General features: G+C 75.2%; 104 protein-coding genes and 2 pseudogenes (2 of these 106 cut by a window edge). 79 read left to right on the plus strand and 27 right to left on the minus strand.

Features of this window, described 5'->3' with window-relative positions; all coding sequences use genetic code 11:
* Both GA0070609_RS33785 and GA0070609_RS05305 read left to right on the plus strand, forming a co-directional pair.
* Positions 1–135, plus strand: partial view of a sensor histidine kinase gene (locus GA0070609_RS33785; RefSeq protein WP_197700217.1) — the 3' end only. Its footprint begins 1,083 nt before the window's first position; only the last 135 of its 1,218 coding nucleotides appear in the window; the start codon falls outside the window, past its left edge; the stop codon is at positions 133–135.
* Positions 132–788, plus strand: a complete 657-nt coding sequence (locus GA0070609_RS05305; RefSeq protein ID WP_088992753.1) for a response regulator — start codon at positions 132–134, stop codon at positions 786–788. Before GA0070609_RS33785 ends, GA0070609_RS05305 begins: the two co-directional genes overlap by 4 nt.
* Before the next feature lie 15 nt (positions 789–803).
* Here the strand turns inward: GA0070609_RS05305 and GA0070609_RS05310 are convergent, their stop codons facing one another.
* The 4 genes from GA0070609_RS05310 to GA0070609_RS05325 are packed head-to-tail and all read right to left on the minus strand — an operon-like array spanning position 804 to position 4,233.
* A complete protein-coding gene (locus tag GA0070609_RS05310) occupies positions 804–1,592 on the minus strand; it encodes a phosphotransferase (RefSeq protein WP_088992754.1) in 789 nt (262 codons plus the stop codon).
* A 4-nt stretch (positions 1,593–1,596) separates the two neighbouring features.
* Complete coding sequence (locus GA0070609_RS05315; RefSeq protein WP_088992755.1) at positions 1,597–2,280, minus strand: TVP38/TMEM64 family protein; 684 nt, start codon at positions 2,278–2,280, stop codon at positions 1,597–1,599.
* Positions 2,277–2,996 carry a type 1 glutamine amidotransferase gene (locus tag GA0070609_RS05320; RefSeq protein ID WP_088992756.1) on the minus strand — a complete coding sequence of 240 codons (720 nt, stop codon included), beginning with the start codon at positions 2,994–2,996 and terminating at the stop codon, positions 2,277–2,279. Before GA0070609_RS05320 ends, GA0070609_RS05315 begins: the two co-directional genes overlap by 4 nt.
* Positions 2,986–4,233, minus strand: coding sequence for a MurT ligase domain-containing protein (locus GA0070609_RS05325; protein WP_088992757.1), 1,248 nt, complete (start codon positions 4,231–4,233; stop codon positions 2,986–2,988). Before GA0070609_RS05325 ends, GA0070609_RS05320 begins: the two co-directional genes overlap by 11 nt.
* 356 nt (positions 4,234–4,589) lie before the next feature.
* Between GA0070609_RS05325 and mraZ the strand changes: the two genes are divergently transcribed.
* From mraZ to GA0070609_RS35010, 25 genes and pseudogenes are all read left to right on the plus strand, one after another.
* The gene (gene mraZ / locus GA0070609_RS05330) at positions 4,590–5,021 is read left to right on the plus strand and encodes a division/cell wall cluster transcriptional repressor MraZ (protein ID WP_088992758.1); all 432 of its coding nucleotides are present in this window, start codon (positions 4,590–4,592) and stop codon (positions 5,019–5,021) included.
* 207 nt (positions 5,022–5,228) lie between these two features.
* Positions 5,229–6,330 (plus strand): annotated as a pseudogene (gene rsmH, locus GA0070609_RS05335) (16S rRNA (cytosine(1402)-N(4))-methyltransferase RsmH); the annotation flags it as partial.
* Positions 6,326–6,931: a hypothetical protein gene (locus GA0070609_RS05340; protein ID WP_088992759.1), complete on the plus strand. Its 606-nt coding sequence runs from the start codon at positions 6,326–6,328 to the stop codon at positions 6,929–6,931. The pseudogene rsmH and the gene GA0070609_RS05340, both read left to right, overlap by 5 nt.
* A gap of 4 nt (positions 6,932–6,935) precedes the next feature.
* The gene (locus GA0070609_RS05345; protein WP_088992760.1) at positions 6,936–9,155 is read left to right on the plus strand and encodes a peptidoglycan D,D-transpeptidase FtsI family protein; all 2,220 of its coding nucleotides are present in this window, start codon (positions 6,936–6,938) and stop codon (positions 9,153–9,155) included.
* Between the two features lie 52 nt (positions 9,156–9,207).
* Positions 9,208–10,767, plus strand: coding sequence for a UDP-N-acetylmuramoyl-L-alanyl-D-glutamate--2,6-diaminopimelate ligase (locus GA0070609_RS05350; protein WP_088992761.1), 1,560 nt, complete (start codon positions 9,208–9,210; stop codon positions 10,765–10,767).
* Positions 10,764–12,224, plus strand: coding sequence for a UDP-N-acetylmuramoyl-tripeptide--D-alanyl-D-alanine ligase (locus GA0070609_RS05355; RefSeq protein ID WP_088992762.1), 1,461 nt, complete (start codon positions 10,764–10,766; stop codon positions 12,222–12,224). Before GA0070609_RS05350 ends, GA0070609_RS05355 begins: the two co-directional genes overlap by 4 nt.
* On the plus strand, positions 12,221–13,345 hold the full coding sequence (gene mraY, locus GA0070609_RS05360) for a phospho-N-acetylmuramoyl-pentapeptide-transferase (RefSeq protein ID WP_088992763.1): 1,125 nt from the start codon (positions 12,221–12,223) through the stop codon (positions 13,343–13,345). Before GA0070609_RS05355 ends, mraY begins: the two co-directional genes overlap by 4 nt.
* A 350-nt stretch (positions 13,346–13,695) precedes the next feature.
* Positions 13,696–15,111, plus strand: a complete 1,416-nt coding sequence (locus GA0070609_RS05365; protein WP_088997515.1) for an FtsW/RodA/SpoVE family cell cycle protein — start codon at positions 13,696–13,698, stop codon at positions 15,109–15,111.
* Positions 15,111–16,217 carry an undecaprenyldiphospho-muramoylpentapeptide beta-N-acetylglucosaminyltransferase gene (murG, locus tag GA0070609_RS05370; RefSeq protein WP_088992764.1) on the plus strand — a complete coding sequence of 369 codons (1,107 nt, stop codon included), beginning with the start codon at positions 15,111–15,113 and terminating at the stop codon, positions 16,215–16,217. The genes GA0070609_RS05365 and murG overlap by 1 nt, the downstream gene beginning before the upstream one ends.
* Before the next feature lie 31 nt (positions 16,218–16,248).
* The gene (gene murC / locus GA0070609_RS05375; RefSeq protein ID WP_088992765.1) at positions 16,249–17,739 is read left to right on the plus strand and encodes a UDP-N-acetylmuramate--L-alanine ligase; all 1,491 of its coding nucleotides are present in this window, start codon (positions 16,249–16,251) and stop codon (positions 17,737–17,739) included.
* Positions 17,736–18,554, plus strand: coding sequence for a cell division protein FtsQ/DivIB (locus tag GA0070609_RS05380; protein WP_088992766.1), 819 nt, complete (start codon positions 17,736–17,738; stop codon positions 18,552–18,554). Before murC ends, GA0070609_RS05380 begins: the two co-directional genes overlap by 4 nt.
* 269 nt (positions 18,555–18,823) lie before the next feature.
* Entirely contained in the window at positions 18,824–19,939 is a 1,116-nt protein-coding gene (gene ftsZ, locus GA0070609_RS05385) for a cell division protein FtsZ (protein WP_088992767.1), read from the plus strand.
* 10 nt (positions 19,940–19,949) lie between these two features.
* Complete coding sequence (locus GA0070609_RS05390; protein ID WP_088992768.1) at positions 19,950–20,696, plus strand: YggS family pyridoxal phosphate-dependent enzyme; 747 nt, start codon at positions 19,950–19,952, stop codon at positions 20,694–20,696.
* Between the two features lie 192 nt (positions 20,697–20,888).
* Positions 20,889–21,584 carry a cell division protein SepF gene (locus tag GA0070609_RS05395; RefSeq protein WP_088992769.1) on the plus strand — a complete coding sequence of 232 codons (696 nt, stop codon included), beginning with the start codon at positions 20,889–20,891 and terminating at the stop codon, positions 21,582–21,584.
* A 29-nt stretch (positions 21,585–21,613) separates the two neighbouring features.
* Positions 21,614–21,919, plus strand: coding sequence for a YggT family protein (locus GA0070609_RS05400; protein WP_088992770.1), 306 nt, complete (start codon positions 21,614–21,616; stop codon positions 21,917–21,919).
* A gap of 44 nt (positions 21,920–21,963) precedes the next feature.
* Entirely contained in the window at positions 21,964–22,764 is an 801-nt protein-coding gene (locus GA0070609_RS05405) for a DivIVA domain-containing protein (RefSeq protein WP_088992771.1), read from the plus strand.
* A 74-nt stretch (positions 22,765–22,838) separates the two neighbouring features.
* On the plus strand, positions 22,839–23,462 hold the full coding sequence (locus GA0070609_RS05410) for a hypothetical protein (protein ID WP_088992772.1): 624 nt from the start codon (positions 22,839–22,841) through the stop codon (positions 23,460–23,462).
* An 11-nt stretch (positions 23,463–23,473) separates the two neighbouring features.
* Positions 23,474–23,773, plus strand: coding sequence for a DUF167 domain-containing protein (locus tag GA0070609_RS05415; protein ID WP_088992773.1), 300 nt, complete (start codon positions 23,474–23,476; stop codon positions 23,771–23,773).
* A gap of 22 nt (positions 23,774–23,795) precedes the next feature.
* Positions 23,796–25,301 carry a potassium/proton antiporter gene (locus GA0070609_RS05420; RefSeq protein ID WP_088992774.1) on the plus strand — a complete coding sequence of 502 codons (1,506 nt, stop codon included), beginning with the start codon at positions 23,796–23,798 and terminating at the stop codon, positions 25,299–25,301.
* Positions 25,302–25,523: 222 nt separating this feature from the next.
* Positions 25,524–25,943: a TraR/DksA family transcriptional regulator gene (locus GA0070609_RS05425; RefSeq protein WP_088992775.1), complete on the plus strand. Its 420-nt coding sequence runs from the start codon at positions 25,524–25,526 to the stop codon at positions 25,941–25,943.
* 61 nt (positions 25,944–26,004) lie between these two features.
* Entirely contained in the window at positions 26,005–26,625 is a 621-nt protein-coding gene (gene lspA, locus GA0070609_RS05430; protein ID WP_088992776.1) for a signal peptidase II, read from the plus strand.
* A complete protein-coding gene (locus GA0070609_RS05435; RefSeq protein WP_088992777.1) occupies positions 26,622–27,566 on the plus strand; it encodes an RluA family pseudouridine synthase in 945 nt (314 codons plus the stop codon). The genes lspA and GA0070609_RS05435 overlap by 4 nt, the downstream gene beginning before the upstream one ends.
* Positions 27,567–27,610: 44 nt before the next feature.
* The gene (locus tag GA0070609_RS05440; protein WP_231928540.1) at positions 27,611–28,618 is read left to right on the plus strand and encodes a hypothetical protein; all 1,008 of its coding nucleotides are present in this window, start codon (positions 27,611–27,613) and stop codon (positions 28,616–28,618) included.
* A gap of 101 nt (positions 28,619–28,719) precedes the next feature.
* Complete coding sequence (locus tag GA0070609_RS05445; RefSeq protein ID WP_088992778.1) at positions 28,720–30,141, plus strand: MinD/ParA family ATP-binding protein; 1,422 nt, start codon at positions 28,720–28,722, stop codon at positions 30,139–30,141.
* A 287-nt stretch (positions 30,142–30,428) separates the two neighbouring features.
* Entirely contained in the window at positions 30,429–31,229 is an 801-nt protein-coding gene (locus GA0070609_RS35010) for a DUF2567 domain-containing protein (RefSeq protein WP_157748361.1), read from the plus strand.
* Here the strand turns inward: GA0070609_RS35010 and GA0070609_RS05455 are convergent.
* Positions 31,144–31,848, minus strand: coding sequence for an LON peptidase substrate-binding domain-containing protein (locus GA0070609_RS05455; RefSeq protein ID WP_088997516.1), 705 nt, complete (start codon positions 31,846–31,848; stop codon positions 31,144–31,146). The genes GA0070609_RS35010 and GA0070609_RS05455 overlap by 86 nt on opposite strands.
* Positions 31,849–31,955: 107 nt before the next feature.
* Between GA0070609_RS05455 and hisD the strand changes: the two genes are divergently transcribed.
* The 16 genes from hisD (at position 31,956) to hisF (ending at position 45,623) form a co-directional block, all read left to right on the plus strand.
* Positions 31,956–33,278 carry a histidinol dehydrogenase gene (gene hisD / locus GA0070609_RS05460; RefSeq protein ID WP_088992779.1) on the plus strand — a complete coding sequence of 441 codons (1,323 nt, stop codon included), beginning with the start codon at positions 31,956–31,958 and terminating at the stop codon, positions 33,276–33,278.
* A 49-nt stretch (positions 33,279–33,327) separates the two neighbouring features.
* A complete protein-coding gene (locus tag GA0070609_RS05465) occupies positions 33,328–34,398 on the plus strand; it encodes a histidinol-phosphate transaminase (protein WP_088992780.1) in 1,071 nt (356 codons plus the stop codon).
* A 46-nt stretch (positions 34,399–34,444) separates the two neighbouring features.
* A complete protein-coding gene (hisB, locus tag GA0070609_RS05470; RefSeq protein ID WP_088992781.1) occupies positions 34,445–35,056 on the plus strand; it encodes an imidazoleglycerol-phosphate dehydratase HisB in 612 nt (203 codons plus the stop codon).
* Positions 35,056–35,229 (plus strand): hypothetical protein, encoded by a 174-nt coding sequence (locus GA0070609_RS33520; protein WP_172899294.1) that lies wholly within the window; start codon positions 35,056–35,058, stop codon positions 35,227–35,229. Before hisB ends, GA0070609_RS33520 begins: the two co-directional genes overlap by 1 nt.
* Positions 35,226–35,858, plus strand: a complete 633-nt coding sequence (gene hisH / locus GA0070609_RS05475) for an imidazole glycerol phosphate synthase subunit HisH (protein WP_088992782.1) — start codon at positions 35,226–35,228, stop codon at positions 35,856–35,858. The genes GA0070609_RS33520 and hisH overlap by 4 nt, the downstream gene beginning before the upstream one ends.
* 54 nt (positions 35,859–35,912) lie before the next feature.
* Complete coding sequence (locus tag GA0070609_RS05480; protein WP_088992783.1) at positions 35,913–36,236, plus strand: hypothetical protein; 324 nt, start codon at positions 35,913–35,915, stop codon at positions 36,234–36,236.
* A gap of 16 nt (positions 36,237–36,252) precedes the next feature.
* The gene (gene priA, locus GA0070609_RS05485; protein ID WP_088992784.1) at positions 36,253–36,978 is read left to right on the plus strand and encodes a bifunctional 1-(5-phosphoribosyl)-5-((5-phosphoribosylamino)methylideneamino)imidazole-4-carboxamide isomerase/phosphoribosylanthranilate isomerase PriA; all 726 of its coding nucleotides are present in this window, start codon (positions 36,253–36,255) and stop codon (positions 36,976–36,978) included.
* Between the two features lie 76 nt (positions 36,979–37,054).
* Positions 37,055–37,474, plus strand: coding sequence for a RidA family protein (locus GA0070609_RS05490; RefSeq protein WP_088992785.1), 420 nt, complete (start codon positions 37,055–37,057; stop codon positions 37,472–37,474).
* 86 nt (positions 37,475–37,560) lie between these two features.
* Positions 37,561–40,317, plus strand: a complete 2,757-nt coding sequence (locus GA0070609_RS05495; RefSeq protein WP_088992786.1) for a helix-turn-helix transcriptional regulator — start codon at positions 37,561–37,563, stop codon at positions 40,315–40,317.
* Positions 40,318–40,363: 46 nt separating this feature from the next.
* A complete protein-coding gene (locus GA0070609_RS05500) occupies positions 40,364–40,642 on the plus strand; it encodes a hypothetical protein (RefSeq protein ID WP_088992787.1) in 279 nt (92 codons plus the stop codon).
* Between the two features lie 61 nt (positions 40,643–40,703).
* Positions 40,704–41,243, plus strand: coding sequence for a DUF3558 family protein (locus tag GA0070609_RS05505; RefSeq protein WP_231928541.1), 540 nt, complete (start codon positions 40,704–40,706; stop codon positions 41,241–41,243).
* 16 nt (positions 41,244–41,259) lie between these two features.
* A complete protein-coding gene (locus GA0070609_RS05510) occupies positions 41,260–42,858 on the plus strand; it encodes a hypothetical protein (protein ID WP_157748064.1) in 1,599 nt (532 codons plus the stop codon).
* A 47-nt stretch (positions 42,859–42,905) separates the two neighbouring features.
* A complete protein-coding gene (locus tag GA0070609_RS05515) occupies positions 42,906–43,352 on the plus strand; it encodes a MarR family winged helix-turn-helix transcriptional regulator (RefSeq protein WP_088992789.1) in 447 nt (148 codons plus the stop codon).
* Between the two features lie 6 nt (positions 43,353–43,358).
* A complete protein-coding gene (locus GA0070609_RS05520) occupies positions 43,359–43,784 on the plus strand; it encodes an organic hydroperoxide resistance protein (protein ID WP_088992790.1) in 426 nt (141 codons plus the stop codon).
* A complete protein-coding gene (locus tag GA0070609_RS05525) occupies positions 43,781–44,782 on the plus strand; it encodes an NADP-dependent oxidoreductase (protein WP_088992791.1) in 1,002 nt (333 codons plus the stop codon). The genes GA0070609_RS05520 and GA0070609_RS05525 overlap by 4 nt, the downstream gene beginning before the upstream one ends.
* 73 nt (positions 44,783–44,855) lie before the next feature.
* Positions 44,856–45,623: an imidazole glycerol phosphate synthase subunit HisF gene (hisF, locus tag GA0070609_RS05530; protein WP_088992792.1), complete on the plus strand. Its 768-nt coding sequence runs from the start codon at positions 44,856–44,858 to the stop codon at positions 45,621–45,623.
* Between the two features lie 37 nt (positions 45,624–45,660).
* Here hisF and GA0070609_RS05535 read toward each other — a convergent pair whose 3' ends face one another.
* Entirely contained in the window at positions 45,661–46,122 is a 462-nt protein-coding gene (locus tag GA0070609_RS05535) for a hypothetical protein (RefSeq protein ID WP_088992793.1), read from the minus strand.
* Between the two features lie 83 nt (positions 46,123–46,205).
* Entirely contained in the window at positions 46,206–46,856 is a 651-nt protein-coding gene (yczE, locus tag GA0070609_RS05540; protein WP_088992794.1) for a membrane protein YczE, read from the minus strand.
* A gap of 59 nt (positions 46,857–46,915) precedes the next feature.
* On the opposite strand from yczE, the gene yczR reads away from it, so the two are divergent.
* Positions 46,916–48,370: a MocR-like transcription factor YczR gene (gene yczR, locus GA0070609_RS05545; protein ID WP_088992795.1), complete on the plus strand. Its 1,455-nt coding sequence runs from the start codon at positions 46,916–46,918 to the stop codon at positions 48,368–48,370.
* A 120-nt stretch (positions 48,371–48,490) separates the two neighbouring features.
* Positions 48,491–49,804 (plus strand): low temperature requirement protein A, encoded by a 1,314-nt coding sequence (locus tag GA0070609_RS05550; RefSeq protein WP_231928542.1) that lies wholly within the window; start codon positions 48,491–48,493, stop codon positions 49,802–49,804.
* 94 nt (positions 49,805–49,898) lie between these two features.
* Here GA0070609_RS05550 and GA0070609_RS05555 read toward each other — a convergent pair whose 3' ends face one another.
* From GA0070609_RS05555 to GA0070609_RS05565, 3 genes are all read right to left on the minus strand, one after another.
* The gene (locus GA0070609_RS05555) at positions 49,899–51,725 is read right to left on the minus strand and encodes an AMP-dependent synthetase/ligase (protein ID WP_088992797.1); all 1,827 of its coding nucleotides are present in this window, start codon (positions 51,723–51,725) and stop codon (positions 49,899–49,901) included.
* Between the two features lie 137 nt (positions 51,726–51,862).
* Positions 51,863–52,804: a terpene synthase family protein gene (locus tag GA0070609_RS05560; RefSeq protein WP_088992798.1), complete on the minus strand. Its 942-nt coding sequence runs from the start codon at positions 52,802–52,804 to the stop codon at positions 51,863–51,865.
* Positions 52,805–52,929: 125 nt separating this feature from the next.
* A complete protein-coding gene (locus GA0070609_RS05565) occupies positions 52,930–53,559 on the minus strand; it encodes a TIGR03085 family metal-binding protein (RefSeq protein WP_088992799.1) in 630 nt (209 codons plus the stop codon).
* Positions 53,560–53,779: 220 nt separating this feature from the next.
* On the opposite strand from GA0070609_RS05565, the gene GA0070609_RS05570 reads away from it, so the two are divergent.
* A complete protein-coding gene (locus GA0070609_RS05570) occupies positions 53,780–55,666 on the plus strand; it encodes an ABC transporter ATP-binding protein (protein WP_088992800.1) in 1,887 nt (628 codons plus the stop codon).
* Positions 55,667–55,721: 55 nt separating this feature from the next.
* Positions 55,722–57,524, plus strand: a complete 1,803-nt coding sequence (locus GA0070609_RS05575) for an ABC transporter ATP-binding protein (protein ID WP_088992801.1) — start codon at positions 55,722–55,724, stop codon at positions 57,522–57,524.
* A gap of 79 nt (positions 57,525–57,603) precedes the next feature.
* On the opposite strand, the gene rpsD is transcribed toward GA0070609_RS05575, so the two are convergent.
* A complete protein-coding gene (rpsD, locus tag GA0070609_RS05580) occupies positions 57,604–58,215 on the minus strand; it encodes a 30S ribosomal protein S4 (RefSeq protein ID WP_088992802.1) in 612 nt (203 codons plus the stop codon).
* Between the two features lie 69 nt (positions 58,216–58,284).
* Between rpsD and GA0070609_RS05585 the strand changes: the two genes are divergently transcribed.
* Positions 58,285–59,046, plus strand: coding sequence for a DUF2470 domain-containing protein (locus GA0070609_RS05585; RefSeq protein WP_088992803.1), 762 nt, complete (start codon positions 58,285–58,287; stop codon positions 59,044–59,046).
* A 106-nt stretch (positions 59,047–59,152) separates the two neighbouring features.
* Here the strand turns inward: GA0070609_RS05585 and GA0070609_RS05590 are convergent, their stop codons facing one another.
* From GA0070609_RS05590 to GA0070609_RS05600, 3 genes are all read right to left on the minus strand, one after another.
* Positions 59,153–59,749, minus strand: coding sequence for a TetR/AcrR family transcriptional regulator (locus GA0070609_RS05590; protein ID WP_088992804.1), 597 nt, complete (start codon positions 59,747–59,749; stop codon positions 59,153–59,155).
* A gap of 96 nt (positions 59,750–59,845) precedes the next feature.
* Complete coding sequence (locus tag GA0070609_RS05595) at positions 59,846–60,601, minus strand: ABC transporter permease (protein ID WP_088992805.1); 756 nt, start codon at positions 60,599–60,601, stop codon at positions 59,846–59,848.
* Positions 60,598–61,371, minus strand: coding sequence for an ABC transporter ATP-binding protein (locus GA0070609_RS05600; protein ID WP_088992806.1), 774 nt, complete (start codon positions 61,369–61,371; stop codon positions 60,598–60,600). Before GA0070609_RS05600 ends, GA0070609_RS05595 begins: the two co-directional genes overlap by 4 nt.
* 113 nt (positions 61,372–61,484) lie before the next feature.
* Between GA0070609_RS05600 and GA0070609_RS05605 the strand changes: the two genes are divergently transcribed.
* The 5 genes and pseudogenes from GA0070609_RS05605 (at position 61,485) to GA0070609_RS05620 (ending at position 65,449) form a co-directional block, all read left to right on the plus strand.
* Positions 61,485–61,880 (plus strand): MerR family transcriptional regulator, encoded by a 396-nt coding sequence (locus tag GA0070609_RS05605; protein ID WP_088992807.1) that lies wholly within the window; start codon positions 61,485–61,487, stop codon positions 61,878–61,880.
* Positions 61,881–62,040: 160 nt separating this feature from the next.
* Positions 62,041–62,634, plus strand: a pseudogene (locus tag GA0070609_RS34080) (phosphoribosyl-AMP cyclohydrolase); the annotation flags it as partial.
* 183 nt (positions 62,635–62,817) lie between these two features.
* Positions 62,818–63,252, plus strand: coding sequence for a phosphoribosyl-AMP cyclohydrolase (hisI, locus tag GA0070609_RS34085; protein ID WP_088997519.1), 435 nt, complete (start codon positions 62,818–62,820; stop codon positions 63,250–63,252).
* Positions 63,249–64,802, plus strand: coding sequence for an anthranilate synthase component I (locus tag GA0070609_RS05615; protein WP_088992808.1), 1,554 nt, complete (start codon positions 63,249–63,251; stop codon positions 64,800–64,802). Before hisI ends, GA0070609_RS05615 begins: the two co-directional genes overlap by 4 nt.
* Before the next feature lie 56 nt (positions 64,803–64,858).
* Complete coding sequence (locus GA0070609_RS05620) at positions 64,859–65,449, plus strand: Trp biosynthesis-associated membrane protein (protein WP_088992809.1); 591 nt, start codon at positions 64,859–64,861, stop codon at positions 65,447–65,449.
* Here GA0070609_RS05620 and GA0070609_RS05625 read toward each other — a convergent pair.
* The gene (locus GA0070609_RS05625; protein WP_088992810.1) at positions 65,442–65,699 is read right to left on the minus strand and encodes a hypothetical protein; all 258 of its coding nucleotides are present in this window, start codon (positions 65,697–65,699) and stop codon (positions 65,442–65,444) included. The two genes, GA0070609_RS05620 and GA0070609_RS05625, sit on opposite strands and share 8 nt — an antisense overlap.
* A gap of 450 nt (positions 65,700–66,149) precedes the next feature.
* Between GA0070609_RS05625 and trpC the strand changes: the two genes are divergently transcribed.
* From trpC to trpA, 3 genes are read left to right on the plus strand one after another with little or no spacing between them, the layout of a single operon-like run.
* On the plus strand, positions 66,150–66,953 hold the full coding sequence (trpC, locus tag GA0070609_RS05630) for an indole-3-glycerol phosphate synthase TrpC (protein ID WP_172899474.1): 804 nt from the start codon (positions 66,150–66,152) through the stop codon (positions 66,951–66,953).
* A gap of 38 nt (positions 66,954–66,991) precedes the next feature.
* A complete protein-coding gene (trpB, locus tag GA0070609_RS05635) occupies positions 66,992–68,227 on the plus strand; it encodes a tryptophan synthase subunit beta (RefSeq protein WP_088992812.1) in 1,236 nt (411 codons plus the stop codon).
* A 3-nt stretch (positions 68,228–68,230) separates the two neighbouring features.
* Entirely contained in the window at positions 68,231–69,034 is an 804-nt protein-coding gene (gene trpA / locus GA0070609_RS05640; RefSeq protein WP_088992813.1) for a tryptophan synthase subunit alpha, read from the plus strand.
* A 484-nt stretch (positions 69,035–69,518) separates the two neighbouring features.
* Here trpA and GA0070609_RS05645 read toward each other — a convergent pair whose 3' ends face one another.
* Complete coding sequence (locus tag GA0070609_RS05645; protein ID WP_088992814.1) at positions 69,519–70,064, minus strand: NUDIX hydrolase; 546 nt, start codon at positions 70,062–70,064, stop codon at positions 69,519–69,521.
* Positions 70,065–70,165: 101 nt separating this feature from the next.
* Here GA0070609_RS05645 and lgt point away from each other — a divergent pair, with 101 nt between their 5' ends.
* Positions 70,166–71,362, plus strand: a complete 1,197-nt coding sequence (lgt, locus tag GA0070609_RS05650; protein ID WP_088992815.1) for a prolipoprotein diacylglyceryl transferase — start codon at positions 70,166–70,168, stop codon at positions 71,360–71,362.
* Positions 71,363–71,372: 10 nt separating this feature from the next.
* Entirely contained in the window at positions 71,373–72,560 is a 1,188-nt protein-coding gene (locus GA0070609_RS05655) for an FAD-dependent oxidoreductase (protein WP_088992816.1), read from the plus strand.
* A 55-nt stretch (positions 72,561–72,615) separates the two neighbouring features.
* Here GA0070609_RS05655 and GA0070609_RS05660 read toward each other — a convergent pair whose 3' ends face one another.
* A complete protein-coding gene (locus GA0070609_RS05660) occupies positions 72,616–73,461 on the minus strand; it encodes a GNAT family N-acetyltransferase (protein WP_088992817.1) in 846 nt (281 codons plus the stop codon).
* 149 nt (positions 73,462–73,610) lie between these two features.
* Between GA0070609_RS05660 and gltB the strand changes: the two genes are divergently transcribed.
* The 3 genes from gltB (at position 73,611) to GA0070609_RS05675 (ending at position 81,643) form a co-directional block, all read left to right on the plus strand.
* Complete coding sequence (gene gltB, locus GA0070609_RS05665) at positions 73,611–78,329, plus strand: glutamate synthase large subunit (protein WP_088992818.1); 4,719 nt, start codon at positions 73,611–73,613, stop codon at positions 78,327–78,329.
* Complete coding sequence (locus GA0070609_RS05670; RefSeq protein WP_088992819.1) at positions 78,322–79,827, plus strand: glutamate synthase subunit beta; 1,506 nt, start codon at positions 78,322–78,324, stop codon at positions 79,825–79,827. Before gltB ends, GA0070609_RS05670 begins: the two co-directional genes overlap by 8 nt.
* A 295-nt stretch (positions 79,828–80,122) precedes the next feature.
* Positions 80,123–81,643 carry an MFS transporter gene (locus GA0070609_RS05675; protein ID WP_231928543.1) on the plus strand — a complete coding sequence of 507 codons (1,521 nt, stop codon included), beginning with the start codon at positions 80,123–80,125 and terminating at the stop codon, positions 81,641–81,643.
* Positions 81,644–81,749: 106 nt separating this feature from the next.
* On the opposite strand, the gene GA0070609_RS05680 is transcribed toward GA0070609_RS05675, so the two are convergent.
* Positions 81,750–83,303 (minus strand): M1 family metallopeptidase, encoded by a 1,554-nt coding sequence (locus GA0070609_RS05680; protein WP_172899296.1) that lies wholly within the window; start codon positions 83,301–83,303, stop codon positions 81,750–81,752.
* Positions 83,304–83,519: 216 nt separating this feature from the next.
* Between GA0070609_RS05680 and GA0070609_RS05685 the strand changes: the two genes are divergently transcribed.
* The 4 genes from GA0070609_RS05685 to GA0070609_RS05700 all read left to right on the plus strand — a co-directional run bounded on the left by GA0070609_RS05685 (position 83,520) and on the right by GA0070609_RS05700 (position 90,499).
* Positions 83,520–84,320: an SGNH/GDSL hydrolase family protein gene (locus GA0070609_RS05685; RefSeq protein WP_088992821.1), complete on the plus strand. Its 801-nt coding sequence runs from the start codon at positions 83,520–83,522 to the stop codon at positions 84,318–84,320.
* 119 nt (positions 84,321–84,439) lie between these two features.
* Positions 84,440–87,133 carry a type 1 periplasmic-binding domain-containing protein gene (locus GA0070609_RS05690; protein ID WP_088992822.1) on the plus strand — a complete coding sequence of 898 codons (2,694 nt, stop codon included), beginning with the start codon at positions 84,440–84,442 and terminating at the stop codon, positions 87,131–87,133.
* A gap of 41 nt (positions 87,134–87,174) precedes the next feature.
* On the plus strand, positions 87,175–89,856 hold the full coding sequence (locus GA0070609_RS05695) for an FtsK/SpoIIIE domain-containing protein (RefSeq protein ID WP_088992823.1): 2,682 nt from the start codon (positions 87,175–87,177) through the stop codon (positions 89,854–89,856).
* A 4-nt stretch (positions 89,857–89,860) separates the two neighbouring features.
* A complete protein-coding gene (locus tag GA0070609_RS05700) occupies positions 89,861–90,499 on the plus strand; it encodes a hypothetical protein (protein ID WP_088992824.1) in 639 nt (212 codons plus the stop codon).
* Here GA0070609_RS05700 and GA0070609_RS33530 read toward each other — a convergent pair.
* Positions 90,433–90,606, minus strand: coding sequence for a hypothetical protein (locus tag GA0070609_RS33530; RefSeq protein ID WP_172899252.1), 174 nt, complete (start codon positions 90,604–90,606; stop codon positions 90,433–90,435). The genes GA0070609_RS05700 and GA0070609_RS33530 overlap by 67 nt on opposite strands.
* Between GA0070609_RS33530 and GA0070609_RS05705 the strand changes: the two genes are divergently transcribed.
* The 3 genes from GA0070609_RS05705 to GA0070609_RS05715 all read left to right on the plus strand — a co-directional run bounded on the left by GA0070609_RS05705 (position 90,557) and on the right by GA0070609_RS05715 (position 91,532).
* Positions 90,557–90,730 carry a GntR family transcriptional regulator gene (locus GA0070609_RS05705; protein WP_088992825.1) on the plus strand — a complete coding sequence of 58 codons (174 nt, stop codon included), beginning with the start codon at positions 90,557–90,559 and terminating at the stop codon, positions 90,728–90,730. The genes GA0070609_RS33530 and GA0070609_RS05705 overlap by 50 nt on opposite strands.
* A gap of 89 nt (positions 90,731–90,819) precedes the next feature.
* Positions 90,820–91,131, plus strand: coding sequence for a hypothetical protein (locus GA0070609_RS05710; protein ID WP_088992826.1), 312 nt, complete (start codon positions 90,820–90,822; stop codon positions 91,129–91,131).
* Positions 91,132–91,202: 71 nt separating this feature from the next.
* The gene (locus tag GA0070609_RS05715; protein ID WP_231928844.1) at positions 91,203–91,532 is read left to right on the plus strand and encodes a hypothetical protein; all 330 of its coding nucleotides are present in this window, start codon (positions 91,203–91,205) and stop codon (positions 91,530–91,532) included.
* A 23-nt stretch (positions 91,533–91,555) separates the two neighbouring features.
* Here GA0070609_RS05715 and GA0070609_RS05720 read toward each other — a convergent pair whose 3' ends face one another.
* The 3 genes from GA0070609_RS05720 to GA0070609_RS05730 all read right to left on the minus strand — a co-directional run bounded on the left by GA0070609_RS05720 (position 91,556) and on the right by GA0070609_RS05730 (position 94,048).
* Entirely contained in the window at positions 91,556–91,984 is a 429-nt protein-coding gene (locus GA0070609_RS05720; RefSeq protein WP_088992828.1) for a nitroreductase family deazaflavin-dependent oxidoreductase, read from the minus strand.
* A gap of 18 nt (positions 91,985–92,002) precedes the next feature.
* Positions 92,003–92,491 carry an isochorismatase family protein gene (locus tag GA0070609_RS05725; RefSeq protein ID WP_231928544.1) on the minus strand — a complete coding sequence of 163 codons (489 nt, stop codon included), beginning with the start codon at positions 92,489–92,491 and terminating at the stop codon, positions 92,003–92,005.
* 96 nt (positions 92,492–92,587) lie between these two features.
* Positions 92,588–94,048: an MFS transporter gene (locus tag GA0070609_RS05730; RefSeq protein ID WP_088992830.1), complete on the minus strand. Its 1,461-nt coding sequence runs from the start codon at positions 94,046–94,048 to the stop codon at positions 92,588–92,590.
* 205 nt (positions 94,049–94,253) lie between these two features.
* On the opposite strand from GA0070609_RS05730, the gene GA0070609_RS05735 reads away from it, so the two are divergent.
* The 5 genes from GA0070609_RS05735 (at position 94,254) to GA0070609_RS05755 (ending at position 103,154) form a co-directional block, all read left to right on the plus strand.
* Positions 94,254–94,832 carry a TetR/AcrR family transcriptional regulator gene (locus GA0070609_RS05735; RefSeq protein ID WP_088997520.1) on the plus strand — a complete coding sequence of 193 codons (579 nt, stop codon included), beginning with the start codon at positions 94,254–94,256 and terminating at the stop codon, positions 94,830–94,832.
* A gap of 436 nt (positions 94,833–95,268) precedes the next feature.
* Positions 95,269–96,051, plus strand: coding sequence for an esterase/lipase family protein (locus tag GA0070609_RS05740; protein WP_088992831.1), 783 nt, complete (start codon positions 95,269–95,271; stop codon positions 96,049–96,051).
* Positions 96,052–96,254: 203 nt separating this feature from the next.
* Positions 96,255–98,417 carry a M48 family metalloprotease gene (locus GA0070609_RS05745; RefSeq protein ID WP_088992832.1) on the plus strand — a complete coding sequence of 721 codons (2,163 nt, stop codon included), beginning with the start codon at positions 96,255–96,257 and terminating at the stop codon, positions 98,415–98,417.
* Between the two features lie 14 nt (positions 98,418–98,431).
* Positions 98,432–98,833, plus strand: a complete 402-nt coding sequence (locus GA0070609_RS05750; protein ID WP_088992833.1) for an effector-associated constant component EACC1 — start codon at positions 98,432–98,434, stop codon at positions 98,831–98,833.
* A gap of 109 nt (positions 98,834–98,942) precedes the next feature.
* A complete protein-coding gene (locus tag GA0070609_RS05755) occupies positions 98,943–103,154 on the plus strand; it encodes a CHAT domain-containing protein (RefSeq protein WP_088992834.1) in 4,212 nt (1,403 codons plus the stop codon).
* A 30-nt stretch (positions 103,155–103,184) separates the two neighbouring features.
* Here GA0070609_RS05755 and GA0070609_RS05760 read toward each other — a convergent pair whose 3' ends face one another.
* On the minus strand, positions 103,185–103,796 hold the full coding sequence (locus GA0070609_RS05760; protein WP_088992835.1) for a hypothetical protein: 612 nt from the start codon (positions 103,794–103,796) through the stop codon (positions 103,185–103,187).
* On the minus strand, positions 103,793–104,245 hold the full coding sequence (locus GA0070609_RS05765) for a hypothetical protein (RefSeq protein ID WP_088992836.1): 453 nt from the start codon (positions 104,243–104,245) through the stop codon (positions 103,793–103,795). The genes GA0070609_RS05760 and GA0070609_RS05765 overlap by 4 nt, the downstream gene beginning before the upstream one ends.
* Positions 104,246–104,466: 221 nt before the next feature.
* On the opposite strand from GA0070609_RS05765, the gene GA0070609_RS05770 reads away from it, so the two are divergent.
* From GA0070609_RS05770 to GA0070609_RS05785, 4 genes are all read left to right on the plus strand, one after another.
* Entirely contained in the window at positions 104,467–104,832 is a 366-nt protein-coding gene (locus GA0070609_RS05770; RefSeq protein WP_088992837.1) for a YciI family protein, read from the plus strand.
* Positions 104,833–105,538: 706 nt separating this feature from the next.
* Positions 105,539–106,987 (plus strand): pyruvate kinase, encoded by a 1,449-nt coding sequence (gene pyk / locus GA0070609_RS05775; RefSeq protein WP_088992838.1) that lies wholly within the window; start codon positions 105,539–105,541, stop codon positions 106,985–106,987.
* On the plus strand, positions 106,984–107,868 hold the full coding sequence (locus tag GA0070609_RS05780) for an acyl-CoA thioesterase (protein WP_088992839.1): 885 nt from the start codon (positions 106,984–106,986) through the stop codon (positions 107,866–107,868). Before pyk ends, GA0070609_RS05780 begins: the two co-directional genes overlap by 4 nt.
* Before the next feature lie 125 nt (positions 107,869–107,993).
* Positions 107,994–108,464, plus strand: a complete 471-nt coding sequence (locus GA0070609_RS05785; protein ID WP_088992840.1) for an RrF2 family transcriptional regulator — start codon at positions 107,994–107,996, stop codon at positions 108,462–108,464.
* Positions 108,465–108,488: 24 nt separating this feature from the next.
* Here the strand turns inward: GA0070609_RS05785 and GA0070609_RS05790 are convergent, their stop codons facing one another.
* Complete coding sequence (locus GA0070609_RS05790; RefSeq protein WP_231928545.1) at positions 108,489–109,913, minus strand: pyridoxal-dependent decarboxylase; 1,425 nt, start codon at positions 109,911–109,913, stop codon at positions 108,489–108,491.
* A 220-nt stretch (positions 109,914–110,133) separates the two neighbouring features.
* Between GA0070609_RS05790 and GA0070609_RS05795 the strand changes: the two genes are divergently transcribed.
* Positions 110,134–112,380, plus strand: a complete 2,247-nt coding sequence (locus GA0070609_RS05795) for a rhamnogalacturonan lyase family protein (protein ID WP_088992842.1) — start codon at positions 110,134–110,136, stop codon at positions 112,378–112,380.
* Between the two features lie 206 nt (positions 112,381–112,586).
* Here GA0070609_RS05795 and GA0070609_RS05800 read toward each other — a convergent pair whose 3' ends face one another.
* Together GA0070609_RS05800 and GA0070609_RS05805 are read right to left on the minus strand one after the other, a co-directional pair.
* A complete protein-coding gene (locus tag GA0070609_RS05800) occupies positions 112,587–113,591 on the minus strand; it encodes an LLM class flavin-dependent oxidoreductase (RefSeq protein ID WP_172899297.1) in 1,005 nt (334 codons plus the stop codon).
* Positions 113,592–113,637: 46 nt separating this feature from the next.
* On the minus strand, positions 113,638–114,117 hold the full coding sequence (locus GA0070609_RS05805) for an Lrp/AsnC family transcriptional regulator (protein WP_088992844.1): 480 nt from the start codon (positions 114,115–114,117) through the stop codon (positions 113,638–113,640).
* Between the two features lie 83 nt (positions 114,118–114,200).
* Between GA0070609_RS05805 and GA0070609_RS05810 the strand changes: the two genes are divergently transcribed.
* Positions 114,201–114,478 carry the 5' portion of a trans-sulfuration enzyme family protein gene (locus tag GA0070609_RS05810; protein WP_088992845.1) on the plus strand. Its footprint extends 901 nt past the window's final position, so the window shows 278 of its 1,179 coding nt (coding positions 1–278); it begins with the start codon at positions 114,201–114,203; the stop codon falls past the right edge of the window.

Here is a 114,478-nt window from a genome sequence, read left to right on the forward strand (position 1 = left end):
GAGCGGGTCGCGCTGCTGGACGGCCGGTTCCACGCCGGCCCGCGCCCCGAGGGTGGCTTCCGGGTCGAGGCCCGGCTGCCGGTCCCGCCGCCCGCCGCCGTCCAGCCGGCGGCGGCCACGGAGGTGGGCCGGTGACCGTCCGGGTGCTGCTCGTCGACGACCAGCCGCTGGTCCGCGCCGGCCTGCGGGTGCTCATCGCCGAGGCGGCGGACCTGGCCGTGGTCGGCGAGGCCGGCACCGGCGCGGAGGCGGTCCGGCTGGCCCGCGACCTGGCACCCGACGTGGTCCTGATGGACCTGCGGATGCCCGGCACGGACGGCATCCAGGCCACCCGCACGATCAGCGCGCACGGCGGCCCGACCCGGGTGCTGGTGCTCACCACCTTCGACGACGACGAGCACGTGCACGCCGCGCTGCGCGCCGGCGCGAGCGGGTTCCTGGTCAAGGACATGGCGGTGGACGACATCCTGGCCGCGATCCGGGTGGTGGCCGCCGGCGACGCGCTGATCGCGCCGGCCGTCACCCGCCGGCTGATCGCCGAGTTCGCCCGCCGGCCGGAACGGCTCACCCCCCGGCGGAGCCTGGACGGCGTCACCGAGCGGGAGCGGGAGGTGCTCACCCTGGTCGGCCGGGGGCTGTCCAACGCGGAGATCGCCGCCGAGCTGGTGATCAGCGTGGCCACCGCCAAGGCGCACGTGGCCCGGCTCTTCGCCAAGCTCGGCGCCCGCGACCGGGTGCACCTGGTCATCGCCGCCTACGAAGCCGGCCTGGTCACCCCCGCCGGCTGACCGTGCGCCCGACGGTCAGTCGTCGCCGAGCGCGGCCAGCACCTGTCGGCGGTGCCGGAGCAGCCAGTCGTGCCAGCCGTGGACCAGCCGAACAATTCCGGCGGCCCGCAGCCGGGCCATCCCGGGCTCGTTCCGGTCGGCGCCCGCGTCGATGCCCCGCCAGGTGCCCTCGACCTGGTCGAGCATCACCTCGACCAGCTCGGCCCCGGGCAGCGGCGGGCCGTCCGCCCCGGTGTAGGCGACGCGGAGCACGCGCGCCCGGCGGCCCAGCTCGGCCGGATCGGCACCGTCGCCGAGTCCGGCCCAGTGCCAGGCGGCGAAGGCCACGTCCTCGATCCGGCGGCCCGGCCCGGCCCGGTCCCAGTCGAGGAAGGCGACCGGCAGCAACCCCTGCGGCGTGCGCCGGTAGACGGTGTTCTTCGGGGACAGGTCGCCGTGGCAGACCGTCTCGGCCCCGCCGGCCAGCGGGCTGCCGGCGCACGCGTCGTGCAGCCGCCGGATCAGGACGGCCAGCCGGACCAGCGCCGGGTCGGCGAAGTATCCCGGGTCCTCCCGGTCCCGCCAGGGCACCTGGCCGTCGAGGTAGCTGAGCACCTGCCGGCCGTGCTCGTCGGTGCCGAGGTGGCGGGGGGCGAGGTCGGCGCCGGCCCGCTCCAGGTGGCGCAGCAGCGCCGCGACGAAGTCGGCGTTCGTCGGGGGCGTACGCCGGATGGTGTCGCCGGCCCGGACCACCTCGGCGATGAAGCCGCCCGGCAGGCGTTCCTCGCCGGCCGGGTCCGGGCCGTCGCCGTGAGCTGGTGGCACGGCGTCAGCTCAGGCCCGGGCGGCGGTGCCGCTCGGCGCGCCACCAGCCGCGGATCAGCACCACGCTGGCGACCAGGCCGAGCGCGGCGGGGGTGGCGGCGAACCAGTTGACGTCGCCGGGGGAGGCGACCGCCGCGCCCACGGCGGCGTAGCCGAAGGCGGTCGGGGTGGAGGCGAGCACGCTGCCGGCGAGGAACGGCAGCACCCGGGCGCCGGTGGTGCCGTAGCCGTAGCTGACCAGCCCGAAGCCGGCGATCGGCAGCAGCCGGACGGTGACCACCCCGAGCACGCTCTGCCGGGCGAACCAGTGGTCCAGCCGGGCCAGCCGGCCGCGGACCCGCTCGGCGACGAACTCCCGGCCGAGCAGCCGGCCGACCGCGAAGCCGAGCGCCGCGGCCAGCAGCGCGGCGCAGAGGGCGTACCCGGCGCCCTCGAGGGGGCCGAAGATCGCCCCGGCGGCGAGCGTGATGAAGGTGCGCGGCACCAGCGCCACCAGCAGCAGCGCCCCGCCGAGGATCGCCGCGACCGGGGCCGCCGTGCCGAGCCGGTCGGCCAGCCGCGGCAGCTCGGCGACGTCGGGGCGGGGCGCCACCAGCAGCAGCACCCCGAACCCGGCGAGCAGGAGCAGCAGCAGGAGAAACCGGACGGCCGACGGCTGCCCCCGCAGCCGCCGGACGGCGCGGATCATGCCCGGGCGGCGGCCACCGCGGCGCGGCGCTCGGAGCGGAGCCGGTCGGACCAGGTGTCGTCCAGCGGCGGCAGCTGGTGCACGCCGGCGGCCCAGCGCAGCAGCAGGTCGGCCAGGGCGGGGTTGCGGGCCAGTGCCGGCCCGTGCGAATAGGTGCCGAGCAGCTTGCCCCGCCAGGCGCCCTCGGTGGCGCCGTCGTTGCCGATGCCGGCGGTCACCCGGGCCAGCGGGGCGACCTCCGGGCCGAGGTGGGTACGGCCACCGTGGTTCTCGAACCCGCTCAGCGGGGGCAGGCCGAGCCGGGGGTCGATGTCGCCGGCCAACTCGCCGACGGCCCGGGTCGGACCCCGGTCGGAGGAGAGGTCGAGCAGCTCCAGACCGCGGTACTGGGTGCCCTTGGCGAAGAAGGAGGTGCCGAGCAGCTGGTAGCCGGCGCAGACGCCGAACACCACCGCCCCCTGGGCGACCGCCCGGTGCAGGCCGCCGTCGGCGATCAGCCGCTGCGCGCCGAGCGCCTGCGGACCGTCCTCGCCGCCGCCGATGAGGTAGATGTCGGCGGTGGCGGGCAGCCGCTCGTCGGAGCGGACCTCCAGCACCTCCACCGGCATCCGGCGCTGGCGGGCGCGGTGGGCAAGGATCAGCGCGTTGCCCCGGTCGCCGTAGGTGGAGAGCAGGTCGGGGTAGACCCAGACGATGCGCAGGCTCTCAGTTGACACGGTCCAACTCCGCTCGGATGTCCTGGAACGCGGTGTAGTTCGCGATGACCTCCAGCCGCCCCGGCGGCGCCGTCCGGACGGCCTCGTCGAACGTCCGCACGTGCTGGAAGGGCACCTGGTTGACGTCCAGCCGCACGGCCAGGTCGTACGCCCGGTCGCCGGTGATCAGCACCTGCCGGCCGCGCAGCGGGGAGAAGTCGACGTCGAACAGCCATGAGGTGTCCAGCCCGTCGGGGTCGCGAGCGTTGATCGACAGCAGCGTCGGCGCCTCGTCGGCCATGTCGAACGCCTCCAGCCAGCTGGCCGGGTTCTTGGCCAGCAGCAGCCGGATGTTGCGCCCGTCCCGCTCCACCTGCGCGTAGCGGCCGGCGACCGAGGCGACCGTGCCCAGCTGCAGCACCGCGTCGACCGGGCGGACGCCGAACTCGGCGGCGACGGCCAGCGCGGTGGCCGCGTTGCCGATGTTGACCTTGCCGGGCAGCTGGAGCTTGACCTTGTGCCAGGCGCCGGTCGGGTCGACCACGCCGTCGTCCTCGACCGTCCACTGCGGTTCCGGCCGGCGCAGCGGGCAGCCGCTGCACCACCACTGCTCGCCGGAGCGCTGGATGGTCGAGCCGCACTCGGGGCAGACCCAGGAGTCGTCGTGCCACCGTTGCCCGGCGCTGAACCAGGTGACGTGCGGCGGCTTGATCCGGTGGTCGTGGTTGGGCGGCGGGGACGCGGCCCACACCACCATCGGGTCGTCGGCGTTGGCGACCACCCGCACGTCGGGGTGCTTGACCAGGGCGGCCCGCCAGAGCTGCGCCATCATGGCGACCTCCTTGGCCCGGTCGAGCTGGTCGCGGGAGAGGTTCAGCAGCGCCACCACGTGCGGCTCGGTGGCCTCCAGCACCTGCGCGAGGTAGTGCTCGTCCACCTCCAGCACCGCGTACGGGGTGCTGCCGGCCTTGGCCAGCGCGGAGGTGTGCCCGGTGGGCATGTTGGCGCCGAAGGAGTTGGTGGCGACCCGGCCCAGCACGCCGACCGCCGCGGCGGCGAGCCGGGTGGTGGTGGTCTTGCCGTTGGTGCCGGAGATGAGCGCGATGGCGCGCCCGGCCGAGAGGTGCGCGAGCAGGTCGGGGTCGATCTTCAGGCCGATCCAGCCACCGATCACCGAGCCGTCGCCCCGGCCCGCGGCCCGCGACAGCGCCGCGGCCGTCCGGGACACGGAGCTGGCCACCTTCGCCCGCAGGGGCATCTTCGCGTCCGTCACCCGAGCGAGGTTACCGGACCGACGCCCCCGCCAGATCGCCGCCGAGGGCGAACCGTTCGGCCGGGGTGGCCCGGCGGGTGGGACGGATCGCGCTCAGCCGGATGGAGTCGATCTATGTCGGAAAGCGGACGCGGCCGGTGGGCCCCTTTCCCCCTCCACTCCGCTCCACCCCTTCTGACGTGCGGTTTTGCCCGCAGGACGGGCGCGCCACGCGGGCGTTTCTGGTTGCAGGTGGAGGGAAGTGGAGTAGAGTGGGGCCCAATGGTGAGGCCGGGAGGGCCCACCGGCCCGGGGGGTCAGCGGCGCCGCGAACGCCGCTCAAGGGCGAGGGGGTTGGGCCGATGTTCCTCGGCACCCACACCCCACGCCTGGACGACAAAGGCCGGTTGATCCTTCCGGCGAAGTTCCGGGACGAGCTGGCGGGGGGTGTCGTGATCACCAAAGGGCAGGAGCGCTGCCTCTACGTCTTCCCGATGCCCGAGTTCCAGCGGATCGCGGAGCAGTTGCGCGCGCAGCCGATGACCAGCAAGGCGGCCCGGGCCTACAGCCGGGTCTTCTTCGCCAGCGCCCACGACGAGGTGCCCGACAAGCAGGGCCGGGTGACCATCCCGGCCCACCTGCGGGACTACGCCGCGCTCGACCGGGACCTGGTGGTGATCGGCGCGAGCAGCCGGGTGGAGATCTGGGACAAGGCCGCCTGGGAGAGCTACCTCGCCGAGAGCGAAGACGACTTCGCCGACATCGAGGAGGGGGTGCTGCCCGGCGGACTGTAGGGCGTGACGGCGCCCGACGTACTGCGAGATCTCCAGCCGCTTTCGAGTTCCTGGCACCCCTTCCCCGGTGCCAGGCGCACGATCCAGTGGGAGGGCCGCGGCCTCCGGCGGGCGGGAGCGGATGGGGATCTGGCGGTACGACGGCACGGCGTCGTCCGACGACAGGACGCGGACGGAAGAACCGGCAACGAACCAGTGGGGGTCGACATGGGGGAGCTACGCGGCACGCACGTGCCGGTGCTGCTCGAGCGGTGTCTCGAGTTGCTCGCCCCCGCGCTGGGCCGGGGCGGCCGGACGGTCCACGTCGACGCGACGCTGGGTCTGGCCGGCCACGCCGAGGCGGTGCTGCAGGCGCATCCGGAGACGGTGCTGATCGGCCTGGACCGGGACACCGAGGCGCTCGCCCACGCGCGCGTCCGGCTGGCCCGCTTCGCCGACCGGGTCCACCTGGAGCATGCCGTCTACGACGAGCTGCCCGAGGTGCTCGACCGGCTGGGCTACCCGGGCATCGACGGGATCCTGTTCGATCTGGGCGTCTCGTCGTTGCAGCTCGACGCGCCCGACCGCGGGTTCGCGTACGCGCAGGACGCGCCGCTGGACATGCGGATGGACCAGACCCGGGGGGTGACCGCCGAGGAGGTGGTCAACACCTACTCCCACCCGGACCTGGCCCGGGTGCTGCGGGTCTACGGCGAGGAGAAGTTCGCCGGCCGGATCGCCTCGGCGATCCTCCGCGAGCGGGAGCGGGCTCCGATCACCTCGTCGGCCCGGCTGGCCGAGCTGGTCAGAGAGTCCATTCCGGCACCAGCCCGACGAACCGGGGGACACCCGGCAAAGAGAACGTTTCAGGCTTTAAGGATCGAGGTAAACAGGGAACTGGCGGCGCTGGAGACGGCGCTGCCGGCCGCGCTCGACCGGCTCAACGTGGGCGGCCGCATGGTGGTCCTGTCCTACCACTCGCTGGAGGACCGGCTCACCAAGGCGGCGCTCGCCGAGCGGGTGCGCAGCAAGGGCCCGATCGACCTCCCGGTCGAACTCCCCGGGTCCGGTCCGACGTTCCGGCTGCTCAGCCGGGGCGCCGAACTGCCGGGGGAGGTGGAGGTCGCCGCGAACCCGCGCGCCGCTTCGGTGCGGTTGCGGGCCGCGGAGCGAATCGACCCGAACGCCGAGCAGCAGGGGCGGACCGACCGCGAACGGTCCCGCCGCCGCGTCAAGGCGATGCACCAACCGGGAACGGGGTCGACCGCGGGAACCGTGGTGGACCCCGGGGGACGGGACAGGGACGGACGTAGAGGGGGAGGGACATGAGCATAGACAAGCGCGACCGCCGGGACGTGACCGGCGGCGGGCAGCGCGCACCGCGGTCGGGGGGCCGGACCGCGGCGGAGCGGGCCACGCGCGTCGGCACCGGCGCTCCGGGTACGGAGCGGGTGAGCCGGCTGGGGGAGACTCGCGCCCGGGGGGCGCGCGAGTTCCCGACCCAGGGCAGCGCCGCGCTCCGGCCGGCGGAGCGGGCCACCGCCACGGCGGCCCGGCCGCCGCGGCTGCGGGTGGCACCGCCGCCGCCGGTGCGGGTGCCGCGGGCGCCGTTCGCGGCGCTGATCGTGGTGCTGGTGGTCGGCGGGGTGCTCGGCATCCTGCTGGTCAACACGAAGATCAACGAGAACGCCTTCCGGCTGGAGCGGCTGCAGCAGCAGCAGGCTCAGCTCGACCTGGAGCAGCAGCAGCTGAAGAAGCAGATCGCCGACGCGGAGGCGCCGGGCAACCTGGAGGCCGCGGCCAAGGGGCTCGGCCTGGTCGAGGCGGGCGAGCCGGCGTACATCCGGCTGCCGGACGGCCAGCTGATCGGCGTGCCGCAGCCGGCCGACGGCGAGCCGTCGATCACCAGCCAGCAGGGCTCGGGGGGCTAGGACGGTGCCCCCGAGATCGGACGAACCGCGCCGGGACGCCACGGGCTCCCGGCGCGGCTCGTCGCGTGGCAGCGGTGGCCGGGGCACCGACCGCACGGCCGAGCCCGGCGTCGGCGGCATCTCCGACGCCCGGGCGTACACCCCCCGGGGGCGCACCATCCGGGAAGGCGCGGCCCGGGCCGACCGCGAGGAGCGGGCCGGCCGGCCGGAGCAGCGGCGCACCCCGCGCAGCACCCGCTCCGGCGACCCGTTCCGGCCCGCTCTCCAGGTGCTCGACGGCGGCCGGACCGGGGCCACCCGGGCCGGCCGGCGGGACGCGGCCGGCGGCCGGTCGGGGGTCGTCCGCACCGTCACGCCGCGCGCCCCGCGGGCGCCCAGGGACGACGAGCCGCCGGCGCCGCCCCGCCGGCGCACCCCGCCGCGCACCCCGCGCCGGCCGGACCGGTCGGCCGCCCGGCGGCCGGCCCGCAAGCCGCGCCGCCCGCCGAAGCTGGCCGACCCGGGCCGCCGGCTGCGGCTGGGCACCGTGCTGACCCTGGCGCTCTTCGCCACCATCGGTATCCGGCTGGTCTACCTCCAGGCGGTGGAGACCCCGGCGTACGCGGGCGGCGGCGTCGCCGACCGGACCCGGACGGTCACCCTGCCCGCGCCGCGCGGCGCGATCTATGACCGGGACGGCGCCGAACTGGCGCACAGCGTCGAGGCCCGGTACGTCTACGCCGACCCGACCCAGGTCAAGGACCCGCAGGCCACCGCGAAGGCGCTCTCGCCGCTGCTCGGCATCCCCGCCTCCGAGCTGGCCGGGCGGATGGCCCCGCGCAAGCGCCCGGACGGGGTCTGGTCGCAGTTCGAGTACCTGGCCCGCGGGGTGGAGATCGAGAAGGCCCGGCAGATCATGGAGCTCAAGCTGCCCGGCATCAACACCCACCGCGATGAGCGGCGCGAGGTGCCCGGCGGCGACCTGGCCGCCAACCTGATCGGGTTCACCAGCCAGGACATGAACGGGCTGGAGGGGCTGGAGGCCCGCTACGACGACCTGCTGCACGGCGAGGACGGCAAGCGGGTCTACGAGGTCGGCCTGGGTGACCTGGCCGCCCCGATCCCCGGCGGCTACAGCCGCACCACCCCGCCCAAGCCGGGCAGTTCGCTCCGGCTCACCGTCGACCGGGACTTGCAGTTCAAGGTGCAGCGGATCCTCAGCGAGGCGATGGCGCAGAGCAAGGGCAGCACCGGCGCCGCGGTGGTGATCGAGGTGGCCACCGGGGAGGTGCTGGCCCAGGCCAGCCACCCGACCTACAACGCCGCGAAGCCCCTGCCGAGCGACCCGGCCGACCGGGAGGACGCGGCCACCAGCTTCGTGGTGGACCCGGGCTCGGTGCACAAGGCGATCACCTTCGGCGCGGCGTTGCAGGAGGGGGTGATCACCCCGGACACCACGCTGCCGATCGCGAACAGCATCAAGATGGGCGACACCTGGTTCTCCGACACCCACCCGGCCAACGGGCGGCGGATGAGTCTGCCCGGGATGATGGCGTACTCGTCGAACGTCGGCACCATCGAGATCGCCGACAAGCTCGGCCGGGACCGGCTGATCGACTACCAGCGCCGGTTCGGGCTCGGCCAGGCCACCGGGGTGGGCATGCCCGGCGAGGCCAGCGGCCGGCTGCTGCCCGCCGACGAGTGGAGCGGATCGTCGTACGGGTCGGTGCCGATCGGGCACAGCGTGGACGCCACGCCGCTGCAGATGGCCGCCGCGTACGCGACGATCGCCAACAACGGCACCTACGTCCAGCCGCACCTGATCAAAGAGGTGATCGGGCCGGACGGCAAGCGCACGCCGGCCAAGGCGCCGGTCACCCGGTCGGTGCTCAGCCCGGAGAACGCGGCCGCGCTGCGCACCATCCTGGAGGCGGTGACCACCGTCGACGGGGCCACCGGCACGGCGGCGGCGATCCCCGGTTACCGGGTCGCCGGCAAGACCGGCACCGGCTGGCGGCTGGTCGACGGCAAGAAGCAGCCCGGCGAGGTGGCCTCGTTCATCGGGATGGCCCCGGCCGAGCAGCCCCGGTACGTGATCGCGGTCTTCGCGCACACCCCGTCGGGCGGGGGCGGGGACATCGCCGCCCCGGCGTTCCGCGAGATGATGCAGTTCACCCTGCACCACTACCGAGTGCCGCCGTCCGCCGCGGGCAAGGCCCCGAAGTTCGTGGTCTATCCCCGCTGACCAGGCATGGCGGGACATCATCGGTGAGTGCGGACGAACCACCGGGGCGGCTGTGCGGCCGGAACCGGACGACCGGGTAGGGTCTGACGCCGTGCCCGGCAATCCTCGCCCCCGTACCGTGATCGGCACCCGGCTCGGCGATCTCGCCGCCCTGCTGGCCGTGGAGCCTCCGGCCGACGCTGCCGACCCGGTGGTGACCGGCATCACGCACGCCAGCCAGGAGGTCCGCCCCGGCGACCTGTACGCGGCGCTGCCCGGCGCCCGCCGGCATGGCGCCGAGTTCACCGCCGGCGCGGCGGCGGCCGGCGCGGTGGCCGTGCTGACCGACCCGGCGGGCGCGGCCGCGGCGGCCGAGGCCGGCCTGCCGGCGCTGGTGGTGCCCGACCCGCGGGCCGTGCTCGGCGCCCTGGCCTCCGCCGTCTACGGCGACCCGACCGAGGCGCTGACCGTGATCGGGGTGACCGGGACCGCCGGCAAGACCTCCACCGCCTACCTGGTCGAGTCCGGGCTGCGCGCCGCCGGCCACACCACCGGCCTGATCGGCACCGTGGAGACCCGCCTCGGCGACCTGCGGATCGACAGCGTGCGCACCACGCCGGAGGCCACCGACCTGCACGCCATGCTGGCCGCCGCCCGCGAGCGCGGGGTCACCGCGGTGGTGATGGAGGTGTCCAGCCACGCGCTGGCCATGGGCCGGGTCGGCGGGGTCCGGTTCACCGTCGGCGGCTACACCAACTTCGGCTCCGACCACCTGGACTTCCACGCCGACTCGGCGGACTACTTCGCGGCCAAGGCGCAGCTCTTCGACGGCCGGTGCGCGGTGGAGGTGCTCAACCACGACGACCCGGCGCTGCGGCCGCTGTTCAAGCCGGCCACGGTGAGCTACTCGGCGGCCGGCGACACCGCCGCGACCTGGTGGGCCGACGGCATCGGCGGCGAGGGGTACGCGCAGCACTTCACCGCGCACGGCCCGGACGGCCTGGCGCTGCCCACCGGCGTGGCGCTGCCGGGGCGACACAACGTCGCCAACGCCCTGCTGGCCATCGCCATGCTGGTCGGCGCCGGGGTGGACCCGACCACCGCGGCCACCGGGGTGGCCGCCTGCGGCGGGGTCCCCGGCCGGCTGGAACTGGTGGCCGACGGCCCGGTGCGCGGGGTGGTCGACTACGCGCACAAGGCGGACGCGATCGTGGCCGCGCTGGCCGCCCTGCGGGAGCTCAGCGCGGGCCGGCTGATCTGCGTGATCGGTGCCGGCGGTGACCGGGACCGGGGCAAGCGCCCGGTGATGGGCGCCGCCGCGGCGGAGGGAGCCGACGTGGTGCTGGTGACCGACGACAACCCGCGCACCGAGGACCCGGCGGCGATCCGCGCCGAGGTGCTCGCCGGCGCCCGGGGGGCCGGCACGGCGGCCCGGATCGAGGAGGTCGGCGACCGCCGGGCGGCGATCGACGCGGCGGTCGCGCTGGCCGAGCCGGGCGACGTGGTCGCGCTGCTCGGCAAGGGCCACGAACGCGGGCAGGAGGTCGGCGGCGAGGTGCTCCCGTTCGACGACCGCACCGAGCTGGCCGACGCGCTGCGCGCCCGGTTCGGCGACCTGGCGGGTCACCGGTGATCCCGCTCAGCCTGGCCGAGGTCGCCTCGGCGGTCGACGGGCGGCTGGTGGCCGCCGACCCGGACGCACGGGTCACCGGGCCGGTCGAGTTCGACTCGCGCAAGGTGTCCGCCGGTGCGCTCTTCGTCGCCTTCCCCGGCGAGAAGGTGGACGGGCACGACTACGCCGCGGCGGCGGTCGAGGCCGGCGCGGTGGCGGTGCTCGGCACCCGGGAGGTGCCGGGCGTGCCGATGGTCCTGGTCGGCGACGCGCTCACCGCGATGGGCCGGCTGGCCCGCGCGGTGGTGGACCGGCTGCCCGGCCTCACCGTGGTCGGCCTGACCGGCTCGTCCGGCAAGACCACCACCAAGGACCTGATCGCGCAGCTCGCCGCGCGGCTCGGCCCGACGGTCGCGCCGCCCGGCTCGTTCAACAACGAGCTGGGGCACCCGTACACGGCGTTGCAGGCCGGGCCGGACACCCGCTACCTGGTGATGGAGAAGGGCGCCCGCGGGGTGGGGCACGTGCGCTACCTCTGCGACGTGGTGCCGCCGCGGATCTCCGTGGTGCTCAACGTCGGTGTGGCGCACATCGGCGAGTTCGGCTCCCGGGAGACCATCGCGCTGGCCAAGGGGGAACTGGTCGAGGCGCTGCCGGCGGACGGGCTGGCGGTGCTCAACGCCGACGACCCGTTGGTGGACGCGATGGCGACGCGTACCGTCGCCCGGGTGGTCCGGTACGGCGAGGCGGCGCACGCGGACGTCCGGGCCGTCGACGTCACGGTGGACGAGCGCGGTCGGCCGGCGTACACCCTGGTGACCCCGGAGGGGGACGCCCCGGTGCGGCTCGGGCTGACCGGGCGGCACCAGGTCTCGAACACCCTCGCCGCCGCGGCGGTGGCCCGCGAGCTGGGCATGCCGCTGACCGAGCTGGCCATCGCGCTGGGTGAGCTGGGGATGGTCTCCACCCGCCGGATGGACGTCTTCGAGCGTCCCGACGGGGTGACCGTGATCGACGACTCGTACAACGCCAACCCCGCCTCGATGGCCGTCGCGCTGCGTGCGCTGGCCGGCATCGGACGGGACCGGCGTACCCTCGCGGTGCTCGGCTACATGGCCGAGCTGGGCCCGTTCGAGCACGACGGGCACGCCGAGGTGGGCCGGCTCGCGGCCGAGCTGGGCGTGGACCGGTTGCTCGTGGTGGGTGAGCCGGCCGCGCCGATCCACGAGGGCGCGACATCGGTAAGTGACTGGGGAGGAGAGTCGGTGCTGCTCACCGATCAGGCGGCGGCCGTCGAGGTGCTGCGGGGCGAGCTACGGCCGGGCGACGTCGTCCTGGTGAAGGGCTCCCGGTACCGCACCTGGGAGGTGGCCGACGCGCTGCGCGCGGAGGCGGGCGACGCGACCGGGGAGAGCCCTGGGAGCGCGAGGAGTGAGCTTGCGAGCCCCGCAGTCGCGACCGAGGATGGCACCGCATGAGGGCGGTGATCGTCGCCGTCGGGGTCGCCTTCCTCATCTCGCTCTTCTGCACCCCGATCGCGATCAAGGTGTTCACCCGGCTCAAGGCCGGCCAGCCGATCCGGGCCGAGGGCCCGGCCATGCACCAGGGCAAGAAGGGCACGCCGACGATGGGCGGCGTGGTCTTCATCCTGGCCACGGTCATCGCGTACGTCGCCGGGCACCTCGCCCTGACCACCCTGCCGGACCAGCAGATCGCCCAGGTCGAGCCGACCATCACCGCGCTGGTGCTGCTGGGGCTGATGGTCTTCTCCGGGGCGGTCGGTTTCATCGACGACTTCCTGAAGGTGCGCAAGCGGCACAGCGGCGGGTTGAACAAGCGCGGCAAGCTGCTCGGCCAGATCCTGGTCGGCGCGGTCTTCGGGGTGGTGGCGCTCTACTTCCCGAGCACCATGACCGACGCCTCCGGCGCGGTGACCAACACCGAGACCGTCGGCAGTACCACGCTGAGCTTCATCCGGGACATCCCGGCGCTGGACGTCAGCAAGGTCGGCGCGGTGATCATCTTCATCTTCGTGGTGATGGCCGCGACCAACGGGGTGAACCTCACCGACGGCCTCGACGGCCTGGCCACCGGCGCCTCGGTGATGGTCCTCGCCGCGTACGCGCTGATCGCGTTCTGGCAGTACCGGCACTGGTGCGCCGACCCGAACTACACCCAGGACTACTGCTACACCGTCCGCGACCCGCTGGAGATCGCGCTGATCGCCGGCGCCGCCGCCGGGGCCTGTGTGGGCTTCCTGTGGTGGAACACCTCGCCGGCGCGGATCTTCATGGGGGACACCGGCGCGCTGGGGCTCGGCGGGTTGATCGCCGGCATGGCGATGTCCACCCGGACGATCCTGCTGCTGCCGATCATCGGCGGTCTCTTCGTCATCATCACGATGTCGGTGGTCATCCAGATCATCTCGTTCCGGACCACCGGCAAGCGGGTGTTCCGGATGTCGCCGTTGCAGCACCACTTCGAGCTCGCCGGCTGGAGCGAGGTCAACATCGTGGTGCGGTTCTGGATCATCGCCGGGATCGGCGTGGCCATCGCGCTCGGCCTCTTCTACAGCGAGTTCCTCGCCGCCGTCACCTGACGACCCCCTCCCGCCGATCTTGCACTTTCGGCCCGTGGAATGCCCCGTTCTGCGGCCTTCGCCCGGGCAGGAAGTGCAAGATCGGCGAGGGGAGGGGGCGCCGACACGCCGACCGGGCGGTTGCGCCGGTGGCGGCCCCCGGAACCCGCGATGATGTCGGGGTGGGGGAGGCGCGAGAAACCGAGGGCACGACCGGGACCAGGGCACGCGCGGCGGCGGGCGGGACGCGTACCGCCGAGGCGGCCGGGACGACCCGCGGGCCGGACGAGCCGGGCGGCGCGGCGGCGCTGCGCGGCCTGGACGCCGCGGGCGGGCTGGCCGCGCTGCGTGGCCTGGACGCCGCGGGCGGGCTGGCCGCGCTGCGTGGCCTGCTGGACCGCCCGCTGGCCTCCTACTACCTGCTGCTCTCCAGCGCCGGCCTGCTGCTGCTGATCGGCCTGACGATGGTCTTCTCGGCCACCAGCGTCAAGGACTACGCCGAGAACGGCAACGCCTCCGCCTCGCTCACCAAGCAGGCGATCTTCGCGGTGATCGGCATCGGCGCGTTCTGGGCCTGCCAACGGCTGCCGGCGACCACCTACCGGTCGCTGGGCCGACCGCTGCTCTTCACCGCCGTCGGACTGCTGCTGGTGCTCAACCTGCTGCTCGCCTACGCCCGGCTGACCGGCCAGGATTCCGCCCGGATCGGCCCGATCGAGGCCCGGCTGCTCTGGCTGTTCATCGGCGGCATCCAGGTGCAGCCCTCGGAGCTGGCCAAGTTCGCCCTGGTGCTGTGGGGCGCGCACGTGATCGCCCGCAAGGGCGCCGCGCTGGGCTGGTGGCGCGAGCTGGCCACCCCGCTCTTCCCGGTGGTCGGGCTGCTCTTCGTGCTGGTCGGCTACAACGACCTGGGCACCATGCTCTGCCTGCTGGCGCTGGTGATCGGCCTGCTCTGGGCGGCCGGGGTCCGGCTGCGGGTGTTCGGCGCGCTGTCGGTGTTCGGCCTGATCGGCGTCGGCCTGCTGATCGCGGTGGCCTCGCTCGGCGCCGGCTCCGGCGAGCGGGGCGAGGAGAACTACCGGTTCGCCCGGCTGATGTCCTTCTTCAACCCGCCCGCTCCCGAGGACTGCAAGCTGGAGGGCTGCTACCAGATCTTCCAGGGGCGGCTGGCCATCGAGCACGGCGGCTGGTTCGGCGTCGGGCTCGGCAAGAGCAGCCTGAAGTGGAACTGGCTGCCGGAGGCGCACAACGACTTCGTCTTCGCGATCATCGCCGAGGAGCTCGGCGTGGTCGGCTGCGCGGTGGTGCTCACCCTGTTCGCCGTGCTGGCGTACACCGGGCTGCGCATCGCCCGCCGGGTGGACGACCCGTTCCGGCGGCTCGCCGCGACCGCGGTGACCACCTGGCTGGTGAGCCAAGCGGTGATCAACGTGGGCGGCGTGGTCGGGCTGCTGCCGATCACCGGCCTGCCGCTGCCGTTCATCTCCGACGGCGGCAGCGCCCTGGTCGTCACGCTCGCCGCGGTCGGCATGCTGGCCTCCTTCGCCCGGGCGGAACCCGACGCCGCCAGAGCACTGCATGCCCGTCCGCCGGCCCGATGGGTCCGACTAGTGTGGGCCCCGTTGCCACCGCTTCCCGCGCGGCGCCGCCGGCCGGCGGCCCCGCCGGCCGCCCGAGGGTCCGTGCCCCGGGCGCGGGAGCGGCGGCAGGACGACCAGGCCGCACCGCGCGGCGGCGTCCGGACCACCCGGACCCGCGGCAGGTCGGCGGACGAGAGGAGACGGTGATGGGTCCGCTGCGTTCGGTGGTGCTCGCGGGAGGTGGCACCGGGGGGCACATCTACCCGCTGCTCGCCTTCGCCGACTGCCTGCGCCGACACGACCCCGGCGTCCGGATCACCTGTCTCGGCACACCCAAGGGCCTGGAGAACGAGCTGATTCCGCCGCAGGGCTACGACCTGCGCCAGATTCCCGCCTACCAGCTGCCCCGGTCGGTCAACATGAACCTGGTGAAGACGCCGGGCCGGATGTGGACCGCGGCCCGCGCCGCGGGCAAGGTGATCGACGAGGTGCGCGCCGACGTGGTGGTGGGCTTCGGGGGGTACGTCTCGGTGCCGGCCTACCTGGCCGCCTGGCGTCGGGAGCTGCCGATCGTGATCCACGAGGTGAACGTCCCGCCGGGCGTGGCCAACCGGCTCGGCATGAAGTTCACCAAGCACGTGGCGGTCGGCTTCCCGCACCAGCCCGCGCAGGCCGAGTCGCTGCGCGACGCCCGGGTGGTCGGCGTGCCGCTGCGCCAGCGCATCGCCGGGCTGGACCGGGCCGCGCTGCGCAACGCCGCCCGGGCGCACTTCGGGCTCCGCCCCGACCTGCCGGTGCTCTTCGTGGCCGGCGGCTCGCAGGGCGCCCGGTCGATCAACCTCGCGGTCGCCGGCGCGGCCAAGGAACTGGCTCGGCACGGGGTGCAGGTGCTGCACGTGATGGGCGCCCGCAACGAGCCGGTGCCGATCCCCACCGACCTGCCGGTGCCGTACGTGACCCTGCCGTACCTGTCCGAGATGGAGCTCGGCTACGCGGCGGCCGACCTGATGCTGGGCCGGGGTGGGGCGATGACCTGCGCCGAGGTGGCCGCGATCGGCCTGCCCGCGATCTACGTGCCCTACCCGCACAGCAACCAGGAGCAGAAGCGCAACGCGCTGCCCGTGGTGGAGGCCGGCGGCGGGCTGCTCGTCGACGACGCCGAGCTGACCCCGGACTGGCTGGAGCGCACGGTGATCCCGCTGATCCGCGACCCGCACCGGCTCGCCGCGATGGGCGCCGCCGCGGCCGGGTACGGGCGGCGGGACGGCGACGAGGCGCTGCTCGACTTCGTCTACGAGGCGGTGGCCCGATGAGGCGGCACACCGTGACTGGAAGGCAGCTGTCATGAACACCGCGCAGTTCACCCCGGCCGGCACGCTCACCGCGGAGGACCTGGGCACCATCCACCTGATCGGGGTCGGTGGCGTCGGGATGAGCGGCCTGGCCCGGCTCTTCCTCACCCGGGGCATCCCGCTCTCCGGCAGCGAGTTGCGCGAGTGGCCCTCGCTGGCCGGCCTGCGCGCGCTCGGCGGCACCATCCACATGAGCCACGAGGCGAGCAACCTCGACGGCGTGGACACCGTGGTCTACTCGTCGGCCATCCCGCAGGACCACCTGGAGCTGGTCGAGGCGCGCCGGCGCGGGCTGCGGGTGCTGCACCGCTCCGAGGCACTGGCGGCGGCGATGACCGGTCGCCGGACGGTGGCGGTCGCCGGCACCCACGGCAAGACCACCACCACCTCGATGGTCACCATGGTGCTCCAGCAGGCCGGTACGGACCCGTCCTTCGTGATCGGCGGGGAGATCTCCGAGGTCGGCTCCGGCGCGCACCACGGCACCGGCGACCACTTCGTGGTGGAGGCGGACGAGAGCGACCGGTCCTTCCTGATCTACCGCCCGTACGTCTCGATCATCACGAACATCGAGGCGGACCACCTGAACACCTACGGCGACCTGGCCAACCTGGAGGCGACCTTCGCCGAGTTCGCCCGGCTCACCGACCCGGACGGGTTCATCATCACCTGCGCCGACGACCCGGGCGGGCGGCGGCTGGCCGAGACGCTGCGCGCCGAGGGGCGCCGGGTGCACACCTACGGCGAGGCGGCCGACGCCGACCTGCGACTGACCGAGATGGCCTCGTCGGCCCGGGGCGTGCGCTACCTCGCCAGCATCGACGGGCGGTCGCTGGGCGAGTTCCGGCTGCCGGTGCCGGGGCGGCACATGGGGCTGAACAGCGCCTCCGCGGTGCTGGCCGCGTACCTGCTGGAGCTGCCGCTGGAGGCGGCGGAGGCCGCGCTGGCGGTCTTCCCCGGGGTGCGGCGGCGCTTCGAGCGCAAGGGCGTCGCGGACGACGTGCTGGTCTACGACGAGTACGCCTACCACCCCACCTCGATCACGCTGGCCCTGCAGACGCTGCGCGAGGTGGCCGGGGACGGCCGGCTGATCGTGGTGTTCCAGCCGTACCGGCTCTACCGCACCCGCGACCTGCAGGCGGAGATCGCCGAGGGGTTGGCCATCGCCGACGAGCTGGTGCTGCTGGAGGTCTTCGGCCCCGGTGAGCTGCGTCAGCCGGGCGAGGGGTCGGCGGCGCTGATCGAGGCGGTGCCGCTGCCCGCGGAGCGGAAGATCTTCGTCGACTCCTGGGAGGCGGCGCCGGCGGAGGTGGCCCGGCGGGCCCGGCCGGGCGACGTGGTGGTGACCATGGGCGCCCCGCCGATCTCGCTGATGGGTGACCAGCTGCTGGCGGCGTTGGCGGCGCGGTGCGGTGGCCCGGCCGCGGACACCCCGGCGATGGGTGGGGTGGTCCCGGACGGCACGGCGCCCACCGCGGGATGAGTCCCGGCCCGGCCCGGGGGCGGACCAGCGGCGCGGACGGCGGCGCCGGCCGGCGTGGGCCGGTCCGGCGCTGGCAGCTGGTCCGGGCCGGCAGTGACGCGGTGCCCGCGTCCACCCGCCGGTTCATGGCCCGGGCCCGGCGGCGGCGGATGCGCGCGGCGCTGCCCTGGGCGGTGGCGGCCGGGGTGCTGGCGCTGGCCGGGCTGGTCGCCTGGACCCTGCTCGGCACCGGGCTGTTCGGGGTGCGCGAGGTCCGCGTCGAGGGTGCCGACCTGGTGACCCCGGTGGAGGTACGCGACGCCGCCGAGGTGCCCGACGACGTCCCGCTGGCCACCGTGGACCTGGCCGACGTGGCCCGCCGGATCGGCGCGCTGCCCGCGGTGGAGCGGGTGACCGTGTCCCGGGACTGGCCGGACGCGCTGGTGGTCCGGGTGACCGAACGCACCGGCGTGGCGGTGGTGCCGCGGGGCGAGGAGTTCCTGGTGGTCGACGGGGCCGGGGTGGTGTTCCGGACGCTGCCGCGGCGCCCGGCGGAGCTGCCCCTGGTCCGGGTCGCCGATCCGGGTCCGGACGACCCGGGCACCCGGGCCGCGCTGGACGTGCTCGCCGCGCTCACCCCGCAGCTGCGGGCGGAACTGGTGGACGTGACCGTGGAGGGCCTGGCCCGGATCAACCTGCGGCTACGCGACGACCGGACGGTGGTCTGGGGGGACGCCACCCGGGGCCCGGACAAGGCCCGGGTGGCCACCGCGCTGCTGGGTCGCAAAGCCGACACCATCGACGTCAGCGCGCCGGACGTGGTGACCTTCCGGTGAGCCGCCGGTCAGCGTGGCGGCCGGGCCCGGTCCGCCCGGCGTGACCCGTTCCGCTATGGGCGGCGACACGCCGGTCAGGTCCTTGGCTCATCGCGCGGGGGCGCTTACGTTGCCCCGAAGAGGATCAGTGGTTGACATAACTGTAAGCCTCTAGTAGAGGGTGAGGGTTCACCCCTGACCCTCCACTGAGGACAGCTGTCGTCGACCGTTGGTCTGGCCACGCCGTACCGGGTCGGGGCGAAGCCAATCTCGAAGGGAAAGGACCGGAGATGACACCTCCGCACAACTACCTGGCGGTCATCAAGGTCGTCGGCATCGGGGGTGGCGGCGTCAACGCCGTCAACCGGATGATCGAGGTTGGGCTCAAGGGCGTCGAGTTCATCGCGATCAACACCGACGCGCAGGCGCTGCTGATGAGCGACGCCGACGTCAAGCTGGACGTCGGCCGCGAGCTGACCCGCGGCCTGGGCGCCGGGGCGAACCCGGACGTCGGCAAGAACGCCGCCGAGGACCACCGGGACGAGATCGAGGAGGTGCTCAAGGGCGCCGACATGGTCTTCGTGACCTGCGGTGAGGGTGGCGGCACGGGCACCGGCGGGGCGCCCGTGGTGGCGAACATCGCCCGCAAGCTCGGCGCGCTGACCATCGGCGTGGTGACCCGCCCGTTCTCCTTCGAGGGCAAGCGCCGCCAGGTGCAGGCCGAGTCCGGCATCGACGAGCTGCGCAACCAGTGCGACACGCTGATCGTCATTCCGAACGACCGGCTGCTGGCGCTCGGCGACCGCAACATCAGCATGATGGACGCCTTCCGCACCGCCGACCAGGTGCTGCTCTCCGGTGTCCAGGGCATCACCGACCTGATCACCACCCCGGGTCTGATCAACCTGGACTTCGCCGACGTCAAGAGCGTGATGAGCGGCGCGGGCAGCGCGCTGATGGGCATCGGCAGCGCACGGGGCGAGAACCGCGCGGTCGAGGCGGCCGAGGCGGCCATCTCCAGCCCGCTGCTTGAGCAGAGCATGGACGGCGCGCGCGGCGTGCTGCTCTCCATCGCGGGCGGCTCCGACCTGGGGCTGTTCGAGATCAACGACGCGGCGCAGCTGGTCACCGACGCGGCCCACCCGGACGCCAACATCATCTTCGGCGCGGTGATCGACGACGCCCTCGGCGACGAGGTGCGGGTCACCGTGATCGCGGCCGGATTCGACGGCGGTGCGCCGTCGTACAAGGCGGCCGAGCCGGCCCGCAAGACCAACCAGAACCAGCCGGCGCAGCAGAGCGCCCCGGTCTCGCCGCCGGCCACCATGCCGGCGCCGCCGCAGTCGCCGCGGCGGGTGCTCTTCGACGACGTCGACGTGCCCGACTTCCTCAAGAACGGGTCCTGAGCCCGCGCCCATGAGCGACAGCCAAGCTTCGGTACGCCCCGACCGGCGCGCCGAACTCGCGGCCGGCCTGGCCCGGGTGCGGTCCAGGATCGCTGACGCCTGCGCCGCCGCCGGCCGGGACCGGGCCGAGGTCACGATGATCGCGGTGACCAAGACGTACCCGGCCGGCGACGTGGTGGCGCTGGCCGGGCTCGGCGTCACCGACGTGGGGGAGAACCGCGACCAGGAGGCGGCGCCGAAGGCCGCCGAGGTGGCCGCCGCCGGGGTGACGCCGCGCTGGCACTTCATCGGCCGGTTGCAGCGCAACAAGGCGCGTTCGGTGGTCCGGTACGCCGACGCGGTGCACTCGGTGGACAGCGTCCGGCTGGCCCGGGCGGTGGACGCGGCGGCGGCGGCCGCCCGGGATCGGCCGCTGGACGTGCTGGTCCAGGTCAGCATCGACGGCGACGCGGCCCGGGGCGGCGCGCTGCCCGGCTCGGCCGACCCGGATGTCGGGCTCGACCGGGTGGCCGAGGCGGTCGCCGGCGCCGAGGCGCTGCGGCTGACCGGCCTGATGGCGGTGGCGCCGCTGGGTTGGGAACCGGAGCGGGCGTTCGCCCGGCTGGCCGAGCTGGCCGCCGCGTTCCGGTCCGTCCACCCGGGAGCCACCTCGTTGTCGGCCGGAATGAGTGGCGACCTGGAAGTCGCGATCGGATACGGCGCGACACATGTCCGCGTGGGTAGCGCGTTGCTCGGAATGCGCCCCACGCTGCGGTAGCCTGACCGCGGAAGAAGCAAATTACATCGGTGTTGTTTTGGGAACGGCTTTCCTTTGCCGGGGGTCGTGGCGCGCGACGCGAATCGCGCGCCAGGGGATTGCCGTTCCGGTCCGGTGGGCAGGAATGTTCCACTCGCGACAAGGCGACACGGCACGGGGGCGTGTGCCGCACGGCGGACGGAAGGGCGCGGGATGGGTGCACTGCGCAAGGCGGGGGTCTGGCTCGGTCTGGTCGAGGAGGACGACGAGCGGGCCTACGACGACGGTGGCTACGACAAGGGTGGCTACCGCGAATCGCGCTACCGGCAGAGCCGGTACGCCGAGGAGTTCGCCGACGACGACGAGGACGACGCCGAGGAGCCGCCGGCGCCGCGGCCCCGGTCGGGCGACCGTGGCCGGTTCACCGAGCGGTCCAGCGGCCGGGCCGGCGACACCGAGCGCGCCGAGGCCGAGCGGTCGGAGCGGTCGGAGCGGTCCAGCGTGCGGTCGATCACCCGGTCGACGGCCGGTGAGCCCTCCGGGGCGCTGACCTACCACACCCGGGACAACCTCGCCCTCGCGCCGCAGGTGCAGCCCCGGGAGCGGGCCGTGGTGGCCGAGGAGGAGCAGCGGTACCAGATCACCACGCTGCACCCGACCACCTACCGCGAGGCGCGCACCATCGGCGAGCACTTCCGCGACGGCGTTCCCGTGATCATCAACCTCACCGAGATGGACGAGGCGGATGCCCGCCGTCTGGTGGACTTCGCCGCCGGGCTGGCCTTCGGCCTGCGCGGTACGATCGAGCGCGTGACCAACCGGGTGTTCCTGCTCTCACCGGCCAACGTCCAGGTCACCGCGGAGGACAAGGCCAAGATCGCTGAGGGTGGCTTTTTCAGTCTGAGTTGACCCCGGCCGACCGAGGGACGTCGCCTGTCGTGTTGTCGATCCTGTTGCAGGTCCTGTACCTGATCGTCTATGTCTTCCTGCTCCTTCTTCTGTCCCGGTTTGTCCTGAGCGCTGTGCTGCAGTACGGCCGCCGGTGGCAGCCGGGCCGGGGGGCATCGGCAGGACTGGAATCCGTGTGGAGCGTCACTGATCCCCCTCTCAGCGCGTTGAGGCGTGTGATCCCTCCGCTGCGAATTGGTACCGTGAGCATCGACCTGGCCTCCCTTGTGCTCCTGGTTATCCTGTTCGTGCTGATGAGGTTTGTGTTAGAGCCGGCGATCATCAGGACCGCCTGATGACCGACGCGCTATCGCGGCCGCAACTGACCCGAGGAGTTTCGATGCCGCTGACCCCGGCCGACGTGCACAACGTCGCCTTCAAGAAGCCGCCGATTGGTAAGCGGGGCTATGACGAGGAGGAGGTCGACGCCTTCCTGGACGAGGTCGAGCGCGAGCTCGCCCGTCTCATCGAGGAGAACAACGAGCTGCGCGCCCAGGTGGAGCGCGGCGGCCGTGGCGGCGCTCCGGCGGGCCCCGGCGGCGACGCCCGACTCGCGGCGGAGCTCAACGACGTCAAGGCGCAGCTCGACCGGGTGCAGCGCGACAAGGCGGCGGCCGAGCAGGCCGCCCGCGCGATGCAGGCGGAGCTGGAGCAGGTCCGCGCGGCCGGTGGGCCGGCGGCGGTCGGCGACGGCGAGCAGCAGGCGCTGCGGGTGCTGATGATGGCCCAGCGGACGGCCGACGACCACGTCTCGGACGCCCGTCGCGAGGCCGACCAACTGCTCTCCGAGGCTCGCTCGAAGGCCGAGGAGGTCACCCGCGAGGCGCGCGCCAAGGCCGACGCGCTGGAGCGGGACGCCCGGCAGCGGCACCAGGAGGCCATGGGCGGCCTGGACGCCAAGCGCACCGCGCTGCAGAAGCACATCGAGGAGCTGAAGCAGTTCGAGCGGGAGTACCGCACCCGCCTCAAGGCCTACCTGGAGAGCCAGCTGCGCGACCTCGACGGTCGTGGCCAGGGCCTGGAGGCGGAGCTGACCCGTTCCGAGGGCAACCGCGCCGCCGGCGGCAACGGCCTGGCCGCGGCGGGTCTCGCCGGTTCCTACGGCGGCGGTCGCTCCGGCGCGCTGGAAGCCGGTCGCTGACCACCGGTCGGCGGCCGCCCCGTGACGGCGGTCGCCGGCCTCGCTCATCGCTACGGACGCGGCGGGGGTGAGCCGTGATAGTCGCCAGTCTCCTGCTCATCCTCGTCGCGGTGGTGCTGCTGGTGCTCGGCCTGGCCGGTGGCTCCAGCCTGCTCCTGATCATCTCCATCGCGGCCAGCCTGCTGGCCGCCGTCGCACTGGTCGCCGGCGCCCGCCAGGCGGCCGCCGACCGGGCGACGGCGTACCGGGACGGCTCCGCGCAGCGGGTGCGGACGGGCACCCGTCCGACCACCCCGGCCGGGTCCGCGTACGGGCCGCCGCTGGGGGAGCCGGACATCCCCGTCCAGCACGTTCCTCCGACGGTCGACGCCGGCGGTGCCGGGTGGCGGCAACCACCCGAGCCGCCGGTGACCGAGGCCGACCCGCCGGCGACGCCGGGCGTCGGGCCGGTCGAGGCGTACGACGACGAACCGGCCGCCCAGGAGCTCACCCCGAACCAGGCCGCCCGGCTGGCCGAGTTGACCACCGAGGTACGGGTGGTCGACGGCCGGCCGCGCTACCACCTGGCCGGCTGCGCGCATCTGGTCGGGCGCGCGTCCGAGCCGCTGCCCGTCGCCGAGGCGGGCGAGCTCGGGTTCTCTCCGTGCGCCCACTGCGCGCCGGCCACCGCGCTGCTCGCCGACGCGCACCGGATCTGACCCGGCGCCTGATGGACGACACGCTCACCGTCGCGGTCCGGGTGAAGCCCGGCTCCGCCCGGGCCCGGGTCGGCGGTCGCTTCGACGGGCCGCACGGACCCGCGCTGGTGATCGCCGTGAACGCGCCGGCGGTCGACGGCCGCGCCACCGAGGCGGCCCGCCGCGCCCTGGCGCAGGCGCTCGGCGTCCGCCCGGCGGTGGTCTCGCTGCGGGCCGGGGCGGCCAGCCGGGACAAGCTCTTCCTGATCGAGCGCCCCGACCCGGGGCTGACCGAGCGGCTCGGACAGCTGCGCGACGGGACCGCCGGGTGAGCCACGCCCGGGGCAGGCGGCCGTGACCCCCGGGCTGGACGTCGCGCTCCTGCTGGGGGCGGCCGTCCTGCTGGTCGCGGTCGGGGCGGTGCGGCTCTCCACCCGGCTAGGGGTGCCCAGCCTCCTGGTCTACCTGGCGCTCGGCGTGGGCATCGGCGAGGCCGGGCTGGGCATCCGCTTCGACGACGCCGAGCTGACCCGGACGCTCGGCTTCTGCGCCCTCATCGTGATCATCGCCGAGGGCGGCCTCTCCGCCCGGTGGAGCACGCTGCGGCCGGTGCTCGGGCTCGCCGCGGCGCTCTCCACGGTGGGCGTTGTGGTCAGCATCCTGGTCGTCGGGATCGCCGTACACCTGCTGCTCGGGCTGGACTGGCGGCTCGCCCTGCTCTACGGCGCGGTGCTCTCCTCCACCGACGCGGCGGCGGTCTTCGCCACCCTGCGCCGGCTGCGGCTGCCACCCCGGCTGGTGGCCACCCTGGAGGCCGAGTCCGGGATGAACGACGCCCCGGTGGTGCTGCTGGTGGTGTTGCTCTCCCGGGACGGTGGCGCCGCCGGGCACCCCTGGTGGTACGAGGTCGGCCTGGTCGGCTACGAGCTGGCCCTCGGCGCCCTGGTGGGGTTCGCCGCCGGCCTCGGCGGGCGGTGGGCGCTGCGGCGGGCCGCGCTGCCCTCGGCGGGGCTCTATCCGATCGCGGCGGTCGGGTTGACCGTGCTGGCGTACGCGGGCGGCGCGGTGCTGCACGCCTCCGGCTTCCTCGCCGTCTACGTGGCCGGGGTGCTGCTGGGCAACGCCCGGCTGCCGCACCGGCAGGCGATCCTCGGCTTCGCCGACGGGCTGGCCTGGCTGGCCCAGATCGGGCTCTTCGTGCTGCTCGGCCTGCTGGCCACGCCGAGCCGGCTGGACGCGGCGGTGCTGCCGGCGGTGGTCGCCGGGCTGGCGCTGGTGTTGCTCGCCCGCCCGCTGTCGGTGGCGGCGTCCGCGCTGCCGTTCCGGTTCGGCCTGCGCGAGCAGGCGTTCCTGTCCTGGGCCGGGCTGCGCGGGGCGGTGCCGATCGTGCTCGCCACCATCCCGCTCTCGGAACGGGTGCCGGGCGCGGACCGGCTCTTCGACGCGGTCTTCGTGCTGGTGGTGATCTTCACGCTGTTGCAGACCGGGACCCTCGGCCCGGTCGCCCGCTGGTTGCGGGTGACGGCGCCGGCCGAGGCGACCGAGATCCTGGTGGAGACCGCGCCGCTGGAGCGGATGCGGGCGGACCTGCTCCAGCTGGAGGTGCCGCCGGGGTCCCGGTTGGCCGGGGTGCACATCGACGAGCTGCGGCTGCCGCTGGGGGCGGCGGTGACGCTGGTGCTGCGCGACGGGGTGGGTTTCGTGCCGGGCCTGGACTTCCGTCTGAAGACCGGCGACAGCCTGTTGATCGTGGCCACCCACGGGGTGCGCGACGAGGCGGAGCGCCGGCTGCGGGCGGTCAGCCGGCGGGGTCGGCTGGCCCGCTGGTTTGGCGAGTACGGCGAGGATCGCGACGGTTGATCTGCTAGCGTTCCCTTTGTCCCGATACGGCATGACTCGGGGCTGAAAAGCGGAGCGACGGTGCGGCACGTTGTCGGACGCCTGTACGTTCCGTATTCTTGCCAACCTCCGGAGTGCGCGGCCTCGTCGCCGCGCGCCCGTTTTGTACCTGGGGGCGCCAATGCCGGCGACCCCTGTCCAGGTGCCGCGGACCGCCGCGGTTCCGCGGCCGAGGGAGCGACGATGGCGAAGCCAGCCGAGACCAGGACCGCCGGCCGCAAGCCGGTGGCCAAGGCCACCCGCAGCGCGGCGGAGACCGAGAAGATCCGGGCGGCCCTGGCGGCACGGCGCGACGAGTTGCGCGCCGAGTACGATCAGACGCTGAGCGAGATCACCGAGCTGCAGCGCGACCGGCTGACCGACTCGGCCGGGGACGACCAGGCCGACACCGGCACTAAGACGTTCGAGCGGGAGCAGGAGATCTCCCTCGCCAACAGCATCCTGGAACGGATCACGCAGGTCGAGCGCGCGTTGGAACGGCTCGACGAGGGCGGCTACGGCTGGTGCGAGCGGTGCGGCAACCCGATCCCGGTGGAGCGGCTCGCCGCCTTCCCGTCGGCCACCCTCTGCGTGACCTGCAAGCAGCTGGAGGAGCGGCGCTGAGGTCCGCTCCCCGGCGGCGCCGGAGACGGTGAGCGATCACCGCCGACTCGATGGGGAGCAGATGACCGCAGCACCGTCCGCCGAGCCTGGCCGCGCCGAGCCGGGCGGTCGCCGGCTCCGACCCCGGGCCGTCGCGCTGCTCGGCGCGGTCGCGCTGGTCGCTCTGGTGGCCGACGTGGTCACCAAGCACTGGGCCCTGGCTGCCCTGACCGACCGCGAGCCGGTCCGGCTGCTCGGTGGGGCCATCTACCTGAGCCTGGTCCGCAACAGCGGCGCCGCCTGGAGCATCGGCTCCGACCACACCTGGGTCTTCCCGCTGATCACCATCGGCGTGGTCGGCTGGATCATCTGGATGGCGTTGCGGCTGCGCTCGACCCCGTGGGCGGTCTCGCTCGGCCTGGTGCTCGGCGGGGCGCTCGGCAACCTGATGGACCGGATCTTCCGGGCGCCCGCCCCGTTCCACGGCCACGTGGTCGACATGGTCAGCGTCTTCGGGCCGTACGGCGAGTACTTCCCGGTGTTCAACGTGGCCGACAGCTCGCTGGTCTGCGGCGTGGTGCTCGCCGTGCTGCTGGAACTCACCGGCCGTCAGCGCGACGGCGGGCGGGTCGGCCGCGACGGCCGCCCGGTCGCGGCCGGCGACCCGGCGGCGGCCGGTGTCGAGCAGCGGGAGCGGGCGTGACCTCGGCGTTCGCCGCGGGCGGCGACCACCGTTCGCTGCCGGTGCCCGACGGCCTCGACGGGATGCGGCTGGACCAGGCGGTGTCCCGGCTCTTCGGGCTGTCCCGGACCGCCGCCGCGGCCCTGGTGGACGCCGGGGACGCGCTGGTCGACGGCGTGCGACGGCCCAACTCGCACAAGGTCAAGGCGGGCTCGTGGCTGGAGGTGACGCTGCCCGCGCCGGCCGCGCCGCCGACCGTGGTGCCGCAGGCGGTGCCCGGGCTGCGGGTGGTCTACGCCGACGAAGACATCGTGGTGGTGGACAAGCCGGTCGGGGTCGCCGCCCACCCCAGCCCGGGCTGGACCGGCCCGACGGTGATCGGCGGGCTGGCCGCGATCGGTCACCGCATCTCCACCAGCGGCGCCGCCGAGCGGCAGGGCGTGGTGCACCGGCTGGACGTGGGCACCACCGGGATCATGGTGGTGGCCAAGAGCGAGCAGGCGTACAGCGCGTTGAAGCGGGCGTTCAAGTACCGGGAGGTGGACAAGCGCTACCACGCGGTGGTGCAGGGCCACCTGGACCCGCTGCGCGGCACCATCGACGCCCCGATCGACCGGCACCCCACCCACGACTACCGCTGGGCGGTGGTCTCCGGCGGCAAGCCGAGCATCACCCACTACGACACGGTCGAGGCGTTCCCGGCGGCGAGCCTGGTCGACGTGCGGCTGGAGACCGGGCGTACCCACCAGATCCGGGTGCACTTCTCCACCCTGCGCCACCCGTGTGTGGGCGACCTCACCTACGGCGCCGACCCCACCCTGTCGGCCCGGCTCGGCCTGGCCAGACAGTGGCTGCACGCCCGCGCGTTGAGCTTCCTGCACCCCCGAACGGGGGACGAGGTCAGCTTCGTCAGCGACTACCCTGACGACCTGGAGCGCGCGCTCGAGATCCTCCGCGACTGAGCGGCGCGCCCGTCCGAGACGATCCGACGAGGGGACCTCCGCCCGTGCGCGCCGGCGATCTGCTGCGGCAGTTGGACCAGCGGCTGTTGCCGCGGCTGGCCACGGCCGTGGCCCGGCTGGGCCACGGCCCGGCCCGGCCGCGCCTGCTGCCGTCGGTGGCGCTGCTGTCCTGCGCGGCGGTGCTGCTCACCGCGGTCTGGGCCACCGACGACCGGCCGGTCGGCGACCCGACCGTCGGCGAGGTGACCCGGGTCGGGGTGGCCAACGGCGAGTCCATCCCGGGCTACCTGCGGGCCGCCACGGCCGACCTGGCCACCCTGCCGAGCGCCGCCGCGACGCCGGGCGACGGCACGTACGCCCTGGTGTCGCTCTCCACCTACCTGACGCCGCAGCGGCTGGCCGCGGTCGTCGGGGACGTGTCGGTCGCCGAGGTCTTCGGTCGGGTGCCGCTGCCGGACCGGCAGACGGAGATCGTCCGCCTGCCCGCCCAGCGGGTGCCCGACGACGTGGTCGGCGCGATGGCCGACCTCGCCGCGCGCAAGGACCGGGAGGCGGCCGACTACCGGACCCGGGCCGCCGGCGCCGCCGACCCCGAGCTGCGCCAGGTGTACGCCAGCGGCGCCGAGGTGGCGGCGGCGGAGGCGGCCGCGTACCGGTCGGGCTGCGCGTGCGTCTACGCGGCGGTGGTCCGCGCCGAACCGGCGGCGCTGCGCGGGGTGGCCACCCGGCCCGACGTCCGGGTCGTCGACCCGGCCCCCGAGGTGCGCCGGCTGGACCGGACCGTCTTCACCCCGCCGCTGCCCGAGCAACGGGACGTGGCCCGGCCGCCGGCCGACGGCGGTCTCGCCTCGCCGGCCCCGACCGGCAGCACCGAGCCGGCCACCCGCAGCCCGGCCGCGGTCCCGTCGGCGGGCGATCCGTCGGAACCCGCACCGACCGTGACAGATCCGTCACGTCCGCCGTCGCCGCCCGCGCCGCCGGCGACCCGGTCGCCCACCCCGCCGACCTCGATGGACGCGACCGAGGGTAGTCCCGCGGCATCGTCACCGTGACGATCGGGTACGGGGGGAAGGTGCGCGGACGGGTGTGGCCCGAATAGGGTTTGGTTCGTAGCCTGTCAGGCGGAGTTCGACGGCGCTGGGGAGGGCGAGCCTTGGACGGCAGCGAGACCGGCTGGGGTCGGCCGGCCGAACCAGCACCGCGGTTGCGGGCGCTGCTCGACCGCGCCCGCCTCGCCGGCCGGGGCGCCGAGCAGCCGGAGCCCGAGCGGCGGGTCGACGAGCCGCTGCCCCCGCCCGGGCCGCTGTCCCCGCCCGGGCCGCTGTCCCCGCCCGAGGCGTTGCCCCGGCGCTCGGCGGGCAACGGCTACGCCGGGTCGGCGCGGCCGGTGAACCCCGCGGGCGAGCGGTCGTACGGTGCGGATCCCGGTTACCGGGCGGAAGCGACCTACCGGGTCGACCCGGCGTACCGGGCGGAGCCGGCGTACCGGCCCGAGCCGGGACACCCGGGCGAGCCGGCGTACCGGGTGCCGGAGCCGCGCCGGCCGGAGCCACCCGAGTCGCGGTACGCGCTGCTGGACAACGGCGGCTACCGCCCCGAACCGCCTCCGGGGGAGTCGCGGTACGCGCTGCTCGACCGGGGGGCCTACCGCCCCGAGCGCGGCTACCCGCCGCCGTCGCCCGCCCCCGCACCCGCTCCGCCCGCGCCCGCGCCCGCCGAGCGGGGCTACCCGGCGCGGGTCGAATGGCGGCCGCGCGGCGCGGAGTCCGACCTGGAGCGGGCCGCCGCGGTGCTCCGCCGCGAGCTGGGCAGCCCGCGGGTGCTCGCCTTCGCCAACCCCAAGGGCGGCGTGCACAAGACCACCGCCACCGTGCTCGCCGCGGCGACCGTCGGCAGCGTACGCGGGCGGGGCGTGCTGGCCTGGGACGACAACGAGCTGCGCGGCACGCTCGGGCTGCGCGCCGGCAGCGCCCGGCACGCCCGGACCATCCGGCACCTGGTCACCGACCTCGCCCAGATCGAGATCCGGGAGGGCAACGACCTGCTGGAGACCCTCGACGACTACCTGCGGCACGCCTCCGACGGCTCGTACGACGTGCTGGCCGGCGAGGAGAGCCCGCGGTTCGCCCAGCGGCTCGACCAGTTCACCGTCCGGCGGGTGCTGGAGCTGCTGCGGCGTACCCACGAGGTGGTCTGTGTGGACACCGGCAACAACGTGGAGAGCGACAACTGGCGCACCGTGATGCAGGCCGCCGACCAGCTGGTGGTCACCACCGTGCCCCGCGAGGACGCCGCGTTCAGCGCCGACTGGATGCTCGACCTGCTGCACGAGGTCGGCATGGGTGAGCTGGCGGAGAACGCGGTGACGCTGATCTCCTGCCCCACGCCGGGCCGCTCGCCGTTGCAGGACGACCTGGAGAAGCACTTCGCCAGCCGCACCCGGGCGGTGGCGGTGGTCCCGTACGACCCGGCGCTGGAGACCGGTTCCTCGATCGAGTACCACCAGCTCCAGCCGGAGACCCGGCAGGCGTGGCTGCGGGCGGCCGCGGTGATGCTGGAGCCGTTCGCCCGGTGAGCGGGTCTGTCGCCACCGGCGACCCGGCGCCCCGCCCGGCCTGAGAGGATCACCGGGTGAGCCCGGACACCCCCGACCGCGACCGGCCCGGCACCCGCCCCGACGAGGCGGGTCCGACCACACCGACCGACGCCGCCGTGCCGCCGCCCGCCGCGGCGGCTCCGGCGTGGCCGGCCACCGACCGGCCCGCGGTTCCCGCCGACGCGGACCGGCCGCGGTACGTCGACGGCGCCGGCCCGGGCGGGTCGCGACGGCCGGAGCCGGCCGACGGGGACCGGCCGCGGTACGTGGACGGCGTCGACCCGGACGGGTCGCGGTGGCCGGAGCCGGCCGGTGCGGACCGGCCGCGGTACGTGGACTCCGGCGAGGCGGCGGCGTGGCAGGTCGAGCGGGGCGCGGCGGCGGAGGTGTGGCCGGCCGGCCGGCGGCCGGACGAGCCGGAGCTGCCGCGTCGGCGGGCGCTGCGGCTCGGCGCCCTCGCCGCCTGCGCGCTGGCCCTGCTCGGGGTGCCGCTCGGGCTGCTCTGGGCGGCCCTCGCGCCGGACACCCCGGTGATCAAGGCGCCCGACGGGGCCGTCTACGCCCAGCCGCAGCCCGAACAGCCGATCGCCGCCGACGGCTGGTTCAGCCTGCTGGGGCTCGGCTTCGGGGTGCTGGCCGCGATCGCGCTCTGGTTGGTGCTGCGCCGGGTGCGGGGGCCGGTCGGGCTCTTCGCCGCCACCCTCGGCGCGTTCGGCGCCGCGCTGGTCGCCTGGCAGGTCGGGCGCCGGATCGGGCTGGCCACGTTCGAGCGGCTGCTGCAGACCGCCCCGGACGGCCGGGCCTTCAGCAAACCGGCCGACCTGCGCGCCGGCGGCGTCGACCTGGTGCTCGGCGTGCTGCCGGTGCCGCACGGCAACCTGCTGCTGCCCGCGTTCGGCGCCGCGGTGACGTACACCCTGCTGGCCGGCTGGTCGCGGTGGCCGTCGCTGCGCCCGGAGCCCGAGCTCGGCGCGGCCGGGCTCAGTTCGGTGTCGGTGGCGACGCCAGCTCCGCCAGCGGCACCGGAACCGCCCGCACCTGGCGCAGCAGAGCCGCCTCGCGATTGAGCAGCCGCAGCTCGGCGCGGAGCCGGGCCGCGGTGTCGTCGATGGCGAGCAGCCGCTGCCGGTCGGCGACGGTCAGCGCGGCCGTCGCGGCCACCAGGTGCGACAGCACCGTCGGGTCCTCCGGCAGCTGCTCGGAGATCTCCTCCGGGTCGGCGCGGACCAGGCCCAGGTACTGCCGGAACACCGCGATCACCCGGGCGGCCAGCAGTTCGGCGGTCTCGTCCGGGCCGCCCGGCTCGGGCAGCCACTCCACCTCGGCGGTGAGGTAGGGCGCGGAGCGGGCGTCGACGTCGGCGATCCGGAACCGGCGCTTGCCGACCGTGACGATGTCGAAGCCCCCGTCGTCGAGCTCGGTGACCTGGCGCAGCTCGGCGGTGCAGCCGATGTCGTGCAGCGTGACGTCGCCGCCGCCCGGCGTCGGCCGGCCGTCCGGCCCGGTCGGGGCGACCTCCCAGCCCTTCCGGATGGCCACCACACCGAACTCGCGCGGGGCACCGGCGGGCAGCCCGACCAGGTGCCGCACCAGCGCCCGGTAGCGCTCCTCGAAGATGTGCAGCGGCAGCACCAGGCCGGGGAAGAGCACCGTTCCGAGCGGGAACACCGGCAGCCGCGCAGTCACGCCGTCGAGGGTAGCCCGGCCCCGCCCGGGCGGCGTGTCCCGGCTCACCGTCCCGTCGTACGGGCGGCGCCGGTCGTCGCCGGGGCCGGCCGCCTAGACTCGCAAGGGTGTTGAATCGGATCGACCTGCGTGGCGGCGTGCGCGACCCGCGCCGCCTGCTGCCCCGTGCCCAACTCGACGTGTCGGTGGCCGTCGAGCGGATCCGCCCCCTGGTGGAGGCGGTCCGGGAGCATGGTTACCCGGCGATCCGGGAGGCGAGCGAGCGGTTCGACGGGGTGTCCCCGGAGGTGCTGCGGGTGCCCGCCGAGGCGATCGCCGCGGCGGAGGGCACGCTGGACCCGCAGGTCCACGCCGCGCTGCTGGAGTCGATCACGCGCGCCCGCAAGGTGCACGCCGACCAGCGCCGCGCCGACCACACCACCCAGGTGGTGCCGGGCGGCACGGTGACCGAGCGCTGGGTGCCGGTCGACCGGGTCGGCCTCTACGTCCCCGGCGGCCTGGCGATGTACCCGTCGACCGTGGTGATGAACGTGGTTCCGGCCCAGGCGGCCGGGGTCCGCTCGCTGGTGGTGGCCAGCCCGCCGCAGAAGGACAACGGCGGCCTGCCCGACCAGCGGGTGCTCGCCGCCTGCGCGCTGCTCGGCGTCGACGAGGTCTACGCCGTCGGCGGCGCCCAGGCGGTGGCGATGCTGGCGTACGGCGCCGCGGTGGACGCCGCGGGCAGCGCGCACTGCGACCCGGTCGACATGATCACCGGCCCGGGCAACATCTGGGTGACCGCCGCCAAGCGGCTGCTGCGCGGGGTGGTCGGCATCGACGCCGAGGCCGGCCCGACCGAGATCGCCATCCTGGCCGACGACACCGCCGACCCGGCGCACGTCGCGGCCGACCTGATCAGCCAGGCCGAGCACGACCCGCTGGCGGCGAGCGTGCTGGTCACCCCGTCGGTCGAGCTGGTCGAGGCGGTCGAGCGGGAGCTCGCCCGGCAGGTGCCGGCGACCAAGCACGCCGAGCGGGTCACCACCGCGCTCACCGGCGAGCAGAGCGGCGTGGTGCTGGTCGACGACCTCGACGCCGGCCTGCGGGTGGTCGACGCGTACGCGGCCGAGCACCTGGAGATCCAGACCCGGGACGCCCGGGAGTGGGCGCTGCGGGTGCGCAACGCCGGGGCGATCTTCGTCGGCGCCTGGTCGCCGGTGTCGCTCGGCGACTACTGCGCCGGCTCCAACCACGTGCTGCCCACCGGCGGCTGCGCCCGGCACTCCTCCGGGCTGTCCGTGCAGTCCTTCCTGCGCGGCATCCACCTGGTCGAATACTCCGAGCAGGCGCTGCGCGAGGTGGCCCCGCACGTGGTCACCCTGGCCGGGGTGGAGGACCTGCCCGCGCACGGGCAGGCGGTCGGCGTGCGCTTCCCGGGAGCCGCGTCGTGAGCGCGTCCGGGCCGCGCCGGGTGTTCGCCGCGCGCAGCGGGGTGCCGGCGTGACCACCCTCGACGACCTGCCGATCCGCGACGACCTGCGCGGGCTGTCGCCGTACGGGGCGCCGCAGCTGGACGTGCCGGTGCGGCTGAACACCAACGAGAACTCCTACCCGGTGCCCGAGCCGGTGGTGGAGGCGATCGCCAAGGCGCTCACGGCCGAGCTGCGCGACCTCAACCGCTACCCGGACCGGGACGCGGTGGCGCTCCGCGCCGACCTGGCCGGCTACCTCGGTCACGGGCTCACCGTCGAGCAGGTCTGGGCGGCCAACGGCTCCAACGAGATCCAGCAGCAGCTGCTCCAGGCGTTCGGCGGTCCCGGCCGGACGGCGTTGGGCTTCACCCCGGCGTACTCGATGCACCCGCTGCTGGCGCTGGGCACCGGCACCCGGTGGGTGCCGGCCCGCCGGGGGGTCGACTTCGGCCTGACCGCCGACGAGGCGGTGGCCCAGGTCCGCGAGCACGCCCCGGACGTGGTCTTCCTCTGCTCGCCGAACAACCCCACCGGCACCGCCCTCGACCCGGCGGTGGTCACCGCGGTGCTCGACGCGGCCCCCGGCATGGTGGTCGTCGACGAGGCGTACGCCGAGTTCGCCCGCCCGGGCACGGTCAGCGCGCTCGCCGTGCTGCCCGGTCACCCGCGGCTGGTGGTGACCCGGACGATGAGCAAGGCGTTCGGGTTCGCCGGCGGCCGGCTGGGCTACCTCGCCGCCGACCCGGCGGTGGTGGCGGCGGTGCAGCTGGTCCGGCTGCCGTACCACCTCTCGGCGCTCACCCAGGCCGCCGCCCGCGCGGCGCTGGCCCACCGGGACGCCCTGCTCGGCACGGTCGCCGCGATCAAGGCGCAGCGCGACCGGATCGTCGCCGAGTTGCGCGGCCGGGGCCTGCGGGTCGCCGACAGCGACGCCAACTTCGTGCTCTTCGAGGTGGGCGGCGACCAGAGCGTCGCCTGGCGGGCCCTGCTGGAGCAGGGCGTGCTGGTGCGCGACGTCGGGCTGGCCGGCTGGCTGCGGGTCACCGCCGGCACCCCCACCGAGACGGACGCCTTCCTGCGGGCGATGGAGAAGCTGTGAGCGCGCACAGCGGAGCCCCGCGGTCACGAACGAAAGGTTGCACAGCATGAGCCGGACCGGCCGGGTCGAGCGGGTCACCAAGGAGACGAAGGTCCTCGTCGAGATCGACCTCGACGGCACGGGCCGGGCCGAGATCAGCACCGGGGTCGGCTTCTACGACCACATGCTCAACCAGATCGCCCGGCACGGCGGCTTCGACCTGACCGTGCGCACGGTGGGCGACCTGGAGATCGACGCGCACCACACCATGGAGGACACCGCGCTCGCCCTGGGCACCGCCTTCGACCAGGCGCTGGGGGACAAGGCCGGCATCCGGCGGTACGGCTCGGCGACCGTCCCGATGGACGAGGTGCTGGTCCGGGCGGCGGTGGACCTGTCCGGCCGGCCGTACGTGGTGCACGACGAGCCGCCGCTGGCCCCGTACATCGGGCCGGTCTACCCGACCAGCATGACCCGGCACATCTGGGAGTCCTTCGGCCAGGCGGCCCGGGTCACCCTGCACGTGGACGTGCTGCGGGCGGCCCGGCCGGGCGGCCACCCGGACGCGCACCACGTGGTCGAGGCCCAGTTCAAGGCGGTCTCCCGAGCGCTGCGCGAGGCCACCGCGATCGACCCGCGCGCGGCCGGCGCGATCCCCAGCACGAAGGGGGCGCTGTGATGGGGGCAGTGCTGCCGATCCTGTTGCTGGTGCTGGCCGGCGTGCTGGTGGGCGGGGTCGTCTCGTTGCACCGGCAGGGCGCGCCGCGCGGCGCGGTGGTGGTCACCGCGCTGCTCGCCGTGCTGGCCACCACCGGCGGGGTGCTCTGGCTGCTGCCGGAGGTGGGGGCATGAGCGGCGTCGTGGTGCTGGACTACGGGTCGGGCAACCTGCGCTCGGCGGAGCGGGCGCTGGCCGCGGCCGGCGCCGACGTGCGGGTGACCGACGACCTGACCGCCGCCGCCGAGGCGGACGGCCTGGTGGTGCCGGGGGTGGGCGCGTTCGCGGCGTGCATGGCCGGGATCGAGGCGCTCGGCGCCGGGCCGGTCATCGCCGAGCGGGTCGCCGCGGGCCGTCCGGTGCTGGGCATCTGCGTCGGCATGCAGGTGCTCTTCGAACACGGCGACGAGCACGGCGTGGTGACCAAGGGACTCGGCCTGCTTCCCGGCGGGGTGACGAGGCTGCCCGCCGCCCGGCTGCCGCACATGGGTTGGAACACCGTCGCGGCGCCGGCCGGTTCGGTGCTCTTCGCCGGACTGCCCGCCGACAGCCGCTTCTACTTCGTCCACTCGTACGCGGTCGGCGACCCCGGCGCGTTGGCCGCCGCGGGCGCCACCGTCACCACCGCCCACCACGGGGTGGACTTCGTCGCGGCGGTGGAGCGGGGCGCGCTGTCGGCCGCCCAGTTCCACCCGGAGAAGTCCGCCGACACCGGTGCCGCGCTGCTGCGCAACTGGCTCGGCACGCTGGGCACCGGTGGCTGAGCCGGTCCGCCGCCCGGCCGGCCGCCCCGGCGAGGGGCGCCGGCGGGGTGCCCGGTGAGCAAGGAGCGGGCCCGCCGGCGGGCGGAGCGGGAGGCCGCGCAGGCCCGGGAGCGGGCCGTCCGGCAGCGGCGGTCGGACCGGCGGGCCCGGCGGCGGGCGTTGCTGCGCCGGCTGACGCCGACCTGGCAGCGCGGGCGTACCGGCCGGCTGCCCCGGCACAGCCGGGGTGAACGCGCGGCGATCGTGCTGCTCACCCTGGCGGCGATCATGCTGATCTGGTCGCTCGTGGACGATCTGGCGCTGCGCGTCGCGCTGGTCGTGCTGCTGCTGCTCGTACTGCCGGCGATCGTGGTGATCGCCCTGGACCGTCGTACCTGAACCGAGGAGAAGCACGTTGAGCCTGACCCTGTTGCCCGCCGTGGACGTCGCCGACGGCCGGGCCGTCCGGCTGGTGCAGGGCGCCGCCGGCAGCGAGACCAGCTACGGCGACCCGCTGGAGGCCGCGCTGGCCTGGCAGCGTGACGGCGCCGAGTGGATCCACCTGGTCGACCTGGACGCCGCGTTCGGCCGCGGCTCCAACGCCCACCTGCTCGCCGAGGTGGTCCGGCAACTCGACGTGAAGGTGGAGCTGTCCGGCGGCATCCGGGACGACGAGTCGCTGGCGGCCGCGCTCGGCACCGGCGCCGCCCGGGTGAACATCGGCACCGCGGCCCTGGAGGACCCGGTCTGGTGCGACCGGGTGGTCGGCGAGTACGGCGACCGGGTGGCGATCGGGTTGGACGTGCGCGGCCGTACCCTCTCGGCCCGGGGCTGGACCCGCGACGGCGGCGACCTGTACGAGGTGCTGGAGCGGTTGGACAAGGCCGGCGCGGCGCGGTACGTGGTCACCGACATCACCAAGGACGGCACCATGCGCGGGCCGAACCTGGACCTGCTGCGCGAGGTCTGCGCCCGCACGGACGCCCCGGTGATCGCCTCCGGCGGTGTCTCCACCCTGGACGACCTGCGGGCGCTGGCCACCCTGGAGCCGCTCGGCGTGGAGGGCGTCATCGCCGGCAAGGCGCTCTACGCGGGGGCCTTCACGGTCGCCGAGGCGCTGGAAACCCTGGCGGCGGCGTGAGCGAGCGGAGCGAGCGAACCAGCTGGCCCGGTGCGTCGGTGCCGCACGGCGGCACGGAGCGAAGGGGAGCGCCGGCGTGAGCGCGCGTGGCGTCGAGGAGAGCGGCACGACCGTCACCCGGCTGGGTTCCGGCGGGCCGTGGGAGGCCGCCTACGGCTACTCCCGGGTGGTCCGCGCCGGTGACCTCGCCTGGACGGCCGGCTGCACGTCCACGGTTGACGGGGTGGTGACCCACGTCGGGGACGCGGCCGCGCAGACCGCGCAGGCGCTGCGGATCGGGTTGGCCGCGTTGGCCGAGGTGGGCGCGCAGCCGGCCGATGTGGTGCGGACCCGGATGTACGTCACCGACCGGGCGTACGCCGACGAGGTCGGCCGGGCGCACAACGCGGTGTTCGGCGCGGTCCGCCCGGCCGCCACCATGGTGGTGGTGGCCGGTCTGATCGACCCGGAGCAGCTGGTCGAGGTGGAGCTGGAGGCCTACCTCGGCGAGCGCTGAGCCGGCCCGGAGTCGGCCCGGACAGCCCCGGCGCGTCCGCCGTACGGTCCTCGACCGGGGCCGCCGGTGGGTGCCAGACTGACCCGGTGAGCGGGGCGGCCGTCGGTCGGGACGTGCTGGTCGACCGTGCCCGGCGGTCGCTGGACGAGGGCCGGCCGGTGCTGGTGGAGGGCCCGGCCGGGATCGGCAAGACGGTCGTGCACCGGGAGTTGCTGGGCGCGGCCCGCCGGGCCGGCTGGCTGGTGCTGGGCTGCGCCCCGACCGAGGCGGAGTCGGCGCTGCCGTTCGCGGCGCTGGCCGACCTGCTCGACCCACTCGCCGGCCGGGTGCCCGAGCTGCCGGCGCCGCAGCGCGCGGCGCTGGCCGGGGTGCTGCTCACCGGCGACGTGCCGGGGCAGCCGATCGACGAGCGGACGGTGGGCGCGGCCACCCGGTCCCTGCTGGAGGCCGCCACCGCCGATCCGGCGGCGCCCCGGCTGCTGGTGGCCGTCGACGACGCCCCGTGGCTGGACCCGCCGAGCGAGCGGGCCCTCCGGTTCGCGGTGCGCCGGCTGGTGCCGCGGATCGCCGTGCTGGTCACCGCGCGGGCCGACCGGCCCGGCAGCGACCCGGCGCCGCTCGGACTCGACCACGGCGCCACCGGCGCCCGGCTGGACCGGATCGCGCTCGGGCCGCTCGGCGTGGGGGCACTGCACCACGTGCTGCGGACCGAGACCGGAACGGCGCTGCCCCGGCCGCTGCTGGTCCGGATCGCCGCCGAGGCCGGCGGCAACCCGCTGCTCGCCATCGAGCTGGCCCGGGCGGTGCTCCGGCTGCCGCAGCTGCCGGCCCCGGGCGCCGACCTGCCGGCCGCGCCGTCGCTGCGGCAGCTGGTCGCCGACCGGGTGGCCGCGCTGCCGCCGGACACCCGGCACGCGGTGCGCCTCGCCGCCCTCTCCGGCGTACCCACGCTGGCCGGGCTGGCCCGCGCCGGGGTGCCGGCGGCGGCCCTCGACGCGGCCGAGGAGGCCGGCCTGGTCGCCGTACGCGGGGACGCGATCGGCTTCGCCCACCCGGTGTACGCGGCGGCGGTCCGCGCCGACGTGCCGCCGGGGGTGCGTGGCCGGTTGCACCGGCTGCTCGCCGACACCACGCTCGACCCCGACGAGCGGGCCCGGCAGCTGGCCCGCTGCCTCACCGGGCCGGATCCGGCGGCGGCGGCCGAGATCGCCGCGGCCGCCGCCCGGCAGCGCAGCCGGGGCGCGCCGGAGACGGCTGCCGGCCTGTACGACAGCGCGGCCCGGCTCGCCGCGCCCGGCGCCACCGCCGAGCACGCGAGGTGGCGGCTGGCCGCCGCGGCGTGCCGCAACGACTGCGGCGACTACTCCGCCGCGCGGGCGGCCGCCGACCGCGCGGCCGAGGAGCTGACCGGGCCGGCGAGCGCGGAGGCGCTGCTGTTGCGGGCGGTCGTCGCCTGGAGTGCCGACGAGCCGGCGGAAGCGGCCTGGACCGCCGCCGAGGCGGCCCTGGCGTCCGCGCCGGCCGGCTCGCCGCTGGCCGGCCGGATCCACGCCCACCTCAGCCTGTTCCGGGACGCCCCCGACACGGCCCGGCGGCACGCGGAGGCGGCGGTCGCGCTGCTGGCCGACAGCCCCGACGACCGGCCGGTGTACGCCGCCGCACTGCTGCTGCTCTTCTTCAACGCGGTGCGGGCCGGGCTGCCGGCGCGCACCGACCTGCTGGCGCGAGCGCTGGAGCTGGAGGGGGCGGAGCCGTCCTGGCTGGCCGGCACCGTCCCGGCGATCTGGTGGCGGTCGGTGGACGAGCACGGCCGGGCCCGCGACCGGCTGCACCGGATGCTGGCTCGAGCGGTCGCCCGTGGCGACGAGCCGTCCCAGCACGAGCTGCTCTGCCACCTGGGCGAGACCGAACTGCTCGCCGGCCGGTGGACGGACGCCGCGGCGCACATCGCCGTCGCCCGGGACCTGGGCGAGCAGTACGGCACCGACTCGGCCGGCGAGCACTGGCTGGAGGGGCTGCTGCTGGCCCACCGGGGGCGGCTGCCCGAAGCGGACCGGATCGCCGCGGAGGGGCTGCGCCGGGCCGCCGAACTGGACGACCGCTGGCGGCGGCGGATCTACGCGCAGCTCGCCGGGTTCGTGGCGCTGAGCGCGGGACGGATGGCGGTGGCCGCCCAGCACTACGGTGAGCTGGCGGTTACCGTCGACGAGCTGGGCCTGGTCGAGCCGCTCGCCCAGCGGTTCGAACCCGACTGGCTGGAGGCCTGCGTCGGCGCCGGTGACCTGACCACCGCCGAGGCGGCGCTGGACCGGCTGGCCACCCGGCACCGGCGGCTGCCGCGACCGTGGACCACGCTGGGGCTGGCCCGCAGCCGGGTGCTGCTGGCCGGCGCGCTCGGCCGGGACCCGTCGGACGCGCTGGCCGAACTGGCCGCCGCCCGGGCCGCGGTGCCGGCGGACGTGCTGCCGCTGGACCGGGCCCGCTGCCTGCTGGTGGCCGGGGTCGCGTACCGGCGGCTGCGGCGCCGGCGTGACGCGCGGGAGGCGTTGACCGCCGCCGCCGCCGAGTTCGACGCGCTGGGCGCGGCAGCCCTGGCGGCCCGGGCCCGTGCCGAGGCGGACCGCACCGGCGGCCGTCCGCCGGCGCCGCGCCAGCTGACCGGCACCGAGCTGGAGGTGGCCCGGCTCGCCGCCGCCGGGCGGACCAACCGGGTCATCGCCGACACGCTGTTCATCAGCCCGAAGACGGTCGAGGCGAACCTCGTCCGGGTCTACCGCAAGCTGGGCGTCGCCAGCCGGGCCGAGCTGGGCGCGGTGATGGCCCGCGCCGACGTCGAAGGATAGGGAAACACCCGATTACCCGGGCGCCGCGCGGACCTAGCGTCGACGCATGGCCGCTCGACTGTTCGTCCTCGAACGCTACGACCGGGGTCCGGAGGAGCGCGCCGACGAGCCCGTCGGCGGGTTGACCACCGGCACCACCCGGCTGCGGGGCGCGCTGCGGATCCCCGCCGACGACGTGGTGCTGGCCCTGGTCGAGGGACCCGACGCGGAGACGGTGGCGGCGGTGGCGGTCGCCGCCGGCTGGCGGGTGGACCGGCTCGGGCCGGCCGAGTGGATCGTCGCGCCGGAGTGCCCGGCGCCGGCGGCCGGGGCGGACCCGTCGTGACCGGGCCGCGGGTCCAGGTGCGCGGAACGCGGCCGTTCGTCCGCAAAGGAGGGATGTCGAGGTGAAGCAGACTCATCGTTCCCGGTGGTCCGGGCTGCTGCTGGCCGGGCTGTTCGGCCTGACCGGGGCGGTCGCCGGCTGCGGCGGCGCGGAGGAGACACCGCCGGCGGCCGGCGGTGCGCCGGAGGTGGTCGCCACCACCGGGAGCGCGGCCGCCGAGCCGTCCCCGACGGCGGCCGCGGTGGACCCGTGCGCGCTGGTGTCCAGGCAGGAGGCCGAACAGCTCGCCGGCACCCGGCTGGAGGACGGCCAGCCGGTGCGCGAGACCTGCACCTACGTCGGGCCGGTCAGTGGGCCGACCGCCCAGGTCGAGGTCTTCGTCGGCGACGGGGCGAAGAAGTTCCTGGACATCGAGCGGGACCTCGGCCACGAGCTGCGCCCGCTGGCCGGGGTCGGCGACGAGGCGTACGCGAGCCACGAGGCGGTCTTCGTCAACGGCTCGGGGGTCTGGGTGTCGGTGCGCCTGGTCCGGCTCAACGACCCGGCGGAGAACCGCGCGCCGCTGGAGAAGGTGGCGCGTACCGTGGCCGGACGGCTGTGAGCGGGGTGCGGCGGCGATGAGGACGAACCGCTGCGCCGGTGGACGCTGGCTCGCCGTGGTGACGGTGCTGGCCGTGTTGGCCCCGGCCGCGGCCTGCTCGGGTGACCGGCCACCGGGCGGCGGGCCGACCGACCCGTACCACGCCGACGCCGTCCGGTACGGGCTCGCGCCGCAGCCGCACCCCGACGTGACGTACCAGCCGGACGTGGTCCTGGTCGGCGGCGGTGGCGCCGCCGTGCGGTCGGTGACCGACGACGGGCTGACCTGGCGGATCGACCCGGACGCGGAGCGGGCCGGCGACCTCGCTCCGGGCAAGGTCATGTTCCTCACCTCCCGGGCCGTCGGCCGGGTGGTGGACGTCCGCCGCGACGGCGGAGACCTGGCGGTGACCATCGGTCCGGTCGAGCTGACCGAGGTGATCCGGGACGGCACGTTCCGCACCGCCGCGCCGGTGCCGCTGGACCGCCCGATCGCCTACTCCGCGGGCACGCCGTCCTGGGTCGCCGCCGACCTGCCGCCCGAGCCCACGCCGAGCGGCGGTACGGGCGGCGGAAGATCGGGGGCGGACCTCCCGGGCGCGGACCTCCCGGGCGCGCCGAGCGGGGAGTCGGGCACCGACGGTCGGCCGGGCGCGGGCGGTCGGCCGGGCGCGGGCGCCGGCGGCACCGGCGGCGGGGCGCCGATCGGCCGGACCCGCCTCGCGCCGGTCCGGGCGCCCGCACCCCGCCCGCCGGCCCCGCCCGCCCGGGTGGCCAACCAGCAGTCGGCGCAGGCCGGCGCCCTGAAGCTGACGACGGAGTGCTGCTCCGAGGGGGTCACCGCGCGGTTCGAGCACGACGACGGCGAGATCCGGATGACCGGATCGGTGACCCTGCTGCTGAAGAAGCCGACGGCCACCTTCGACCTGGCCATCTCCGGCGGCACGGTCACCCGGGCGGAGTTCAGCGTCACCGGCGGCGCCGGCCTCCGGGTGGCGGTCAAGGCGGCGACCAGCGTCGGCAACACCCGCAACCTGGCCAAGTCGCTGGTGGTACCGACGCAGTTCAGCATCCCGATCGGGACCATCCTCGGGGTGCCCTTCTCGGCCACCGTCGACCAGCTACTGGAGATCAAGACGGCGTTCAGCGCCAAGGACGGCCGCCTCGACGCCGCCGGCGAGTACGCGCTCAGCGGCGCGATCGGCTACGGCTACCACCGCCCGTACTGGGGCCCGATTCAGCCCGGCGGCTTCCAGGTGCGCAACAGCCTGACCAACTCGATCACCGGGATCTCCATCGGGGCGAGCGGGCTGCTCGTCACGTACGACGTGAAGTTCACCGTCGGGATCGGGGCGCTCGGGTTCACCGCCGGGGTGTACGTCGCCCTGCGCGCCTCGGTCGGGGCGAGCCTCGGCTCGGGGGCCGGCCTGATCGTCTGCCGGGGCGCGGGGCTGGGCGTGCACATGCGCTACGGGGTCAGCTACTCGATCCCGAAGGTGGTCGCCGACGTCGTGAACTTCTTCCTCAAGGTGTTCCGGACCAAGCCGATCAGACAGCGAGGCGAGCTCGGCGACGAGGTCGTGGTGCTGAAACGGGCCGAGACCGTGCCGCCGAACGTGCCGCTCTGCGTGGTCTGACCGACGAATAGATTGTGCACAACTTAATTGTGCGCTACTGTCTACCGGTGACCGACGATCTGGTGCTGGGCCGGCAGGTGTGCTTCGCGCTCTACGCGGCGTCGCGCGCGCTGACCGATGTCTACCGCCCGATCCTCGACCGGTTCGGGCTGACCTACCCGCAGTACCTGGTGCTGCTGGTGCTCTGGGAGCACGACGAGCAGGCGCCCAGCGTCACCGAGCTCGGCGCACGCCTGCGGCTGGATTCCGGCACCCTCTCGCCGCTGCTCAAGCGGCTGGAGGGGGCGGGCCTGGTGGTCCGGCGCCGGTCGGCGCGCGACGAGCGGCGGGTCGAGGTGGGCCTGACCGCCGAGGGTCGGGCGTTGCGCGAACGGATGGCGGACGTACCGCTGCGGGTGGCCCGGGCCACCGGGCTGACCGCCGCGGAGCTGGTCGCCATCCGCGACACCCTCACCCGGGTCACCGAAACCATCCACCGACAGAAGGAGCAGTGACCCCTCATGCAGGTCCTCTACACCGCGTCCGCCCGGGCCACGGGTGACGGCCGGGACGGCCACGTCCAGACCTCCGACGGCACGCTCGACCTCGACCTGGCGGTGCCGAAGGAGATGGGCGGGGCCGGCGGCGCCGCCAACCCCGAACAGCTCTTCGCCGCCGGCTACGCGGCCTGCTTCCACTCCGCGCTGCGGCTGGTCGCCCGCCGCGCCAAGGCGGACGTGACCGGCTCGGTGGTCGAGGCCGAGGTGGGCATCGGGCCGAACGGCGCGGGCGGCTTCGGGCTGGCCGTGACGCTGGTCGTCGACCTGCCGACGGTCGACCGGGCCACCGCCGAGCAGCTGGTCGCCCAGGCGCACCAGGTCTGCCCCTACTCCAACGCCACCCGGGGCAACATCGAGGTCGTGCTCACCGTGCGGGACGCCGCGTGACCGCGGTCAACCGGGAGATCCACCTGGCGTCCCGGCCCCAGGGCTGGCCGTCGGCGGAGAACTTCCGGCTGGTCGAGACCGAGGTGCCGAAGCCGGGGCCCGGCCAGCTGCTGGTCCGTAACCGGTACATGTCGGTCGACCCGTACATGCGCGGGCGGATGAACGACGTGAAGTCCTACGTGCCGCCCTTCCAGCTCGACGCGCCGCTGGACGGGGGCGCGGTCGGCGAGGTGGTGACCAGCGAGGCCGAGGGCTTCGCCGCCGGCGACTGGGTGCTGCACGGGCTCGGCTGGCGGGAGTACGCGCTGGTCGACGCGGGCTCCGCGCGTACCGTCGACCCCGACCTGGCGCCGGTCACCACCTACCTGCACGTGCTCGGGATGACCGGGCTGACCGCGTACGCCGGGCTGCTCGAGGTGGCCGGGATGAAGCCGGGGGAGACCGTCTTCGTCTCCGCCGCCGCCGGCGCGGTGGGCAGCCTGGTCGGGCAGATCGCCAAGCTCAAGGGGGCGTCCCGGGTGATCGGCAGCGCCGGCTCGGCGGCCAAGGTGGAGCGGCTGCGGGCGCTCGGCTTCGACGCCGCGTTCGACTACCACGACGGCCCGGTCCGCCAGTCGCTGAAGGCGGCCGCGCCCGAGGGCATCGACGTCTACTTCGACAACGTCGGCGGCGACCACCTGGAGGCGGCCATCTCCGCCCTGCGGCTGCACGGCCGGGCCGCGATCTGCGGCATGATCGCGCAGTACAACGACACCGAGCCGCCGGCCGCGCCGCGCAACCTGGCGCTGGTCATCGGCAAGCGGCTGACCCTGCGCGGCTTCCTGGTCGGCGACCACGGCGCGCTGCGCGGGCAGTTCGTCCGGGAGATGTCCGGCTGGCTGCGCGACGGCAGCATCGGCTACGACGAGACGGTCGTGGACGGGATCGAGCACGCCCCGGAGGCGTTCCTCGGCCTGCTGCGCGGCGAGAACCTCGGCAAGATGCTCGTCCGGGTGTGACCCGGGCCTCCTCGGCGGTGGCCGGCCCGTCCGGGTCGGCCACCGCAGCGCCGGCACCGGATAGGCTCGCGGCATGACGGTGGCGGTACGGGTGATCCCGTGTCTGGACGTGGACGCCGGGCGGGTGGTCAAGGGGGTCAACTTCCTCGACCTGCGCGACGCCGGCGACCCGGTCGAGCTGGCCGCGGCGTACGACCGGGCCGGCGCGGACGAGCTGACCTTCCTCGACGTCACCGCCTCCGCCAGCGAGCGCGGCACCATGCTCGACGTGGTCCGGCGTACCGCCGAGTCGGTGTTCATCCCGCTGACCGTCGGCGGCGGGATCCGCCAGGTCGCCGACGTCGACACGCTGCTGCGGGCCGGCGCCGACAAGGTCGGGGTGAACACTGCGGCGATCGCCCGGCCGGAGCTGATCGCCGAGATCGCCGACCGGTTCGGCCGGCAGGTGCTGGTGCTCTCGCTGGACGTGCGGCGGGCGCCGGCCGGCACCACGCCCAGCGGCTTCGAGGTCACCACCCACGGCGGCCGGCGGGGCACCGGGCTGGACGCGATCGAGTGGGCCCGCCGGGGCGCCGAGCTGGGCGCCGGCGAGATCCTGCTCAACTCGATGGACGCCGACGGCACCAAGGCCGGGTTCGACCTGGACCTGATCGCGCGGGTACGCCGGGCGGTGGACGTCCCGGTGGTGGCCAGTGGCGGCGCCGGCCAGGTGGCGCACTTCCCGCCGGCGGTCGACGCGGGCGCGGACGCGGTGCTCGCGGCGAGCGTCTTCCACTTCGGCGAGCTGACCGTGGCGCAGGTCAAGGACGCGCTGCGCGGCGCGGGGCACCCCGTCCGCTGAGCCGTCACCCCTGACCCGGCACTCGCCCGGCCGGGCGTCAGTCCCGGTGGGCGCGGTTCTCCGGGGAGCGGCGCGGCGCCGGGATCGAGCGGACCAGGTATTCCTGCACCGCGGCGGCGTGGTCGGCCTCGTCCAGGTGCCAGTCCGCGCTGACCGGCGGCTGCCGGCGGCTCAGCACCCCCTGCACGGTGTCCACCGTGGTGGCCAGTCCGGCGCTCGGCCGGGTACGCCACAGCCGCTCACCGTCGGGGGTGATCCGGAACCAGCCGTCCGCGACGTCGACCAGACCGGCGCCGACCAGCCGGCGGACCGCCTCCTCGACCTCGTGCCGCTCAGGGATCGCCTGGTTGAGGTGGTCGGCGGTGGAGAGCACATCGGTTAGCCGGATCCCTTCCGGCCGGCGGCTGGACGGCGACCGGCGGTGCCGTCCGGCACCGCTGGCGATCACCAACGAGACGAAGATCCAGGCGTCGCTCCAGCGCCATCCGCTCTCCCCCATGCGCAGATTCTGCCGGGCCCCGCGGCCAAAAGGGAACACCCCGCCCACCGCCCGCACCCTGCGCGACGACCCGGGTACGCGGGTCAGCCGGCGGGCACCGGCGCGGCCCGGCCCGGGGCCGGCACCGGCTCGGCGACGGTGAACCGGGGCAGGAACAGCTGGGTCAGCGGCCCGATGGCCAGCGCGTACGCCACCGTGCCGACGCCGACGGTGCCGCCGAGCAGCCAGCCCACCGCCAGCACGATCACCTCGATGCCGGTGCGGACCACCCGGATCGACCAGCCGGGCCGGCGGGCGACCAGGCCGGTCATCAGCCCGTCGCGGGGGCCGGGGCCGAGCCGGGCGCCGATGTAGAGGCCGGTGGCGGCGCCGTTGCCCACGATGCCGGCGACCAGCAGACCGATCCGGACGGCGAGCGGCCCGCCGGCCGGCAGCACCGCCAGCGTGGCGTCCACCACCAGCCCGATGACCACCACGTTGCTCACCGTGCCGAGGCCGGGGCGCTGCCGCAGCGGAATCCAGAGCAGCAGGACCAGCGCGCCGACAGCGATGGTCACGGTGCCGAAGGACAACCCGGTGCCGCGGGCGAGCCCCTGGTGGAAGACGTCCCAGGGGTTCAGGCCCAGCCCCGACCGGATCATGAGGGCCATGCTGACGCCGTACAGGACGAGGCCCGCGTAGAGCTGGGTCAGCCGCCGGACGGGGCGGTACCGGAGATTGCCAATCGCTGCCATGCATGCCACTCTAGGGGCCAATCCTGCGCGACGGAGAGAGCCAATAGCCGAGGAGTGGCATGACGAGCCAGGTGCGAGGGGTCCAATTGGCCCGGCTGCTCGGCCAGTGGCACGCCCTCCCGGGTCGCCGGCGCAGCCCCGACTACGCCGCCCTGGCCGGCGCGGTACGCGGCCTGCTGGCCGACGGCCGGCTCCCGCTGGGCGTCCGCCTGCCCGCCGAGCGCGAACTGGCCCAGGCGCTGCGGATCAGCCGCACCACCGTCAGCGCCGCCTATCGGGAACTGCGCGAGAGCGGCCACCTGGCCAGCCGCCGGGGCGCCGGCAGCTGGACCATGCTGCCCCGCACCCACCGGGTGGCCAGCACCGGACTGTGGACCCCGCAGGACGACCACGACATGATCGACCTCGGCGTGGCGGCGCTGGCCGCCCCGCCCGAGCTGGTGCCGGCCGCCCGGGCCGCCGCCGAGGACCTGCCCCGCTACCTGGGTGGCGCCGGCTACCACCCGACCGGCATCGTCGAGCTGCGCGAGGCGGTGGCGCACGCGTACACCGAGCGGGGGCTGCCCACCTCGGCCGACCAGATCATGGTCACCAACGGCACCCAGCACGCCCTGGACCTGGTGCTCCGGCTGGCGCTGGCGCCCGGCGCCGGGGTGCTGGTGGAGTCGCCGAGCTACCCGAACGCGCTGGCGGCGCTGGCCGCGCGGCGGGCCCGGATCACCACCCACGGGCTGGCCGCCGACACCGGCTGGGACGCCGACCTGCTGCTCGGCAGCCTGCGGCAGGCCCGCCCGAAGCTGGCCTACCTGATTCCGGACTTCCAGAACCCCACCGGCCACCTGATGCCCGCCGACCTGCGCGAGCGGCTGGTCGCCACCGCGCACGCGGTCGGCACCGACCTGGTCATCGACGAGTCGTTCGTGGACCTGCCGCTGGACGGCACGGTCGTGCCGCCGCCGGCCGCGGTGTTCGACCGGCACTCGCGGGTGGTCACCATCGGCGGGCTGAGCAAGCCGTTCTGGGGCGGCCTGCGGATCGGCTGGGTGCGCGCGTCCGCGCCGCAGGTGCAGCGGCTGGCCGCGACCCGGGTCGGGGTGGACATGGCCAGCCCGGTGCTGGACCAACTGGTCGCGGTGCACCTGCTGGCCGACGCGCCGGCCATCGTCGCGGCCCGCCGGGCCCAGCTCACCACCCAGCGGGACGCCCTGCTCGGCGCGCTCGCCCAGCGGCTGCCCGACTGGCGGGTGACCGTGCCGCGGGGCGGCGTCACCCTCTGGGCCGAGCTGGACGGGCCGATCTCCAGCGCCCTCGCCCGGGCCGCCGAGGAGGTCGGCGTACGGCTGGCCCCCGGGCCCCGGTTCGGGCTGGACGGGACGCTGGAGCGTTTCCTGCGGCTGCCGTTCACGCTGCCCGCCGCCGACCTGGTCGAGGCGGTCGGCCGGATCGCCGCGGTCCGTTACGACCTGGACCGCGGCGGCCGGCCCCGGTGGCGGGAGCCCGCCGTCATCGCCTGAGCGGCTGAGCGCGCCGGCCAGCCGCGGACCGACCCGTCGCGTGCTACCCGGAAGGTGGAGGTTCGTCCGGCCCGGCCGGGAAGCGACCTTCGGTCCGGTACGGGCTGCCAGACTGCCCTGGTGGCACGCGCGGACGGGGGCCGGCGGGCGAGCGGGGTCCAGCGGAGCGCACCGGGCTCCCGCGCGACCCGGCTCGAACTCTTCTACGACCTGGTCTTCGTCTTCGCCTTCCTGAACGTCACCACCGCCGCGGCGGGCAACCCGACGGTCCGGGGCGTGATCCAGGCGCTGGTGGTGCTCGCCCTGCTCTGGTGGTGTTGGACCGGCTTCGCGGCGCTGGGCAACGTGATCCGCACCGACCAGGGGGTGGTGCCGCTGGTCGGCTTCGTCACCATGGCCGCCGCCTTCGTGCTGGCGCTCTCCCTGCCGAAGGCGTTCATCGACCGACCGGGCGGGCTGTCCGGCCCGCTGGTCTTCGCCAGCTGCTACTTCCTGGTCCGGGCCAGCCAGGTGTCGATCTTCCTGTGGGTCGGTCGCCGCAACCGCGACCTGCGCCAGCGGTGGCTGCTGATGGCCGTGCCGGTGGTCCTGGCCACGACGTTCATCGTCACCGCCGCGCTGGTGCCGCAGCGGCTCTTCGACGGGACGGCCGAGGGGCTGGCCCGGCTGGCGTGCTGGATCGCCGCCATCGGCGTGGAGTACGGCGCCGGGCTGGCGCTGCGCGGCACCGGGTGGACGATCCTCTCCGCCGGGCACTGGGCGGAACGGCACGCCCAGATCATCCTGGTGGCCCTGGGCGAGACCATCATCGCGCTCGGGCTCGGGCCCAGCGGCACCATCAGCCTGCCGCTGACCTGGCCGGTGCTCATCGGGGCGGTGCTCGGCATCGCGGTGGTCGCGGCGTTGTGGTGGGCGTACTTCGACACCCTCGCGTTCGCCATGGAGCAGGCGCTGCACCGCACCCGGGACCGGCTCGCCCGCGCCGTGCTGGCCCGGGACGCCTACACCTACCTGCACCTGCCCGTCGTCGCGGGGGTCATCCTCTTCGCGCTCGGGCTCAAGGGGCTGATCTACGAGGGGGCCGATCCCGGCACCCCGGCCTGGGGGGTCACGCTGCCCGGCCTCGACCTGCTGGCGCTCTACGGTGGGGTCTCGGTCTACCTGCTCGCGATGATCGTGCTCGGCGGCCGGATGCTCGGCGCGGCGCGCTGGCCGACGGTCGGCGGGGTGCTGCTGCTGCTCCTGCTGGTGCCGGTGGCCGCGCAGCTGCCCGAGCTGGTCGCACTGGCCCTGCTGGCCGCCGCCACGGTGCTAATCGTGGGGGTGCAGACGGTGGTCGACGCGCCGCGTCGGCGGCGGGTCCGCCAGGTGGCGCTGGAGGAGCAGCTCGCCGCCGAGGCGGAGCAGACCAGGTGGCGGGGGCACCACCTGTGAGCCGACCGCTCCGGTCGCGCCACCACCTCGGCGGAGAACGCCTACGGCGGTCCCGCGCCCGGCCGGGGGAGTCGGGCGCGGGACCGCCGCTCGCTCAGATCTCGGCGAGCGTGCCGGCGTACATCTTCTCGATCTCGGTGGCGAAGTTGGCCTCGACGCCCCGGCGCTTGATCTTCAGCGACGGGGTGATCTCGCCGTCCTCGATGGTCAGGTCGCGCGGCAGGATGGTGACCTTCTTGATCGTCTCCCACCGGTTCAGCTTGCTGTTGAGCTGGGCGACGTACTCCTCGACCATGGCCTGCGCCTCCGGCGAGGCGACGATCTCGGCGTAGCTGCGACCCTCCAGCGGGGTGCCGGTGGCCCAGCCCTTGATCGCGTCCGGGTCGAGGGTGACCAGCATCGTGCAGTAGTTGCGCGCCTGGCCGATCACCACCGCCTGCGAGGTGTACGGGCAGGTGGCCTTGAACATGCCCTCGATGTGCGACGGCGCGATGTACTTGCCGCCGGACGTCTTGACCAGGTCCTTCTTCCGGTCGGTGATTTTCAGGTAGCCGTCGGCGTCCAGCGTGCCGATGTCACCGGTGCGGAAGAAGCCGTCCTCGGTGAACGCGGCGGCGGTCTCCTCGGGCAGGTTGTGGTAGCCGCGCATCACCGGCCGGCCGCGGACCAGGATCTCGCCGTCGGTGTCGATCCGGCACTCCAGGTCGCCCATCGCCTTGCCGACGGTGCCGATGCGCAGGCCCTCCGGCGGGTTGACGAAGTTGCCGGCGCTGGTCTCGGTCAGGCCGTAGCCCTCGGAGATCGGCAGGTTCGCCGCGGCGAAGAAGGTGGCGATGTCCGGGCTGAGTGGCGCGGCGCCGGAGACGAGCACCCGGATGCGGCCGCCGAGCCGGGCCTGGAGCTTGCTGAACACCAGCTTCTCGGCGATCGCGTAGCGCAGCTTCAACCCGGCCGGCACCGGCTTGCCGGCCTGCTCGAGGGCGACCTTCTCCTTGCCCACCCGGACGCCCCAGGCGAAGATCTTCGCCTTCGCGCCGCCGGCGTCCTGCGCCGTGGTGACCGCCCGGTTGTAGACCTTCTCGAAGACCCGCGGCGCGCCGCACATCAGCGTCGGCTTGACCACGGCCAGCAGATCGACCAGCTTGTCCACCCGGCCGTCGACGTACGTCGGCAGGCCCACGTGGATGGCGCCGCAGAGCAGGGTCTTGCCGAACGAGTGGGACAGCGGCAGCCAGAGGTACTGCAGGTCGTCGTCGCGCAGCAGCCCGAGCTCGGCCTGCGCGACGCCCTCCCAGCACCAACCGCCGTGCAGCAGCTCCACGCCCTTGGGCCGGCCGGTGGTGCCGGAGGTGTAGATGAGCGTGGCCAGGTGGTCGGGGCCGAGCCCGGCGACGATGTTCTCGATCAGCTCCGGCTCGGCGGCGAGCCGGGCCGCGCCCCGCTCCTCGAGCTGGGCCAGGGTGAGCTGGGGCACCGCGGCGGCCTGGTCCGGCTCACCGTCGAAGAGCACCACGTGGGTCAGCGCCGGCAGCTGCGCTCCGGCGATCTTCGCGGCCTGGGCCGGGTTCTCGGCGAACAGCACCCGGGAACCGGAGTCGGCGATGATGTACGTCGCGTCCTCGGGCTCGGTGGTCGGGTAGACGGTGGTGGTGGCGCCACCGGCGCACATGATGCCCAGGTCGGCGAGCACCCACTCGATCCGGGTGTTGGCCAGGATCGCCACCGGGTGCTCCTGGCCGACGCCGAGGTCGTGCAGGCCGGCCGCGATCGCCTTGGCGCGGGTGGCCACCTGCGCCCAGGTCAGCCAGACCGGGCCGGAGTCGTCCGGGGACGGATGGGCGAAGGCGTCACGGTCGGGGGTTGCCGCGACGCGCTTGAGGAACATTTCCGGGATGGAACGGTACGGTACATCGAGAGCCATCGCTGTAGCCGCCTTCGGGGGTGGAGGCGTGACGGTCGTCACGTCGGTGTTCGTTACCGAAGAGTATTGCCTGCCTCGTGGCGTCGGCTAGCCCCCCGACCGTCGGCGGGCCCTATCCCGCCTGGTGGGACGCGGATTCAGGCGTACCGGGCGGCCACCAGTGACCAGTCGTAGGTGGCGCGGATCCAGTTACGCCGTGCGACCAGCGCCGGGCGCAGCTCGGCGTCGGCGTCGGGCAGCAACGTCGCCTCCGCGGCCAGGTAGGCGGCGAGCGCGTCGTTGAACCGGTCGGCGGCGGCACGTAGGGCGGTCTCCTCGTCACCGCCGGTCTCCCGGGCGATCACGGTGACCAGGTTGTGCCCGTCCGGCGCCGACCGCTGCTCCTTGCCGTACGAGAAGACGTCGTTGCACCAGCAGACCAGGTCCATGGCGAGCAGGTCCAGCGCGACCAGCGCCGGCTCGGCCCGCCGGGCCGCCGCCGGGTGCCCGCCGAGGGCCAGCTCGGTGAGGGTGAGGCTGGGGCCGACCGCACCGGTGTGCCGGCGCATCTGCACGTACTCCGCCAACCGCGGGACCCGCTCCCGCTCCCGGTTCGCCGCCTCCCAGAGCAGCGCCAGCAGGTAGTCGCGCACCTGGGCGGCGAAGCGCAGCAGCATCGCCGGCGGTCCGTCCGCCCGGATCCGCCGGCAGAGGTCGTCCAGCGCGTCGCCGAGCGGGCCGGCGGCGGTCGGCACCGGCGCGGCCGGGTCGCCGTGCCGGTCCAGCACGTCGAGCAGCGCGGCAACCGTGGGCGCGAGCCGGGTCGGCGCCTCGCCCAGGCCGTCCTCGTCGCAGGCGTCGTCCACCACGAACAGCCAGGCGACCAGGTCGCAGAGCAGGCGCAGCCGCTCGACCGGACCGTTCGGGCAGGCCCGGCCGGCCAGCCCGGCGACATCGGCCCGGCGGAGTCGCTGCCCGCTATCGATCAGCCCGAAACCGCGTGCCCACTCGATGCTCTGCCGAGCCACCTGGTCCGTGCTGTCATGACGCCCGGCGGGAAAGGGGGGTTCCCGCAGCGCCGAGACCGCGAAGGTCCGCATGCCGCCCCCTGTCGCGCCGTCCCCCCACGGGACGACGCGGCACAGCCTACGGGAGCAGGGATCGGCGCCCATCGTTCGGGTGGCCGGAGTTTCATGTCTCTGCGTGACCTATTGTGCACACTCGGTCACATGGCCAGGTGGGCACCGCGCAGCCGCTCGGCCAATTCCGACGCCCCGTCGATCTGCACCCGGGCGACCCGCTGCCGGCCGGAGAGGAACAGCGCCAGCTCGCCCGGCGCGCCCACCATCCGCACCGGCTCGCCGCCGCGGCCCACACTCACCTCGCCGTGCCCGGGCGCCTGAACGAAGAGGTCGGCCGGGAACCGGCGCAGCGCCAGCCGGGCCAGCGGCGCGCACCGCCGCCACAGCGCCGCGGAGAGGCCGGCCGGCAGGTCACGCGGCTGCCACCGCTCACCCGCCCGCCGGACGTCCTCGTGGTGGATGAAGAACTCCAGGGTGTTGGCCAGCTCGTCGGTCACCGGGTTGCTCACCGGGCTCCACACCGGTGGGCGGCGCACCTGACCGACCAGCTGCGTCCAGGGCCGGGTGGCGATCCGCCGGCGGACCCGTTCGGCGTACCCGCGCAGCGGCGCGAGCACGATGCCGCCGGCGGCGTCCGGCCGGCGCTCCCGCACCACCAGGTGCGCGGCCAGGTCGCGGGTGGTCCACCCGGTGTTGACCGTCGGTGCGTCGGGTCCCAGCGTCAACATCAGGTCGGCGAGCGCCTCGCGCTCCGATCGGGCGTACCGAGACATGGATCGATCCTAGGCGGAACCCGGGCGGGCCGCGCCGTGCCGGCGGGGCGGCGGTGCGCGGACGACGCCGGGGAGCGGCGCGCGGACGACGGCGGGAGCGGTGCGCGGGCGACGGTGGGGAGCGGCGCGCGTGACGCCGGCCATACCGGTACGGGTCGGCGGAGCTCGCCCCGACCGGTAAGGATGAGGGAGATAATTGCGGCTTACGGCGGGGGAGAGCGTGGCGAGCAGGACAAGTCGGGACGTGCTCGGTCGGGGGCTGGCCGTCCTCGGTCGGGCGATCCGGGAGCAGCCGCGCATCTTCGCGGTCGCGGTCGCCGGCAGCGTGCTGTTCGGCGGCATGGTGATCGCCAGCGCGTACGTCGTCGGCACGGTGGTCGGCGACGTGGTGGTGCCGGCGATCGCGCGCGGCTCGGTGGGGGTCGGCACGCTCGCGCTCGCCGCCACGGCGCTGTTCGGGATCAGCGTGCTGCGGGTGGCCGGCATCGTCGGCCGGCGGCTCGGCGCCGGCTACATGCAGTACCGCCTCCAGGCCGCGTACCGTCGCCGGGTCACCCGGCGCTACCTGGAGCTGCCGCTGTCCTGGCACCACCGCAACGCCACCGGCACCCTGCTGTCCAACGCGAACTCCGACGTGGAGGCCGCCTGGTACCCGATCGCGCCGCTGCCGTTCGCGGTCGGCACGCTGGTGATGCTGGTCGGCGCGGTGGCCTCGCTCTTCGCCACCGACTGGGCGTTGGCCCTGGTCGGGCTGGCCGTCTTCCCGGCGCTGTTCACGCTCAACGTGGTCTACTCCCGCCGGATGGCGCCGCGGCAGGCGCGGGCGCAGCGGCTGCGCGCCGAGGTCAGCGGCATCGCCCACGAGAGCTTCGACGGCGCGCTGGTGGTCAAGACGATGGGCCGGGAGGCGCAGGAGACCTGCCGGTTCGCCGACCGGGCCGGCGAGCTGCGCGACGCGCTGGTCTCGGTGGGTCGGCTGCGCGGCGTCTTCGACCCGATGCTAGAGACCCTGCCCAGCCTCGGCACGCTCGCCGTGCTGGTGGTCGGCACGTTCCGGCTGCGCCAGGGCGCGATCAGCGTCGCCGAGCTGGTCAGCGTGGCCTTCCTGTTCACCGTGCTGGCGTTCCCGGTGCGGGCCATCGGCTGGGTGCTGGCCGAGCTGCCGCGCAGCGTCGCCGGCTGGGACCGGGTGCGCCGGGTGCTCGACGCCACCGGCGAGATGCCGTACGGGGACACCGTGCTCGACCCGGCCGACCCCCGGCCGGCCACGCTCACCTTCACCGACGTCTGCTTCGGCTACGAGCCGGCCGAGGCGCACCTGCCCGGCACCGAGGTGCTCGGCGAGGTCACCTTCACCGTGCCGGCCGGGAAGACCGTCGCCCTGGTCGGGCCGACCGGCGCCGGAAAGTCGACGATCGCGTCGCTGGCCGTCCGGCTGGTCGACCCGCGCTCCGGCACGGTCGCCCTGGACGGCGTGGACGTCCGCCGGCTGACCGCCGCCTCGCTGGCCGGCACCGCCGCCCTGGTGGCCCAGGTGCCGTTCGTCTTCGACGACACCGTCCGGGCCAACATCACCCTGGACCGGCCGGGCATCGGCGACGACGACGTCTGGGCGGCGCTGCGGCTCGCCGAGGCGGACGGGTTCGTCGCGGCGCTGCCCGAGGGGCTGGACACCCGGGTCGGCGAGCGCGGCACCTCGCTCTCCGGCGGGCAGCGGCAGCGGCTCACCCTGGCCCGCGCGCTGGCCGGCCGGCCCCGCCTGCTGGTGCTCGACGACGCGACCAGCGCGGTCGACCCCCGGGTGGAGGCGGCCATCCTGGCCGGGCTGCGCTCGTCGGCGGCGGACGCCTCGGCGCCGGCCGCGTCGATCCTGGTGGTCGCCTACCGCCGGGCCACCATCGCGCTGGCCGACGAGGTGATCTACCTGGAGCAGGGGCGGGTGGTGGCCCGGGGCAGCCACACCGAGCTGCTCGCCACCGTGCCCGGCTACGCCGATCTGGTCACCGCCTACGAGCAGGCGGAGATCGACCGTGAGCAGGAACGGCCGTACGACGACGAGGTCACGCCGCCGCTGACCTCGGGCCTGGAGATCGAGGTGGACCGGTGAGCGCGAGGAGTGCAGCGGAGCAGAGCCCCGCAGTCGCGAACGAAAGGCGAGCCCGGTGAGTGTTACGGCGTCCGAGCAGCGGGCCGACGCGACCGCACAGCCCGAGCCGACCGAGACGACGTGGCGGACGTTGCGGCGCGGGCTGGCGCTCTCGCCGGAGCTGCGGGTCGGCCTGGCCGGCACGCTGGCCCTGGCCCTGGTCTACATGGTGGGGCGGGCCGCCGTACCGGTCGCCGTGCAGCAGGGCATCGACCGGGGCATCGTCGGCGGCCTCGACCTCGGCGTGGTCTGGACGGTGGTCGCCATCACCGCCGCGGTGCTGGTGGTGACCACGCTCTGCGGCTACCTGATGATGCGCCGGCTGTTCACGGTCAGCGAGACGGCGCTGGCGAACGTGCGGATCCGGGCGTTCCGGCACGTGCACGACCTGTCCATGCTGCACCAGCAGGCCGAGCGGCGCGGCTCGCTGGTCTCCCGGGTGACCAGCGACGTCGACCAGATCACCCAGTTCCTCCAGTGGGGCGGCGTGATCCTGGTGATCAACCTGGGTCAGCTGGTGGTCACCACGGTGGTGATGCTCGTGTACTCCTGGCAGCTGACCCTGGTGGTCTTCGCCGCCTTCCTGCCGGCGGTGTTCGTGATCCGGGTGCTCCAGCGCCGCCTCGGCACCGCGTACGGGGTGGTCCGCCACCGCACCGGCGCGCTGCTCGGCGCGATCGGGGAGAGCGTGGTCGGGGCGCCGGTGATCCGGGCGTACGGGATCGCCGGGCGGACCGCGCGCCGGCTGGACGAGGCGATCGACAGCCAGCGCCGGGCGCAGCAGCGGGCGATCCGGATCAGCATCATGGGCAGTTCGGTCGGCGAGCTGGCCGCCGGGCTGGCGCTGGCCGGGGTGGTGGTGCTCGGGGTGACCCTCGGCGCCGACCGCACGCTGAGCATCGGCGAGGTGACCGCGTTCCTGTTCCTGGTGACGCTCTTCATCCAGCCGGTGCAGATCGCCACCGAGGTGCTCAACGAGGCGCAGAACGCCATCGCCGGCTGGCGCCGGGTGCTGGACGTGCTGGACGTGGCGCCGGACGTGGCCGACCCGGGGGAGCAGGGCCGGGAGTTGCCGCCGGGCCCGCTGGACATCCGCTTCGCCGGTGTCCGCTTCGCCTATCCGGGCGGCCCGCCGGTGCTGCACGACATCGACGTGGAGATCCCGGCGAAGAGCCGGGTGGCGGTGGTCGGCGAGACCGGTAGCGGCAAGACCACCTTCGCCAAGCTGCTCACCCGGCTGATGGACCCGACCGCCGGCGCGGTGCTGCTCTCCGGCGTGCCGCTGGACCAGGTCCGGTTCGACTCGCTGCGCTCGCGGGTGGTGATGGTCCCGCAGGACGGGTTCCTGTTCGACGCCACGGTGGCGGACAACGTCCGGTTCGCCCGGCCGGAGCTGACCGACGCCGAGCTGGCCGCGGCCTTCTCCGAGCTGGGGCTGGCCGACTGGCTCGACGGGCTGCCGGCCGGGCTGCGGACCCCGGTCGGCGAGCGTGGCGAGGCGCTGAGCGTGGGGGAGCGGCAGTTGGTCGCGCTGGCCCGGGCGTACGTGGCGGACCCGGACCTGCTGGTGCTGGACGAGGCGACCAGCGCGGTCGACCCAGCCACCGAGGTGCGGCTGCAACGCACCCTGGACGCGGTGACCCGCGGCCGGACCACCCTCGCCATCGCGCACCGGCTCTCCACCGCGCAGTCCGCCGACGAGGTGATCGTGGTGGACCGGGGGCGGATCGTGCAGCGCGGCCCGCACGAGGAGCTGGTCCGCGACCCCGAGTCGGTCTACGGCCTGCTCTACGCCTCCTGGCTGGAGCAGACCCGCTGACCCCTCCCCGCGATCTTGCAGTCTCCGCCCCGGCGGAAGCGATGGACGCCGCGGGAACTGCAAGATCGCGGGAGCCCGGTCAGCGGGAGTAGAACTCCACGACGAGCTGCTCGTCGCAGACCACCGGCACCTCGTGCCGGGCCGGCTCGCGGACCAGGGTGGCGCGCAGGTCGGTCAGGGCCACCGACAGGTACGGGCGGCCGGGGCCGTCGCCGGCGTTGGCGCCGGTGGCGGCGAGCTGGAAGGGCGGCGCCTGGCGGCTGCGCTCGCGGACGGCCACCACCTGGCCGGGGCGCAGCCGGTAGGAGGGGCGGTCGACCGTGCGGCCGTCGACCGTGAAGTGCCCGTGGTTGACCAGCTGCCGGGCCTGGTAGATGCTGCGGGCCAGCCCGGCCCGGTGCACCACCGCGTCGAGCCGCCGCTCCAGCAGCGCGATCAGGCTCTCGCCGGTCTTGCCGGCGCCGCGGTGCGCCTCGTCGAAGGCCCGGCGCAGCTGGGCCTCGCTGACGTTGTACTGGTGGCGCAGCCGCTGCTTCTCCAACAGCCGCACCTGGTAGTCCGAGGTCTTGCGGCGCTGTCGGCCGTGTACCCCCGGCGGGAAGGGTCGCCGCTCGAAGTACTTCACGCACTTGCGGGTGAGGGGGATGCCGAGGGCCCGGGAGAGCCGGGCCTTGGGCCTGGGGTGGTTCACGCTGGACGTCTCCGTTCCGGTGCTCTAGCCTGCACTTAGGTAAGCCTAACCTACTAAGGAGGTCGTGCCATGCGGCCCAGCCCGGCGGAGATCGTCCGAACCCTCGTCGCGGGCCGACTGCCCGGCCTCGTCCACGTCGCCCACCGGCCCGGCCCGCACCACGTCCGGCACGTCACCGACCAGGAGGGGCGGGTGCTGCTCCTGGTGCCGGTGGTCAGCGACCTCGCCGCCGCGCTGCGCCCGGCCGACGGCGACACCGACGTCCCGGCGGTGCTCGACGTGCTCGACCTGCCCCCGTCGGCCGGCGCGCCGTCGCTCGGCCGCGCCTGGGTCTCCGGCTGGGCGACCCGGCTCGACGGCGACGAGGCCCGGCGGGCCGCCCTCGACTTCGCCGCCATGGACCCGACCGGTGACCTGCTCGACGTCGGCACCCGGTTCCGGCTCCACCGCTTCGAGGTGGTCGAGGCCCGCTGGGACCGCGCCGGCTCCGTGCGCCGGATCGACCCCGAGGTGTACGCCGAGGCGGAGCCGGATCCGCTGCACCCGGTCGAGGGCGAGCTACTGATCGACCTCGCCGAGCACCACGCCGCCGAGGTGGCCGGCTACCTGCGCCGGCAGCTCGGTCTGGCCGACGGCGGCGGCCACGGCGTACCCCGCGTGGTGCGGATCGACAGGTACGGCCTGATGGTGTCGTACGGCCGGCCCGGCGCGCGGCGGCGGGCCCGGTTGACCTTCCCGCACCCGGTCGCCGACCACGCCGAACTGGCTCGCCTGCTGCACCCGATGCTGTGCCGCCGGGCCGCCGCGACCGGCCACGCCGAATCCGCCTGACCCACCACCCGTCCTCCCCGCCCGCCGCCTTCGCCGGCCCCACCGGTTTGGGTGCATCTGTGGTTGCGGGGACGACAACAGCTGCACCCAAAGGGCGGAGCAGGGGTTAGGTCGGGAGGTCGCCGGTGAGGTAGCGCTGCACGGTGGGGGCCACGGCGGCGACCAGGGTCTCCGCCGGAGCGGAGGCGACCGGTTCCAGCCGCACCACGTGCCGCATCACGGCCAGCCCGATCAGCTGGCTGGCCACCAGCGAGCCGCGCAGCGGCAGCTCGGCCGGGTCCACGTCGAGGTGGTCGAGCACCCGGCGGAGCACCTGGGTGACCAGGAACTCGCGCAGCAGCCTGGCGGTCCACTCGTTGCTCATCGCCGAGCGCAGCAGCGCCACGCCGGCCGTGCCGGCCGGGGAGTCCCAGACGCTGAGGAAGAGGCGCACCAGCCGCTCGCCGAGACCGTCGCGGTCGCCGGCGACGATCCGTGGGATCAGCTCGCCCGGGTTGACGGGCGCGTTCATGGCGGCCAGGAAGAGCTGGTCCTTGCTGCCGAAGTAGTGGTGCACCAGGGCCGGGTCGACCCCGGCCGTGGCGGCGATGGCCCGGATGGAGGCCCCGTCGAAGCCCCGCTCGGCGAATGCGGCGCGCGCCGCGTCGAGGATCGCTTCCCGGGTGCCCGGCTTGCCTGGTCGTCGGCCGGTCCGCCGTGCCATCGCCGCCCTTCGTCCGTACTCGTCAGGTCGTCCCGGCCCGCCGGCTGGCCGGGTGTTCCCGTCCCGGCCCGCCGCCGGGGCGGGGACGGTACCGGATCAGCCGCTGCGTCGCCGCAGGGTGGCCGCGGCCAGCACCAGGGCCAGCACCGCCGCCCCGCCGACCACCGCGACGTCCCGCCACATGGTGCCGGTCGGCTCGGCGTTCGCGCCGACCTCCTGCAACGCCTCGACGGCGTACGACAGCGGCAGCACGTCGCTGACCGCCTGCAACCAGCCGGCCATCTCGCCCCGGGGCACGAAGAGCCCGCAGAGCAGCAGCTGAGGGGCGACCACGACCGGCATGAACTGTACGGCCTGGAACTCGGTGCGGGCGAAGGCGCTGCAGAACAGGCCCAGCGCCACCGCGAGCACCGCGTTCAACGCGGCGATCATGATGACCAGCCCGCTGCCGCCGGCGGTGTCCAGGTCGAACAGCCAGTACGCCACGGCCGAGGCGACGGTGGCCTGCACCGCGCCGGCCAGCCCGAAGGCGATGCCGTAGCCGAAGAGCAGGTCTGCCTTGGCCAGCGGCGTGGTGAGCAGGCGTTCCAGCGTGCCGGTGGTGCGCTCGCGGAGCATCGCGATGCTGGTCACCAGGAACATCACGATGAACGGAAAGAAGCCGAGCATGATCAGCGCGATCCGGTCGAAGGCGGACGGCTGGCCGGGCGGGGCGGGCTGGTCGGCGTACATGTAGTAGACCAGGGTGAGTAGCAGGGCCGGCACCACCAGCAGCAGGGCCACGGTACGCCGGTCGTGGCGCAGCTGGCGCAGGATGCGGCCGGTGGTGACCGCCAGGATCCTCGGGTTCACGACGTCTCCCCTCCGGCGGCGCCGGCCGTACCGCCGATGCCGGCCGGCGCGGCACCGGCCGTCTCGGACGCCCTGATCAGCCGTAGGAACGCCTCGTCGAGGTCGGCCACCCCGGCGGCGGCCCGGATGGCGTCCGGGGTGTCGTCGGCGATCAGCCGCCCCTCCCGGATGAGCAGCAGCCGGTCGCAGCGGGCCGCCTCGTCCATCACGTGGCTGGACACCAACAGGGCCGTCCCGTTCGCCGCCAGCTCGTGGAACCGGGCCCAGAGGTCGGCCCGCAGCACCGGGTCCTGCCCGACGGTCGGCTCGTCGAGGATGACCAGCTCCGGGTCGCCGACCAGGGCGCAGGCCAGCGACGCCCGGCTGCGCTGGCCGCCGGAGAGGGTGCCGACCAGCTGGGTGGCGGCGTCGGCGAGCCCGACGTCGGCCACCGCCCGGTCGGCGTCGGCCCGGCCACGCCCGTGCAGCGCGGCGAAGTAGCGCGCGTTCTCCCGCACGGTGAGGTCGGCGTAGACGCTCGGCGCCTGGGTCAGGTAGCCGACCCGGCGGCGCAGCTCGGCCGAGCCGGCGGGCCGGCCCAGCACGGTGACCGTGCCGGCGGTGACCACCTGCACCCCGACCACCGCGCGCATCAGCGTGGTCTTGCCGCTGCCGCTCGGACCGAGCAGCCCGGTGACCGCGCCGCGCGGCACCGTGGCGCTGATCCCGTGCAGCACCCGCCGTCCGCCCCGGTCGACGACCAGGTCGCGGACGGCGATCGCGTCGTCCATCGCACACCTCCCCAAAAACTCAACACCTGATGAACTCAACGCTAGATGAGATACGCCCGGCCGCGCAACGGGGGGCTTGACTTCGAGTGCGCTCGAACTGGAAGCCTGGAGCCGTGGACATCAGCACCCGGGAGAGCACGCTCACCGTTGGCGAGGCGGCCGAGCGGGTCGGCCTCACCACCTACACACTGCGCTGGTACGAGCAGGAGGGGCTGGTGGCCCCGGTCGGGCGGGACTCGGCCGGGCGGCGCCGGTACACCGCCGGTGACGTCGACTGGCTGTTCCTGCTCACCCGGCTGCGGCGGACCGGGATGCCGGTGCGGGACATGCGCCGCTACGCCGACCTGGCCCGCCAGGGCGACGGCACGCTCGGCGCCCGGCGGGCGCTGTTCGAGGCGCACCGCGCCCGGGTGCTGGCGCGGATGGCCGACCTGACGGAGGACCTGAGGGTCCTCGACCACAAGATCGATGCGTACCGGCGGGCGGAGGGACGCTGCGAAGGGTCATAGGCCCCGGACCGGACACCGGGTCCGTCATCGGGCATTGCCCCTCGATCGGGGCGTACGGCACGATGATCCGGTGGACTACCCTCCGTCACCGGACAGTGGGTTCCTCGCGGACTGGACCGCCCGGCTGCGGGCGGCGGCCGAGCGGCCCGTCGTCGGCATCATGCTGCGCGGCAGCCACGCCCGGCGGGCCGCCACCGCACACAGCGACGTCGACGTCGACGTGCTGCTCGGCGGCGCCCCGTACGCCGCCCGCCGGGCCTACCTGGCCGAACACGGCGGCCGGCTGACCCACGTCTCGGTGGCCGCGCGGGACGTCCGGTCCTGGGTCACCCGGCTCGGCGAACCGGCCGACTGGGCGTTCGGGCTGCCGGTCGCCGCCCCCGCCCGGCTGCTCTGGGCCGACCCGCACTGGCGGCCCCGGATCGACCTGCCGGTGCTCTGCCAGCCGGCCGGCGAGCCGCAACTGGAGGAGCTGGTCGCCACCCTCGGCAAGGTCGCCGCGGCGCGGGACGCCGGCGATCACCTCGGCGTCCGGCTGGCCGCCGCCGACCTGGCCCGGCTCTGCCCGTCGGTGCTCCGGCTGGCCAACGCCTCGGTCCGGGTGGTCTCCCGCCGGGCGGCCTTCGCCGCCGCGCTCGCCCTGCCGGTGGCACCCCCGGGCTACCGCGACGACATGCTGCTCTGCCTGGGGCTGCGCCCGGGCTCCACCGGCCAGCTCGGCGCGGCCGCGGTCCGCCTGGTCACCGGCGTCCTGCCGCTGGTCCGCCGGTACGCCGCGGAGATCGCCGAGGTGGCCGGGACGGACCTGGCCGAGGCGCTGGTCGACGGCCGGCTGGACCGCTACGTCGCCCAGCTGACCCGGCCCGCCGGCCGGCCGCCACGCCCCCGGCGGGAGTCGTCGCCGGTGCCCGCGCCGCGTGCGGGACAATGGGTCACTGTGTCCGTACCTGACGCGCCGGTGACCGGCGCCCACCCCCGCCCGAGCGGGCCGGCGGACGGCGGCCCGGCCCGCCCGTCCCGGCTCGACCCGGCCATCGCGGCCCGGCTGCGCCGTACCCCGGACGGCCTGGTCGCCGCCGTGGTCCGCGCGCACGACACCGGCGAGGTGCTGATGGTCGCCTGGATGGACGACGAGGCGTTGCACCGCACGCTGACCACCGGCCGGGCCACCTACTGGTCGCGCAGCCGGCGCGAGTACTGGGTCAAGGGCGCCACCTCCGGGCACCACCAGTACGTCCGCTCGGTCGCCCTGGACTGCGACGGGGACGCGCTGCTGGTCAGCGTCGAGCAGGTGGGCGCCGCCTGCCACACCGGGCACCGCAGCTGCTTCTTCACCGAGCTGCCGGTCGACGCGGCGGGGGACCGGTCGTGACCGACGGCCGGGTGAGCCCGGACGCGGCCACCTTCACCGCGCTCGCCGCCGACCGCCGGGTCGTTCCGGTCACCCGCCGGCTGCTGGCCGACGCGGAGACCCCGGTCGGGGTCTACCGCAAGCTCGCCGGCGGCCCGGGCACCTTCCTGCTGGAGTCCGCCGAGCAGGGCGTCGGCTCCGCCGGGCTGGCCTGGTCGCGCTACTCGTTCATCGGCGTACGCAGCAGCGCCACCCTGGTCGAGCGGGACGGCCGGGCGACCTGGCTGGGCCAGCCGCCGGCCGGGTTACCCACCACCGGCGACCCGGTGCAGGTGCTGCGCGCCACCGTCGAGGCGCTCGCCGGCCCGGCCACCGAGCCGGCCGCCGGCATGCCGCCGCTGACCGGCGGCATGGTCGGCTACCTCGGCTACGACCTGGTCCGGCGCTTCGAGCGGCTGCCCGAGCTGACCGAGGACGACCTGAACCTGCCCGAGCTGGGCATGATGCTCGCCACCGACCTGGTGGTGCTCGACCACTACGAGGGTTCCGCGATCCTGGTCGCCAACGCGATCCTGCCGCCGCCGGACGCGCCGGACCGGGACGCGCAGGTGGTCGCCGCGTACCACCACGCGGTGGGCCGGCTCGACGCGATGACCACCGCGCTGTCCCGACCCATCCCGCCGATGATCTCGACGGTGGAGCGTCCGCCGGCCGGCGAGGTGCGCAGCCGTACGCCCGACGGCGGCTACCCGAAGGCGGTGGAGGCGGCCAAGGAGGCGATCCGGGCCGGCGAGTGCTTCCAGATCGTGCTGGCGCAGCGGTTCGAGCGGGAGACCCACGCCGACCCGCTCGACGTCTACCGGGTGCTGCGCACCACCAATCCCAGCCCGTACATGTACCTGCTGCGCTTCGACGACTTCGACATCGTCGGCTCGTCGCCGGAGGCGCACCTGAAGGTGACCGTCGAGGCCGGCGGGGAGCGGCGGGCGCTGCTGCACCCGATCGCCGGCACCCGGCCGCGCGGCGCCACCCCGGCCGCCGACGCCCGGCTCGCCGCCGAGCTGCTCGCCGACCCGAAGGAGCGGGCCGAGCACGTGATGCTGGTCGACCTGGGCCGCAACGACCTGGGCCGGGTGTGCCGCGCGGGCACCGTCGAGGTGCCCGAGTTCGCCACCATCGAGCGCTACAGCCACGTCATGCACATCGTCTCGACAGTGGTGGGCACGCTGCGCGCCGACCGCACCGCGTTCGACGCGCTGGCCGCGACCTTCCCGGCCGGCACCCTCTCCGGGGCGCCCAAGGTGCGGGCCATGGAGATCATCGAGGAGCTGGAGCCGGTCCGGCGGGGCCTGTACGGCGGCACGGTCGGGTACTTCGGCTTCGGCGGCGACCTCGACATGGCGATCGCCATCCGCACCGCGCTGATCCGCGCCGGCCGGGCGTACGTGCAGGCCGGCGCGGGGGTGGTGGCCGACTCCGACCCGGCCGCGGAGGACCAGGAGACCCGGAACAAGGCGGCCGCCGTGCTCGCCGCGATCGCCGCCGCCGAGACCCTGAGGCCGGCCCGGTGAGCGCGAGCGGTGCAGCGCAGCCCGGGCCCCACGGTGGCGAACGACAGGCCGGCCCGGTGAGCGGGGAGATCGAGGCGGCCGGCCGGCCGGTCGCGGGGCGGCGCGAGCTGACGTACGCGGTGCTGCTCTGCCTGGCCGGCGCGGGCCTGGCGCTGTGGGCCGCGACCCGCACCTGGTCGGTGGAGCTGGCCGCCCGGCCGGCGCCGCTGCCCCCGGTGCGCGACGCGCACACCGGCGCGGGTCTGCTGCCGTGGCTGCCGGCGTTGGCCCTGGTCGGGCTGGCCGGCGGCGGCGCGGTGCTGGCCACCCGGGGCCGGCTGCGGCGGCTGCTCGGCGGGCTGCTGGCCGTGCTCGGGCTCGCCGTGACGGCCGGCGGCGGCTACGGACTGTCCGCGTCGTTCCCGGGCGAGGTGAGCCGGCACTGGCCGGCGCTCTGCCTGCTCGGCGGGCTGCTCGCCGCGGCCGGCGGAATGCTCACCGCGCTGCGCGGCGAGCGGTGGCCGGCGATGGGCGCCCGCTACGAACGGCCGGCCCGGAAGACGGCCACGCCGGCCGCGCCCGCCGCCGGGGCCGGGCCGGTCACCGGGCGGCGCACCACCGAGGCGTGGGACGCGCTGGACCGGGGCGAGGACCCGACGGTCAGCTGACCGGCTGGCGGTCGCGGGCGGCGGCCCGGGCGGCCGCCAGCTCCGCCACCAGGCGGTTCAGCTCGGCCCGCTGGTCGGCCCGGGCCCGGTCGGCGCAGACGGCCTCCCAGGCGTTGCCCCGCGCGGTGCGCATCCGCGCCTCGCCGACCACGGCCCGCTCCAGGGTGTGCACCACCCCGACGGCGAGCGACGCGACGGTACGGGAAATGGTGGTCAGTCCGATGCTCTGGTGGGGCCCGGCAGTACTCATGATCTCTCCGCGCGAGGATCGTCGGCGAACGGGGTGGGCAGGCGCATCGTCGAGTCTGCCCGACGAACATGCTGGCCGGCTCACGTTTCGCGGTGGTGACCTACGCGTCAACTCTCTGTCCGGGCCCGCCACCTGCACAGGGCCGTTCGTCCTTGAGCTTCGTCACAGCCGCCCGGCGCCGCCGCGGCGGGTGCGCCCGGGCGGGATCCCGTGGTCCAATGGCGTATGGGCGATCGTCGATGCCAACGGTGGCGCTACGTGATCTGGCCTTCACCGAAGTCGGCCATTATGCCGCAGGCCGTTCCGTGAGCCGCGCCATACCCCCACCTCCCGGCCCCGGATGGCGCCCCCTAGCATCGGCCCATGACACCCGGAGAGGGGAGTCCGTTGGTGACTGCTGAGCATGCGCACGCGGAGGGGGACGAGGCCGGTCCGGCGGCGTCCGCAAGCGTGCTCGACGAGATCCTGGCCGGCGTGCGCGAGGACGTCGCCCGGCGACAGGAGCAGGTGCCGCTGGAGCGCATCCGCGAGCTGGCCGCCGCCGCGCCGCCGCCGCTGGACGCGTACGCGGCCCTGCGCCGGCCCGGTGTCGCGGTGATCGCCGAAGTCAAGCGCTCCTCCCCGTCCAAGGGGAAGCTGGCCGAGATCGCCGACCCGGCCGACCTGGCCGGCGAGTACGCCGCCGGTGGCGCCCGGGCGATCAGCGTGCTCACCGAGGGGCGCTGGTTCGGCGGCTCGCTGGACGACCTCGCCGCGGTCCGCGCCGCGGTGGGAGTCCCGGTGCTGCGCAAGGACTTCGTGGTCTCCAGCTACCAGGTGCACGAGGCCCGCGCGCACGGCGCCGACCTGGTCCTGCTGATCGTCGCGGCCCTGGAGCAGAACGCCCTGGTCGGCCTGCTGGAGCGGATCGAGTCGCTCGGGATGACCGCGCTGGTCGAGGTGCACGACGAGGAGGAGGCCGACCGGGCCCTGGAGGCGGGCGCGCAGGTGATCGGCGTCAACGCCCGTGACCTGCGTACCCTGGAGGTCGACCGCTCGGTGTTCGAGCGGATCGCGCCCGGCCTGCCCAGCAGCGTCGTCAAGATCGCCGAGTCCGGCGTGCGCGGTCCGCACGACCTCATCCGGTACGCCTCGGCCGGCGCCGACGCGGTCCTGGTCGGCGAGGGCCTGGTCACCCAGAAGAGCCCTCGGGAGGCGGTGGCCGAACTGGTCAACGCCGGCAACCACCCGGCCACGCCCCGCCCGGTGCGCTGATCGGCGCACCGGCCGCCAGCACGGAGAGGACGATCCCCATGAGCGCCGACGCCCTGGCCGCCGAGACCGGTCCGTTCCCCGACGCGGCGGGCCACTTCGGCCGCTTCGGCGGCCGGTTCGTACCGGAGGCGCTGGTCGCGGCGCTGGACGAGTTGGACGCCGCGCACCGTACGGCGATGGCCGACGAGTCGTTCCGGGCCGAGTTCGCCGCGCTGCTGCGCGACTACGCCGGAACCCCGTCGCTGCTCTACGCCGCCCGGCGGTTCTCCGCCAAGGCCGGCGCGCGGGTGCTGCTGAAGCGTGAGGACCTCAACCACACCGGCGCGCACAAGGTGCGCAACGTGCTCGGCCAGGCGCTGCTCACCAAGCGGATGGGCAAGACCCGGGTGATCGCCGAGACCGGCGCCGGCCAGCACGGGGTGGCCGCGGCCACCGCCGCCGCCCTGTTCGACCTGGAGTGCGTGGTCTACATGGGCCAGGTCGACACCGAGCGGCAGGCGCTGAACGTGGCCCGGATGCGGATGCTCGGCGCCACCGTCGTACCGGTCACCACCGGCTCGCGGACCCTCAAGGACGCGATGAACGAGGCGATGCGCGACTGGGTGGCCAACGTCGACGAGACGCACTACCTGATCGGCACGGCGGCCGGCCCGCACCCGTTCCCGGCGCTGGTCCGCGACTTCGTCCGGGGCATCGGCGACGAGGCCCGGCAGCAGTGCCTCGACCTCACCGGCGCGCTGCCGGACGCGGTCACCGCCTGCGTCGGCGGCGGCTCCAACGCGCTGGGCATCTTCCACGCCTTCGTCGGCGACCCGGACGTGCGGCTGTACGGCTTCGAGGCCGGCGGCGACGGGGTCGCGACCGGCCGGCACGCGGCCAGCATCACCGGCGGCTCCACCGGCGTGCTGCACGGCACCCGCACCTACGTGCTCCAGGACGCCGACGGGCAGACCTGCGAGTCGCACTCGATCTCCGCCGGCCTGGACTACCCGGGCGTCGGGCCCGAGCACGCCTGGCTGCACGACACCGGGCGGGCCACCTACGCCCCGGTCACCGACGACGAGGCGATGGCCGCGTTCGAGCTGCTCTGCCGTACCGAGGGCATCATCCCGGCGATCGAGAGCTCGCACGCGCTGGCCGGCACCCTGAAGATCGCCCCCAAGCTCGCCGCCGACCTGGGCCGCGAGCCCACCATCGTGGTCAACCTCTCCGGGCGGGGCGACAAGGACGTGCACACCGCCGGCAACTACTTCGGCGTCCTCGACAAGGAGTGACTGATGAGCCGGATCGGGGTGGCGTTCGACAAGGCGCGCGCCGACGGGCGGGCCCTGTTGGTCGGCTGCATGCCGGCCGGGTTCCCGAGCGTCGAGGGCAGCATCGCGGCGATGACCGCGATGATCGAGGCCGGGGTCGACGTGATCGAGGTGGAGATCCCGTACTCGGACCCGGTGATGGACGGTCCGGTGATCCAGAAGGCCAGCGACATCGCGCTGGCCGGCGGCGTACGCACGGCCGACACGCTGCGCATCATCGAGGCGGTCGCGGGCACCGGCGCCCCAGTGGTCACCATGACCTACTGGAACCCGATCGAGCGGTACGGCGTCGACGCCTTCGCCCGGGACCTCGCCGCGGCCGGCGGCACCGGGCTGATCACCCCTGACCTGATCCCGGACGAGGCCGACGAGTGGCTGGCTGCCTCGGACGCGTACGGGCTGGACCGCACCTTCCTGGTCGCCCCGTCCTCCACCGAGGCCCGGCTGGCAATGACCGTCGAGCACTGCCGCGGCTTCGTCTACGCCACCGCGATCATGGGCGTGACCGGCGCCCGGGCGCAGACCTCACAGGCGGCGCCGGTGCTGGTCTCCCGGGTCCGTGCGGTCAGCGACCTGCCGGTCGGCGTCGGCCTCGGCGTCGGCACCGGTGCGCAGGCCGGCGCGGTCGCCGGGTACGCCGACGGCGTGATCGTGGGCAGCGCGCTGATCCGCTGCCTGCTCGACGCGCCGGACCTCGACAGCGGCCTGGCCGCGCTCCGTACGCTCAGCGCCGAACTCGCCGAGGGCGTCCGCAACCCCGCCCGCTGACCGCCGCCCCTGCCAGCGGCCGCCCCAGCAGTGCCAGATCCAGGCCGCCGGCCGCGGCGCTCCGTCCGCCGGCCGGCCCCCGCTGTGGCGCCGGCCCCGCCCTGGCGGCGGCCGTGATCCGGATTCGCGGCCCCGCGGCGTGTCGCGGTGCCGGGCCAAGTCACGCGAATGGCTGATACCTGAGAGTCATCATGATGACTCTCAGGTATCAGCCATTCAGTGATAGGTCGCCTCGGCGCGGGACCGTCACGGCGGTGGGGTGAAGCTGGTCGGGACGGGGTGGTTCGGTCGGTCCAGGGTGGAAGTGGTGGCGGAGCGACAGCGGTTCGCCGGGCCGGTGCGGACCCGCTGGCGGTGCCTCGGTGTCGGGGGTCGGGGGTCGGTTCGTCGCTGGCGATGCGGATCGGTGCCGGTGGTGGCCGCCGTCGGGTGGGAGAGGCCGCCGGCGGTGCGGTCAGTGCCGGGCCGGTGCCCGGCGGTGCGGTCAGTGCCGGGCGAGCGCGTCGGCGCCGGAGCGGCCGTCCTCGGCCCGGCGGTCCGCCGGCTGCCCCGACCGTTGCCCGGGTGCCGGCCCGGGCGGAGTGGCGCAGTCGGCCAGCACGCCGGAGCGGCCGGCCAGCGCGTCGGCGAGCGCCAGCCGGGTGGTCGGGGTCAGCGCGGTGGGCAGGTCGGCGGGGTCGTGCCAGGAGAGCCGGCAGCCGCCCACCGGCTCGCCCGCCGCCCGGTCGCCGAGCGCCCGGGCCCGGAAGACGTGCACCAGCACGTCGGGCAGCGGACCGGCCCGCCCGGCCGGCGTCGGGCCGGCCGCCGGCTCGGCGACGTGGTAGAGCCCGACCAGGTCGACGATCTCGATCTCCCAGCCGGTCTCGGCCCGGATGTCGCGCAGCACCGCCGGCACCGGGCTCTCCGGCCGGCGCAGCCGGCCGCCGGGCAGCGCGTACCGGCGTTCGCCCCGGCCCTGCCGGCACAGCAGCACCCGACCGGCCCCGTCGGTGACGATCGCGGCCACCGCCCAGGTGAGCGCGCTCATGGACAAAGAGCCTACGTCGGTGCAAACCAGAAGTCACTGCGACGCCGCCCGGCCCGCCCGGGGTGCCGCCGAAGGGGTCCGCAGCGGTAGCGTGTGCACCCGTGAATCTCGCCTCGCTGTCCCCCCAGGCGGCCCTGCCCAGTCCCAGCACCGCCGTCTGGCAGCTCGGCCCGGTTCCGCTCCGGGCGTACGCGCTGTGCATCATCCTCGGCATCGTGGTGGCCTGCGTGGTCACCGAGTACCGGCTGCGCCGGCGTGGCGTCGCCCCGGGCGCGGTGCTCGACATCGCGGTCTGGGCCGTGCCGGCCGGCATCATCGGCGCGCGGATCTACCACGTGATCACCTCGCCGGAGAAGTACTTCGGCACCGGTGGCGACCCGATGAAGGCGTTCGCCATCTGGGAGGGTGGTCTCGGCATCTGGGGCGCGGTGGCCGGCGGCGCGATCGGCGCCTGGATCGCCGCCCGCCAGCTCGGCATCCCGTTCGCCGTGGTGGCCGACGCGCTCGCGCCCGGCCTGCCGCTGGCGCAGGCGGTGGGCCGGCTCGGCAACTGGTTCAACAACGAGCTCTACGGCGGGCGGACCACCCTGCCATGGGGCCTGGAGATCCACCGGATGGACCCGGACAACCCCGGGCACGCGCTGCGCGACGACGCCGACCGGCCCATCCTCGAGCCGGGCCTCTACCACCCGACCTTCGCCTACGAGCTGCTCTGGAACGTCGGCGTCGCGGTGCTGGTCCTCGTGGTCGACCGCAAGCTGCGACTGGGCCGGGGCCGGGCGTTCGCGCTGTACGTGATGGGCTACACCGCCGGCCGGTTCTGGATCGAGCTGATGCGCACCGACGAGGCCAACACCATCCTCGGCGTCCGGCTCAACGTGTGGACCGCCGCGCTGGTGTTCCTCGGCGCCCTGGTCTACTTCCTGCGCGTCCGCGGCCCCCGGGAGTACCTCGTCCCGGTCGGGGCGGCGGCGGCGCCGACCCCGCCGGAGTCCGACGTCTCGCAGGTCGACCTCTCCGCCACCGAGGCCGGCGCGCAGCCGGCCGCGCCGGAGGGCTACCGGGTGGTCAGCGAGGAGCAGTACCGCCGCTGGCGGGAGACCGGCGAGCTGCCCGCCGAGCCGGACGCCGCGCCGGCCGAGCAGACCGACGCGACCGGGTCGGCCGACCGCTCCGCGGACGGCGACGAGGCTGCCGGGAGCGACACCGGGACCGAGGACGCGGAGTCCGGGGAGACGACGGTGCGGGACGAGCGGGCCGGCGCGGCCGGCTCCCGCCCCGCCGACGGCGACAGCTGAGCGGAGAACCATGCGTAGCGCGGTGGTGGTCGGCGCCGGGATCGGCGGCCTCGCGGTCGCCGGTGCGCTGGCCCGGTCCGGTTGGCAGGTCACCCTGCTGGAGCGGGCCGACCGGATCCGCCCGGAGCCGACGGCCGTGGTGCTCTGGCCCAACGGCGTGCGCGCGCTGCGCGCCCTCGGCCTCGGCGCCGGCCTGGAGGCGATCGCCACACCGGTGCCCGACGGCGGCATCCGTCGCCCGGACGGGCACTGGCTGGTGCAACCCCGGCCCACCCCGGCCGACCGGATGCCGGTGGTGGTGCACCGGGAGGACCTGCACGACGCGCTGATCGCCGGGCTGGGCGACGGGGTGGAGCTGCGCACCGGGGTGACCGTGCGGACGATACGCACCGGCGCCGGCGCCCGCCCCGCGGTCGGCGACGGCCGGCACACGCTGGAGGCCGACCTGGTGGTCGCCGCCGACGGCACCGACAGTGAGCTGCGCCGCCAGCTCGCCCCGGAGGCCGGCGTGGTCAGCTCCGGCTGCGCCGCCTGGCGGGCGGTGATCCCCTGGTACCGGGCGCCCCAGCTGCGCGACGAGGTGCCGGTGGGCGGCGAGACCCTCGGCGCCGGGTACCGGTTCGTCTCCGCCTCGCTGGGCGAGCGCGGCTCGTCGGGCGGCTCCAGCCGGGGCGGCATCTACTGGGTGGCCACCGCGGCCGGCGCGCCCCGCCCGGAGCCGCCGGAGACCCAGCTGGCCCTGCTGCGTCGCTGGTACGCCGGCTGGCCGTCCCCGGTCACCGAGCTGCTCGACGCCACCGACCCGGCGGACCTGGTGCAGCAGGAGATCCGCGAACTGCGGCCACTGCCCCGGGCGTACGCCTACCCGTCCGGCCCGGGCGGAGTGGTGCTGCTCGGCGACGCCGCGCACGCCATGCCGCCGCACCTCGGCCAGGGCGCCTGCCTCGCCTTCGAGGACGCCGCCACCCTCGCCACGCTGCTGCGCGAGTCCCGGCTGCCCGACGCGCTGGCCGCGTACGACCGGACGCGCCGGCCCCGGGCGGCGTCGGTGGTCCGGCAGGCCCGCCGGATGTCGGCGGTGCTGCGCACCCGCGGCCGGCTCGCCCTGCGGGCCCGGGACGCGGCCCTCGGCACGATCAGCCCCCGGCTGCTCTCCACCGCCGCGACCACCGCGGCCGCCTGGCGACCGCCGAGCTGAACGGAGATCGGCCCGCCCCCGCGGCCCGCCTGGCGACCGCCGAGCTGACCCGCGGTCAGGGCAGTACGGGGGCCGGCTCGGCGATGCAGGCGGTGCCGATCCGGCGGAAGCCGACCCGCAGGTAGACCCGGGCGATGTCCTCGCTGCCGGCGGAGAGGAAGACCAGGTCGGTGCCGGCGGCCAGCAGTTCGCGGGCCAGGGTGGCGGTCACCGCGGCGCCCAGGCCCCGGCGGCGGGCGGCCGGCAGGGTGGCCACCCCGGCGATCTCGGCGACGTCGCCGACCCGCATCGCCATCCCGCTGGCCAGCGGGCCCTCCTCGGGCGTGCCGGCCAGCACGGTGAGCCGTCGGCCGTCGGCGATCCGGACCCGCTCATCGTCCAGCGCGGCCACGTCCAGCCCGGTCATCGCGGCGTCCCGCTGGCCCGGGCCGGCGTCGCCCCGGCCGGTGCCGGGAAAGGAGAAGCCGACCGCGGCGACGGCCCGCCCGGCGGCCACGTCGGCGGCGAGGTCGGGCGCGTCGGGGCCGAGCACCCGCACCGGTACGTCGGCCAGCGTCGCCGGGTCGGGCAGCGCGGCGGGGTCGAGCACCATCAGCGGCGCCTCCAGCACCGACAGCCCCGCCGAGCGGGCCACCGCGAGCAGGTCGGGGGTGGTCTCGTGCACCCACTCGAAGGCCTCCGGCAGGCCCAGTTCGCGCTGGCGCTGGCGGACCTGGGCGACGTCGGCCAGCGAGGGGGCCGCGTCGGCGTCGAGCCGGGGCCGGGCGTAGAACGGCCAGCCGGTGCCCTCCCGGACGAAGAGCACCAGGCCGCCGTGTTCCTCGGCTCGGGCCGCGTCCCGGGGCACCGCGTCGTAGAAGTGTTCCAACCGGTCGAACAGGGCTTTGTGCGCGGGATCCACCGCGCGAGACTACACGTCCCAGACTCTGGACGGTGTGATCAATCCGCACTGGCCTTGCGCACCGCGCCCTAACGTAGACTCAATAAACCCACAAGGGCCGACGTCGTCCCGATCCCGTGAACCATCCCTGAGCGACGACAGGAGGCCCGGTGGCTTTTCCGTACCCTCATCGCCCCCAGCCGGCCGCGCCGCACGGCCCCGGTGTTCCCGCGGCCGGGCTCTACGACCCTGCCCAGGAGCACGACGCCTGCGGCGTGGCCTTCGTGGCCGACCTGCACGGACGGCGCTCCCACGCGGTGGTCGCCAACGGCCTCGCCGCGCTCTGCCGGCTGGACCATCGGGGCGCCCGGGGCGCGGAGCCGAATACCGGCGATGGCGCGGGCATCATGATCCAGGTGCCGGACGCGTTCCTGCGCGCGGTGGTGGACTTCCCGCTGCCACCGGCCGGCGAGTACGCCACCGGCCTGGTCTTCCTCCCCGACGACGACGCCGCCGAGGCGCGCGCCCGCCGGGTGGTGGAGAAGTACGCCCTGGTCGAGGGGGCCGAGCTGCTCGGCTGGCGGGAGGTGCCGGTCGACCCGGCCGGCCTGGGCGAGACCGCGCTCGCCGCGATGCCCCGGATCCGGCAGCTCTTCCTCGCCGCGCACCGGCTCACCGACTCGCCCGCCGGTCCGGCCGGTACGCCGCTGCGCGACATCGAGCTGGACCGGGTCGCCTTCTGCGTACGCAAGCAGGCCGAGCGGGAGTCCGCCGAGCGGGGCGTGCCGGCGTACTTCCCGTCGCTGTCCGCGCGGACCATGGTCTTCAAGGGCATGCTCACCCCCGACCAGCTGCCGGCGTTCTACCCGGAGCTGACCGACGAGCGGGTGGACAGCGCGATCGCGCTGGTGCACTCGCGGTTCTCCACCAACACCTTCCCGTCCTGGCCGCTGGCGCACCCGTACCGCTTCATCGCGCACAACGGCGAGATCAACACCATCCGCGGCAACCGGAACTGGATGCAGGCCCGGGAGGCGCTGCTGCGTACCCCGAACCTGCCGGGCAACATCCGGCGGATCTTCCCGGTCTGCACCCCGGCCGCCTCCGACTCAGCCAACTTCGACGAGGTGCTGGAGCTGCTGCACCTGGCCGGGCGCAGCCTGCCGCACGCGGTGCTGATGATGATCCCGGAAGCCTGGGAGAACGACCCGGACATGCGGGCCGACAAGCGGGAGTTCTACCGCTTCCACGCCAGCCTGATGGAGCCGTGGGACGGGCCGGCTTCGGTCGCCTTCACCGACGGCGAGATCGTCGGCGCGGTGCTGGACCGCAACGGGCTGCGCCCGGGGCGCTGGTGGCGTACCGACGACGGGCTGGTGGTGCTCGGCAGCGAGGCGGGTGTGCTCGACCTCGACCCGGCCCGGGTGGTGGCCAAGGGGCGGCTGCAGCCGGGGCGGATGTTCCTGGTCGACACCGCCGCCGGCCGGATCGTGCAGGACGACGAGATCAAGGCCGAGCTGGCCGCCGAGCGGCCGTACGGCGAGTGGCTGCACGCCGGCCTGATCGAGCTGACCGACCTGCCGGCCCGTGAGCACATCGTCTACACCCACGACTCGGTCCGCCGCCGCCAGCAGACCTTCGGCTACACGGAGGAGGAGCTGAAGATCCTGCTCGCGCCGATGGCCCGGGCCGGCGCGGAGCCGATCGGCTCGATGGGCACCGACACCCCGATCTCCCCGCTGTCCACCCGGCCGCGGCTGCTGTACGACTACTTTCACCAGCTCTTCGCCCAGGTCACCAACCCGCCGCTGGACGCCATCCGGGAGGAGCTGGTGACCAGCCTGGCCTCCACCATCGGCCCGGAGGGCAACCTGCTCGACCCGGGCCCGGCCAGCTGCCGGCAGATCGTGCTGCCCTACCCGGTGATCGACAACGACGAGCTGGCCAAAATCCTCTCCATCGACGAGGACGGCGACCTGCCCGGCTTCAAGGCGGTCCGGGTCTCCGGGCTGTACCGGATCCGGGAGGGCGCCAAGGGAATCAAGGCCCGGCTGACCGAGATCTGCCGGCACGTCTCCGAGGCGATCGAGGACGGCGTGCGGATCCTGGTGCTCTCCGACCGGGACTCCAACGCCGACCTGGCGCCGATCCCGTCGCTGTTGCTCACCGCGGCGGTGCACCAGCACCTGGTCCGCGAGCAGACCCGCACCCAGGTGGCGCTGATCGTCGAGTCCGGCGACTGCCGCGAGGTGCACCACGCGGCGGTGCTGATCGGGTACGGCGCGGCGGCGGTCAATCCGTACCTGGCCTTCGAGTCGGTGGAGGACATGATCTCCACTGGCGCCCTGGCCGGGGTGGAACCGGGCACGGCGGTGCGCAACTACGTCAAGGCGCTCGGCAAGGGCGTCCTGAAGATCATGTCCAAGATGGGCATCTCGACGGTGTCCTCGTACTGCGGGGCGCAGGTCTTCGAGGCGGTCGGGCTGGACACCCGGCTGGTCGAGCGCTACTTCCGGGGCACCCCGAGCAAGATCGGTGGGATCGGGCTGGACGGCATCCACGCCGAGGTCGCCGCCCGGCACGCCCGGGCCTGGCCGGCGCCGGGCGCCGCCGCCACCGACCGGCTGGAGGTCGGCGGCGAGTACCAGTGGCGCCGCGAGGGCGAGCTGCACCTGTTCAACCCGGAGACGGTCTTCCTGCTCCAGCACGCCACCCGCAGCCGGCAGTACGACGTCTTCCGGAAGTACACCGCCAAGGTCGACGAGCTGGCCGCCCGGGCGGGTTCGCTGCGCGGGTTGTTCACCCTGCGTACCGGGGTGCGGCCGGCGGTGCCGATCGAGGAGGTCGAGCCGGCCACCGAGATCGTCAAGCGGTTCGCCACCGGCGCCATGTCGTACGGCTCGATCTCCGCCGAGGCGCACGAGACCCTCGCGATCGCGATGAACCGGCTCGGCGGCAAGTCCAACACCGGCGAGGGCGGCGAGGACGTCGAGCGGCTGCACGACCCGGCCCGCCGCTCGGCGGTGAAGCAGATCGCCAGCGGCCGGTTCGGGGTGACCAGCGAATACCTGGTCAACGCCGACGACATCCAGATCAAGATGGCCCAGGGCGCCAAGCCCGGCGAGGGCGGGCAGCTGCCCGGCAACAAGGTCTGGCCGTGGATCGCGCGTACCCGGCACGCCACCCCGGGCGTCGGCCTGATCTCCCCGCCGCCGCACCACGACATCTACTCCATCGAGGACCTCGCCCAGCTGGTGCACGACCTGAAGTGCGTCAACCCGGCCGCCCGGGTGCACGTCAAGCTGGTCAGCGAGGTCGGCGTGGGCACGGTGGCGGCCGGCGTGGCCAAGCTCAAGGCCGACGTCATCCTGATCTCCGGGCACGACGGCGGCACCGGCGCGTCCCCGCTGAACTCGCTCAAGCACGCCGGCACCCCCTGGGAGCTGGGGCTGGCCGAGGCGCAGCAGACGCTGCTGCTCAACAAGCTGCGCGACCGGGTCACCGTGCAGGTCGACGGCCAGCTCAAGACCGGCCGGGACGTGCTGGTCGCGGCGCTGCTCGGCGCCGAGGAGTTCGGCTTCGCCACCGCGCCGCTGATCGTCGAGGGCTGCGTGATGATGCGGGTCTGTCACCTGGACACCTGTCCGGTCGGCATCGCCACCCAGAACCCGGTGCTGCGGGAACGCTTCACCGGCAAGCCGGAGTTCGTGGAGAACTTCTTCCTCTTCCTCGCCGAGGAGGTCCGCGGCTACCTGGCCGAGCTGGGCTTCCGGTCGATCGAGGAGGCGATCGGGCACGCCGAACTCCTCGACGTCACCCCGGCGATCGAGCACTGGAAGGCCACCGGCCTCGACCTCACCCCCGTGCTGTACCTGCCGGAGCTGCCGGCCGGCGCCGCCCGCCGGGGCGTCCGCGCCCAGGACCACGGCCTGGAGCTGGCCCTGGACAACGAGCTGATCGCGCTGGCCGAGCCGGCCCTGGCCGACGGCACCCCGGTACGGGTCGAGGTGGCGGTGCGCAACGAGCACCGCAGCGTCGGCGCGATGCTCGGCGGCGAGGTGACCCGCCGCTACGGCGGGGCCGGCCTCCCGGCCGACACCATCGAGTTCACCCTCCGCGGCACCGCCGGGCAGTCGTTCGGCGCGTTCCTGCCGCGCGGGGTCACCCTGCGGCTGCACGGCGACACCAACGACTACGTCGGCAAGGGCCTCTCCGGCGGGCGGCTGGTGGTCCGGCCGGACGCCGCCGCGCCGTTCGTCGACGGCGACGCCGGGCCGGGGGAGCGGGCCGAGGACCAGATCATCGCCGGCAACACCATCCTGTACGGGGCCACCGCCGGCGAGGTCTTCCTGCGCGGTCGGGTGGGGGAGCGGTTCGCGGTGCGCAACTCCGGCGCGGTCGCCGTCGTCGAGGGCGTCGGCGACCACGGCTGCGAGTACATGACCGGTGGCACCGTGGTGGTGCTCGGTCCGACCGGCCGCAACTTCGCCGCCGGCATGTCCGGCGGCACCGCCTTCGTGTGGCAGCTCGACCGGCGCCGGGTCAACACCGAGCTGGTCGACCTGGCGCCGCTGTCCGAGGAGGAGCAGGCCGTGCTGCACGAGCTGGTGCAGCGGCACTTCGCCGAGACCGACTCGGCGGTCGCCGAGGAACTGCTCAAGCGCTGGCCGGAGGCGGTGGCGGAGTTCACCGCGGTGGTGCCCCGGGACTACCGCCGGGTGCTGGAGATCATGCGGGCCGCCGAAGCCGCCGGCCGCGACGTCGACGACGCGGTGATGACCGCACTGGCGGCGCCCGCCGCCTCGGCGGCGCCGGCGGCGCCGTCCGATTCGTCCATGCCGACCACGCCCGGCCCGCGGGCGGCGGCCCAGGAGGTGGCTCGTGCCTGACCCGAACGGTTTCCTGCGCTACAACCGGCGGCTGCCGGTCCGGCGTCCGGTGCCGGTGCGGATCAGCGACTGGCGGGAGGTCTACCCGCCGGCCGGCGAGGAGCTGATCCGCGAGCAGGCCACCCGGTGCATGGACTGCGGCATCCCGTTCTGCCACGACGGCTGCCCGCTGGGCAACCGCATCCCGGACTGGAACGACCTGGTCCGTACCGGCAACTGGGACGCGGCGGTGGAGTCGCTGCACGCCACCAACAACTTCCCGGAGTTCACCGGCCGGCTCTGCCCGGCGCCCTGCGAGGCCGCCTGCGTGCTCGGCATCGGCGGCGGTGAGCCGGTCACCATCAAGCAGGTCGAGGTGGAGATCGCCGACGCGGCCGTCGCGGGTGGGCTGCTGCCGCGTCCGGTGCCCGCGCCGTCCGGGCGGTCGGTGGCCGTGGTCGGCTCCGGGCCGGCCGGGCTGGCCGCCGCCCAACAGCTGGCCCGCGCCGGTCACGCGGTGACGGTGTACGAGCGCGACGACGCGCTCGGCGGCCTGCTCCGCTACGGCATCCCCGACTTCAAGCTGGAGAAGGAGCACATCGACCGGCGGCTGGCCCAGCTCGCCGCCGAGGGGGTGCGGTTCCGCACCGGGGTGAACGTGGGCGTCGACGTGACCGCCGAGCAGTTGCGCGCCGAGCACGACGCGGTGCTGCTGGCCTGCGGCGCGTTGCAGGGCCGGGACACCCCGGAGACGCCGGGGCGGCAGCTGCGCGGCGTGCACCAGGCGATGGCACACCTGGTGGCGGCGAACCGGGTGGTCGCGGCCGCCGGCGCGGGCCGGCCGGCGCTCGCGGTGCTGCCGGACGGCACGCCGATCGACGCGGCCGGCAAGCACGTGGTCATCATCGGCGGCGGCGACACCGCGGCCGACTGCCTCGGCGTGGCGCACCGGCAGGGCGCCGCCGGCGTACACCAGCTGGACCTGTACCCGCAGCCGCCGCGGGCCCGGGACGAGGCGCGCGACCCGTGGCCCACCTGGCCGTGGATCCTGCGCAGCTACCCGGCCCACGAGGAGGGCGGCGAGCGGGTCTTCGCGGTCGCGGTGCAGGAGTTCGTCGACGACGGCACCGGCGCGGTGCGCGCGGTCCGGATCGCCGAGGTGACCGTGGAGAAGCGGGACGGCCGGCGGATCGTCACCCCGCTGCCCGGCACCGAGCGGGAACTCCCGGCGGACCTGGTGCTGCTGGCGATCGGCTTCGAGGGCACCGAGGAGCAGCCGCTGCTGGCGCAGCTGGGGGTGACCCGCAACGCCCGCGGCGCGGTGGACGCCCGGCCGGACTGGCAGACCGGCGTGGACGGGGTCTTCGTCGCCGGCGACATGCACCGGGGCGCCTCGCTGATCGTCTGGGCGATCGCCGAGGGCCGTGCCGCCGCGGCCGCCATCCACGCCCACCTGGGCGCCCCCGGCACCCTGCCCGCCCCGGTGGACCCCGCCACCGAGCCGTTGGCCGCCCGCTGACCGGGCACGGCCGCTGAATTCGTGGCCGGAAGCAGCCCCTCACCGGGGGTCGTTTCCGGCCACGATCCTCGGCGCCTGATCCGCCGTCCGTCCCCGTGGCCTGGCCGATCGGGGGACGCGGTGGTGACCGGACGGTTGTCCGGTTTCGTCCAGCCTGTAACCGTCTGCGTCGGCGCCCGGTGAACCCCCTCACGAACAGGGGCGGATCGGTTTACCGGCCGCCAGACTTGGCGACCGCCGAACCACCGAGCGGGTCGGCGTCGTCAGTCGCCGTCGTACGGGGAGGTCGTGGCCCGTGGGTGCCACGTTCGCAGCGCTGCGCCACCGCAACTACCGGATCTGGGCCGCTGCGGGTTTCGTGTCCGTGGTCGGCACCTGGATGCAGGTGCTCGGGGTCAACTGGTACGTGCTCGCCGAAACCCGGTCGGCGACCTCGATGGGCCTCGCCGTCCTCCTCCAGGCCCTGCCCACCCTGCTGCTCAGCGTCTGGGGCGGGGCGCTGGCCGACCGGCTGCGGGCCAAGCCGCTGCTGATCGCCGCGCAGGCCGCCCACGCGGCGCTGGCCGCCGGGCTGGCGGTGGTGGCCCTCACCGGCGCCGGCGGCCTGCCGGCGATCTACGCGATCTCGCTGGCCACCGGCGCCGTCTCGGCGATCGAGGGGCCGGTGATGGGCCGCTGGACGTCGACCCTGGTGGACCGGGAGAGCCTGGGCAACGCCCTGGCGCTCGGGTCGCTCACCCACTCCGCCGGCCGCATCCTGGGCATGAGCGCCGGCGCCGTGGTGGTCGCCGCCGTCGGCCCGGCCCTGCTCTTCGCGATCAACGCGGCCAGCTTCGTCGCGGTGCTGGCCGCGCTGTTCGCCGTACGGGAGCGGGAGCTGCACACCGGCGGGCCGGCGGCCGACGCGGAGCCCGCCGACGGCGGCATCCGGGCCGGCTTCCGCTACCTGCTGCGCCAGCCGGTGGTGCTGGTCGCGCTGGCCCTGTCCTTCGTGCTCGGCAGCCTCGGCCGCAACTACCAGGTGACCATGGCGGCGATGAGCGAGGGGCCGCTGGGCGCTGGCGCGGCCGGCTACGGCGTGCTGTCCACTGTCTTTGCGGTGGGCACGGTGCTCGGCGCGTTCGTCGCGGCCCGCCGCCGGCACCTGGGCTACGGCGTCCTGGTCGGCGCGGGCCTGCTGGCCAGCGGGCTGCAGGTCGGCGCCGGCCTGGCCCCGAACACCCTGGGCTTCGCCGCGGTGATCCTGCCGATCGCCGCCGCCGCGGTGATCATCGACACCACCGTCGGCACCCGGGCCCAGCTCGACACCGACTACGCGATGCGCGGCCGGGTGCTGGCCGCGCTGGCGGTCACCGGCTCGGTCTCCGCCGCGGTCGGCGCCCCGCTGCTCGGCTGGCTCTCCGAGCACGCCGGCCCGCGGCAGACGCTGGTGCTGGCCGGTGTGGCCACGGCGGTGGCCACCGCCGTGGCCGGGGTGGCACTGGACGGGCTGCGGGGTCGCCGCCTGCGCGGGCGGATCACCCGCGCGCTGGCCGCGCCGCGGGTGCGTCGGGCCGCCTCGACCGCCGCCCGCGTGGTCCGGCCCGCCGCTACGGTGGCTCGGCCGGCGCCGATGGCGACCGTCCGGCCGGTGGCCGGCGTCCCCACCGCCCGCTGGGCGCCGCCCCGGCCGAGGGGCGCCCGGCTGCGCCCGCCGGCCGACGAGTACGCGGCCGCCGCGCCGCGCCGGGCCCGCCGCCGCCCCGGGCTGGCCGCCGCGTCCCGCCCCGCCGGCCCGCCGGTCGACTGCGCCCGCTCCACCCCCGAAACCGCCTGACCCCGACCCCTGACCCGCCCCGGCTGCCCTTGATCATGAGGTTGGCGGCGGTCGGGTCGGCCTGTCGCGCCGCCAACCTCATGATCAACGTGGTGGGTCCTCAGGGTCAGCGGGTCAGGAGGTGGTGGGTGGCGCGGAGGTGGGGCCAGGACTTCGGTTCGGTGGGCGGGGCGGACTTGCGGGCGGTGTTCGGGACGTCGGGACGGCCGGGGGTGAACAGCCAGGCGTCGAGGAGGTCGTCGAGGTCCAGGCCGGAGATCCGCTCGGCGAGGGCCTGGAACTGCTCGATGCTGGCGTTGCCGTGCCGGTGCTCGGCGGTCCAGGCCGGCAGGATCGCGAAGAACGCGTCGTCGCCGACGGCCAGCCGGAGCTGGTGTAGCGCCATCGCGCCCCGGTCGTAGACGGCGCCGTCAAAGATCCGGTTCGGGCCGGGCTCACCCGGCGGCACCTGCCAGAACTCGTCATCCGCCGGGTAGCTGGCGTAGGTGAAGTCGAACAATTCCTGCGCGGTGCCCTCGCCCTGCTCCTCGGACCAGAGCCACTCGGCGTAGGAGGCGAAGCCCTCGTTGAGCCAGATGTCGCTCCAGTCGCCCACCGAGACCGAGTCGCCGAACCACTGGTGGGCGTTCTCGTGCACCACCACGTACGTGTTGGCGCCGCGGCGCCAGAAGCCCGGCCCGTACACCGAGCGGGTCTGCGTCTCCAGCGCGAAACCGATGCCGTCGACCGGCCCGGCCACGCCGCCCTGCGCCTCGAACGGGTACGGGCCGAAGATCCCGCTGGCCCACTCGACGATCTCGGCGGTGCGCTCGATGCTGGCCCGCGCGGCCGGCCCCAGCTCACCCAGCGTGGTGCTGTACGCGTTCACCACCGGCTGGCCGTTCGGCGCGGTGTCGCTGACGATGTCGTACTGGCCGATGGCGAGGAAGGCCAGGTAGGTGGCGGTAGGCGAGGTGGTGCGCCAGCTCCACCGGGTGCGGTTGCCGGCCTCGGCGACCGGCGGCCGCGGCTGGACGCCGTTGCTGATCACCTCGACGCCGGTGGGCACCGAGACGGAGATGTCGTAGGTGGCCTTGTCCGTCGGGTGGTCGTTGCTGGGGAACCACCACCAGGCCGACTCCGGTTCGTTCACCGCCATCGCACCGTCGTCGGTACGGGTCCAGCCGGTGTAGCCGCCGACCAGCGTCTCGGACGGCACGCCCGAGTAGCGCACCACCACGGTGAGCTGCTGACCGGCGGTCACCGTCCGGCGTGGGGTGACGACCAGCTCGTGCACGCCCTCCCGGGTGGCGGTCGCCTGCCAGCCGTTGACCCGTACCGAGTCGACGTCGAGCAGGAAGTCGAGGTTGAACCGGGACAGGTCCTGGGTGGCCCGGGCCAGGATGGTGGTGGTGCCGGTGAGCAGGTCGGTCTGCGGGTCGTAGCGCAGCCGGACGTCGTAGTGCTCGACGTCGTAGCCGCCGTTGCCGTAGTTGGGGAAGTAGCTGTCACCGAGCCCTGGACCGCCGGGTTGCGGCGCGGCGGTGGGCAGGACCGGCCGACCCCAGCCCGGTAGGGCGGCGTGGCCGGGGGTGCCGGCGACCAGGGTGCCGGCGGTGGTGACGGTCAGGGCGGCGATGGCCGCCGTGAGCGCTCGTCGCACGGGGTGGACTCCCTCCATCGGGGTGTTCGCACGGTCAACCTAATCGACACATGTGAACATGTCGCGCCCGCCGCGCCGCCGCCGCCCAGCAGCGCCGCTCCGCTCGGCGATGGCGGCGGTGGTTCCCCGGATGGAAATATTTCGATAGCATTACCGGCTAGTAACAACCGTCACACCCCTGGCCATGCGCGCGGTCACAGGGCCCCACCACCTCAGTCCTGTGGAGGTCCCGTCATGCCCCACCGCCCGCTGGCCCGCGCCCTGGCCGCGCTGGTCGCCCTGTTCACCGCCGCACTCGGCGCGGTGTTCCTGCCCGGCACCGCGCAGGCCGCCGCCACCGTCAACTACGTCGCCCTCGGCGACTCCTACTCCTCCGGCGTCGGCGCCGGCCCGTACGACTGGTCCGGCTGCCTGCGCAGCCAGAAGTCGTACGCCCCGCTCTGGGCCGCCGCCCACTCGGTGACCAGCTTCCGGTTCGCCGCCTGCGGCGGCGCGGTCACCGCCGACGTCATCGACGACCAGGTCGCCGCGCTGTCCAGCACGACCACCATGGTCACCATCACCATCGGCGGCAACGACGCCGGCTTCGCCGACGTGATCACCAGCTGCCGGTTCGGCAGCACCTCGACCTGCACCGACGCGGTCAACGACGCGAAGGCGTTCGCCACCGCGACGCTGCCCGACCGGCTCGACGCCACGTACGCCGCGATCCGGCAGCGGGCGCCGAACGCCCGGCTGATCGTGCTCGGCTACCCGCGCCTGTTCGAGACCACCAGCTGCGGGTGGCTGGCGATGAGCGTCTACAAGCGCACCATCCTCAACGAGGCCGCCGACCTGCTCGCCACCGTCATCGCCGGCCGGGCGGGCGCCGCCGGGGCCACCTTCGTCGACACCCGCCCGTACTTCGCCGGGCACGGGGTCTGCGGCGCCGACCCGTGGATCCGCGACGTCAGCGGGGTGATCGAGGCGTACCACCCGGACGCCGACGGCTACCGGTACGGCTACCTGCCGGCGCTGACCTCGGTCACCGGCTGAGACGTACGGGCACGACGGCGGCCGACGCTCCACAGCGGAGCATCGGTCGCCGTCGCTTGCCGACGACGGCGACACTGGGTGGATCGGACGGACACGGCCCGCCACGATCGGGGGTACCCATGCGCGAGTTGACCGGTCAGAAACAGTCACCACCGTCCCGGGAACAGGTCCCGGCCGGCGGACTGGAGTTCCTCGCCCTGCTCGCGCGCCTGCTGCGCCGGCCACGCCGCGGCGACCGCCGGCTGCCGCTGCTCTGGCTGGTCCGCACCCCCGACACCCCCGACCTGATGGCGCTGCTGCGCCGCTTCCTCAGCCAGGGCCAACGCCGCCGCGTCCCGCACGCGGTGCTCGACCTGGCCGCCCAACCGGCCGGCGTCGACGTGCCCGCCCTGCTGCGGGAGCTGCACCGGCAGCTCTCGCTGGAGGCGTTCGGCGCCGCCCGGCTCCGCTTCCGCCACTACCCGCTCGCCGACTGGCTGATGCACCAGAGCCTCGCCTTCGGCCCGGACACCGAGGACGGCCGGGCGACGCTGGTGCGCCGGCTGCGCGACCGGCGCGGCGCCCGGACCGCCGGCGCGCCGGTGCCCCCGGGCGGGGACGCCGCCGCGATCGTCTCCCAGGTGCTGCTCTGGCTGATCCGCCGCGCGGTGCCCGGGGCGGTGTTCCGGGTGGCCGTCTCCGGGCGCGTGCCGCTGGTCGGGCGGCACTACCGGTGGTTCATGCGCCAGCAGTACCTCGCGCCCCGACAGTCGACGACCTTCCTCGGCTTCGCCGAGCGGCTCACCGCCGGCTGGCGCGACGGCGAGCAGCCCGACCAGGTGAACAAGCTGCTGCTGCACGCGTTCCTGGAGGACCTGCGGCAGGCGTACCGGCGGCGGCTGTGGCGCCCGGCCGACTGGCGGCGCACCGCGTACCCCGCGCTGCTGCTCGACCACGTCGAGCCCGGCACTGTCGGGCACGTCCTGGTCCGGCTGGTCAACGACGTGCGCAACGAGACCGGCCGCAACGACCCGCTGCTGGTCGTGGCGGCCGGCGACCAGCCGCCCCCGGAACTGCCCGAGCCGCATCCGCTCGACGAGGCCGACGAGGCGCACGACGAATGGGTCGAGGCGTTGCCGGAGATGCGCCGGCTCCGGCGGGCGGCCGCCTGGCTGGTGGTGCTGCGGCCGGACGCCACCGAGACCGGCCCGCCGCCGCGCGGCGGCGTGCGACCCTTCGCCGCCCCGGAGCCGCCGTGGTGGTCCCGGCGCTTCCTGCCCGCGGCGGTCTGCCTGGTGCTGCTGGCCGGGGCCGGCGCCTGGGTGACCACCCGGTGGGGGCCGGGCTGCCACCCGTCGGTCAGCGGCGGGCGGGTGTCGGTGCAACTGGTCGACGGGGAATGCATCGGCTACAGCGACAGCGCCGCCCAGGTGTTCAACAACGACCCCGGCCAGCAGCGGCTGCGCACCATCCAGGAGCGGATCTTCGCGCAGAACCGGGCCGCCGAGGAGGTCTGGCGGCGCAGCGACCGCCGCCGGCCCTACCTCACCCGGGTCTACCTGGGCACCCTCACCGGCAACCGGACCCGGGCGGACGAGGAGTCGTACGTCTCCGAACGCGAGGAACTGGAGGGGATGGCGACCGCGCAGTACGCGCTGCTCAAGGAGTCCGCCGGAGCGGACGGCGCGGCGCTGCTGCGGATCGTGGTGGCCAACGGCGGCCGGCAGATGCGCCACGCCGACCGGGCGGTGGCCATGCTGGCCGAGCTGGCTCGCGACGACCCCACGGTGCTCGGCGTGGTCGGCCTGGTGGACAGCCGGGCCAGCACCGCCCGGGCACTGCGTGACCTCAACCGGATCGGGCTGCCCGTGCTCGCCCCGACGCTGTCCGCCGACCGGATTGACGCCAACTCCCGGCTCTACCTGCAGATCTCCGCGCCCAACGACGACCAGGCGCGGATGGTCGAGGCGTACGCCCGCCAGGTGCTCAAGGTGGACGAGGCGCACGTCTACTGGACCACCGGGGAGGGCAGCTCGCTGGCGGAGGACCTCTACGTCCAGACGTTGATCGAGGGGCTCCGGCAGCGCTTCGGCACCCGGATCACCCGGCTCGACGAGTGGCGTACCGGGCGCCGGCTCACCGCCGAGTGCGGTTACCAGGGCCTGCTCTTCTACGCCGGCCGCTGGTCGGAGTTCGACGGCTTCCTGCGGGCGCTGCGCGAGTGCGGGGACAACCCGCCCCGGCACCTGGTCGGTGACGACTCGGTCAACCGCTACATGGCCAACCCCGGCCTGCGCGCCGCCGCACCGGGCAACCTGCCGGTCACCTACGTCTCCAAGGCCGCGCTCGGCACCTGCGCCGCGCTGCGCGCCGCTCAGGACCGGCGCGACGAGGCCCGGGCCAGCTTCCTGACCTGGATCCAGGCCGACGACCTGCTCGACCCGCCGCGGTGCCGGCCGGAGCGCCCGGAGCAGGTCGGTGAGCGGGTGAGCCTGGCCTACGACGCGGCGATGATGATGATCCGGGCGGTGGAGAGCCTCGCCGCGCGCCTGCACCACGCCGACCATCGGCAGCGCTGGGACCCGGAGTCGATCAACCCGATCGGCGTGCACGCCGAGGTGCTGCGGCAGAACGCCGGTGCGGGCCACCGCGGCGTGGCCGGGCTGATCCGCTACACCCCGGACTCGGGCGAGCCGGTGGAGAAGCGGCTCTCGCTGATGCGGGTCGAGCGGGTGCCCGAGGTGACCGCCGAGCCGGTGGAGGTCTACCGGTGCGGCACCGCCGACGAGCCGGCCCCAACCCCGTGCGCAACCGTGCCGCCCCAGGTCAGTTAGGTCTTCGCAGGGACCTGGCGGGGCGGCGACGGGAGCGGTGGGTGGGCGGGCTCGCATCGGCGTACGGGCAGGCGGTCGCCGCCCACCGGACCGCCCGGGGGCATCTCGACGCCGCCCGCCGGGCGCTGGACCCGGCGGACCAGCCGATCGCTCCCGCCGACCTGGTCGCCCGGCTGGCCCGCCTCGGCGACGCGCTGGCCACCCCGACCCCGCTGCCCGGCACCCCGCCCTGCGTCCGGATCGGATCGGCGGCCACCCCCGACGGTGACTTCCCGGCCCTGGTGCCGCTCGGCGCCGGCCACCACCTCGTGCTCGACACGGACGCCGGCGATCCCCGGGTCGCCGGGTTGCTGCGTGCCGTGCTGCTGCGGCTGCTCGCCGCCGCCCCGCCCGGCGGCGTCCGGGTCGCCGTCCTCGACCCCGCCGGCCGCGACCGCCCCGAACCCGGCCGCGCCGGCCGCGACCGCCCCGAACCCGGCCCCGACGGCCGCGACCGCCCCGGACCCGGCCCCGACGGCCGCGACCACGCCGGACCCGGCCCCGACGGCCACGATGCCGCCGGGGCCGACCCGGCGTGGACCGGTTTCGCCGGTCCGCTGCGACCGCTGGTCGACCTCGGCGTGTTGATGCCGTCGGCGACCGGCGCGGCCGAGGTCGACGCGCTGCTCGACACCGTGCAACGGCACGCCGGCGCCGTCGACCCGGGCCGGGAGCTGCTGGTCGTCGTCGCCGCGTCGGTCGGCGGCACCGCAGCGGCCCGGCTCGCCGCGCTCACCGAGCGCGGCCCGGCCGCCGCGGTCTGCGTCCTGGCCGCCGGCTGGCCGGCGACCGAGCCGCCGCCGGGCTCCGCCACCCAGGTCCGGCTGGCCGAGCGGTACGCCCACGTCGGCGACCCGCCGGGCGTGCCGTTCAGCGCCGACGGCAGCGGCCTGGCCGCTCCGGTGCTGCTCGACGGCGACCCGCCGGCCGCCGAGGTGGCCGCCCTCGCCAAGCGCCTGAGCGCACCCGGGAACGGGGTAAGGGTGGCCGCCCTTGCCGAGCGCCTGAGCGCACCCGGGAACGGGGTGGAGGTGGCCGCGCTGCTGCCGGAGCGCCGCTGGACCGGCTCGGCGGCCGGCGGCCTGCGTACCGTGATCGGCCGGGCCGGCCCGGAACCCGTCGCCGCCGCCCTCGACCGGGCCACCCCGCACTGGCTGGTCGACGGGTCCGCCGGCCGGGCGTCCTTCCTGCTCACCGTGGTGCACGGGCTGGTTGCCCGCTACGCCCCGGCCGAACTCCAGCTCCACCTGCTCGACGTCACCGGCCGGGCGGGCTTCGCCGACCTGGTACCCACCGCGGGCGATCCGTCCTGGCTGCCGCACGCCCGCACGGTCGGCATCGGGCCCGACCGTGAGTACGGCGTCGCCGTGTTGCGTGACCTGCGCCGCGAACTGCGTCGCCGGGTCGCGGCTCGGAAGCGGCACGGCGTCGCCGCAGCGGCGGACCAGCCCCGGATCGTGGCGGTGGTCGACGGATTCGAGGCGCTGCTCGCCGGGGACGACACGCTGGCTCGCGAGGCGACCGACCTGCTGGTCGAACTGGTCCGCGCCGGCGGCCCGGTCGGGATGCACCTGGTGCTGGCCGGCCCGAACCCGCCCGGGGCGCTTCCCGGCCGGGTCGTGGCGGCCCTCGGGCGGTTCGCGCTGCGCGTAGCGCTGCCGCGCGACGCTGTCGACGATCCGCCGGCCGGCTCGGCCCTGCTCAGCGCACCACCCGGTGCCACGCGCGCCGTCGCCGGCCGGCCCGCGACCGGCCCCGTGCGGTTGCCCGACGCGCAGGCCGCCGCCGGCGAGCTGGTCCGGCTGCGCCGCGAGCTGTGGCAGGCCCGCCCGGCCGGCTCGCGCCCGCCGTCGTTCTTCGCCGGGGACGCAACAGTGCGCGTCGAGGAGGACGCCACGTTCGCCGGGTTGCGGCCCGGTGGTCGGCGTCCGCTGGCCCTGGTCGGCCGGACCGTCGACGTGGACGGCACCTCCGCGCTGTTCATCATGGACGCCGCCCCCGGCCGGCACCTGGCCGTGGTCGGCGCCTCGGCCACCGGCGCGGCGGTGCTGCGGGCGGCCACCCTGAGCCTCGCCCGACAGCATGCCCCGGGCGACGCCCGGTTCCTGCTCGCCCCGCTGACCGGCGCGACCGACTCCGCCGCCGAGGACACCGCCGCGACGCTGGCCGCCGCCGGCCACCCGGTCGTCCGGCTCGATGCCGTCGGCCTGCGCGCCCACATCGCGGCCCTCTTCCCCGGGGCCACCTCAAGCCCGCCCGCAGGACCCGGATGCGGGCCGGCGGGGGGTTTTGCCGCCTCGGCCCCCGCCGGCCGGACCTACCTCGTGGTCTTCGGGGCGGACGCCGCGCACCAGGTGCTGGCGACGGCCGACCCGGAGACCGGCCGGACCGGCCACGACGACCTGCGCGCGCTGCTGCGCCACGGGCCCGGCCACGGCGCGCATCTGCTCGGCTGGTGGCGCGGGATCGGCCCGCTCGCTCGCGACCTCGGCGACACCCGGGAGCCGGAGGACCTCGCCTGCCTGGTCGCGTTGGACGTGCCCGGCGACGAGCTGGGGACGTGTCTCGGCCTGCCCGACCTGTGGTCGCCCCGGCCCGGCCGGGCGCTGCTGGTCGACCGGCACGACCAGCGCACCCGGCTGATCGTGCCGTTCACCGGGCGCGAGCTGGACCGGGAGGGCTGAGCGGATGTCCTTCGCCGAGTACGCGGCGCTGGCTCGGCAACTGGCCGAGCTGCGGCCGCCGGCCGGGCGGGCGGGTGTCGCGGGCCGCCGCCGCAACCTGGCCGCCGCCGCCGATCACCTGGAACGCCGGCTCACCGCCCAGGGCGAGCGCCTCGACCAGCTCGGCCGGGCGATCGGCCAGCCGCCCGCCATTCCGCCGCCGACCGGCGCGACCGCCGCGCCGGGGCGGCCGGGCGTCGGGGCGTACGCCCAGGTGGGGGAGGCCCCGGCGGAGGTCGACCCGGCGGTCGAGCTGGAGTTGGCTCGCCGCTGTGCCGACGAGGCCGACCGGTACGGCCAGCGGGCCGAGCTGCTGGCCCGGCGGCCCGCGCTGCTGCCGGCCTGGTCACCGGCCGCCCGGGCGGCCGTCGTGCACCTGGCCGCCGCCGGCATCGTGGCCCTGGTGCTCATCGCCGTGGTGCTGATCGCCGGCGCGGCGCTGCGCGATGCCGGGTGGCTGGTCGCCGGGGCGCCGGTCGTCGGGTGGTTGGTGCTGCGGCGGTGGGGGAGACCGGCGCTGACCGGCCCGGACGACGGTCAGCGGGCGGTCCTGACCCGGGCGGCCTTGACCAGCCGGGCGAAACGTACGTCGAAACACGGGTAGTCCTCGCCGCAGCCGCAGAGCCGCCGGGTCACCACCCGGGGCGGATGGCAGAAGAGGATGTCGTCGGCGTCGGCGTCGGCGTCGGCGACGGCGACGTTGCCGTCCACCGCACAACTCCGCGCCCAGCACGGCGTCTCCACGACGGTGGTCCGTCAGGCGATCCTCGTCCTGCAGACACAGGGGTGGGTGCAGGGCGTCCACGGCCTCGGCGTCTTCGTCGCAGACCACTGACGCTGCCCGCCGTAAGTCCCGCGTCGGCGGTCCTCGAACGGGCGCGCCACAATCCCCAACCCTCGGTGCGATTCGATAGGATCCCTGGTATGACCGGACCGGTGAGCAAGAAGTCGTTCTCGCTGCCGCAGGACGTCGCGGAGCGCCTGGAGCGCGAGCCGAATGCCAGCGCGTACGTGGTCGAGGCCGTCCGGGCCCGGATGCGGGCCGAGGATCTCGATGCGGAGCTGGCCCGTCGCGGTATGACCGTCTCAGCGGAGGGACGGGCTCGCGCCCGGGCACGACGCGCGCAGGTGGAGCAGGAGTGGTCGCCCGGCCGGCGGGCGGCGTTGCGGGACCGGTCCCGTCGAGCGGCGCAGGAGATGCTCGACGGCCCCGGCCAGCAGGCCCCGGCCGCGTGACCGGGCCGGACCTGCCACCGGTGCGGCTGGTGCTGGACCGGTCGGCGCTGCTGGCCTATGTCGCCGGCTCGATGGACGTCGCCGAGCCCATCCACGAGGTCGCGCAGGACGGGGTGCGGTTCGGCGTACCGGCCGTTGTCGTCGCCGAGACGCTGGCGTCGGTCGACGATGGCGCCGATCGAGCGGTGCTGTACCGGCTGCTGGACCGCTCGGCCTGCGCGGTGCTCCCGACTTGGGGCGAGGACTGGCAGGAGCTGGCGTACTGGCGCAGTGTCACCGGCCGGGTCGACCTGGCCGCGGCGGTCATGGCCGTCCTTGAGCACGATGCGTGCGTACTCACGGGTGAAGCCAAGGCGTATGGCGACGGTGGCGACCTGCCGGTGATCGCCCTTCCGGCCTGATCGGGCACGAGGAGCGACGCCGGTCAGGTCGGTTCGACGACCACCACGGGGATCTCGCGGTCGGTCTGCTGCTGGTAGCGGGCGTACGTCGGGAAGACCCCGGTCATCACCTGCCACAGCCGCGATCGCTCCTCGCCGGTTGCGGTGCGCGCCCGGGCCGCGAACTTCTCCGCGCCGACCTGCACCCACACCTCGGGATCGACGCACAGGTTCAGGTACCAGTTCGGGTGCCGCGCCGCCCCGCCGTTGGAGGCGACCAGCAGGTAGCGGTCGCCGTCGCGCCCGTAGATCAGGGCGGTGCGGCGCAGCTTGCCCGACCGGCGACCCCGGGTGGTGAGCAGCAGGCTGTCGTAGCCGTGGTACTTCCCGCCGTCCGCGCCGTCGGTCGCCAGGTAGCGCCGCACGTGGCTGGCGACCCAACCGACCGGACTGTCCTCAATGGTGTCGGCCATCGGGCCAGGGTAGCCGGTTCAGCGGTAGTCGGCCGTGCCCCGGACGGTGCCGAACCGGGGGAAGATCCGGCTGATCGCGAACTCGTGCTCGTCGGCGGCGAAGCCGGACATGGCGTCGGCGACGAACTCCAGCTCGTAGCCGTGGTCGCTGGCCGCGCGGGCGGTCGACTCGACGCCCATCGTGGTCACCAGGCCGGCGAGCACGACGATGTCGACCCCGCGCCGGCGCAGGTGCTCGTCCAGGTCGGTGCCGTGGAAGGCGCCGACGGTGCGCTTGACCACCAGGATGTCGCCGGGCGCGACCAGGTCCTCGGCGAAGTCGCTGCCGGGCGGCTGCTCGGCGACACCCGGCCGCTCGACCCGGACCTGCACCACCGGTTCGCCCGCCGCCCGGAACGCGGCGGCGAGCCGTCGGCACCGGTCGAGGACCTCGGCGCCGGTGTGCGGAGCCAGGTCCAGGGCGATGATCCGGGGCATCAGGTCGATCAGCACGAGAGCGCGGGTCACGCTGATGATCATATGGGTCGGACCCGGCCCTGCGCGGTGTGCGGCTGCCGGGGACCGCCCTCGGGCCACGGAGGCAACCGTGGCCCGGGGGCGTCGTCACTGCGACGCGGGAACCGGCACCAGCTCGTCCGCGCCGGCCGGCACGCCCAGGGCCGCCGGCTCCTCGGTCACCCGACGCCGGCGGCCGGACGGTACGGCCAGCGCCGCGGCCATGGCGGCCAGCGCCAGGGCGGTGAGGACACCGAAGCCGAGGGTGAAGCCGGCCTCCCGGGGCAGGCCGTTGGTCTGCGGGTGGGCGGTGATGATGCCACTCACCACGGCCGCGCCGATCGCGCCGCCGATGGTACGGATGTTGGCGTTCATCCCGGACGCCACGCCGGTCTGCCGGGCCGGGACGTTCTGCACCACCAGGTTGGCCATCGAGGCGAACGCCAGCCCGACCCCGACCCCGAAGAGGCCGGCGGTGAGGGCGACCTGCCAGCGGGCGTCGTGCGCGACGGTCAGCAGGGCGAGCGCCACGGCGTTGATCGCGGCGCCGCCGACCAGCTGGGCCTTGGCGCTGAACCGGGCCTCCAGCCGGCCGCTGACCACGCCGGCCAGGAACATGGTGACCAGCATCGGCAGCATCAGCAGGCCGGCCTCGGTGACGCTGGCGCCGAAGCCGTACCCGGCGACGGTGGGGGTCTGGGCGAACTGCGGCAGGAAGGCGAAGAGAGCCATCATCGACCCGCCGTAGAGCAGGGCGGCCAGGTTGGTCGTCCAGACCGACGGCAGCCGCATCATCCGCATGTCGATCAGCGGGTTCCGGGAGCGGACCTCGGCCACCAGCCAGCCGGCCAGCAGCACGGCGGCGAGCGCCAGCAGCCCGAGCACCGGGCCGGAGGTCCAGCCCCAGGTGGTGGCCTTGCTGATCGGCAGCAGCAGCGCCACCAGGCCGGCGGAGAGCAGCACCGCGGCGAGCCAGCTGATCCGGCCCGGGGTGCGTACCGGCGACTCGGGCACGAAGCGGTGCGCGGCCAGCGCGGTCAGTCCGACCACCACCATCGGGATCCAGAACAGCCAGCGGTAGTCGAGCGCGGCGACGATCGGCCCGGCCAGCACCACGCCCACGCCGCTGCCGGCGGCGATGATCGCGGAGATGACGCCGACGGCCGAGGAGACCCGCGCGGCGGGGAACTCGTCGCGGATGATGCCGAAGGAGAGCGGGAAGACCGCGCCGCCGATGCCCTGGACGACGCGGGCGGCGATCAGCACCCCGATGCTGGGCGCGACCGCCGCGAGCAGGCAGCCGACGGCGAGCGCGGCCAGCGAGACGACGAGCATCCGGCCCTTGCCGACCATGTCGCCGACCCGGCCGAGGATCGGGGTGAAGATCGATGCCGAGAGCAGGTACGCGGTCAGCACCCAGGTGACGGTGTTCTGCGAGGTGTGCAGGTCGTGCTGGATGGTGGGCAGCACCGGGGTGATCAGCGACTGGAGCATCGCGAAGAACCCGGTGCCGGCGGCGAGGACGAGGAAGGTCAGCCGACGCGAGCCGCGTCGGAGTGTCACTGCCACGGTGGGACTCCAGGAGTCGAGGTACGGAAGCCGGCGACGGTGGCCGCCCGGCGGGTGGTCTGTGGGCCGTCGATCGCGCGCGGGATCGGGCCGGAGCCGGAGTACGCTATCCGGAGGCACGGCTCCGGTCAGTTCCGGAGGGGTGCCTCCACTAAGCTAGCGGAGGGGTCCCTCCGCATGCAACCGACGAGGGGTGACGTACGCCATGACCAGCGGTGAACAGCTGCCGGCGGTCTTCGCGCGGCGCCCCAAGCGGGCCGACGCCCGGCGCAACTACGACGCCCTGGTCGCCGCCGCCCGGGAGTCGTTCGCCGAGGCCGGGGCCGGCGCCTCGCTGGAGGAGGTCGCCCGGCGGGCCAAGGTCGGCATCGGCACCCTCTACCGGCACTTTCCGGCCCGGCGCGATCTCTTCGAGGCGGTCTACGTCGATGAGGTCCAGGCGCTGTCCCGCTCCGCGGCCGACCTGGCCGGCCTGCCGCCGTGGGACGCGCTGGTCGCCTGGCTGCACCGGTTCGTCGGCTACGTGGCCACCAAGCGGGCGCTCGCCGAGGAACTGGTGCACGACTCCGAGGTCTTCCGTACCTGCCGCACCGAGATCTACGCGGCCGGCGAGCCCATGCTGCGCCGGGCGCAGGACGCCGGCGCGGTGCGGCCGGACGTCACCTTCGACGACGTGCTGCGGCTGATCAGCGGTCTGACCATGGCCCAGTTCACCGCGCCGGAGCAGCGCGACCGGGTGCTCGGCATCGCCCTCGACGGCCTCCGGCAGCGGCCCGTCGGCTGACCCTGGCCGGCTGGCCGCTCAGGGGTCGACCAGCGGCGGCCCCTCGCCGTCGAGCCGCCGGGCCGCCGGGCCGCCGAGCCGCCGGGCCGCCGGGCCGCCGGGCCGTCGCACGACGGCCCCCTTCCAGCCGCGCCGGCCGGATCCAGGGTCGCGCCGGCCCGGTGGACGCGGTGGACGCGGTCGCCCGCCCGCAGGTGCCAGTGGAGCAGCCGCGGGTGTGGCTGGCAATCCTTTGTGCGGCAGGGGAAAGCGTCGATCCCTTGTGGAGACACCCGAGGCGAAATGCCGGTTTGCATGCTTCGCGGAACAACGGGTTACCAGCGCGTAACTTTGCATTGACGTTTCTGGATTGTGACGCGCATCATCGTCGCACGGTCGATCGGACACCTCACCCGTCTCCCCGGTTCGCCGGGTGCCTCCCGCCGGAGGTGCAGCCATGCTGCTCCGAAAGATCGTCACCGCCGCCGTCCTCGCCACCGCCGCCACCCTGCTCGTCCCGGCCACCGCCGCCGTCGCCGCCCCGGCCCGGGCGGACGCGGCACCCGCCACCACCAGCGCCGCCACCACCCCGGTCATCGTCGTCGGCGGGCTCAGCGGCGTCGCCATCGCCTACGAACCGCTCGCCGCCCGCCTGCGCGCCGACGGGTACCGGGTCTTCATCTACCAACTGCCCGGCCTCGGCCTCGGCGACATCCCCGCCTCCGCCCGCGCCTTCGCCGGCTACGTGGACCAGGTCCGCGCGGCCACCGGCGCGGCCCGGGTGGACCTGGTCGGCCACTCCGAGGGCGGGCTCGTCTCCCGCTACTACCTCAAGCGGCTCGGCGGCACCGGCGTCGTCGGCCGCTACGTCAGCCTCGGCTCACCCCAGTACGGCACCTACGTGGCCAACATCCTGAAGTTCCTCGGCCTCGGCAGCTGCGCGGGCGTCGTCGCCTGCCAGCAGATGTCGATCGGCTCGGCCTTCCTCGCCGACCTCAACGCCGGCGACGACACCCCCGGCGCGGTCCGGTACACCACCGTCCGCACGATCCAGGACGAACTGGTCCGGCCGGTGGACAACGCTCTGCTGCACGACGGGTCGACCAACGTGCTGATCCAGTCGTCCTGCCCGCTGCGGGTGGTCGGGCACCTCGGGCTGGTGCTCGACGGCACCACGTACACGGTGATCCGGGGCGCGTTGACCGACGCCCCGGTGCGACCCAACTGCTACGCGCTCTGACGGCCCGGCCGCCCGCGAGGTGTCCGCGCCCGCACCGATCCGGTGCGGGCGCGGCGCCTCCGCCGCCCGCGGCGCCACCCCTGTCGCGGTCGGATGGCCGACACCGGACGGGGCTGACAAAAATCGGCCTCGCTCGATAACCTGCCTCGCTGTCCACACCCGACACCCGGTGCGTGACCGGTACCCGTCGAGGAGCCGCGACCATGACCGATTCGCCGGTGGTACGCGCCGTCGAGCCCGCTACCGAGCAGGACCCGCCCGACCGGCACATCGCCCACCGTCCGCCCGGCTACCCGAGCGCCCTGGTCTGGCTGCGCGTCGGCATCCTGCGCGACTGGCGGGGCGTGTTGGGAGCGTTCGTCGCCACCTGGTTCTACCTGCCGCTGGCACTGCTCTCCGCGGTCTGGAGCGGCATCGCCCTCGCCGTCCTGGGCCTCTTCGCCGGTGCCCTCGGCATCGCCGACCAGCTCCCCGCCGAGGTGCGGGACACCCCGCTGGTCGGCACGCTGCTCGAGGCCTTCCTCAGCCGCTCGGGCGGGGTGCTCGGCGGCTTCGTCGGCTTCGCCGTCGGTTTCCTGAGCGGATTCCTCGGCGTACTGCTGCTGCCCTGGCGCGGTGCGAGCGACGAGCCGCTCGCGCTGCTGACCGGACTGCTCGGCATGGTGGCCGCCGCCGCCCTGATCGGCCTGCTCTACACGCTCTACCGGGTGCTGCTGGAGCCCCGGCTGCTGGTGGTGTCCGGGGCCCGCGAGCCGAGCCGGCGGGAGGAGGCCCGGCTGCGCCCCGTGCTGGAGCGGTGCGCGCACCGGCTCGGCCTGCCCACCCTGCCGCGGCTGCTGATGGAGGACGACCCCGTCCTGCCCAACGCCCGGACGTACGCCCGGCACATCGTGGTGACCACCAGCGTGCTGACCGAGCCGGAGGAGGAGATCGCCGCGCTGCTCAGCCACGAACTGGTGCACTGGCGGGCCGGCGACGAGGTCACCAGCGCCTTCGTCCGGGGCGTCGCGCTGCCGCTGACCCTGCTGCACGCCGTCCCGGCGTGGCTGATGCGGACCTTCCCGCATCCGGCCACCAACCTCGTGGTGTTCCTGTTCTTCTGGCCGGTCCTGCTGACCATGAAGTACGTGGTGCTGCCCCTGCACGCCCGGGACGTCCGGGCGGCCGAGTACCGGGCGGACCTGGGCGCGGTGCTCACCGGCCACGTGGACGGGTTGCGCGCCATCCTGGAACGGCGCCGGTCGTTCGAGACCGGGCGCAGCGGCTGGGACGAGGCGGTCTGCGCCACCCACCCGCCGCACGAGCTACGGCTGGACCGCCTCGACCGGGCGGCCGCGCCGTCGACCGTCGGCGACGCGGTCACCCCGGAGCTGCTCTTCGGGAAATCGGGGCCGATCGGCACCCCGCGAGGCTGGCTGGTCGCCGGCGCCGCGGCGCTGGCCCTGTGCGTGGGCGTCGCCGGGCTGGGCGTCGTGCAGTGGGCCTTCTTCCGGCCGCAGGCGGCCGTGGACGGATACTTCTCCGCGCTGACCGACCGGGACGTCGACGCGGCGCTCGACTGGCTGACGCCGGAGGAGCGGGCGACCGTGGGCGACCGGAAACTGCTCGCCGACGTGCTCCGCGCCCAGGGCTACCAGCCGCCGACGGACGTCGAGATCACCGGGCTCGAACGGGACGACGACCGGGCCACCGCCACCGTCTCCTACCGGCTCGGCGACGCGCGGCGTACGGGCACGCTCGCGCTGCGGCGGGACGCGTCGGCCACCGCCGGGCTGTTCCACGGCTGGCGGGTGCTGGACGGCCTGACCTCGCTCGACGTGCCACCCGGTCGCACCGGCCTGGCGCTCAACGGGGTGCCGGTCCCGGCCACCGGCGAGGGTGGCGGCGTCCTGTCGCTGCTGCCGGGTGGCTACACGGCGACCGGTCCGGGCAGCGCCCTCAGCGAGGTGCCACCGGAGCCGGTGCAGGTCGGCCCGGGGCAGCCGCAGGGCGCCGCGCTCGGCCTGACTCCGGTGATCAGGACCGAGGCGACCACCGCCGCCGAGGAACGCGTCCGGGCGTACCTGGACGACTGCGCGAAGAAGGCAGTCGCCGCACCGGAGGGCTGCCCGTTCCGCTACTACGGCAGCGGGATCCGGAAGATCACCTGGGAGGTGCTCGAATACCCGCGTGTCAGCGTGGAGTTGACCGGCCCGGACACGGCCCGGGTCGACACCCCGTACGAGGGGCGGGGCCGGATCCGCGCCACCGGCACCTCCACCGGCTACTTCGGCGGGACCACACCCTTCACCGACGAGCAGGAGCTGGTCGTCAGCGGCGTCCTCACCGCCAGCGGCGACAGCCTCACCTTCCAGACCCGCGACTGATCGGGGAGACCGACGTGACCGACGTGGACAGCGCGACGCGGCAGCCGGTGCGGCTGACCATCATTCCCCGGCACCGGCAGCCGCCCCAGGTCGCCCTGCTGGACTGGATCCACCGGCGGCCGGAGTACCGGCCGGCGGTCCGCTCGGCCGGCGGAGGCGGTGGCGGCCGTCCCGGATTCAGCGACGCGGTCATCATCGCGGTGCTGGCGCAGGGGCTGCTGCCGGGGCTGTTCAACCTGTTGCAGTCCTGGGTCGACCAGCAGCGCACCGAGGCGAGCATCCGCATCCAGTCCGGGGAGACCGAGGTGGAGCTGCAGGTCAACGGGCGTACCGACGCGGCCCGCCTGCTGACCCAGGCGACCGAGGCACTGCGCGCGGTCCGCGAACCGGGCGACCTGCCGGACGCCCCGGCCTGACCCCGGGGGTGTCCGGGCGAGGCGTGATGTCGGCTTTGTGCTCGCGCGCCGTCGTACCGTCCTGCTACCCCTGAGGGAGCACGGCGCGAGCCGACCGGGGGGAGGCCCGATGTGGCGACGGGACACTGACCCGCTGGCCCGGCTGCGCCGGCGGCTGGACGCGTTCGGTTCCACGATGGACCCTCGGCACGTGCTCGATCCGCGGGCGCTCCGCGAGGCGGAGGACGTCGCCGAGCTGGTGTCCCGGGGGTCGCGCCAGGGCCGCCTCGACGAACGCGCCGCCGAGGCCGTATTCCTCCTCGCCTGCCTGCACTGGTACCGGTATCAGGTGTTGCCGGCCGGCCAAGGCCAGGCCGAACGGGACTACGCGGTCCTGCTCACCGAGCTGCTGCTGGCCGCCGCGCCCGAGCGCGTGCCGCCCTCGCTGCTGGAGATGCTGCGGGTGCACGGCCCCCGGTCCGCCGCCGCTCGCGGGGGCGTGCCGGGGCAGCGATCCGCGCCGTCCGAGGCGGGCGCCCGCACCGCCCCGACCGCCCCCTCCGGATCCGGCGGGCCGGGCTCGGCCGGGCGGGCGGGCTCGTCAGGTGAGCCGGGCTCGTCCGGCGAGGAGGCGATGGCGCTGTTCCTGGAGGCGGCGCAGCTGATGGGCGGCGCCGAGCGCAGCGGCGACTACTCGACCGCCGACCGGGCCGTCGACCTGCTGCGCCGGGCCGTCGCCGGCACGCCGGCCGGTGACCCCGCCCGGCTGCACTACCTCTCCGCCCTCGGCAAGGCGCACCGGGATCTGTTCCTGCACCGGGGCCGGTCGCCGGAGCACCTGCGGCGGGCGGTCGAGGCGCACCGGGAGAGCCTGGAATCCACTCCGGCAGGCGACCGGGAACGCCCGGTGCGGCTGTTCCACCTCGGCAACGTTCTCGGCGACCGCTACGAACTCGACGGTGACCGGGCCGCGCTGGACGAGTCGATCACCCTGCTCGGCGACGCGGCGCGGGCCGCCGGGGTCGACCCCCGGATCCGGGCCATGGCCCAGGGCAACCTCGGCCAGCGGCTGCGCGACCGCTGGCGGTTGCGCCACGATTCGGCCGACCTGGACCGGGCGGTCGACGCCCTCACCGCGGCCGCCGGGGGCATGGCCGATCCGCGGGTGACCGTGCTGCTCGGCAGCGCCCTGGCCGACCGGTTCACGCGCGCCCAGGCGGCCGCCGACCGGGACGCCGCGATCGGGGCGTACCGCACCGCGCTGGCTGCCGGCGGGCTCGACCGGGCGCTGGCCGGCGTGGCCCGGGTCGGCCTGGCCGCGCTGCTCGGCGCCCGATACGGGACCGACGGCGATCCGGCCGACCTGGACGCGGCGATCGACGCGCATCTGGCCGCCGTGGCCGACGCGCCGGACCCGGACGGGCTGCGGCACATTGCGGGCAAGCTGCTCGAACAGCGGTACGCCCGGGACCGGCGCGATGCCGACCTGCGGAGCGCGATCCACCTGCTGCGGCTCGGCGTCGCCGGCGCCCCGGACGACACCGAGCGGGCGGTTCGCCTATCCGACCTCGCGTACGCGCTGGGCCGCTGGCACGCCGCGCTGGACGGGCTCGATACGCTGCGCGCCGCCGAGAACGGCCTGCGCGAGGCGGTACGGCTGCTCCCGGCCGGGCATCCCGAGCGGCCGGACGTGCTGAACAACCTCGGCGAGCTGTGGCGGGAGATCGCCGACCGGACCGGTGCGGCCGACCGGCTGGAACCGGCCGCCGCCGTGCTGCGGGAGGCGGTGGCCACGGCCCGGCCCGACTCGCCGAAGCTGCCGGCCTACCTGTCCAACCTCGGCCTGGTGCTGCAGGCGCTGTTCGCCCGCACCCAGGACCTGGCCACCCTGACCGAGGCGGTCGAGGTGCTGCGCCGGGCGCTCGCCTCGACCCCGGCCGAGCACCCGGACCGCCTACTCGTCCTGACCAACTACGGCTCGGCGCTCAACCGCCGGGTCGAGGCGACCCTCGCCAGGCCGGAGGGCGTGGCCGACGCCGTCGGGCCGGACGTGGAGACGGCGGTGGCGGCGCTGCGCGAGGCGACGGACCTGGCGCGACAGGGCGCGGAGGCGCACGAGGTCGGCAAGGCGCTCGGCACGCTGGCCCTGGCGAACCTGCTGCGCCACCAGGTCACCGGTGACCCGGCGGCGCTCGACGAGGCGGTCGACGCGTTGGCGGCGGCCCGCGACGTCACCGAGGGCAGCGGCCCGGACCGGCACCGGCTGCTGACCAGCCTCGGCGGCGCCCTGCTGTGGCGGTCCCGGCTGGCCGGCCGCTCCGCCGATCTCGCGGCGGCGGTCCGGGCGTTCCGGGAGGCGCCGGCCGGCCTCCCGGCCGGGCACGCCGACCGGGCGACGTACCTGATCAACCTGGCCGTCGCGCTGGACGAGGCGGCCGCCCGGGCGGGCGGCGGCGTCCCGGTCCTGGACGACGATGCGCAGCCGGCCGAGCCTGACCCGGCCACCGAGCCGGCCGCGTCGGACGTCCGGGAGTGGGCCGGCACCTCACCCGACGCGCTGCGCGCCGAGGCGCTGGCAGCGCTGCGCGAGGCGGCCGCCGTCGAGGCCGCGCCCTCGCTGCTGCGGGCCACCGCCGCCCGGCGGTACGCCGCCCTCGCCGAACACCTCGGCGACCTGCCCGCCGCCCTGGCCGGGTACGCCTCGGCGATCGAGCTGATCGACCTGGTCGCCTGGCACGGCATGGACCCGGACGACCAGGCGCGACTACTGGCCCAGTTCCCCGGCCTCGCCGGGGCGGCCGCGGCGTGCGCCCTCGCCGTCGGGCGGCCGGACCGGGCGGTGGAGCTGCTGGAGTACGGCCGGGGCGTGCTGCTCACCCGGGTCCGCGACGCCCGGGCCAGCCTCGACGCGCTCCGGAAGCGGGCACCGGAGCTGGCCGACCGGTTCGCCGAGGTGCAGGCCGAGCTGGACGGCCTCACCCCGAGCCCGGCGGGCGCGCGTGCCGCGCTGGCCACCGGCGCGGCGGTCGCCGGGTCGGCCCTCGACGTCGGCATGGCGGTCGCCGGGTCGGCCATCGGCGTCGGCATGGAACCGCCGGCCGGCAACCCGGAGCGGCGGCACGAGTTGGCCGTCCGGCGACGCGAGCTGCTGGCCGACATCCGCCGGCTGCCCGGGTTCGCGGACTTCCTCCGCCCACCCGCCTTCGCCGACCTGACCCGGGCCGCCGGCCGGGGGCCGGTCGTGCTGGTCAACGTGGCGCGGCGGCGCTGCGACGCGCTGGTGGTCGACGGCAGCGGTGTCCGGGTGGTCCCGCTACCGCAGCTGACCCAGGCCGACCTGGTCGACCGGGTGGTCGCCTTCCTCACCGCCATCCGTGCGGTCACCGCGCCCGCCGGCGCCGCGCCCGCCGGGTCGGGCGCGGCCGGTGGCGGGCCGGCGGAGGCGCTGGCCGACCAGCGACGCCGGCTGGCGGCCCGGCGGACGATCACCGGAACCCTCGACTGGCTGTGGCGGGTGGTGGCCCGCCCGGTGCTCGACGACCTCGACCCGGCCGCCACCGGCGGCACCGACCTGCCCCGCCTCTGGTGGTGCCCGACCGGGCTGCTCAGCCTGCTGCCACTGCACGCCGCCAGCCCGGCCACCGGCGACGGGGCGCTGGACCGGGTCGTCCCGTCGTACACGGCCTCGCTGCGGGAGCTGCTGCGCGCCGGCGACGGCCGGGCCGCCGGCTCCGTCACGGTGGACGCGGCGCTCTTCGTCGGCCTGCCGCAGACCCCCGGCCTGGCCGACCTGCCCGGTGTCGACCGGGAACAGGAGATCGTGACCCGGCACCTGGCCCGGGTGCAGCCGTTGACCGGGCCGGCGGCGACCCGGCAGGCGGTGCTGGCCGCGCTGGCCGGCCGCCCGGTCGCCCACCTGTCCTGCCACGGCGCCCAGGACCTGGCTGCCCCGGCGCTCGGCCGGCTCGCGCTCGCCGACGGCCCGCTGCACGTCCGCGACCTGTGGCAGCTCCGCGCGGCCGCGCCGGCCGGGCTGGCGGTGCTCTCCGCCTGCGAGACGGTACGCGGCGGAGCCGTCCTGCCCGACGAGACGATCAGCCTCGGCACCGCGTTCCAGCTCGCCGGATTCCGGCACGTGATCGGCTCGCTCTGGTCCATCTCGGACGCGGTCACCGCCCGGCTCTGCGACCGCCTCTACGCCGGCCTGGCCGCGCCGGGCGGGCCGGGCCGGATCGACCCCGAGCGCGCCGCCATCGCCCTGCACGCCGCGGTGCGCGAGACCCGGCACGCGCTGCGCGAGGCCCCCGAACTCTGGGCCGCCTACGCGCACGTCGGCCCCTGACCCCCACCGCCCGGGGCGCCGGTTTAGGGGTCAGCAGGCCGGTACCGCTTTGACCGTGGTGGCGTCGGTCAGCGGCACCTGGACCGGGCCGGTGGCGGTGCGGATCGTCAGCGTCCCGGCGGCCGTCGCGGTGACCGTCCCGCAGACCGCGCCGGCGCCGGTGCCGACCTGCACGAACGGGCCGGTGCGTGGCGGGCCGTACCAGGTCACGCCGACCGCAGCGACCAGCAGCGCGGCACAGAGCAGCACCAGGCCCACCCCGGTGCGCAGGGCGCGGACCGCGGCCACCGCCTCCTGGTGGTCGCCCGTCGGCGGGGGCGGCAGCGCGGCCACCGGCGTGACGGCCAGCCGCCCGTGCGCGGCGCACAGCAGCGCCAGCGCGCCCACCGCGCCGGTGACCAGCGCGGCGAGCAGCAGAGCGCCGACCAGCGCCGCCCAGTTCGGGGCGAGCGTGCCCACGTCGGTGCGGCCCCGGATCAGGCTGAAGCCGACCAGGGCGAGCAGCAGGGCGCCGAGGCCGTTGCGCCAGGCCAGCGCGGCGGACCGGACCCGGTCCAGCTCGGCGCGGAGCAGCCCGGCCAGCGCCTGTGCCTGGCGCAGGTCCGCCACCGTGGCGGGCGGCCCGGGGCGCAGCCGGATCACGGCTCGACGTCCAGCCGCAGGGTCCAGTACGCGCCGCAGCCGACCTGCCCCTCCGCCCGGTACGGGTGGGCGACCTCGCAGGTGCAGAAGATCGTCCGGTAGGTCGGCCCGGACGGCGCGGTCGCCCCCCGGGGTGCGGGCACGGCTGCCGGCTCGGCCGTGCCGCCGGCCCCCGGCCGGTCCGGCGTGCCGACCGTTGCCCGGTCCGGCGTGCTGGCCGTCGGCCCGTCCGGGGCGAGCGGTGGGGCGGGCGGGGCGTCCCGGCGGAACACCGCGTCGACCAGGGTGAAGGTGATCGGATCCTGGCAGCGCGGGCAGCCGCCGCTCAGCACGACCGCCGCGTCGAACTCGCGCACCGTGAAGGTGGCGGCCGCCTCCCGCGCGTACGCCTCGTCGGTGACCTCGGCGTACGGCAGCGGCGCCGGCTGCGTCCGCGCCAGATCGTCCATCCGCGACCTCCGATGACCGAATCCCTGACCGGACCGTCCACGGTAGTCGTCCGGCGCGCCCGGGTCACCTGCCGGCGGAACCGGCGGCCCGGGTCGCGCCGGGGGGCGGCGGATCGTCGGCGCGACAGCGGTGGCGGCAGTTGGCGCGAGCGACCGCGCGCCGCGACCGCGCGTGGGACGCTGGGCGCAGTTACCGAGATCCGGCGGAGCAGGGGGGCGTCATGGCCGCAGTGCCGCAGGTCGACTTCGCGCTCGACACGTACGAGTGCATCGTGCTGTATCCGGGCGCGGCCGGGCGGGCGCTGCCGGCGGAGACGGTCCAGCGGTTGCAGTCCGAGCACGCCGAGCACATGCAGGCGCTGCAACGGCGGGGGATCCTGCTGGTCGCCGGCTCGGTGGACGGCCCGGCCCGCAATCCGGAGCCGCCGATCGGGTTCGGCCTGTCCCGCACCGGCTCGGTCGACGACGTGCGCAGCGTGATGGAGGCCGACCCGGCGGTGCAGGCGGGGCTCTACCGGGTGGACGTGATGACCTTCCTCTGCCCGGCCGGCTCGCTGGAGTTTCCGCTGGCCAAGACGCAGAGCTGAGCCGAGGTCCAGCGACGGCTGTCGTCATCGCGACGGCGCCCGGGCCGGTGCCCGCTGCTACCGTCGCGGCGCCTGGACCACCGCCCGGGCGCGCCGGGCGCCGGCCGCGGCCCCGGTCGAGGAGCCGCCATGACCTCCGCCACCGCCAGCCCGAGGTCCGTCGTCCGCCGCCCGCCCGCGCGACGCCCCGCCGGGGCCTGCTCCGGCCGCCGCCCCGCCTGCGCGACGCCCCGCCGGGGCCTGTTCCGGCCGCCGCCCCGCCTGCGCGACGCCCCGCCGGGGCCTGTTCCGGCCGCCGCCCCGCCTGCGCGACGCCCCGCCGGGGCCTGTTCCGGCCGCGGCCCGCCTGCGCGATGCCCCGCCGGGGCCTGTTCCGGCCGCCGCGCCGCCTGCGCGACGCCCCGCCGAGGGCCGTTCCGGCCGCCGCCGGGTTCGTCGACCCGGCCCCGCCGCACCCTCGAGCCGCACTCCGCGACATCCACCAGCGCAGACCGGGGGGCCGTCGCACCCGCCGGGAGCACCCGGGGGCGCGCTCGCGGTGGGGGCGTACGATTCCCGGCGCGCGGTCGCCGATGCCCGCCACCTCAACGTTCCCGGCGCGGGTTCCGCCCGCCGGCTGCGCGCGGATCGCGCGTCGTTGGACAATTTGTTCCGCAGTGCCGCGAGGGGTCGGCCCGAAGTGCGACCCGGAGGAGAGACTAGCCTGATGGGCGTGACACGCCGCGCGAAGATCGTCTGCACTCTTGGTCCTGCCACCTCGTCGCCGGAACGGATCCGAGGGCTCGTCGAGGCGGGCATGAACGTGGCCCGGCTCAACTTCAGCCACGGCAGCCACGCCGACCACGAGGCGGTGTACCGGTTGGTACGCGAGGCGGCCGACGCGGCCGGTCGGCCGGTCGCGGTGCTGGCCGACCTCCAGGGGCCCAAGATCCGGCTGGGCCGGTTCGCCGAAGGCCCGCACGAGTGGCGTACCGGCGACTCCGTGGTGATCACCGGCGACGACGTGATGGGCACCAAGGACCGGGTCTCCTGCACCTACCGGAAGTTGCCGCAGGAGGTGAAGCCCGGTGACCGGCTGCTGATCGACGACGGCCGGGTGGCCGTGGAGGTCACCGACGTCACCGGCAACGACATCCGCTGCCTGGTCACCGAGGGCGGTCCGGTCTCCAACAACAAGGGTGTGTCGCTGCCCAACGTGGCGGTCAGCGTGCCGGCCCTCTCCGAGAAGGACGCCGAGGACCTGCGCTTCGCCCTCGGCCTCGGCGTCGACCTGGTCGCCCTCTCCTTCGTCCGCTCCGCCGACGACATCAAGCTGGTCCACGCGATCATGGCCGAGGCCGGGGTGCACCGGCCGGTGCTGGCCAAGGTCGAGAAGCCGGAGGCGGTCGACCACCTCGAGGCGATCGTGCTGGCCTTCGACGGGGTCATGGTCGCCCGCGGCGACCTCGGCGTCGAGCTGCCGCTGGATCAGGTCCCGCTGGTGCAGAAGCGCGCCGTGCAGCTGTGCCGGGAGAACGCCAAGCCGGTCATCGTCGCCACCCAGATGCTCGACTCCATGATCGAGAACTCCCGGCCGACCCGGGCGGAGGCCTCCGACGTGGCCAACGCGGTGCTCGACGGGGCCGACGCGGTGATGCTCTCCGGCGAGACCAGCGTCGGCAAGTACCCGGTGCTCACCGTCAGCACCATGGCCAAGATCGTCACCACCACCGAGTCCGGCTCGATCGGGGTGCCCCGGCTGCAGCACGACCCGCGTACCCACGGCGGGGCGCTCACCGTCGCCGCCTCCTCGATCGCCCGGGCGATCGGCGCCAAGGCGATGGTCGCCTTCTCGCAGACCGGCGACACCGTGCGGCGGCTGTCCCGGCTGCACTGCGACCTGCCGCTGCTGGCCTTCACCCCGGTGCCCGAGGTGCGCAACCAGCTGGCCCTCTCCTGGGGCGTGGAGACCTTCCTGATGCCGTTCGTCGAGCACACCGACGACATGTTCCGCCAGGTCGACCAGGCGCTGCTCGGGCTCAACCGGGCCAACCCCGGCGACTACGTGGTGATCGTCGCCGGCAGCCCGCCCGGCACCCCGGGCTCGACCAACACGCTGCGCGTACACCAGCTGGGGTCGCTGGTCGACGCCGCGTCCGCGCGGGCGCTGCAGTGACCGCCGGCCAGGCCGCGGTCGGCCAGGCCGCCGTCGACCAGCTGCTGGAGGTCCTCGACCTCACCCCGACCGGCGAGATGACCTTCCGCGGGATCAGCCCGCCGGTCGGCCCCCAGCGGGTGTACGGCGGCCAGGTCGCCGGTCAGGCGCTGGTCGCCGCCGGCCGGACGGTCGACCCGGAGCGTTTCGTGCACTCGCTGCACGGCTACTTCGTGCGGGCCGGCGACCCGGTCGAGCCGATCGCCTACGAGGTGGAGAACATCCGCGACGGCCGCTCCTTCTCGGTGCGCCGCTGCGTCGCGCTCCAGCACGACAAGCCGATCTTCTTCATGTCGGCCTCGTTCCAGCGCCTCGAGGAGGGGCTGGACCACCACGCCCCGCTGCCGGCGGACGTGCCCGGCCCGGACGAGGTCCCGACCATGACCGACCGGCTCTCCCGCTACCCGGAGCGGCTCGGCATCTGGGGGCAGATCCCGCGCCCGATCGACGTGCGCTACGTCGGCGAGCCCGGCTGGGTACGCCCCGGCGACCGGCCCGCCGACCCGCACCAGCGGGTCTGGATGCGCATCGACGGCAAGCTGCCCGACGACCCGCTGCTGCACGCCTGCGCGTTGACCTACGCCTCCGACCTCACCCTGCTGGACTCGGTGCTCTCGGTGCACGGCGAGGTGTGGGGCCCCGGCGGGGTGGTGGGCGCCAGCCTCGATCACGCGCTCTGGTTCCACCGGCCGTTCCGGGCCGACGAGTGGTTCCTCTACGACTGCTGGAGCCCGTCGGCGTCCGGCGCCCGGGGGCTGGCCACCGGCCGGATGTTCACCCGCGACGGCCGGCAGATCGCCAGCGCCGTCCAGGAGGGTCTGTTGCGCCGCGTCGGGGCCTGAGTCCGCCTGCCCCGGCGCGTCCGCGCCGTTGCGGAGCACCCCTCGCCCGAGGCGATGGCCGCGCCGCGACGGTCGGCCGAGGGGTGATCGTCCGGGTGGGCGCAGCGGCAGCTAACCTTGCCGGCATGCGCCTCTCCGCCCGGGTCGACTACGCCCTCCGAGCGGTCGTCGAGCTCGCCTCGGTGACCGGCGGCGCCGGCGTCGGGAGAGGCCGGCCGGTCACCGCCGAACAGGTCGCCCGCGCCCAGGAGATCCCGCCGAAGTTCCTGGAGAGCATCCTGTTGCAGCTGCGCCGGGGCGGCATCGTGCAGGCCCAGCGCGGCCCCGAGGGCGGCTACTGGTTGGCCCGCCCGGCCGAGGAGATCTCGCTGGCCGAGGTGATCCGGGTGATCGACGGTCCGCTGGCGCACGTCCGCGGGCAGCGCCCGGAGCAGCTCGGCTACCACGGCGCCGCCCGCGCGTTGCAGGACGTGTGGATCGCCCTGCGGGCCACCGAACGGGAGATCCTGGAACTGGTCACCGTGGCCGACGTGGCCAGCGGCACGCTGCCCGGGCGGGTCACCGAACTGGTCGCCGACCCGCGCGCCTGGACCTGACCCCGTCCACCCTGACCGACGCGCTTACTCCTCGTCGGCGGCGGCGCTGAGCAGCTCCCACGCCTCGTCGACGTGCGTCTGCGTGGTGAACGGCGAGCCGACGGCCAGCCGCAGCGTGTACCGGCCGGACACCCGGGTCTGGGTCAGGTGCACCCGGCCGGTGGCGTTGACCCGGGCCAGCAGCCGCGCGCTCGCCTCGTCGCCGGCCTGCAGCCGGAAGCAGACCAGCGAGAACGGGTGCGCCGCAGCCAGCTCGAACCGCTCGTCGGCGCGGACCCGGTCGGCGAACCGGTCGGCCAGCGCCACCCCGGTGCGGATGTGCGTCCGCAACCCCTCGACCCCGTACCAGCGCAGCACGAACCACAGCTTGAGCGCCCGGAACCGGCGGCCCAGCGGCACCTGCCAGTCCCGGTAGTCGATCACCGCCCCGGACTCGCTGGCGGCGTTGCGCAGGTACTCCGGCAGCACCGTCAACGCCTCGATCAGCGAAGCCCGGTCGGCCACCCAGAACGCGTCGCAGTCGAAGCCGGTGAGCAGCCACTTGTGCGGGTCGAAGCAGTACGAGTCGGCGTACTCCAACCCCGCGTGCGACCAGCGCAGCTCCGGGCAGACCGCCGCCGCGCCCGCGTACGCGGCGTCGACGTGCAGCCAGACGCCGTGCTCGGCGCAGATCGCCCCGATCTCCGGCAGCGGGTCCACCGCGGTGGTGGAGGTGGTGCCGATGGTCGCCACCACCAGCGCCGGCACCTCGCCGGCGGCCAGGTCCGCCTCGATCGCGGCGCGCAGCGCGGCCGGGTCCATCGCCAGCGTCTCCGGGTCGACCTCGACCGGACGGACGCCCTGCTCCCCGAGCCCGGCGATCAGCGCCGCTTTCTCCACCGAGGAGTGCGCCTGGGTCGAGGCGTAGACGCGGTACCGCCGGTCCACCCCGGCCCGCCGCCACCGGCCGCCGCCGGCCCGGTGCAGCGCGGCGAGTGTCGCCACCAGCGTCGCCGAGGACGCCGAGTCCTGGATCACGCCGCCGCCGCTGCCGGTCGACCGGAACCGCTTCGGCAGGTCCAGCAGGTCGGCCAGCCAGTCCAGCATCGCCGTCTCCAGCTCGGTGGCGGCCGGACCGGTCGCCCAGAGCATGCCCTGCACGCCCAGCCCGGAGCTGACCAGGTCGCCGAGGACGCTGGGGCCGCTGGTGTTGGCCGGGAAGTAGCCGAAGAACCCGGGATGCTGCCAGTGCGTCAGCCGGGGCGCGACCAGCGCGTCCAGGTCGGCCAGGACGGCGTCGACCGGTTCCCCGTGTTCCGTCGGGCCGGCCGGCAGCGCCGCGGCCAGCGCGCCGGGCGGGTCCGGCGAGGTCACCGGGCGCCGCTCCAGCGTCGCCCAGTAGTCGGCGATCCAGTCCACCACGGCGTGCCCGGCGCGGCGGAACTCGTCCGGGGTCATGTGCTCAGCCACCCGACGAGTCGATCAAGAAACCGGCCGGCCGGCAAGAGAATCACCGATTGTGCCGACCCGACCACAGCCGTAGCATCGCAGGGGCGCGGAGCCGCCACCCGACGCCCACCTTGCGCGTCGGGCCCCCTGTCGCCAGCGCGGCGTACGCCCTCCCCGCCGGCCCAGGGCAGGCCGGCGGTGCCCCGGCCGCCGCGCGCCCCACCTCTCCGGAGGGCTCCGCATGCCTGTCACCACCCGCCGCGTCGCGCTGCTCGCCGCGGCCGCCGCGGCCACGCTCGCCGCCGGCACCCTGACCACCCTCACCGCCGCGGCGGCCGCCGCCGGTTGCCGGGTCGACTACCGGGTCACCAACCAGTGGCCCGACGGGTTCGGCGCCGACGTCGCGGTCACCAACCTCGGCGACCCGATCACCGGGTGGACACTCACCTGGACCTTCCCGGCCGGCCAGCGGGTCGGCCAGGCGTGGAACGCCACGGTCAGCCAGTCCGGCGCCGACGTCAGCGCCCGCAACGTCGACTGGAACGCCGCGCTCGGCACCGGCGGCACCGCCACCTTCGGCTTCAACGGCAGCTGGACCGGCGGCAACCCCGCGCCGACCAGCTTCGCCCTCAACGGCACCACCTGCACCGGCGCCCCGCCCACCTCGACGCCGCCGACCACCAGCCCGCCCCCGACCAGCCCGCCCCCGAGCAGCCCGCCGCCCGGAGCGGTGCAGGTGGAGGACCTCGACCGGGGCCTGATAAGCGTCCGCTCGGGCAGCGCCAACCTGGTCTCCTGGCGGCTGCTCGGCACCGAGACCACCGGCGTCGCGTTCAACCTCTACCGAGGCGGCACCCGGGTGACCGGCGCCCCGATCACCGGCGCCACCAACCACCTCGACGCCGGCGCGCCCGCCGGGGCCGCGTACACCGTGCGGGCCGTGGTCGGTGGCGTGGAACAGCCGGCGTCGCCGCCCGCGCTGCAGTTCCCCGCCGGCTACCTCGACGTGCCGCTGCAGGTGCCGGCCGGTGGCACCACCCCGACCGGCGAGACGTACACCTACTCCGCCAACGACGCCTCCGTCGGCGACCTCGACGGCGACGGCCGCTACGAGATCGTGCTCAAGTGGGAACCGTCCAACGCCAAGGACAACTCCCAGGCCGGGTACACCGGCACCGTCCAGGTCGACGCGTACACCCTCACCGGCACCCGGCTGTGGCGGATCGACCTGGGCCGCAATATCCGCGCCGGCGCCCACTACACCCAGTTCCAGGTGTACGACTACGACGGCGACGGCCGCGCCGAGGTGGCCATGAAGACCGCCGACGGCACCCGCTCCGGCACCGGCCAGGTGATCGGCAACGCCGGGGCCGACCACCGCAACGCCAGCGGCTACGTGCTCGCCGGGCCGGAGTACCTGACCATGTTCGACGGCCGCACCGCCGCCGCCCTGTCCACCGTCGACTACGACCCGCCGCGCGGCACCGTCTCCTCCTGGGGCGACAACTACGGCAACCGGGTCGACCGGTTCCTCGCCGCCACCGCCTACCTGGACGGTCAGCGGCCCTCGCTGGTGATGGCCCGCGGCTACTACACCCGCGCCGTCATCGCCGCCTGGGACTTCCGCGACGGCACTCTGCGCAAACGGTGGACCTTCGACTCGAACGCCGCCGGCAACGGCGCCGCGGCCGGCCAGGGCAACCACAACCTGTCGGTGGCCGACGTCGACGCCGACGGCCGCCAGGAGATCGTCTACGGCTCGGCCACCATCGACGACGACGGCCGGCTCCGGTACGCCACCGGCTTCGGCCACGGCGACGCCCTGCACGTCGGCGACCTCCTGCCCGGCCGCGCCGGTCTGGAGGCGTTCACCATCCACGAGTCCGGCAGCGCCCCCGCGGCCGACCTGCACGACGCCCGTACCGGTCAGGTGCTCTGGCAGCGGCCGAACAACGGCGGCGCGGAGGGCCCCGGCCGCGGGGTCGCTGCGGACATCCACGCCGGCAGCCCGGGCGCCGAGTTCTGGGGCGCCGGCAGCAACATGGGCAACCTCTACAACGGCTCCGGCGGCAGCGTCGGGCGCAACCCGTCGTCGGCGAACTTCCTCGCCTGGTGGGACGGCGACCCGGTCCGCGAACTGCTCGACGGCACCCGGATCGACAAGTACGGCACCGCCGGCGACACCCGCCTGCTCACCGGGAGCGGGGTGGCGGCGAACAACGGCACCAAGGCCACCCCGGCGCTCTCCGCCGACCTGTTCGGCGACTGGCGCGAGGAGGTCGTCTGGCGGACCACCGACAGCCGGGCGCTGCGGATCTACAGCACCCCGACGCCGACCGGCACCCGCATCCACACCCTGATGCACGACCCGCAGTACCGGGTCGCGGTCGCCTGGCAGAACACCGCCTACAACCAGCCACCGCACCCGAGCTTCTTCATCGGCGACGGCATGGCCACGCCGCCGACCCCGAACGTCCACCCACGCTGACCCGCGCCCCGCCGGCCCGGTCCCGCCGGGCCGGTCGGGCGGTCGGCTGGCACCGGGCCGCGGCCGCGGAATCCGCCCAGCCGCGGCCCGGTGCGCCACACCGCGGCATCCCCGACCCGTCCCGACCGGGAATGCCGTACCACCACCGGCACCAACGCTAGGCACCCTCCGCGTCGCGAAGGTGACGCCGGCGTGAAGATCGTGTTTCAGCGGCGCAGGCCGCCGGCCACCTGCTCCGCGATCAGCTGGTACGACCGCACCCGGTCGGCGACGTCGTACACCAGGGTGGTCAGCATCAGCTCGTCCGCGCCGGTTCGGGCCAGCAGGTCGGTCAGCTGCCGGCTGACCGTCTCCGGCGAGCCCATCGCCTGACCGTCCCGGCGCTGCTCGACGAACTCCCGCTCGATCTCGGTGTACGGGTAGGCCGCCGCCTCCTCCGGGGTGGCCAGCGGCTCCGGGCGACCCGAGCGCAGCTTCAGGAACGACAGCGCACTCGGCCCGGCCAGCCACTCGGCCCGCTCGTCGGTCTCCGCGCAGACCGCGTTCACCGCGACCATCGCGTACGGCCGCTCCAGCCAGCGCGACGGCCGGAAGCTCTCCCGGTACAGCGCCAGCGCGGGGAGCGTGTTCTGCGCGCTGAAGTGGTGCGCGAACGAGAACGGCAGCCCGAGCAGCCCGGCCAGCCGGGCGCTGAACCCGCTGGAACCCAGCAGCCAGATCGCCGGCTGCTGGCCACGCCCCGGCGTCGCCACGATCGGCCCCGGCCGCTCGCCGCTGAAGTAGTTCATCAGGTCGGCCAGCTCCTGCGGGAAGCCCTCCGCCGACAGCCCCTCCATCGTCCGGCGCAACGCCAGCGCGGTCACCTGGTCGGTGCCCGGCGCCCGCCCGATGCCCAGGTCGATCCGGCCCGGGTGCAACGCCTCCAGGGTGCCGAACTGCTCGGCCACCACCAGCGGCGCGTGGTTGGGCAGCATCACCCCACCGGATCCCAGCCGGATGGTGCTGGTGTGCGCGGCCAGGTGGGCGAGCAGCACCGCCGGCGCCGACGAGGCGATCGCCGGCATGTTGTGGTGTTCGGCCACCCAGAACCGGTGGTAACCCAGTTCCTCGGTCCGCCGGGCCAGCTCGGTGGTGTGCCGCAGCGCGTCGCCGGCGGTGGTGCCGGCCGCGACCGGAGCAAGATCAAGAACAGAGAGCGGTACGTCGATCACACGGCTGGCCAACCCGCGGCCCGCCGGATTTGTTCCCCGCAGCGACTCAACCCACCCCGCGCGCCTGCTCGAAGATGAGGCTGGTCTGGGTGTGCTGCACCGCCGGATCCACCGCCAGGTGGTCCAGCACGAAGTCCCGCAACGCGTCCGCCGACGCCGCCCGCACGTGCAGCACGTAGTCGTCCGCGCCGGCCACGTGGAACACCGACACCACCCCGGGCAGCCGCACCGACCGGGCCCGGAACGCGTCCACCACCGGACGCTCGTGCGCGGTCAACCGCACCGACACCAGCGCCTGCAACGGCAGGCCCACCGCCGCCGGATCCACCTCCGCGTGGAAACCCCGGATCGCCCCGCACTCGCGCAACGCCCGGGTCCGGGCCAGGCAGGTGGACGGGGCCACCCCCACCCGCTCGGCCAGCGCGTTGTTCGGCAACCGGCCATCCGCGGCCAGCTCGGCCAGGATCGCGCGGTCGACGTCGTCCAGCGCCGGGAAGCGCCGCACATCATTCGCTACAGGGGGCATGAAAGCATCCTCCATCGAATCGTCGGGAGATGCCAAGGCTGGCCACCGAATCATCTGCGGAACTGTTGCTAGAGATCGGCGTGATGTTCGATGCTCTCCGCATGACGACCGTGGACACCCGAGCCGTGCACGCCGGCCGCGACGACCTCGCCGCCCTCGGCGTCCACGTGCCCCCGATCGACCTCTCCACCACCAACCCGCTGCCCTCGGTCGACGCCGGCGGCGACGCCTACGAGACCCTCGCCACCGGCGGCACCCTCCCGCCCGACGCCAGCGCCGTCTACCAGCGGCTGTGGAACCCCACCGTGGCCCGCTTCGAGACCGCCCTCGCCAGCCTCGAAGGCACCGCCGAAGCCGTCGC

The sequence above is a fragment of the Micromonospora echinaurantiaca genome (assembly GCF_900090235.1).
Lineage (GTDB): Bacteria > Actinomycetota > Actinomycetes > Mycobacteriales > Micromonosporaceae > Micromonospora > Micromonospora echinaurantiaca.

Bases quoted from the DNA above. Each gene is read 5' to 3' on its own strand.
- GA0070609_RS05315 (WP_088992755.1), bottom strand. From the start codon at position 2,280: ATGATCCGCGCCGTCCGGCGGCTGCGGGGGCAGCCGTCGGCCGTCCGG.
- GA0070609_RS05325 (WP_088992757.1), bottom strand. From the start codon at position 4,233: ATGCCCCTGCGGGCGAAGGTGGCCAGCTCCGTGTCCCGGACGGCCGCG.
- mraZ (WP_088992758.1), top strand. From the start codon at position 4,590: ATGTTCCTCGGCACCCACACCCCACGCCTGGACGACAAAGGCCGGTTG.
- GA0070609_RS05340 (WP_088992759.1), top strand. From the start codon at position 6,326: ATGAGCATAGACAAGCGCGACCGCCGGGACGTGACCGGCGGCGGGCAG.
- mraY (WP_088992763.1), top strand. From the start codon at position 12,221: ATGAGGGCGGTGATCGTCGCCGTCGGGGTCGCCTTCCTCATCTCGCTC.
- murG (WP_088992764.1), top strand. From the start codon at position 15,111: ATGGGTCCGCTGCGTTCGGTGGTGCTCGCGGGAGGTGGCACCGGGGGG.
- murC (WP_088992765.1), top strand. From the start codon at position 16,249: ATGAACACCGCGCAGTTCACCCCGGCCGGCACGCTCACCGCGGAGGAC.
- GA0070609_RS05380 (WP_088992766.1), top strand. From the start codon at position 17,736: ATGAGTCCCGGCCCGGCCCGGGGGCGGACCAGCGGCGCGGACGGCGGC.
- ftsZ (WP_088992767.1), top strand. From the start codon at position 18,824: ATGACACCTCCGCACAACTACCTGGCGGTCATCAAGGTCGTCGGCATC.
- GA0070609_RS05390 (WP_088992768.1), top strand. From the start codon at position 19,950: ATGAGCGACAGCCAAGCTTCGGTACGCCCCGACCGGCGCGCCGAACTC.
- GA0070609_RS05395 (WP_088992769.1), top strand. From the start codon at position 20,889: ATGGGTGCACTGCGCAAGGCGGGGGTCTGGCTCGGTCTGGTCGAGGAG.
- GA0070609_RS05405 (WP_088992771.1), top strand. From the start codon at position 21,964: ATGCCGCTGACCCCGGCCGACGTGCACAACGTCGCCTTCAAGAAGCCG.
- GA0070609_RS05415 (WP_088992773.1), top strand. From the start codon at position 23,474: ATGGACGACACGCTCACCGTCGCGGTCCGGGTGAAGCCCGGCTCCGCC.
- GA0070609_RS05425 (WP_088992775.1), top strand. From the start codon at position 25,524: ATGGCGAAGCCAGCCGAGACCAGGACCGCCGGCCGCAAGCCGGTGGCC.
- lspA (WP_088992776.1), top strand. From the start codon at position 26,005: ATGACCGCAGCACCGTCCGCCGAGCCTGGCCGCGCCGAGCCGGGCGGT.
- hisB (WP_088992781.1), top strand. From the start codon at position 34,445: ATGAGCCGGACCGGCCGGGTCGAGCGGGTCACCAAGGAGACGAAGGTC.
- GA0070609_RS33520 (WP_172899294.1), top strand. From the start codon at position 35,056: ATGGGGGCAGTGCTGCCGATCCTGTTGCTGGTGCTGGCCGGCGTGCTG.
- hisH (WP_088992782.1), top strand. From the start codon at position 35,226: ATGAGCGGCGTCGTGGTGCTGGACTACGGGTCGGGCAACCTGCGCTCG.
- GA0070609_RS05500 (WP_088992787.1), top strand. From the start codon at position 40,364: ATGGCCGCTCGACTGTTCGTCCTCGAACGCTACGACCGGGGTCCGGAG.
- GA0070609_RS05510 (WP_157748064.1), top strand. From the start codon at position 41,260: ATGAGGACGAACCGCTGCGCCGGTGGACGCTGGCTCGCCGTGGTGACG.
- GA0070609_RS05520 (WP_088992790.1), top strand. From the start codon at position 43,359: ATGCAGGTCCTCTACACCGCGTCCGCCCGGGCCACGGGTGACGGCCGG.
- hisF (WP_088992792.1), top strand. From the start codon at position 44,856: ATGACGGTGGCGGTACGGGTGATCCCGTGTCTGGACGTGGACGCCGGG.
- GA0070609_RS05535 (WP_088992793.1), bottom strand. From the start codon at position 46,122: ATGGGGGAGAGCGGATGGCGCTGGAGCGACGCCTGGATCTTCGTCTCG.
- yczE (WP_088992794.1), bottom strand. From the start codon at position 46,856: ATGGCAGCGATTGGCAATCTCCGGTACCGCCCCGTCCGGCGGCTGACC.
- yczR (WP_088992795.1), top strand. From the start codon at position 46,916: ATGACGAGCCAGGTGCGAGGGGTCCAATTGGCCCGGCTGCTCGGCCAG.
- GA0070609_RS05555 (WP_088992797.1), bottom strand. From the start codon at position 51,725: ATGGCTCTCGATGTACCGTACCGTTCCATCCCGGAAATGTTCCTCAAG.
- GA0070609_RS05560 (WP_088992798.1), bottom strand. From the start codon at position 52,804: ATGCGGACCTTCGCGGTCTCGGCGCTGCGGGAACCCCCCTTTCCCGCC.
- GA0070609_RS05565 (WP_088992799.1), bottom strand. From the start codon at position 53,559: ATGTCTCGGTACGCCCGATCGGAGCGCGAGGCGCTCGCCGACCTGATG.
- GA0070609_RS05585 (WP_088992803.1), top strand. From the start codon at position 58,285: ATGCGGCCCAGCCCGGCGGAGATCGTCCGAACCCTCGTCGCGGGCCGA.
- GA0070609_RS05590 (WP_088992804.1), bottom strand. From the start codon at position 59,749: ATGGCACGGCGGACCGGCCGACGACCAGGCAAGCCGGGCACCCGGGAA.
- GA0070609_RS05600 (WP_088992806.1), bottom strand. From the start codon at position 61,371: ATGGACGACGCGATCGCCGTCCGCGACCTGGTCGTCGACCGGGGCGGA.
- GA0070609_RS05625 (WP_088992810.1), bottom strand. From the start codon at position 65,699: ATGAGTACTGCCGGGCCCCACCAGAGCATCGGACTGACCACCATTTCC.
- trpB (WP_088992812.1), top strand. From the start codon at position 66,992: ATGAGCGCCGACGCCCTGGCCGCCGAGACCGGTCCGTTCCCCGACGCG.
- trpA (WP_088992813.1), top strand. From the start codon at position 68,231: ATGAGCCGGATCGGGGTGGCGTTCGACAAGGCGCGCGCCGACGGGCGG.
- GA0070609_RS05645 (WP_088992814.1), bottom strand. From the start codon at position 70,064: ATGAGCGCGCTCACCTGGGCGGTGGCCGCGATCGTCACCGACGGGGCC.
- GA0070609_RS05655 (WP_088992816.1), top strand. From the start codon at position 71,373: ATGCGTAGCGCGGTGGTGGTCGGCGCCGGGATCGGCGGCCTCGCGGTC.
- GA0070609_RS05680 (WP_172899296.1), bottom strand. From the start codon at position 83,303: ATGGAGGGAGTCCACCCCGTGCGACGAGCGCTCACGGCGGCCATCGCC.
- GA0070609_RS05685 (WP_088992821.1), top strand. From the start codon at position 83,520: ATGCCCCACCGCCCGCTGGCCCGCGCCCTGGCCGCGCTGGTCGCCCTG.
- GA0070609_RS05690 (WP_088992822.1), top strand. From the start codon at position 84,440: ATGCGCGAGTTGACCGGTCAGAAACAGTCACCACCGTCCCGGGAACAG.
- GA0070609_RS05700 (WP_088992824.1), top strand. From the start codon at position 89,861: ATGTCCTTCGCCGAGTACGCGGCGCTGGCTCGGCAACTGGCCGAGCTG.
- GA0070609_RS05705 (WP_088992825.1), top strand. From the start codon at position 90,557: ATGTCGTCGGCGTCGGCGTCGGCGTCGGCGACGGCGACGTTGCCGTCC.
- GA0070609_RS05710 (WP_088992826.1), top strand. From the start codon at position 90,820: ATGACCGGACCGGTGAGCAAGAAGTCGTTCTCGCTGCCGCAGGACGTC.
- GA0070609_RS05715 (WP_231928844.1), top strand. From the start codon at position 91,203: ATGGACGTCGCCGAGCCCATCCACGAGGTCGCGCAGGACGGGGTGCGG.
- GA0070609_RS05720 (WP_088992828.1), bottom strand. From the start codon at position 91,984: ATGGCCGACACCATTGAGGACAGTCCGGTCGGTTGGGTCGCCAGCCAC.
- GA0070609_RS05735 (WP_088997520.1), top strand. From the start codon at position 94,254: ATGACCAGCGGTGAACAGCTGCCGGCGGTCTTCGCGCGGCGCCCCAAG.
- GA0070609_RS05740 (WP_088992831.1), top strand. From the start codon at position 95,269: ATGCTGCTCCGAAAGATCGTCACCGCCGCCGTCCTCGCCACCGCCGCC.
- GA0070609_RS05745 (WP_088992832.1), top strand. From the start codon at position 96,255: ATGACCGATTCGCCGGTGGTACGCGCCGTCGAGCCCGCTACCGAGCAG.
- GA0070609_RS05755 (WP_088992834.1), top strand. From the start codon at position 98,943: ATGTGGCGACGGGACACTGACCCGCTGGCCCGGCTGCGCCGGCGGCTG.
- GA0070609_RS05765 (WP_088992836.1), bottom strand. From the start codon at position 104,245: ATGGACGATCTGGCGCGGACGCAGCCGGCGCCGCTGCCGTACGCCGAG.
- GA0070609_RS05770 (WP_088992837.1), top strand. From the start codon at position 104,467: ATGGCCGCAGTGCCGCAGGTCGACTTCGCGCTCGACACGTACGAGTGC.
- pyk (WP_088992838.1), top strand. From the start codon at position 105,539: ATGGGCGTGACACGCCGCGCGAAGATCGTCTGCACTCTTGGTCCTGCC.
- GA0070609_RS05785 (WP_088992840.1), top strand. From the start codon at position 107,994: ATGCGCCTCTCCGCCCGGGTCGACTACGCCCTCCGAGCGGTCGTCGAG.
- GA0070609_RS05795 (WP_088992842.1), top strand. From the start codon at position 110,134: ATGCCTGTCACCACCCGCCGCGTCGCGCTGCTCGCCGCGGCCGCCGCG.
- GA0070609_RS05805 (WP_088992844.1), bottom strand. From the start codon at position 114,117: ATGCCCCCTGTAGCGAATGATGTGCGGCGCTTCCCGGCGCTGGACGAC.